We start from the raw sequence: 97,598 nt of genomic DNA on the forward strand, positions 1-97,598 counted from the left end.
GGGACCGGGTGGGAGAGTAGGACGCCGCCGGACACAACTCCCAGGAACGGGGTCACAGCATCTGCTGTGGCCCCGTTTCTGCATGTCCGCGGTGCACCTCCGCTCTGGTCTCGTGCGGTGCACGTTTCCTACCGGAGTTCCGCCCTGATCGCGCGTGTTGCACCCAGTTTTGATCGCGGCTGTTGCACGCGTCCTACTGAGCCGGAGCGGTGCGCGCACGTCGGGCCGCCATCTCGTCCGGTCCAGTCGTCGGCATGCTCACCAGGTCGGCCGGGCGCACGGGCCATCCGCGGGATCTCACGACGGGTAGTTCGACGAGTGGAGCCCTGGCACACGTCCGTGGGACCTCAGTAGTTGCGTCACTGTCGTTGACAGGCCGGACGGCCGGCGCTTGGGGGCGTCCGGCCGTTCGGTCGTGCAGGGGGCAAGAGGCGACGGGTCACGGAACGGCGCGACGCAGCCCCAGGTAGCTGAGCCCGGCCAGAGCTATCACCAGGAAGGCCGGCAATCCCAAGGTCATCGTCGCCACGGAGCGGTCGGTGAGCCACGACCACAGGTCGGTCCAGGCCTGCTGCCAGGTCACCACCACGACGACGACGCCCGCGAGCAGGATGGTGCCCATGGCCAGGGCGTACATGCCCGTGGCGCCCCAGCGCTTGAACACCACGCCGATGCCGGCGCCTAGGAAGCAGGCGGCGAGCATCGGCAGCGCGAAGACGGCCAGCTGGAGGGCAGGGTTGCCCACGTCGAGCGCGCCGGGTGCCCAGAAGTCCAGGCCGACGCCCCAGCCGTTCGTGGCGTTTTCCACCGCGGTCAGCACAGTGAGGGGGACGGCGAACACGAGCGACTGGACCAGTGACGCCAGCGCCGCACCAAGGTAGTAGGTGCGACGGCTCAGGCTCAGGCCCAGGGCGAAGGGGAAGACCTGGGCCACCAGCTGGGCAGAGACGACGACGACGGTGATGTACAGCGAGGCGATGCCGCCGGTGTTGGCGGAGGCGTCCGGGTCGGCAGCCAGGTCGGCCAGGCCCCAGATCGCCACGTTGATGGCGAAGGAGATGCTGACGACCATCCACGGCACGCCGAGGGAGACGACGGGGTTCGCCGCCTGCAGGCGGGCGGCGCTGACGACGCGGTTCATCGAGGGACTCCCTGCAGGGCGTGCGGATCGGCGGGGGTGGTGGCGCCCTTGGTGGCGGACAGGCTCATCCCCACCACGAGCTGCTGCAGCGACGTTCGCTCGACGGTCAGACCCAGGTCGCCTGCCTCCCGAGCGGCGGTCGCCGTCCGGGTGCGGACGATCGCCCGGGACTGGCCGGCCAGGGACTCGGTCGTCAGCAGCTCGTGCGCGGACCCGAACGTGGCGACCTGCCGGGCCGGGCCGGTCACGGTCAGTGCGGAGACGCGCAGGGTCTCCGCATCCGCGTCGAGCAGCACCCGGCCGTGGTCGATGAGCAGGACGTGCTCGAGCAGGTCGCTGATCTCCTCGATCAGGTGCGTGGACAGCACGATGGTCCGCGGGTGCTCGGCGTAGTCGGCCAGCAGTCGGTCGTAGAACTGGTGGCGGGCCACGGCGTCCAGCCCGAGGTAGGGCTCGTCGAACAGGGTCACGGGCGCGCGAGAGGCCAGGCCCAGCACGATGCCCACTGCGGAGTTCATGCCGCGGGAGAGCTTCTTGATCTGGCGCTTGCGCGGCAGGTCGAAGTCGCGCACCAGCTCGTCGGCCAGGTCGGCGTCCCAGCCCGGGTACAGGGTCGCGGCGGCGGCGAGAGCGTCGCAGACCCGGAAGTGGTCGGGGTACCGCTGGCCCTCCTTGATGAAGCAGAGCCGGCGCAGGACGGCGTCGTTCTCGAACGGCGCCTGGCCCAGCACGCGCACCTGGCCGGACGTGGGCACGCGGTGGCCGGTGAGCACCTGCATGAGCGTGGTCTTGCCCGCGCCGTTGCGGCCCAGGAGGCCGGTGATGGTGTCGGCCTGGATCTCGGTGGAGACGTCGGTCAGCGCGGTGTGGCCGCGGAAGCGCATGGTGACGCCCTCGAGCTCGGCGGCGGCGGTCATGCCCGGCTCCCGCGCTCGCGCAGCATGGCGGCGATCTCGGCGATGCTGATCCCCACCTTGTCGGCCTCGGCCAGCAGGGGGGTGAGGTACTGGTCCGCGAACTCGCTGCGGCGCCGCTTGAGCAGCTGCTCGCGTGCGCCGGTGGCCACGAACATCCCGACTCCTCGTCTCTTGTAGAGGACCCCGTCACTCACCAGCTGGTTCAGGCCCTTGGCTGCGGTGGCGGGGTTGATGCGGTGGAAGGCGGCCAGCTCGTTGGACGAGGGGGCCTGGCTCTCCTCTGCGAGGGAGCCGTCGACGATCGCGTCCTCGAGCTGGGTCGCGATCTGCCGGAAGATCGGGCCGGCGTCCTCGTTCATGCCGGCCCGGCGCGAACGAGTCGAGCCCGGTGGCTCGCTGGTTCATTACTCATGTAATGAACCATAGGACCACGGCCACTCGGCACGCAAGGCCTCCGTGCCGGCGGCGGTGCAGGCAGGCGCCGGCCGGGCCTGGGTGGTGCGGGCGGGGCGTCGGGCCGGGTCGTCGCCGCGGTGGGGCCGGTCACGCGGTCAGGAACGGGGTCTCAGCGCGTGAGGGCACCAGGACGAGCCGAAGCGGCTGCGCGTAGCCGGGACCAGGGCGCGGGACGACAGCGCCCCCCTCGGCCGGTGGACCGGCTGAGGGGGGCGGTGGTGGTGCGGGGGCGGACGTCGTCCTACTGGCTGCGCTGCTCGCCCTCTTCTCGGGCCGCCTGGTCGAGCACCTGCGGATCGTCGGCCACGCCGCCGGCGGGGTCGGCGTTGCCGAGCGCCGTCTCTGCCGGGAGCTGCTCGACGTGCTGCCGGGCGCGGGCCTTCAGGTCGTCATCGGGCTCGGTCATGGGTCCTCCTCGGACTCGTGGGATGCCGCCGGGCCTGCCCTACCCCGCGGCCCGGTGCAGAACCGCCGACACGGGAGGACCCCCTGCAGAGATCAGTCGGACAGCTGGCCGCGGACCACCGAGACGCCGGAGTGGGTCGGGTCGCCGTCCAGCGGCTCGATCGAGACGTCGACCACCGGGTAGGCCACCAGGTCCAGCCCCTCGGGGACCGGCAGCACCGAGTCCCCGGTGCGGACCGTGCCCAGGGGCACCATCCGGACGGCGTCGGGCTCCAGCAGCCACACCTCGTAGTAGCCGTCGTCGAGCGCGGGGGCGTCCAGGTCGATCTGCAGCGACCGCACGCCGCCGTCCTCCCGGACCTGGGCCCGGCCGGAGGCGGTCCGGTCGTCCAGCGGGTCCAGTGCGGTCTCCGCGACCACCGACCCGCCGGTGTCCTCGCCGGTCAGTGCGACCACCGTGCCGCCGGCGACCGCGCCGACCAGCACCGCGGCGGCCGCGGTCAGCCAGCGGTTCCTCGACCAGCCGCCGGCCCGGGGGCGCAGTGGCACCACGTCCGCCCCGGCCGGTTCCGCAGTAGCTCCTGCGGGGGCGGGGGCGGGGACGGGCGACGCCGCAGCCTTCACCGGGGGGACCGTGGGCCGTGGCCGGCTGGTCGCGCCGGTCGCGGCGGCGATGGCGTCCCACACCCGCGGCGGCGGTGCGACCTCCGCGCCGGCCGAGGAGAACGCCGGCACGGCGAGGGCGTCGACCCCGCGCTGCAGCGAGGCCACCTCGGCCTGGCAGGTGGCGCAGCCGCTCAGGTGGGCGGCGTCCTCGGCGGGCAGCTCCTCACGGAGGGCGGCGAGTGCGAGCTGGTCAGGACTGCAGTGCTGCACCGTCGGCCTCCAATCGGGTGCGCAGGCGCTCCAGGGTGCGCCGGATGTGGCTCTTGACGGTGCCCAGCGGGATGCCCGTGCGGGCAGCGATCTGGGTGTGCGTCAGGTCGTCGAAGAACGCGAGCTCGATGATGGTTCGTTGCGGTTGGCCGATCCGGTTCAACTCGCCGAGCAGCAGCACCCGGTCGGCGACCACGTCGTCCACCGCGTCCGGCTGGGTGCTGCCCGGCCGGCTGCGTACGTCGGCCGCCGCGGCCTCGGTCTGCCGCCGCTGGCGCTCGCGACGCGCCCACGAGTCGGCGATCTTGTGCCGGCACACGCCCACCAGCCAGGCCGGCAGCGGACCCTGGGCGGGTGAGTAGCGCTCCCGGCCGGTCCAGGCGGAGATGAAGGTCTGCTGGGTGACGTCCTCCGCGTCGGGACCCGGGCCGAAGGCGCGCACGGCCATGCCGTGCACCTGGCCGGCCCAGCGCTCGTAGGCCCAGGCCAGCGCCCGCTCGTCGCCGGCGCAGAACAGCCGGGCGACCTCGGCGTCATCGGGTTCGGGGGGCGTCGACGTGGCTCCCGCTGGTCCTCCTTCCACAGGCCGACCGTAAGGGGTCGCGGTCGGTGCGCCCAGGGCGGACGCGCTCATCGGACTGGTTCGGCGACCACGACGACGTTGTCGCGGTAGCTGCGGTACTCGGGCAGGAATGGGCCGCCGCATGTCATGAGCACCAGCCTGGGCTCTCCCTCGCGGGCGAACAGCCGGTCCAGCGGCAGCTCCTGCTTGGTGATGAGCTCGCGCGAGGTGACCTGCCAGCGGGACGTCGTCCCGGCCTCGTCGGCGACCAGCACCTCATCACCGACCGCGGCGTCCCGCAGCGGCGCCAGTGCGCCGAGCCCCTGCTCGCGGTCGTCGACGTGCCCGGCCAGCACGGCCGAGCCGGCCTCACCGGGGACCGGACCGAAGCGGTACCAGCCGACCCGGTCGACGTCCTCGGGCAGCGCCATCTGGCCGTCGGGCGACACGCCCATCGGGTCCAGCGGCGCGTCCACGCCCCAGGCCGGCACGGCCACCCGGGTGGGCGCCGGCGCCTGCGGCACCGCGGTGGGCGCGGCGGCACGGGTGTCCACGGCCGGCGCCGGCGCCGCCGTCCCGGGGGACGACGGCGCCGGCGGGTCGGTCGGCAGCACCTGGGCGACGGGTGCGCCCGCCGTCGCCGGCGGCCGGGTCAGTTCCCAGCCGACGGGCACGCCGACGGCCAGGGCCAGGCCCACGGCCACGCCGGCGACGGCGTTGCGCACGGTCCGTCGTCCTCGGGTCAGACCCGGCTGGTGACCAGCCGGCGGCCGGCCACGGCGGCACCGGCCAGGCCGAGCACCGACAGGCCGACCAGCGGCAGCGGCAGGCCGTCGTCGACCAGGCCGGCTGAGCCGCCAGGCACGCCGGACGGGCTGGAGTGCAGCCCGGTGATCGTCTGGGTGGCCAGCTCGTAGCCGGCGTCACCGGAGCCCCAGGCGTACACGATCGTCGAGGTGCCCTCCTCCAGCGCGAGGTCGGCCGGGCCGATCGCCACCGTGTCGGTGCCGGCGAGGGTCACGTCGGCGGTGATCGTGCCGGCCGGGACCTCCAGCGTCGCCTCGTTCGGGTTGGTCAGCCCCGGCGCGACGACCTCGCCACCGGCCCGGACGTCGACCGCGGGGGCCGCGGCGGTGTGCCGGACGGTCACCCGGGCCTGGCCCGCGGGGACGGCGGAGGTGTCGTTGGCGAACGGGGTGAGCGCCGGCTCGCCGGCCTCGGTCAGGTGCGCGACCACGGTGGCGTTGGCGCCGGCCGGCACCGCCACGTCCGTCGCGGACAGCAAGGGCGTCCCGGACGCGTCCGCGGCGTCGGCGGGGAAGACCGCCAGGTCGTAGTCACCGGCGGGCAGCTCCAGCGGCCCGGCCAGGGTGCCCGGTGCGAAGTCGTCGATCAGCCGCTCGCCGTTGGCGTACACGTCGACCGGGGTGTCCGGGATGGCGTGCAGCACCGAGACGGTCGCGGTGTGCGAGTCGGCCAGCGCAGGCGTGGCCGAGAAGAGCAGGGCGAACGCGCCAGCGGTGCCGGCGGTCAGGGCGATCGGGCGGGTCTTGTCCACGATGACGTTCCTTCCGTTGGGGGGACTGTCACCCACCTCTTCCGCCCCACCCGCCCCACCGGATGCAGCCGGTCGGGAAGTCAGCCGGACAGCGCCGTGGCCAGGGCGTCGAGCTGGTCGAGGGTGGCGTCCACGTGCGGGGAGACCCGCAGCACCGGGCCGCTGAGCTCCCGGGGCGCCCGCTCGCGGCCGGCGGCCACGGTGAGCACGCCGTGCTCGGTGCGCAGCCGGGCGGCCACCTCGCGCACGTCTACGCCGTCCGGTGGGACGAGGGTGGTGATCGCCGTCGGCTCCTCCAGCGGCTCGGCCACCCGCCAGCCGCCCCGGCCGTCCAGCCGTTCCCGGGTCGCCCGGCCGAGCGCGGCCAGCCGGGCCCGCACCCGGTCCGGGCCGGCGGCCAGGTGCTCACCGATGGTCAGGGTCAGGCCCACCCGGCCGGCGACGTGGGCGTCGTGCGACTCGTACGCGCGGGCGTGGTCGACGCCGACGCGCCGGTCGTCGTAGATCCCCGGCGGCAGCACCGGGGTCAGCTGTGCGGTGATCGAGGGCCGCATGACCAGGAAGCCGACGCCGCGGGGGCCGGCGAGCCACTTCCGGCCGGTGCCGTACACGGCGTCGGCACCCAGGTCGCAGTCGACGTGACCGAGGGCCTGGGCGGCATCGAGCACCAGGGGGACGCCGGCAGCCCGGCAGAGGACGGCGATCTCCCGGCCGGGCTGGACGACGCCGCGGTGGCTGCCGACCAGCGTGACGTGCACCAGCGTCGGCGGGTCGTCCCGCAACACCCGCTGGAGGCCGTCCAGGTCGACGCGGCCCACCGGGTCGGCGGGCAGCAGCACCGGGGTCAGCCCGGCGTCGGCGAACACCGCTGCGTTGTGCCAGTACTCACCGGGCAGCACGCCGATCCGGGTGCCCGGGGCCAGCCGCCAGCGGGAGACGAGGGTGCGCACCGACGCCGAGGAGCTCTCGGTGAACGCGACGTCGGCGGCGGCCAGGCCGACCAGCCCGGCCAGCACCGACCGCCCCTGCTGCAGCAGCCCCTCGGCGGCGGCCTCGGCGACCGCGCCGCCGATCTCCGCCTCGTGCCGGGTGTGCCGGGCGACGGCGTCGAGCACCGCGGTGCTCTGCCGGCTGCACGACGCGCTGTCCAGGTGGGTGCCGGCGAACGTGGGGCGGGCGGCCCGCCAGGAGTCGCCGAGGTCGTCGTGCGGGAGGCTGCTCACCCGGCCGACCGTAGGGGAGCGGCGGTGAGCCAGGATGGCCGCACTCGCCCGGCTCGGGCACATGCACCGGCCAGGTCACGCCTAGTCGCGGCTGGGCCGGGTAGGGAGTTCCCGGACACGGCTGCCAGCACGGTGGCCCCGCGACGGCAGGACGGGGATCAGCACGCATGGACGGGGCAGCCGGGTCCGGCCGACACCGGGCGCTGATCGGCGCCTCGGACGAGGAGCTGGTCGACGGCACGGTGGCCTTCGTCTGCGCAGGTCTAGACGCCGGGGAGCCGGTGGTGGTGGCCTGCACCGACCAGACGCTGGAACTGGTGCAGAAGGCGCTCGCCGACCGGCCGCAGGTCGTCTGGGCCGACTGGTCCGACGTGTACGGCAACGGCCCGGCCGCGGCGATCACCGCCGTCCGCCGGCTGGGGGAGCGGCACCGCGTCCCTGGAGCGGGCGCCGTCCGCGTCGTCCTGGAGCCGTTCGCCGGCCCGGACCCGGAGACCTGGCGGGAGTGGCAGCGCTACGACGCCGTGCTGGACCACCAGCTGGTGGAGGCCGACCTGCTCGGTGACGCCCCGCTGCTGGTGATGTGCCTGGTCGACACCCGGCGGGTGCCGGCGCCGCTGGTCGAGGCGGCCCGGGCGACGCACCCGCTGCTCCAGGTGGACGGCGCGGGGCGGCCCAACCCCGATCACGTCGACCCGGCGCAGTACCTGACCTCGCTGCCGGTGCCGCCCGAGCCGCTGGAGTCGACCGAGCCGCTGGTGGCGGCCGACTCGGTGCGCGACCTGCGGGGGCTGCGCCGGGACCTCGCCGCGCGCGCCGCCGACGCGAGCCTGCCGCCGGGCTCCGAGCCGGCGCTGGAGGACTTCCTGCTGGCCGTCGACGAGATGACCACCAATGCGCTTCGGCACGGCCGGCCGCCGGTCGACCTGCGGCTGTGGGCCGACTCGGCCCGGCTGGTGTGCACCGTCACCGATCACGGCTCCGGGCTGCAGGACCCGTTCATCGGCTACGGGCCGGCGCACGGCGACGACCTGTCCCTGGGCGGGATGGGGCTGTGGCTGGCCCGCCAGCTCTGCGACCACGTGGACATCACGGTCACCGACGACGGGGTGCGGGTCCGGCTGACCACCGTGCTGGGCTGAGGTGCCCGGCGTCCCCCGCGACCGGGACGAGACCGGCCGCGCGCGCAACGCCCGGCCCCGGGACGCGCTCGGCCGCCCCCTGCCCTACGGCGCGGAGGGGGAGCCGCGGGCGCCGGAGGGCGTCGTGCGCACCCCCGACCAGACCCTGCGCGAGGCGCAGGACCTGCTCGACGCCGGCCGTCCCTTCCACGCCCACGAGGTGCTGGAGGACGCCTGGAAGACCGGGCCGGACGACGAGCGGGACCTCTGGCGCGGGCTGGCCCAGCTTGCCGTCGGGCTGACCCACGCGGCGCGCGGCAACACCGCGGGGGCGGCCACGTTGCTGGCACGCGGCGCCCGGTCGCTGGGCACCGCGCACGAGACCGCCGTACGGCACGGGGTGGACGACGAGGGGCTGGTGGCCTGGGCCGCCCGGCTGGGCGCGGCCGCGGTGGGCGGGACCCCGCTGGACCTCACGCCGCCGGCCCTTCTTCCGCATAGCGGGATGACCCCACCGACTGGTGGAATTCCTGACTGACAAGTGTCAGGATGGCGGCTGTGACCGCCCTCACTCCTGAGCAGAGCACCCCGCCCGTCCACCGCGGGCCGGTGACGTCGGCGTCCTACTCGATCACCGTGCGGCTGGACGCCGACGGCGACCCGGCCAGCGTCGGCCGGATCGCCACCGCCGTGGGCAGCGCCGGCGGCGCGGTCACCGCGATCGACGTCGTCGACTCCCGCCCGGACGGCCTCACCGTGGACGTGACCTGCTCGGCCGCCGACGCCCAGCACTCCGAGGAGGTGGTGGCCGCCCTCGACGCGGTGGAGAACGTGCACGTCCGCAAGGTCAGCGACCGCACCTTCCTGCTGCACCTGGGCGGCAAGCTCGAGGTCGCCTCCCGGGTGCCGCTGAAGACCCGCGACGACCTGTCGATGGCCTACACACCCGGCGTCGCCCGGGTCTGCCTGGCCCTGGCCGAGCACCCGGAGGACGTCCGCCGGCTGACCATCAAGGGCAACACCGTCGCGGTGGTCACCGACGGCTCGGCGGTGCTGGGGCTCGGCGACATCGGGCCGGGCGCCTCGATGCCGGTGATGGAGGGCAAGGCCGCGCTGTTCAAGCGGTTCGGTGACATCGACGCCTGGCCGATCGCGCTGGACACCCAGGACGTCGACGAGATCGTGCGCACCGTGGAGCTGATCGCGCCAGGCTTCGGCGGGATCAACCTGGAGGACATCTCCGCGCCGCGCTGCTTCGAGATCGAGGCCCGGCTGCGGGAGAAGCTGGACATCCCGGTCTTCCACGACGACCAGCACGGGACGGCGATCTGCGTGCTCGCCGCGCTGCGCAACGCCCTGCGGGTGGTGGACAAGCAGCTGACCGACGTCGCGGTCGTCGTCGCCGGCGGCGGGGCGGCCGGGACGGCGATCGTCACCCTGCTGCTGGAGGCCGGCGCGACGAACGTGCTGGTCTGGGACCGGGAGGGCATCCTCTCGCCCGACGACGAGCGGCTCTCCCCGGCCAAGCTGGACCTCGCCCGGCGCACCAACCCCGGCTGCCGGCGCGGCGAGCTGCCCGACGCGCTGGTCGGGGCGGACGTGTTCATCGGGGTCAGCGCGGCCAACGTGATCCCGGCGGAGGCGCTGGCGGTGATGGCCGAGCGGGCGGTGGTCTTCCCGATGGCCAACCCGACCCCGGACGTCGACCCGGTGCGGGCCCGGCAGCACGCCGCCGTCGTCGCCTCGGGCCGGTCGGACCTGCCCAACCAGATCAACAACGTGCTGGCTTTCCCCGGCGTCTTCCGCGGGCTGCTGGACGCCCGGGCCAAGGAGATCCGCCCCGGCATGCTGCTGGCCGCCGCTGACGCGCTGGCCGCGGTGGTGGGCGACGACCAGCTCAACGCCAACTACATCATCCCCAGCGTCTTCGACCCCGCCGTCGCCACCGCGGTGGCCAGCGCCGTCGAGGAGTCGGCCCGGGCCGAGCCCGGCGCCACCGCGGAGGTGCCCGGCGACGCAGACTGACCGGGTGGACGACGACCTCCCCGCCTCCTTCGACGCGCTCAGCGAGGACTCGCTGCGGGCGGCCGGCAGCCTGAAGTGGACCCGGTACGGCGAGGCGATCGGTGCCTTCGTCGCCGAGATGGACTTCGGGACGGCTCCGGTGGTCACCCGCGCCCTGCACGACGCCGTCGATGCAGCGGCGTTCGGCTACCTGCCGGCCGCCACCCAGCTGGCGCTGGCCCGGGCGTGCGCGCAGTGGCAGCAGCAGCGGTACGGCTGGGACCTGCCGGCCGAACGGGTCGCGCCGCTGGCCGACGTCGTCGCCGGGCTGCAGGTGGCCGTCGAGCACTTCACCCCGCCCGGCGCCCCGGTGGTGCTGCCGACCCCGGCGTACATGCCCTTCCTCAAGGTGCCCGGTGAGCTGGGCCGCGAGGTGGTCCAGGTGCCGATGGTGCCCGGGGACGACGGCCGGCTCGGCTACGACCTGGCCGCGCTGGAGGAGGTGCTGACCCCGGGCGCGCTGCTGGTGCACGTGAACCCGCACAACCCGACCGGCCGGGTGTTCACCGAGGCCGAGCAGCTCGCGCTGGCCGAGGTGGTCGACCGCAACGGCGCCCGGGTGTTCTCGGACGAGATCCACGCCCCGCTGGTGCTGCCGGGCGCCGTCCACCAGCCCTACGCCGCCGTCTCGGAGCTCGCCGCGGGCCACACGCTCACCGCCACCTCGGCGTCCAAGGCGTGGAACCTGCCCGGGCTCAAGTGCGCGCAGCTGCTGCTCTCCAACGACGCGGACGCCGAGCGGTGGGCCGAGGTGTCCGAGCGGCCTGAACACGGCTGCTCGACGTTGGGCGCGATCGCCAACACAGTGGCGTTCACCGAGGGCGGCCCGTGGCTGGACGGCGTCCTGGGCTACCTGGACGGCAACCGCCGGCTGCTGGCCGAGCTGCTCGCCGAGCGCCTGCCGCAGGTGCGGTACACCCCGCCGGAGGGCACCTACCTCGCCTGGCTGGACTGCCGGGAGCTGGGCATCGACGAGCCGCTGGCGGACTTCTTCCTGCGCGAGGCCGGGGTCGCGCTGATCGACGGCACCGAGTGCGGCGTCCCCGGCCACGTCCGCCTCACCCTGGCCACCCCACGCCCGGTGCTGCGCACCATCGTCGACCGGATGGCCGCCGCCCTCCGCTGACCCCCGTCCCCGGCCATGTTGGCCAACATGGCCGCACGGGCACGGGCCCCGCCGGGACTTCGGCCCGTCCGGGGGACGGCGGGGACCGCGTTCCACGTGGATCATGGGCGGGTGCCCGAGTTGCCCGAGGTGGAGGCGCTGGCCGCGTTCCTGCGGGAGAACGCCGTCGGCCGAGTGATCACGCGTGTGGACCTGGCCGGCGTCCAGGCGATCAAGACCTTCGACCCGCCGCTGTCCGCGCTGGCCGGGCTGGAGCTCACCGGCGCCGCCCGGCACGGCAAGTTCCTCGACCTGGACGTCTCCGGGCTGCACCTGGTCGTGCACCTGGCCCGGGCCGGCTGGCTGCACTGGCGGCAGAACCTGCCCACCGCGCCGCCCAAGCCGGGCAAGGGGCCGCTGGCGCTGCGGGTCCACCTCGAACCCCGCGAGGGCGAGCTGCCCGAGGGCTTCGACCTCACCGAGCAGGGCACCCGGAAGGGGCTGGCGGTCTACGTCGTCCACTCGCCGGCCGAGGTGCCCGGCATCGCCCGGCTCGGCCCGGACGCGCTCGAGGTGGACACCGAGACGTTCGGCACGCTGCTCGCCGGCCGGCGCACGCAGCTCAAGGGCACCCTCACCGACCAGACCGTGCTGTCGGGCATCGGCAACGCCTACTCCGACGAGATCCTGCACGCCGCCCGGCTGTCGCCGTTCAAGATGGCCGACAAGGTCACCGACGACGAGCTGCTCCGGCTGCACGCCGCCATGCGGGAGACGCTCACCGGCGCGCTTGACCGCCAGCTCGGCCAGCGGGCCGCGACGCTCAAGGGGGAGAAGCGGGCCGGCCTGCAGGTGCACGCCCGCACCGGCCTGCCCTGCCCGGTGTGCGGGGACACCGTGCGCGAGGTGTCCTTCGCCGACACCTCGCTGCAGTACTGCGCCACCTGCCAGACCGGTGGCAAGCCGCTGGCCGACCGCCGGATGTCCAAGCTCCTGCGGTGAGCGCAGGATGGGGCTCATGGCCCTGGTGACCTTCGACCTGTTCAGCGCGCTGATCGACTCCCGCACCGGCGGGTCGGCGGCCTTCGACGCCCTCGCCGCCGGGCGGGGATGGGAGGTCTCCGGCGCCGAGCTCTACGACGACTGGGACGCCCGCAACAAGGCCTCGCAGAAGGACGCCACCGAGTGGGTGCCCTTCGCCGAGCACTGCCGCCGCGCCCTGGCCGCCACCTACGCCGCCCGTGAGCTGGACGCCGACGCCACCGCCGACACCCTGGCGCTGCTGGAGTCGCTGCCGGACTGGCCGCTGTGGCCCGACGTCGGCCGGGCGCTGCCGCTGGTGGCCGAGCGGCACCGGGTCGGGGTGCTGTCCAACGTGGACGACGACCTGTTCCGCCGCACCCGCGCCGCCGCGCTGGTCGATGACGACGCCGTGCTGACCAGCGAGCGGCTGCACGCCTACAAGCCGCACGCCGAGCTCTACCAGCGGGCGGCCGCCGCCGGCGTCGACGTGCACGTGCCCGCCTCGGCCCGGGACACCCGCGGCGCCCTGGAGGCCGGGCTGACCGTCGTCCGGGTGCGCCGGGCCGGGCACCGGGTCGACCCCGAGGGCCCGCAGCCGCAGCACGAGGTCGAGGACCTGGCGGCGCTCCCCGCCGTCCTCGACGCGCTCAGCGGCGCGGGCTGAGCCGGCGGAGCGGACCGGTCCGTCGCGCCCGGGCAGCGGCTGCGGCGGCCAGGCCGGCCTCCGGGCCGCTCTCCCCGTCGTCGGCCGAGCCGACCGCCGTCCACCAGTCGCGCAGCGGCGGCGGCGAGAGGACGTCGACCCGCTCGCCCGGCTGCGGCACGACCACGGTGACCCCGCGGGCGTCGGCGGCGGTGAGCAGCCGCTGCACCGGCTCGGCCCAGCGGTGGAACGCGAGGTTGAACGTGGCCCAGTGGATCGGCACGAGCACCCGGCCGCCGAGGTCGCCGTGCGCCCGCACCGCCTCCTCGGGGTCCATGTGGATGGCGTGCCAGGCGTCGTTGTAGGCACCGATCGGCTGCAGGGTCAGGTCGAAGGGGCCCAGCCGGGCGCCGATCCCGGCGAACGCCGGGGTGTAGCCGGTGTCGCCGCCGAAGAACACCCGGTGCCGCGGGCCGGTGACCACCCAGGACGACCAGAGCGTGGTGTCCCGGGACAGGAACCGGCCGGAGAAGTGCCGCGCCTCGGTGCAGGTGAGGGTGAGCCCGCCGACCGTCGCGGCGCCGTCCCAGTCCAGCTCCACGATCCGGTCGTCCGGCACGCCCCAGCCGCGCAGGTGTGCGCCGATCCCCAGCGGGACGACGAACGGCGCGGACTGCTCCCGCACCAGGGCCCGCACCGTGGGCAGGTCGAGGTGGTCGTAGTGGTCGTGGCTGATCAGCACCGCGTCGACCGGCGGCAGGCTCGCCACCGGGACAGGTGGCTCGTGCAGCCGGGCGGGGCCGACCAGCGGGGACGGCGAGACGCGCTCGCCCCACACCGGGTCGACCAGCACCCGGTGGCCGTCGACCTCCAGCAGCGCGCTCGAGTGGCCGAACCAGGTGACCGCCAGTTCGCCGGCCTGGTCGGGCAGCTCGGGGGTGACCAGCGGGATCGGGCCGCCGGGCAGCCCCTTGTGCCGGTCCTCGTGCCACTGGCGGAGCAGCCCGTCGCGGGCGTTCGCCGGTCCGATGGCCGGGGTGGGCAGGTTGTTGTGGAACTTCCCGTCGGAGAACTGCCGGGACCCGGTGACGGTGGGGCGCAGCCGGCGCCGGCTGGCGCCGAGGGCGACGGGCAGGCCCCAGGCGGCGCGGGCGACCCAGCTCACGCCGCCCAGCAGGGCGGTGGCAGCGGTGGCGGTGGCGGCACGGCGGAGGAACGGCACGCCTCCAGCATCCCCCGACCAGCTGTGTCCGCGCTGGGCGGCGCGGGGCTCAGGTCGAGCTCACGGTGCGCAGCTCGGCGGCGAACGCCTCGGCGCTGGGCGTGAGCGGCCGGTCGGGTGCGCGCACCAGGCTGATCCTGCGCTCGACCGTCGGGATCAGTGGGACGTGCTCCAGGCCCGCGAAGGCCATCATCGGGAGCACCAGCTGCGGAACGGCGGTGACCCCGAGGGCCGCTGCCGTGAGGCCGGCGACGGCGCCCACGTTGCGGGCCTCGAGGACGGGGCCGGGAGTCGCGCCCGCTGTCCGGAGGGCCTGGTCGACCGCGCCACGGATGCTGCTGTCCGGGCCGAAGGTGATGAACGGCTCGTCGGTCAGGTCGGCCCAGTCGAGGGTGCTGCGGCCGGTGAAGCGGTGTCCCGGCGCGAACGCGCAGCAGAACGGGTCGCGGCGCAGTTCCTCGACGGTCAGCCGCGTGCGCGGGCCGGGTGCGGCGGTGACGGCCAGGTCGACCGCGCCGGTGCGGACCGCGTCGAGGACGTCGGCGGCCAGCCCGTCCTGCACCTGCACGAGCACGTCGGGGAACCGGGCCCGGAAGGCGACCACGGCCGGGGGCAGCAGGGTCGCCGCGACCGAGGGCAGGCAGGCGATGGTGACCTGGCCTCGCCGGCCGGCGAGGTAGCCCTCCAGGTGGCGCATGCCCGCGTCCAGGTCGGCGAGGACGCGACGACTGAGGGCCACCACCTCGCGCCCCTGGCCGGTCAGGCGGACGCTGCGGGTGGTCCGCTCGAAGACGGGCACGCGCAGCCGGCGTTCGACGTCGGCGACGGCCCGGCTCAGCGAGGACTGGGCGACGCCCAGCTGCCCGGCGGCAGCGGTGAAGCCGCCGGCGTCCGCGACGGCGACCAGGGCGCGCAGCTGCCACGGCGAGATGTCCATGACCATTGCGCATCAATCTATCGGCAATTGATGTTGGACTGCATGAAGTGGCCTGCACCACACTCGCCGTCGACCAAAGGAGGTCGACGTGACAGCCCTGCTGGGGTTCCTCACCATCGCTGCGATCCTGGGCCTGCTGCTCAGTCAGCGGATCAGTGCCGTCGTCGCGCTCGCCGGCGTGCCCATCGTGACCGGGTTGATCGCGGGGTTCACCCCCGCCGAGGTCGGCGGCTTCGTCGCCGAGGGCCTGTCCGGGATCGTGAGCATCGCGGCGATGTTCGTCTTCGCGATCCTGTTCTTCGGGCTGATGCGGGACGCCGGGCTGTTCGACCCGGTCATCCGGCGGATCGTCCGCTGGGCCGGGGACGCGCCGCCCACCGTGGCCGTCGCGACCACCGCCCTGGCGCTGGTCGCGCACCTGGACGGAGCCGGCGCGGTCACCTTCCTGATCGCCGTCCCGGCGATGCTGCCGATCTACGACCGGCTGGGGATGAGCCGGCTCACCCTGACCGCCTGCGTGGGCCTGGGCGCCGGCGTGATGAACCTGGTGCCGTGGGGTGGGCCGACCGCCCGGGCGGCGACCACGATCGGCGCGGACGCCAACGAGATCTGGGTGCCGCTCATCCCGGCGCAGATCGCCGGCATCGTCTTCGCCCTCGGCACAGCCTGGTACCTCGGCAAGCGGGAGGCCCGCCGGCTGGCCACGGTGGGCGCGCCGGCGTCGGCCACCGTCCCCGTGGGGCCGGCGGGTGCCGCCACCGGCTCGACCGGTGACGACGCGGGGACCGATGGTCCCGGGCGGGACGCGGAGGAGAGCGGGGCGGGCGGCGACCCGGCGGCGGAGGACCTGCGTCGTCCGCGACTGCTCTGGCTGAACGCCGTGCTCACGGTGGCGGTCATCGGCCTGCTCATCGCCCAGCTGGCCCCACCGGAGATGATCTTCATCGTCGCCGCGATCATCGCGCTGCTGGTCAACTACCCGGGCATGGCCGCCCAGACGGGCCGGATCGAGGCGCACGCCAAGGGCGCGATGCTGATGGTGAGCACCCTGCTGGCGGCCGGCGCCTTCCTCGGCGTGCTCTCCGGCACCGGGATGATCGACGCGATGGCGGAGTCGGCCGCGAACGTGGTGCCGGCGGGGATCGCCCCGGCGCTGCCGCTGATCGTGGGGGTGCTGGGCGTGCCGATGAGCCTGGTCTTCGGCCCGGACGCCTACTACTTCGGCGTGCTCCCGGTGCTCATCGGCGTCGGGGAGCAGTTCGGGGTGAGCGGCATGGACCTGGCCCGCGCCTCGGTGATCGGCGAGGAGACCGTCGGCTTCCCGATCAGCCCGCTGACCGGCGCGTTCTACCTCCTGGTCGGGCTGGCCGGGGTGAACATCGGCGCGCACATCCGCAACCTCATCGGCTGGGCAACGGCGGTCAGCATCGGCATGCTCGCCGTCGCCATGCTGACCGGCGCCATCCCGCTGTGGGCCTCGTGACCACCCTGCGGCTGGGGGCCGGGGCCGGTTTCGCCGGGGACCGGATCGACCCGGCGGCGGACCTGGCCCGCCGCGGCGAGCTGGACTACCTGGTCTTCGAGTGCCTGGGCGAGCGCACCGTGGCCGCCGGTCAGGCCCGCCGCCTCGCCGACCCCGGTGCCGGCTACGACCCGCTCCTCGCGGCCCGGATGCGGGCCGTCCTCGGGCACACCGCCGCGGCGGGCACGCGGGTCGTGACCAACTCCGGCGCGGCCAACCCGCTCGCCGCTGCCGACGTGGTCGCCGGGGTCGCGGCCGAGCTGGGGCTGGGCGGGCTGCGGATCGCGGCCGTCACCGGGGACGACGTCCTGGCGGCCGTCTCCGCGGCCGACCCGGTCGTCTGGGAGACCGGGCAGCCGCTGTCGGCCCACCCGGAGGAGCTGGTCTCCGCCAACGCCTACCTGGGGGCGGACGCGGTGGTGCCGGCGCTGCAGCAGGACGCCGACGTGGTGGTCACCGGCCGCCTCGCCGACCCGTCGCTGTTCCTCGCCCCGCTGGTGCACGCCTTCGGCTGGGCCTGGGACGACCCCGAGCTGCTGGGCGCCGGCACCGCCGTCGGTCACCTGCTCGAGTGCGCGGGCCAGCTGACCGGTGGCTACTTCGCCGACCCGGTCACCAAGCCGGTGCCGGACCTGGCGTGGCTCGGGTTCCCCTACGCCGACGTCTCTGCCGACGGGACTGCGGTGTTCGGGAAGCTGCCCGGCACCGGCGGGGTGCTGGACACCCGGACCTGCGCCGAGCAGCTGCTCTACGAGGTCGGTGACCCCGGCGCCTACGTGACGCCGGACGTGGTGGCCGACTTCGGCGGTGTCCGGTTCAGCCAGCTCGGCCCGGACCGGGTCGGGGTGCAGGGCGCGACCGGCACCGCCCGCCCCGACGAGCTCAAGGTGACCCTCGGGTTCCGCGGCGGCTGGCTCGGCGAGGGGCAGATCAGCTACGCCGGGCCCCGTTCGCTGGCGCGGGCCCAGCTGGCGGCCGACGTGGTGCGCACCCGGCTGCGGGACCTGCACGGGGTCCCGGAGGACGCGGTGCTGGTGGAGCTGATCGGAGCCGGAGCCGCCTTCCGCGGGCTCGGCGAGCCCGGCGACCCGGCCGAGGTGCGGCTGCGGGTGGCCGCCCGGGTGCCGCAGCGGGAGCTCGCCGCCGTGGTCGGCTGGGAGGTGGAGGCGCTGTACACCAACGGCCCGGCCGGCGGTGGTGGAGCCCGGCGGTCGGAGACGGAGGTGCTGGCCATCCGGTCCTGCTCGCTGCCGCGGACGGCGGTGCGCTCCGAGGTGCACCTGCAGGAGGTGGCCCGGTGACCCGCCGTCTCGACGAGCTGGCCGACGTCCGGGCCGGGGACAAGGGCGACACGCTGATCCTCGCGGTGCTCCCGCGGAGCGCCGAGGCTGCCGCGCTGCTGGAACGGGAGCTGACCGCCGAGCGGGTGGCGGCCCACTACGCCCCGCTCGTGCGGGGCGAGGCCGGCCGGGTCGTGCAGCCGCACCTGCCGGGCCTCGTGTTCACCCTGCCGGGCGCGCTCGGTGGCGGCGTGACCGGGTCGCCGGTGCTCGACGGCCACGGCAAGGCGCTCAGCTACCACCTGCTCAGCCTGGAGATCTGACCACCCGGCCCGCCCTCCCGGACACAGGTCGGGCTCTGCTCCACGAGCGGAGCAGAGCCCGACCTGCCTGGAGGAGCCGCCTGCCTCAGCCGGCGATGGCGGCCACCGGCGGGGTCTTCGCCGCCCGGCGGGCCGGCAGCACGGAGGCCAGCAGACCGGCCACCGTGGCGACCAGCACGATCGCCAGCACCTGCAGCCACGGGATGCTGATCACCACCTCACCGACCTCGCCCAGCGCCGAGGCGGCGCCGACCAGGCCGTACGCACCCCCGACCAGGACGCCGAGCACCGCGGCGACCCCGGCGACCAGCACGGCCTCCCAGGCCAGCAGCCCGCGCAGCTGGCCGCGGGTCAGGCCCAGCGCCCGCAGCAGGCCGCTCTCCTGCCGCCGCTCGACGACCGACAGGGCCAGGGTGTTGCCCACCCCGATCAGCGCGATCACCACGGCCACGCCGAGCAGCCCGGTGACCACCAGCAGCAGGACGTCGACCACCCCGTCGATCGCGGCCCGCTCGCTGGCCAGCCCGGTGACGAACGAGGTGGGCAGCGCGGTGCCGGCCAGGTCCGTGACCTCGTCGATCACCGCGGTCTGGTCGACGTCGTCGGCCAGCCGCAGCCACATCGTCTCCACCGCGGCCCCGGGCACCAGCGCCTGCAGGTCGGTGCTGCTCAGCAGCGGGCGGGTGGTGTCGCCGGCCAGCACGGTCAGCGTCCGTGAGCGGTCGCCGGCGGTCAGGGTCACCGAGTCGCCGGGCCCGACGCCCCAGGTGTCGGCCTCCCAGTCGGAGAGCACGACCTCGCCGAGCTCGGGGAGCGTCACCTCGGTCGTGGACCGCAGCACCGGCAGGGCCTGCGCCGCGTCCACGCCGCTGGCCCAGGTCTCGGTGCCGTCGGGCCCGGTGAGGTACGTCGCGGTGAGCCCGGTGGCCGCGACCACGCCGTCCACCGACTCGAGCTGGCCCTGCAGCGACGGGGGCACCGGCTCGTCGAAGCTCTCGACGATGACGTCGGTCGGGTAGTTGGCCGCCAAGCCGGCCTGGGCGGTCGCCCGGGTGGAGCTCGCCCCGACCACCATCGCGGTGGTCAGCGTGACGCCGATCAGCAGCGCGGTGGCGGTGGCCGCCGTCCGGCGGGGGTTGCGGGTGGCGTTGCCGGTGGCCAGTCGCGCCGGGAGTCCGCCGAACCGGCCGAGCAGCCGGCCGGCGGCGGCGACGATCGGCGGCACGGCCCGCTGGGCGAGCAGCAGCAGCCCCAGCGAGCTGAGCACCCCGCCGCCCAGCGAGATCAGGATGTCGGAGGTCAGCACGCCGAGGGCCATCAGCGCGACGCCGGGGACGGCGAGCAGCAGGCCGGTGACCAGTCGGGCGACACCGCCGCGGGAGCGCAGCGGCGCCGGGTCGGTGGGCCGCAGCGCGGCGAGCGGGGCGACCTTGGTGGCGGCTCGGGCGGGGGCCAGCGCGGCGACCAGCGTGGTGAGCGTGCCGACGGCGATGCCGACCCCGACGGCGTACAGCGGGACGGACACCCCGGACAGGGGGATGGGTGAGTCCGTGCCGGACACCACGGCCGAGACGGCGGCGGAGAGCCCGATGCCGGCGAGCACGCCGATCACCGAGGCGACCAGCCCGGTCAGCACGGCCTCGCCGAGCACGCTGCGGCGCACCTGGCGGGCGGTCGCGCCGACGCAGCGCAGCAGCGCGAGGTCGCGGGTCCGCTGCGCCAGCAGCACGGCGAAGGTGTTGGCGATGACCAGCCCGGCGACGAGCACCGCGATGGTGGCGAACACCAGCAGGGAGGTGGTGAGCCAGGTGGCGTCGCCGGTCAGTGCCGCGACGGACTCCTCGGCCTGCTCGGTGCCGGTGCGGACGGTGACGTCCTCCCCGGACAGCGCCGCGCGCACCTCGCCGATCAGGGCGTCGGGGTCGGCGGCGGTGGTGCCGGCGATCCGCAGCTCGGTCGGCTCGGTGGCGCCCCAGGCCTGGGCCTGGTCGGCGGTGACGTAGGCCTTGCCGTAGATCCCGGCGGTCGGGTCGCCGCCCAGGTCGACCACGCCGGTCACCGTGGCGTCGGTGGTGGTCCCGGTGCCCTCGTCGTCGTAGGTGGTGACCGGGAGGACGTCGCCGACCGCGGCACCGACGCGCTCGCTGACCGCGACCTCGTCCGGCCGCACGGGCAGGGCGCCGGCGGTCAGCTGCTGCCAGCGCAGCTTCGGGTCGGCGGCCACCGACTCGACCAGCAGGTACTGGGCGCCGGTGCGCCCGGGGGCGACCGCCTGCACGGAGGTCTGCCAGGTCGGGTCGACGGCCTGCACGCCGTCCAGCCCGGTGAGGGTGTCGACCTGCCCGGCCAGGCCGGTGCCGCTGTCGGAGGTGACCACCACGTCGGTGTCGACGTACTGGGCGCCGGCCGCCTCGAGCACGGTGGCCTTGGTGGTCTCGTTGAGCACCAGGGTGGCGACCACGAAGCCCACCGCGATGACGATCGCCAGGGTGGAGGCGACCAGCCGGGGCAGGTGCGCCCGGATGCTCGCCAGTGTCACTGCTCGCATGGCGTCAGGCCCCCAGTCCACGCAGCGCGTTGATGATCGAGTCGGTGGTCGGCTGGTGGACCTCGCCGGCGAGCCGGCCGTCGGCCAGCAGGACGACGCGGTCGGCGTAGGCGGCGGCGACCGGGTCGTGGGTGACCATGACGACGGTCTGGCCGGTCTCGCGGACGCTGGAGCGCAGCAGGTCCAGCACCTCGGCGCCGGCGTGGCTGTCGAGGTTGCCGGTGGGCTCGTCGGCGAAGACGACGTCGGGATGGGGGAGCAGCGCGCGGGCGACGGCGACGCGCTGCTGCTGGCCGCCGGAGAGCTCGTGCGGGCGGTGCTGGAGCCGGTCGCGCAGGCCCAGGCGGCCCACGACGGAGTCCAGCCACGCCCGGTCGGGGCGCTGCCCGGCCAGCTGCATGGGCAGCAGGATGTTGTCCTGCGCGGTGAGCACCGGCAGCAGGTTGAAGGACTGGAAGACGAAGCCGATCCGCTCGCGGCGCAGCTTGGTCAGCTGGTCGTCGCGCAGGCTGGTCAGCTCGGTGTCACCGAGCCAGACGTGGCCGCTGGTGGCCGCGTCGAGCCCGGCCAGGCAGTGCATGAGGGTGGACTTGCCCGAGCCGGAGGGGCCCATGATCGCGGTGAAGGCGCCCCGCTCGAAGCTGACGTCGACGCCGGCCAGCGCGTGCACCGCCGTCTCACCGGAGCCGTAGGTCTTGCGCAGGTCGCTGGCGCGGACGGCGGCGGACGCGGTCGAGGCGGGCTCGCCCGGGACGGTCATGACGGGGACGGACACTGCAGGCCTCCAGGGGCGGTGATCAGGACGTGATCACGTTCTCGCCTCCGGGCCTGCGCCCGCGTCGCCGCACGGGCTGGTCTGTGCGAGCGCGCCGCTGCCCCCGGGGGCTGACCTGCTGTCATCCTCCGGGCTGACGAGGGAGGCGATCGGTGAGCGAACACGTGTGGCGGCCGCTGCCGCCGCCCCGTCGCAAGGAGTCGGCCCCGGGATGGGCGGTCCCGACGGTCGCGTTGCTGACGGTGGCCTGGCTGCTGGCCACCCCGCTGCTGGCGATCGGGTCGCTGATGGAGCTGTGGACGTTCCTGGGCGAGCAGCCGACCGCCGCCGACCACGACCGGGCCCAGCGGCAGGCCCTCCTGGCGACGCTGATGGCGGCCGGCTGTCCCGCCGTGGCCCTGGTGGTCGGTGCACGCTGGCAGCGCGGCGCCGTCCAGGCACTGTTCGGAGTGGGCGCGGTGTTCGGCCTGGTCGGTGGGCTGCTGCTCTACGGACTGGTGTCCCCCGACAGCCCGCCCACCCCCTTGCGGGACGACGGGCCCCGGTACTGCCAGGAGCACAGCGGTGGGGATGCGACCTGCCCCGGAGGCTGATCAGGCGGGGCGTGTCAGGCGGGGGCGTCGCGGAGGAGGTCGGCGGGGGCGACCAGGCCGGTGCGGTAGGCCAGCACCACGGCCTGCACCCGGTCCCGGGACCCGGTCTTGGCCAGCACGCGGCCTACGTGGGTCTTCACCGTCGCCTCGCTGACGAACAGCTGGCCGGCGATCTCGGTGTTGGAGGCGCCGTAGGCCATCTGCACCAGCACCTCCTTCTCCCGGGGCGTCAGCTCCAGCAACGCCGACGGGTCGGCCTGCGTCGTCCCGGAGCCGCCCGCGCCGCGCAGGATCGGGGCGACGTGCTGCAGCAGCCGCCGGGTGGAGCTGGCGGCGATCACCGAGTCACCGGCGTGCACCGTGCGGACGGCGGCGAGCATCTCCTCCGGCGGGGCGTCCTTGAGCAGGAACCCGCTGGCCCCGGCGCCGATCGCGGCGACCACGTACTCGTCCAGGTCGAAGGTGGTCAGCACGACCACCCGGGGCGGCTCGGGCAGCGCCGTCACCTGCTCGGTCGCGGCGATGCCGTCGGTGCCGGGCATCCGCACGTCCATCAGCACCACGTCGGCCGGCGTCCGGCGCAGCAGCTCGACGGCCGCCGCGCCGTCCCCGGCCTCGCCGACGACGGTGAGGTCGGGCTGGGAGTCGATGACCATCCGGAAGCCGGCGCGCACCAGCTGCTGGTCGTCGACGAGGACGACGCGGATCGGCCCGCTGCCGATCGGCTCGGGGCGGGTCGGGTCGCTGCTCATCGGGGGGAACGGTAGGGCAGGACGGCGTGCACGCCGAACCCGCCGCCGTGTCGCGGCGCGGCGGTCAGCCGGCCGCCGTGCAGCTCGGCCCGCTCCCGCATGCCCAGCAGCCCCTGGCCCTGCCCGTCGGACTCCACGATCGCCGCGGAGGCACCACGCCCGTCGTCCAGCACGGCCAGCTCCAGGGCGTCGGGGCGCCACTGCAGCCGCACCCACGCGCGCCCCGCCGGGCCGGCGTGCTTGAGCACGTTGGTCAGCGACTCCTGCACGATCCGGTAGGCGGCCAGCTGGGCCCCGGCCGGCATCGGCTGCGGGCTGCCCTGCACGACCAGGTCGACGTCCAGCCCGCTGGCCCGCACGTCGGCGACCAGCTGGTCGATCGCGGCGACGTCGGGCTGTGGCGCGAACTCCTGCCCGTCACCCTCCCGGAGCACTCCCAGCAGCTTCCGCATGTCGGTGAGCGCCTGGCGGCCGGTCGCCGAGATGGCCTCCAGCGCCCCGGTCGCGGCCGCCGGGTCGACCTGCCCGGCGTAGCGGCCGCCGTCGGCCTGGGCGATGACGACCGACAGCGAGTGGGCGACGACGTCGTGCATCTCCCGGGCGATCCGGGCCCGCTCGGTGGACGCCGCCAGCCGCATCTCCTGCTCACGCTCGAGCTCCAGCAGCCGAGCCCGCTCCTGCAGGCCGGACACCTCCTGCAGCCGGGCCCGGCGCAGGTCGCCCAGCGCCCAGCAGGCCACCACCAGCACGCTGATCACCCCGGCGGGGAAGAGGAAGGCGATCCAGCTGCCTGCGCCGAAGTAGACGACCGAGGCCAGCACGGCGCCGACCAGCCCGGCGGCGAGCCCGGCCCGGCTGGCCCAGCGGGGTGCGTAGGCGGCCAGCGCGTAGATCATCACCGGGGCGGCGATGTTGGCCGGGAGGAAGTAGCCCGGTACGAGCACCAGCTCGAGCAGGCTGACGCCGACGACCACCGTCGCGGCCCGCACCGGTCGGCGCCGGCGCCAGGCCAGGGGCACCAGCAGCGCCAGCGACAGGAGCATCGCGGCAGCGTCGGACCCGGGGAAGTCGACGCCCGAGGAGGCGCTGACCAGGACGAGCACCGCGGCTCCGGCGAGGACGGCGTCGACGCCGAAGGGGTGCTGCCGCAGCCATGCGGCCGCACGCTCCAGCAGTGGCTGGTCGGCAGCAGTGGCGCTCCGGGCCTGCGCGGTCAGCACGCGGGTGCGGCGCAGCAGACCCAGCCCCCAGGCTGCGACGACCAGCGCCCCGAGGACGGTCGCCGTGGTGAGGGCGAAGGTGGACGTCGGTGCCTCGAGGAACGTGGCACCGGCCAGCAGCGCGCCGAGCAACCCGACGCCCAGACCGGCCCGGCCCGCCCACGAAGGGCCGTGGACCGTCAGCGCGTAGACCATCATCGGGGCGGCGACGTCGGCGAGCAGCAGCTCGGCGGGGAGCACCACGAGCTGCACCAGGCAGACCAGGACCACCACCGCAGCGGCGGGGACCGGGCGGCGGCGCCGCCAGGCCAGCGGCGCGCACAACGCCAGCCCCAGCAGGACGGTCGCCGGGTTCGAGTCGTTGTAGCCGGACACCCCCGGTACCGGGACCGTGACCAGCGCGACCAGGCAGGCCAGGACGACGTCCACGCCGAAGGGGTGCCGCCGGGGCCCGGCCGCCACCCGTTCGAGCAGCGGCTGGTCCATGCTGCCGACCCTAAGCAGCGCGGTGTCGCCCGTCGTCGTCCCGCGGGGTGAACCGCGTGTCCGCCCCCGGGATGAGCCGGCGTGGGGACCGCGCGCCGCCGAGTGACAGCTCAGCGGGGTGATCGGCGGCCGGGAACCCCGCTGAGCTGTCACTCGGCGGGTTGTCGGAGGGCAGTGGGAGGGTCACTCCGTGGCCACTCCGCTCGGGCCGGCGTTCTGGCGGCTGTATGCCGCCAGCGCCGCCTCCAACCTCGCCGACGGGGTCAACCGGGTCGCCCTGCCGCTGCTGGCGGCGACCCTCACCCGCGACCCGGTGCTGGTCGCCGGCCTGACCTCGCTGGCCTTCCTACCCTGGCTGCTGTTCGCCCTGCCGGCCGGCGCCTTCGTCGACCGCACCGACCGCAAGCGGGCGATGGCGGTGGCCAACGGCGTCCGGGCGCTGGCGCTGACCGTCCTGGCCGTCTCTGTCCTCACCGGGACGGCGTCGCTGCCCGTGCTCTACGCCGTCGCGTTCGCGGTGGGGGCCGCCGAGACCGTGTACGACAGCGCGGCCCGGGCGATGCTGCCGCAGGTGGTCCGCCGCGACCAGCTCGACCGGGGCAACGGGCTGCTCACCACCGCCGAGGAGGCCAGCCAGGGGTTCATCGGCGCCCCGCTGGGCTCGGTGCTGTTCGCCCTGGCCGTCGCCGCCCCGCTGCTCACCACCGCCGGCGGGTTCCTGCTCGCCGCCGTCCTGGTGGTCGGGATCGCCGGCGCCCACCGGCCGGCCCGCGGCGACGGGCCGCGCACCACCATCCGGCGGGACGTCGCCGAGGGGGTGGGCTGGCTGTGGCGGCACCGCTTCCTCCGCGGCCTCACCCTGGTCTCGGCGAGCACCGCCCTCACCTCGGCGATGACCAGCGGCGTCCTGGTGCTGTACGCCCTGGACACCCTGGAGATCGGCGAGGCCGGGTACGGGCTGCTGCTCACCGCCTCCGGGGTGGGCGCGGTGGTCGGCGGGCTGACCGCCGCACCGCTGGCCGCCCGGATCGGCCGCACCGCCACGCTGGTCGCCGGCTCGGTGCTGGCCGCGCTGACCCTGGGCGCCATGGCGTTCACCGAGGACGCGGTGGTGGCCGGGGTGCTGTTCGCGGTCGGGACGGCGGGGGTGCTGTTCTGGAACGTGCTCACCATGTCGCTGCGCCAGGCGCTCATCCCCGAGGCGCTGTTCGGTCGGGTGCAGGGCGGCTACCGGACGCTGGTCTGGGGCGGCATCCCGGTGGGCGCGCTGGCCGGCGGGCTGCTGGCCGGCGCGACGAGCGTGCCCACCGTGTTCGCCGTGGCCGGCGCGGTGGAGCTGGTGCTCGCCGGGGTGCTGTGGTGGCTGCTCGCCGCGCACCGCGACCTGCTGGCCAGCGCCCTCACCGAGGAGGAGCCCACCGCGGCCTGAAGCCCGCGACTCACGGGACGATCGCGCTGGTCCCGTTCGGTGGCCGCTCCGCTCCTCGGTCGCTGGCGCTCCCTGCGATGCTCACGGCCACCTCACGGGACGACGGTGACCGGCCAGCGGCCGACGCGCACCAGCCGCACCGCCACCGAGCCGATCACCCGATGGCCGGCCTGCTCGGAGGCGCCGACCAGCACCGCGTCGGCCGGCAGCTCGTCGGCGATCCGGGACAGCTCGGCCACCGGGTCGCCGTGCGCCGTCCGCAGCTCCACCTCGATGCCCAGCTGCTCGGCCGCCGGCTGCAGCTCCCGGCGCAGCTCCGCGCCCACCTGCGCCGCGGCGTCCCGGGCCACCACCTGCGCGTCGGGCACCCAGCCGGCCATCGGCGGCGGGGGCTCCACCACGAAGACGGCGACCAGCCGGGACCGCTGCCGGCGGGCCAGCCCGGCCGCGTAGGCCGCCGCACGCAGCGACGTCGGCGATCCGTCCACCCCGACCAGGATGACCCGCGGACCGTCGGTGCCCCGCTCGAACCGACCCGCTGCGCTCATCCGCCCATCCTGCGCGTCCCGGCCGGCGGCGGTGTCAGGCGGTGGCGCGTTCTTCCAGCGCTGCGGCCCGCTCGGCGGCCGCGCAGTCGGCGACGAGGTCGGCCAGCGTCCGGCGCAGCGCGACGCCCAGCCGGTCGGCCCGCACGTGCAGCTCGTCCCGGGGGAGCAGCGGCAGCCCGCCGCCGGCCAGCCGGGGGAGCAGCGCCAGGTCCTCGGCCAGCGCGGCCGCGGCGGAGGCCACCGCGGCGGCCAGGGCGTCGGCGTCCGCGGTGCCGTCGGGGCGGCTGAGCAGCACGCAGGTGTGCACCCGGGTCGAGTCGGCGTCCTCGGGCTGGAGCAGCCGTAGCACGGTGGTCACCGCCCCCGTCCGCAGGTCCTCCTCCCGCCGCAGCAGCTGGAACGGTGCCCGGTAGACGTGGGTGACCCGCCGGCGTCCGGGCTGCTCCTGGACCGCGGAGAACCCGCCGCGCTCGTACGCCGGCTCCGGCACCGTGACCTCCGGTGACGGCGCGGTGGCCCGGTGGGCCGCGTCGAGGAAGGCGTCGGCCAGCGGACCGGCCGGGGTCACGCTGCGCACCGGGGGCAGCCAGGCCGACAGCGTCCGCGGGTCGGCCAGCTCGGGGACGTCGATCAGCTCGGTGCGCGGCTCGGCCGGGGCGATCCACACCACGCCCAGGCGCTCGGCCACGGCCCACGCGGGCGGGTCGGCGTCCAGGGCGCCGTCGGGGCGGCGGTGCACCGTCCAGGTGCGGCCCAGCAGCCGGGTCTGCACCCAGCCGCCCGCGAGCAGCTCGCCGGAGAGCGCGACCGGGTGCCAGGCGCGGTCGAGGGCGGGGTGCAGGTTGTCCAGGACCGGGCCGGCGGGCTGCGGGAGGGCGGACACCGGCTCCGGCACGGGGCTGGTCGCGCGCGGCGGGCGGGACGTCGGCGTGGGGTCGGGGGCCAGCCAGACCCAGCCGTCCCGTTCCTCGACCGCCCACGGGGTGGACAGGTCGGCCCGGGGCGGAGGTGCGCCCACCGGCCCCAGGGACGGGATCTCCACGCAGCGGCCCTCCGCGTTGAACTGCCAGCCGTGGTACGGGCACTCCACCCGGCCGTCGACGACGGTGGCCGCGGTGAGCGGCACCAGCCGGTGCGGGCAGCGGGCGGACAGCGCCGTCACCTCGGCGCCGGGCCGGAGCCGCAGGACGACGTAGGCCTGCCCGCCGGCGCCCACCTGTCGCGGCGTCGTCCCCACGTCGGTGGAGCGGGCCACCGGGTACCACCCGGTACCGGCCTCCGCGCGGGGGTGCCGGGGCGGGCTCGTCCACGGGCTCTCGGTCCTGGAGGGGGCCATGCACCGAGTGCACCAGCTGGCCGTTTCCCCGGCGTTGCACCGACGTGGACTCCAGGGGTCCTCTCGATAAGTCGGCGCGTAACTATCGGAACACGGTCACTCCCATTGTGAGCCGCAGCACCCTAGGGTGACCGCGATCACCCTCAGGCAACGCACAGTGAGGTGCCCCCGTGACCCCACCGCACGACCGCAAACTGCTGACCCCCGAGGAGTACCGGCTGGCCCAGGACTCCCCGGAGTTCACCGAGCTGCGCCGCCGGTTCCGGAGCTTCGCCGTCCCGATGACGGTGGCCTTCCTCGTCTGGTACCTGCTCTTCGTCCTGCTCTCGACCTACGCGGCCGACTTCATGTCGACCGAGGTGTTCGGCAACGTCAACCTCGGGATCCTGCTGGGGCTGGGCCAGTTCGTCAGCACCTTCCTGATCACCCAGCTCTACGTGCGGCACGCGAGCAAGAACACCGACCCCATCTCCGACGAGATGCGCACCCGGCTCGAGGCCCACGAGTTCGCCGCCCCCCGTGATGAGGAGTCCACCCGTGGCTGACGTGTTCGCCGCCGAGAGCGCGACGATCGGCGAGCCGGCGATCAACATCTCGATCTTCGGTGCGTTCGTGCTGGTGACGCTGTTCATCACCTTCCGGGCCAGCCGGAACAACAAGAGCGCCGCGGACTACTACGCCGCCGGCCGCAACATCACCGGCACCCAGAACGGCCTGGCCATCGCGGGTGACTACCTGTCGGCCGCCTCGTTCCTGGGCATCGCCGGGGCGATCGCCATCTACGGCTACGACGGCTTCCTGTACTCGATCGGCTTCCTGGTCGCCTGGCTGGTGGCGCTGCTGCTGGTCGCAGAGCTGATGCGGAACACGGCCCGGTTCACCATGGCCGACGTGCTGGCGTTCCGGATGCGGCAGGGGCCGGTGCGCACCGCGGCGGCCATCTCCACGCTGTTCGTCTCGCTCTTCTACCTGCTCGCCCAGATGGCCGGGGCCGGTGGCCTGGTCGCCCTCCTGCTGGGCGTCAGCGGTGCCGCGGCCGAGGCCATCGTCGTGGTCGTGGTCGGCGCGCTGATGATCTTCTACGTGCTGGTCGGCGGCATGCGCGGCACCACCTACGTGCAGATGATCAAGGCGACGCTGCTCATCGCCGGGGCCCTGGTCATGACGATCTGGGTGCTCGCCGAGTACGGCTTCAACCTCTCCTCGCTGATCGGTGGGGCGATCACGTCCGAGGGGCAGCAGGTCGCGGAGCCCGGTGCCCAGTACGGGCTGTCGAACGCCACCCGGCTGGACTTCATCAGCCTCGCGCTGGCCCTGGTGCTCGGCACCGCCGGCCTGCCGCACGTGCTGATGCGCTTCTACACCGTGCCCACCGCCAAGGACGCCCGGAAGTCGGTCGTCTGGGCCATCTGGCTGATCGGCGCCTTCTACCTGTTCAGCCTGGTCATCGGCTACGGCGCCGGCGCCCTGGTGGGGTCGGAGACGATCCTCGCCGCACCCGGCGGGGTCAACGCGGCAGCGCCGCTGCTGGCGTTCGAGCTCGGTGGCACGGTGCTGCTGGGCATCATCGCCGGCGTCGCCTTCGCCACGATCCTCGCGGTCGTGGCCGGGCTGACGATCACGGCGTCGGCGTCCTTCGCGCACGACGTCTACGCCTCGGTGCTCAAGAAGGGCAAGGTGGAGGGCAACGCAGAGGTCCGGGTCGCCCGGATCACCGCCGTCGTCATCGGCGCGGTCTCCATCGGCCTGGGCATCCTGGCGCTGCAGGCCGGCATCAACATCGCCTTCCTGGTCGCGCTGGCCTTCGCGGTGGCGGCCTCGGCCAACCTGCCGACGATCCTCTACACGCTGTTCTGGAAGAACTTCACCACCCAGGGCGCGCTGTGGTCGATCTACGGCGGGCTGATCGTCTGCATCGGCCTGATCGTCTTCTCGCCGGTCGTGTCGGGGTCGGAGACGGCGATGTTCTCCAACTTCGACATCGCGTGGTTCCCGCTGCGGAACCCGGGCCTGGTCTCCATCCCGCTGTCGTTCTTCCTCGGCTGGCTGGGCACCAAGCTCTCCAAGGAGAAGCCGGACGTCGACAAGTACGCCGAGCTCGAGGTCCGGTCGCTGACCGGCATCGGCGCGGAGAAGGCGGTCGCGCACTGACGGCGGGCAGCCGGACCCCGTAGTCGGGGTCCGGCGCAGCACGCGGCGCGAGGCCCGTCCCCCGTGGGGGCGGGCCTCGCTGCTGTCCTCAGGCCGCGGCGGCGGGTGCCGGTGCGGCGACCGGTGCGGCGACCGGCAGTACGTCGACGGCGGTCGCCGGGACGGGCGCGGTGGCGGCGCGCCGGCGGCGCACGACGGTGCGGACCACCAGGCCGGTGAGCACCACCAGGCCGGCCAGGGCGTGCTCACCCGGTGCGGTGAGCGCGACGACCAGAGCGGCGGTGTAGACCACCGAGAGCAGCACGGTGGCGACCGGCAGGCGGGCCGCCGGGACGTGCAGGTGGGGAGCGTGGGTGGACAGGTGCACGGCGGGACCTCCAGCGGGTGGTCGGACGCCCGCCGGGCCGGCGTCCCAGGACCGCTTCTCAGCGGAGCCGGGGCGCCGGCACGGCGACGGCGCAGCGGGTGTGCCCCCGGTGGCGGATCACCGGAGGCGGCGACTCACTTGAGGGCGTCCTTGGCCTTCTGGAGCAGGCCCTGCATCGGCACCGGCGGGGTGCCGTAGAGGCGCGGGTCGCCCGGCGGCAGGATCGGCGCGTCGGCCGTGGCGGCGATCGGGGCGGCGCGGAGGGTGTTGTCCGTGCCGTCCAGCGCCGGCCCGTTGGCCCAGCGGCCGTTGGCGGCCTCGGCGCCGTCGGAGGCGTCGATGAAGGTGTAGGCGAACTCGGGCAGCTCCTCCTCCAGCGGGAACGCCTCGGGCACCGGGATGCCGTCCAGGCCGTCCGCCTTCAGCTCCTCCATGGCGGCCAGCCACTGCTGCTGGTGCATGTGGTCGCGGGTGAGCAGGAAGCGGAGCAGGTCCTTGACGCCCGGGTCGTCGGTCATGTTCCACAGGCGCGCGACCTGCAGCCGGCCCTGCATCTCGGCGGTGGCGTTGTAGGAGAAGTCGGCCATCAGGTTGCCGCTGGCGGTCACGTAGGCACCGGTCCACGGGTTGCCCATGCTGTCCATGTAGGACGCGCCGCCGCCGTTGGCGATGGCGTGCTGCGGGTTGGTGTTCCCGTAGCCGGCCGCGGCCTCCTTGGTGCGGTCGGCGGCGTCGGGCTTGAGCGGCTGGTGGTCCAGCAGCCGGTCGATCATCGTCACGATCATCTCGACGTGCGCGAGCTCCTCGGTGCCGATGGCCAGCAGCATGTCCTTGTACTTGCCGGGGAGGCGGCAGTTCCAGCCCTGCAGCAGGTACTGGGTGGCGACGGTCATCTCACCCCACTGGCCACCGAGCACCTCCTGCATGCGGCGGGCGAAGTTGGCGTCGGGACCGTCGGGCTTGGCCTCGTACTGCAGGGCGTGGGTGTGCGTGAACACGGGCGTTCTCCCTCTACGTCGTCGCTGTCGCCGCCCTCGCGGTGACACCAGACAGATGCCCCCGCCCGGTGTCACCCCCGTGCCGTCCGCTGGCCCGCAGGGGCCGACCTGTGTGGCCCCCTCGCAGAGTCCCGCCGCGAGCTTGCGAGCGGTGGGGGGCAAGGGGGTCCTTCATCAGCGGTCGGGCAGCCGCACCACGAGAGTGAAGTCGCCGTCCTCGGCCAGGCACCAGGCCAGCCGGCCGCCCAGCTCCCGGGTCTGCCGCTGCACCGACCACAGCCCCAGCCCGCTCAGGTCGACCGGCGGGGTCGGCCGGCTCAGGTGGCCCAGCACCCGGTCGGCCGGGACCCCGGGCTGGGTGAGGGCGAACTCCACCCACTCCGCGCGGCGGTCGACCCGCAGCCGCACCGGTCGGCCCTGCCCGTGCCGGTGGGCGTTCTCCAGCAGGTTGGTCAGGATGCGCTGCACCCGGGCGTCGCCGACGACGACGTCCGCGGCGTCCTCACCGACGCGCACGGTCAGCTGGGTGCCGGGCAGCCCGGAGGCGGCCACCGAGGCCTGCAGCACGTCGGCCAGGTTCCGTGCGCCGCGCCGTTCCGGCGCGCCACCGGTGGCGGTGGCGGTGCGCAGCATGGAGGCCAGGTGCTGGGCCTGGGCGCGGGCCAGCTCGAGCAGCTCGGGACGGCGGTCGTCGTCGCCGTCCAGCCGGTCGAGCACGGACTCCAGGGCGGCCAGCGGGCTGCGCATGTCGTGGCACAGCGCGCGCACCAGGGCGTCCCCGGTGCTGACCTCCTCGGCTGTGGGGTGCGGCAGGTGGTTGCGCACGACCCGGGCCAGGTCGGTGAGCAGTCCGGGCAGCGTGGCGGGGCGTGTGTCGGCAGCGAGTGTCACGGGCACCTCCGGGGTTGCGGTCGGTCAGCCACGCCGGGCGCAGCTGATCTCTGGGAGTGACGTGGAGGGACTCGACGTCGGTGCCGCTGCTGAGCACCGTCCCCCCGTGGACGTGGTGGTCATCGACGACCACCCGCTGTTCAGTCGCGGGCTGTCGCTGCTGCTGCCGCCGGAGAGCGGCGGCCGGGTCCGGGTGGTGGGCACGACCGAGGACGCGTCGGCGGGGGCGGCGCTGGTGCGCCGGCACAACGCCGACGTCGCGGTGGTGGATCTGCACATGCCCCCGCCCGGGGGCACCCGGGCGATCGCGGCCATCCGCCGGGCCGAGCCGATGGTGCGGATCGTGGCGCTGTCCGGGCTGGCCGAGGCCGACGCCGCCCTGGAGGCGCTCCGGGCCGGGGCCAGCGCCTTCCTGCCGAAGACCACCAGCCCGGAGGCGCTCGTGCGCCCGCTGCTCGCCGTCCTGGACGGCTGGTCGGTGATCCCCGAGGCGCTGCTGCGCCAGTTGCTGGACGACGCCGCGCCGACCGCCGACCAGGGCATCGCCGCGCAGCTGTCCGCCGACGACCGCCGGCTGTGGAAGCTGGTGGCCGCCGGCACGAGCACCGTGGACATCGCCACCACGCTGCACGTCTCCGAGCGGACCGTGAAGCGGCTGGTGGCCAACCTGCTGCGCCAGCTGCGGGTGTCCACCCGGGTCGAGGCGGCCGCGCTGGCCGGCCGGGTCGGCCTCGAGCAGGGTGCGACCGGCTCGGGGCGCTGACGGCATGAGCGGGACATCGCCCCCCGGCTACCCGGTGCGCCCCGCCCGCACCCACGGACCGGGCGGTTCCGGAAGAACAGCGGTGGCTCGTCGCTACTGTCCGCTCATGCCCGCACGGATCGTCCTCCTCGGCGCCACCGGTCACACCGGCGGCCTGACGGCGGCCGCGCTCACCGCGCGCGGCGCCCGGCCGGTGCTCGCCGGCCGCGACCCGGACCGGCTGGCGCCGCTGGCCCGGCAGCTGGGCGGGGACGCCGGGCCGCTGGAGACCGCGACGGCCGACGTGACCGACGAGGCCTCGGTCCGGGCACTGGTCGGCCGGGGGGACGTGCTGGTCACCACCGTCGGCCCGTTCCTGCGCCACGGGGAGGCAGCGGTCGCCGCCGCGGCCGACGCCGGTGCGGTCTACCTCGACTCGACCGGTGAGCCGCCGTTCCTGCGCCGGGTCTTCGAGGAGTTCGGTCCCCGGGCGGAACTGTCCGGGGCGGCCCTGCTGCCCGCGTTCGGCCACGACTACGTACCGGGCGTGCTGGCCGGTGCGCTCGCGCTGGCCGAGGCCGGGGACCGCGCGCACCGGGTCGACGTCGGGTACTCCCGGGACGCTGGTCCGGGGCAGGGCTTCTCCCGCGGCACGCTGGTCTCCCTGCTCGGCGTGCTGCTCGAACCCGGGCACGCCTGGTCCGGCGGCCGGCTGGTCACCGAGCCCGCCGGGGCGCACGACTGGCGGTTCGACGTCGCCGGGCGCACCCGCCGCGGGCTGTCGGTGGGCGGCTCCGAGCACCTCACCCTGCCCGGCCTGGCGCCGTCCCTGCGCACGGTCGGGGTGTACCTGGACTGGTTCGGCCCGGTGACGCCGGTGGCGCACCGGCTGGCTCCGCTCGGCCCGCTGCTGGGCCGGGTCCCCGGTGCCCCGGCCGGCCTGACGCGCCTCACCGACCTGGTCGGGCGCCGGTTCGCCACCGCCCCGACCACGCAGGGCCCCAGCCGGACGCACGTCGTCGCCGAGGTGCGCGACGCCGCGGGGGAGCGGGTGGCCCGGGTGCGCCTGCTCGGCCCGGACCCCTACCCGATGACCGCGGACCTGCTCGCCTGGGGCGCGGTCCGGGCCGCCGAGGGCGGGGTGCGGGGCACCGGCGCGCTCGGCCCGGTGCAGGCGTTTGGCCTCGGCGAGCTCACCGCCGGCGCGGCCACCGCCGGCGTCGTCCGCCCGTGAGCGAGCGGGTCGCCTGCGTCGACATCGGTTCCACCTGGACCAAGGCGGCGCTGGTCGAGCTGCCCACCGGCCGGCTGGTCGGCACCCGGCAGGCCCCGACCACCCCGGACGACGTCGTCGCCGGGGTGCTCGCGGCCACGGCAGGCTGGGACGCCCCGGTGCGCGCCTGCTCCAGCGCCGGCGGCGGGCTGCGGCTGGCGGTGGTCGGCTACGAGGAGCTGATCAGCGCCGAGGCCGGCCACCGGGCCGCGCTCTCCGCCGGCGCCCGGGTGGTGCACGTGGCGGCCGGCCGGCTGGACGACGCCGCGCTGCAGCGGCTGGGCGAGGCCGCCCCCGACGTCGTCCTGCTGGTGGGCGGCACCGACGGCGGGGACGCCACGGTGCTGCGGCACAACGCCGCCGCCCTGGCCCGCCCGGTCCCGCTGCCGGGGGGCAGTGGGGTCCTTCCTGCCGTCCCGGTGGTGCTGGCCGGCAACGCCGCCGTCCGGGACGAGGTGGCCGGCCTGCTCGCGAACGGCGGCGTCCCGGTGACCGCGGTGGACAACGTGCTCCCCGACATCGGGCGGCTGGCGCCGGAGCCCGCCCGCGCGGCGATCCGCGACGTCTTCCTCACCCACGTGATCGGCGGGGACCGGCTGTCCACCGATCCGCGGCTGCGCGAGTGGGTGCGCGCGGTGACCCCGGACGCCGTCCTCGACGGGGTGGCCGCCCTGGCCGGGCTGCGGGCGGGCACCGAGGCGCCGGGCGTGCTGGTGCTGGACGTCGGCGGGGCCACCACCGACGTGCACTGCGTCCCGGCGGTGGACGCCGAGCAGACCTCGCTGGCGCGCTCGGCGGTCGGGGTGCCGGCCCGGCGGCGCACCGTGGAGGGCGACCTCGGCGTGCAGGCCAGCGCCGGCGCGCTGCGCGAGGCTGCCCGGGCCGAGGGCCTCGACGTGCCGGGGGACGACCCGCTGGCGCTCGGCGAGGCGGCCGCGGTGGTCGCGCTGCGCCGGCACCTGCGGGCCGAGGCCGCCTACGGCCCGGGCGGGGCGAGCGCCCGGGGCGTCGGGCTGGTCGTGCTCTCCGGGGGCGTCTTCCGCCACGCCGAGCCGGCCGCGGTCGAGGGCGTGGTGGCGCGGCTGGCCGCCGACCGCGGCGGAGCCGGCGGCGTGCTGGCCGGCACCCGCGTCGTCGTCGACAGCCGCTACGTGCTCGCCGCCGCCGGGCTGCTCGCCGGTGACGCCCCCGACGCGACCGCCGGGCTGCTCGCCGGCCTGCTGACCGGCTGACCGGGCGTCAGCCCACCCGGATGCCCAGCTCGGCGGCCAGCCCGGTGGCCCAGCCGGTCAGCTGCGCCGGGCTGATCGTGCAGCCGCGGAGGTCGGCGACGCCGTCCAGCAGGTCGATCTGCGCGCCCCGCAGGTCGACGTCCCGGTTGCGCGCCTGCCGGAGCACCAGCGAGCCCACCGTGCAGTCGACCAGCCGCAGGTCGCGCAGGTCGGCGCCGCTGGCGTCCAGCTCACCGATGGTGCAGCCGGTGAGCCCGACGTCGACCAGGGTGGCCCCGCGCAGGTCCAGGAAGTCGACCTTCACCCCGGTCAGGGCCACCCGGGTCAGCCCGGCACCGGCCGCGGTGACCGCGCCGAACCGGCCGCCGTCGACCACGACGTCCAGCAGCGTGGCGTCCACCAGCGACCACGCCGGTGAGCGCGGCGCGGTGAGCAGGCAGGTGGACAGCCGGGCCCGGTCGAACGGCACCCCGGCCAGGTCGCAGTCGGTGAGCACGCACTCCAGGAACCGGGCGCCGGTCGCGTCCCCGGTCAGCACCGGCCCGGGGAAGCGCAGGCCGTCCGCGGTCCCGCCACCGGTCAGCTCCGGGCCGGGGGCGTCGTCCAGCGGGGGGAGCAGGGCCTCGAGGTCGGCGGCGTCGATCGGCACGGCGCCATCCTGGCCCGTCGCCGTCCGCCCCGGTGGGTCAGCGCGCCTTCCGCCGTCCCCGGTGGGCCGGCCTTGCCCCCGGCCGGGGGGCGGGGGCGGGTGTGCTCCGGGTGGCGACTGGCGCGGGCATCTGCCGCAGGACGTACAGCTGCTGCTCCAGGGTCCACAGGTTGTTCGTGGTCCAGTACAGGAGCACCCCGACCGGGAAGAAGAAGCCGGTGACCAGCAGCCCGGCCGGCATGCCGTAGAGCAGCACCTTCTGCACCGTGGCCGCCTGGCCCTCGACCGGTCCGGCCCGCCGCTGGGTCAGCTTCTGGGTGAGGAAGGAGGTCAGGCACATCGCCACGATCAGCACGACGGCGACCACCTGGACCCGGGTCTCCGAGGCGCCGGCCTGGTCGAGGACGGCCGAGCGCAGCGGCTCGCGCATCGTGAACGAGCTGGAGATCGGCGCCCCGGCGAGCGTGGCGCCGGCAGCCTGCTGGGTGAGCTCGAAGGACCAGCCGTAGAGCCCGTTCGCACCTGGGGCGAGCCGGCGCAGCACGTGCAACAGCGCGAGGAAGACCGGCACCTGCAGCAGTGACGGCAGGCAGCCGGCCAGCGGGTTGACGCCGCGCTCCTGCTGCAGCGTCAGGATCTCGCGGCTGAGCCGCTCCTTGTCGCCGGCGTGCCGCTCCCGCAGCGCCCGGATCTGCGGCTGGAGCTCCTGCACCGCCCGCTGCGACCGCACCTGCCTCGTGAACAGCGGGAAGAGCAGTAGCCGGACGGTGATGACGAGCAGGACGATGGCCAGCACCCAGGCGGGGCCGCCGGCCGGGTCGAGGAACGTGGCGAGCAGTGCGTGCCACTGCGCCAGGACCCAGGCGATCACGGTGTAGAGCCAGTCGAGCATGCGGGGACCTCGAGACGGTTCGGGGCGCGTCGCTGCGCGGCCGCACCGGGAGACCGGGGCGGGGCGCGACGCGAGGGGAGGGGGAGCACCCGAGCTCCGGTGGGAGATCGGGTGGTCGAGCCGGCAGCCCCTCGGCCGACGGTGCGCGCGACGGCTCAGCCGGGAGGCGCGGTCACCGAGGGGTCAGGCGGGCTGGGGTGCGCGCGGCAGCACCCGGCCGGGCGCGTCGGGGCTGCTCTGCCGGCGGAAGGATCCGCGGCGGCACCGCTCGTCGGCGGCCGGGGCGTCGGGGGAGGCGGCGACCCGCAGGACCGACCGGCCGGCCAGCGGCGCGCGGGACAGCAGGCGCGCGGCGAGCGCGAGGGCCAGGGCGGTGCTGAGCGCGGTGACCGAACCGGTCGACCCGTGCACCGGGAGCACCAGGAGCAAGGTGCTGGCCAGCAGGGCGAGCAGCAGGCTCCACCTGGCTGCCTCCGCCTCTGCCCGCACGGCCCGAGTCTGTGCCTCCGGCACCCAGGAGGCAAGCACCGCGCGTGGCGGGCAGCTCAGCCGTACGGGGTGAGCGTGCCGGCCCAGGAGCCGGACGCCGTCCGGGCGAACCCGGCCGCCTCGCCGGCGGCGATGTCCCGGGCGGCGTAGCCGCCGGTGCCGGCGCCCACGCAGGCCAGCACGGTGACCAGCCCGGCGCGGCGCTGCGCCCACGACTGCCGCACCTGCCAGCCGACGACGGCGCGGCCCTGCAGCACGGTGTGCTCCCGCACCAGCCACCCCGAGCGGACGGCGAAGGAGCGCGGCCCGGCGGCGTGCCCGAGCGCGGCGTAGCGGGCCAGCCCGAGCGGGACGCCGAGCGCGGTCAGCACCGCACCGGCGACCAGCAGGGGCCACCAGTCGCTGCTGGCGACGGCGGTGAGCACCGCACCGGCGAGCAGCACCAGCAGCCCCAGCGCGGTGGCGCGCACGACGGAGCGGCGGCGGGCGGCGGGCGGGTGCACGACCAGCGGTCCCGGGTCGTCGACCAGCCGGCCGGCCAGCGACCAGGCCTCGGCGTGCGGTCCGAGCGGCAGCAGCTGCCCGCGGCGGGCGGCGTCGCCCAGGCCGGTGACCAGCGCGCTCGCCCGGGCCGCGCCGACCAGCCGCATGCCCACGCCCTGGCTCACCGTGCAGCCGCGGATCCGGTCGATCTCCAGCTCGGTGTGCCGGCGGGTCACCAGGCCGCGGACGGCGATCAGCGAGCCGCCGCGGCGCACCAGCCGGAAGCCCCAGTTGACCACCGCGCTGCCGATGATCGACCCGAGCGCCAGCAGCAGCAGCGCCACGGCCAGCGCGGCGGCGGCGACCGCGCCGTCCGGCAGGTCCGGGCGGTCCAGCTCGGGCACGAAGCGGTCGGGGATCTCGTCGATCAGCCGGAACAGCGCGCCGATCGCGGCCAGCGGGACGGCGAGGTAGCTGCCGACCAGCGGCGCGTAGAGCAGCCAGCGCCGGTCGAACCGGGCGATCTCCTCCTCCGGCTCCTCGGCCGGGGGCGCGGTGGCCGGGTCGCCGTCCGCCTCCGGGGCGCCGGCCACGACCCGCGCCCGGCGGGCCAGCAGCCGGGCACGCAGCCGGTCGCCCTCCGCCTGGGGCACACCGTCGACGAGCAGCTCCTCCTCGGTGCCGCCCGTCGACCCGGCGGCCGCGTCGACCCGCACCCGGACCAGGCCGAACAGCCGGTGCAGGGCCGGGGCCTCCACCTCCACCCCGCGCACCCGGTCCAGCGGCACGGTGCGCACCGACCGGGAGAGCAGCCCGCGGGTGACCACCATCGCCGTCTCGGTGTCGGCGTAGCTGAACCGCCACCAGGTGACCGCCGCCCACAGCAGCGAGAGCAGGGTGACGCCGACGACGAGGGCGACCACGGTGAGCACCCCGCCGTCCAGGCCGCGGGCCGCGCCGAAGGCCAGCGCCACCGGCACCAGTCCACGGGCCTGCCGGAACGTGATCGTGTGCAGCAGCAGCACCCAGGCAGACGTACGCCGTCCGGTCACCTCTGCCGGGTCGGTCACCGCCGCCGGGTCGGTCACCCCGGCCGGGTCGGTCACGTGGCCTCGTCCCGCACCAGCTCCGCCCGCCGGGCCAGGTCGTCGGCGACCCGCCGCGCCACGTCGGCGCCCAGGTGCGGGATCCGGACGGTGCCCTGCGAGGACGCGGTGAGCACCGCGACGGTGGCCAGGCCGAACACCTGCTGGAACACCCCGCGGGTCACGTCGACGGTCTGGATCCGGGAGATCGGCACCAGCGTCCAGGTGCGGGTGAGCCAGCCGGTCTGGGTGTAGACCGCCTCGTCGGTGACCTCCCACCGGTGCACCCGGTACCGCAGCCGCGGCTGTACCCCGATGTCCAGGACCACGGTGAGCAGCACCAGCGCCGGCCCGCCCCAGCGCACCAGGGTGGGCCACCAGCCGGCGTCCCCGGGCACGAAGACGATGAGCGCGGTGACGACGGCCGCCTCGATGAGCGCGGTCACCACGCCCTGGGCGACCCAGAGGCTGATCGCCGAGCGGGACAGCGACCAGGCAGGTTCCCGGACGGGCGCCGGTGGGGGAGCGGACATCGCGCCCATCCTGGCAGTGCGCGGGCCCGGACACCCCGCTCCACCGGTGGTGGCGGCATGCGGGTGGGACGATGGGTGTCGTGATGATGCCCATGCAGGTCCCCACCGTGCCCGCCGCCGAGGTCCCCGACGACGCCGTCGTGCTCGACGTGCGCGAGGACGACGAGTGGGCGGCCGGGCACATCGACGGCGCCACCCACATCGCGATGGGCGACGTCCCGGCCCGGCTCGGCGACGTGCCCGAGGGCGACCCGCTCTACGTCACCTGCCGCAGCGGCGGCCGCTCGGCGCGGGTCACCGCCTGGCTGAACCAGAACGGCTACGACGCGGTGAACGTCGGCGGCGGGATGGGCGAGTGGGACGCCGCCGGCCGGCCGATGGTCAGCGAGACCGGCCGCCCGCCCTACGTCGTCTGAGGAAGGACCCCGTCCTCCTCATCCCTCGCACGCTCGGGACGAGCCTCTGGACGGGGCCGGCGGCGGGGGCATCCAGCAGGGTCGTCAGCTGCGGACGGGGTACTCGGCGAAGCGGGTGCGCAGGTCCTTCTTGGAGAACTTGCCGACGCTGGTCTTGGGCACCTCGTCGATGAACTCCACCGCGTCCGGGAGCCACCACTTGGCCACCAGCGGCGTGATGTGGTCGAGGATCTCCTGCTCGGTGGCCTGCTCCCCGGGCTTCAGGACGACGCAGGCCAGCGGCCGCTCGTCCCACTTCGGGTGCGGGATGGCGACGACCGCGGCCTCGGCGACGGCCGGGTGGCTCATGATCGCGTTCTCCAGGTCGACCGAGGAGATCCACTCGCCGCCGGACTTGATCAGGTCCTTGGTGCGGTCGGCGATCCGGATGTTGCCGGCCTCGTCCATCGCGGCCACGTCGCCGGTCTTCATCCAGCCGTCCTCGGTGGACAGCTCCACGCCGGCGTCGGGGGAGTAGTAGTCGCGGGCGCACCACGGCCCGCGCACCTGCAGCTCGCCGGTGGCCGTGTCGTCCCAGGGCAGCGGGTCGGTGGTGCCCGCCTCCACGATCCGGGCCTCCACCCCGAACAGCGGCACGCCCTGCCGGGCACGCCGGTCGGCCTGGGTGGCCTCGTCGGCGTCGGCCCAGCGCGCGGACAGCGTGCCGCCGGAGGCGACCGGGTGCGTCTCGGTCATGCCCCACGCCTGGTACAGCGGCAGCCCGACCTGCTCGCGGTAGGCCTCCGACAGCGCCTTGGGCACCGCCGACCCACCGCAGCCGATCTTGCGCAGCCGGTGCGGGCGCCCGGCCAGGTGCGGCAGCGCGCCCTGGAAGATCGTCGGGACGCCGGCGGTGAAGGTGACGCCCTCGTCGACGATCAGGTCGGCCAGTGCCTGGGGCTGCATCATCGCGCCGGGGAAGACCATCGCCGCGCCCGCCGCCGGGGCCGCGTGCGCGATCCCCCAGGCGTTGGCGTGGAACATCGGCACGATCGGCATCGCGACGTCCTCCACGCCGATGCCGAAACCGTTGGGGGAGACCACGGCCATGGTGTGCAGCACCGTCGAGCGGTGGGAGTAGACGACGCCCTTCGGGTTCCCGGTGGTGCCGCTCGTGTAGCACATCGAGGCCGCGGCGTTCTCGTCCGTGGTGCCGAAGTCGACGGGCTGCGCGTCGGCCAGCAGCGCCTCGTAGTCGTGCACCCGCGGGTCGTCGGGGATCTCGGCGTCGCCACCGTCGTCCATCACCACCACGTGCCGGACGGTGGTCATCGTGTCGATCAGCGGCCACAGCAGCGGCAGCACGGTGCGGTCGACGAAGACGACCTCGTCCTCGGCGTGGTTGGCGATGTAGGTCAGCTGCTCGGGGAAGAGGCGCACGTTCAAGGTGTGCAGCACCCGGCCGGTGCACGGGGCGGCGAAGTACAGCTCCAGGTGGCGAGCGGAGTTCCAGGCGAACGTGCCCACCCGGCCGTCGGCGCTGATCCCCAGCGTGTCCAGGACGCCGCCCAGTCGTCGGGTGCGCATCGCCCACTCGGCGTACGTGGTGCGAACCTTGCCGCCGGGGTTGTTGGTGACGATCGGGACGTCGCCGTGGTGCTGCTCGGCGTGCCGGAAGATCGAGTCGACGGTCAGGGGGACGTCCTGCATCAGCCCGCGCATGGCCGCATGGTGCCAGTGACCGGGCTCACGTTCCACCCGCTCGGCCACGCAGGGACCGCCCGTGCCGCAGCTGCCGCAGGAGTCGGGTGGTCACCGAGCGTTTCCAGTGGCCACCACGCAGCGTGATCGGATCGGGGCTCTCCGCCCTCGTTGCACCTCCATCGAGGGGGGTCCAGCAGACGCTGAGGCCCCGCGGGGCGCAGATGAACGCGTCGTTACGCGACCGTGACGGTCGACTTGGCCTCCAGGGCTTGACGCACCCCCGTTGTTAGCGCTCACACTGTCTCGGCTCGCACAGATGCGGGCCTGCGCCAACGGGCGGCAGATGTCTCGAAGGAGAGATGTGGCAGTGAACAAGAAGCTCGGGCTGACCGCCCTCGGTGCCGCACTGGCCCTCGGCCTCACGGCCTGTGGTGGCGGCGGCGCCGGCAGCAACAACGACACCGCGGACGCCGACCCGGGTGACCTCACCATCGGTGTCGCGATGCCCACGCAGACCTCCGAGCGGTGGATCGCCGACGGCGAGGCCGTCGAGTCGCAGCTCGAGGAGGCCGGCTACGACGTCAACCTGCAGTTCGCCGGTGACGACATCCCGACCCAGGCGCAGCAGATCGACCAGATGATCACCGAGGGCGCCGACCTGCTGATCGTCGCCGCGATCGACGGCACCGCGCTGAGCGCGCAGCTGCAGAACGCCGCCGACCAGGGCATCCCGGTCATCAGCTACGACCGGCTGATCCGCGACACCGAGAACGTCGACTTCTACGTCAGCTTCGACAACTACCAGGTCGGCGTCGCGCAGGGCACCGCCCTGCTGGCCGGCCTGGGTGTCACCGACGAGGAGGGCAACGCGACGGGTGCCACCGGGCCGTTCAACGTCGAGCTGTTCGCCGGCTCGCTGGACGACAACAACGCCGGGTTCTTCTTCAACGGCGCCTACGACACGCTCGAGCCGTACATCACCGACGGCACGCTGGTCGTGAAGTCCGGCCAGACGAGCATCGAGCAGGCCGCCACGCTGCGCTGGTCGCAGGAGACGGCGCAGCGTCGCATGGAGGACCTGCTGACCTCCAGCTACAGCGACGGCTCGGTCGTCAACGGCGTCCTCTCGCCCTACGACGGCATCTCGCGCGGCATCATCACCGCCCTGCAGAACGCCGGCTACGGCACCGACGCCAAGCCGATGCCGGTCATCACCGGTCAGGACGCCGAGATCGCCTCGGTCAAGCTGATCCAGGACGGCGTCCAGAGCTCCACCATCTTCAAGGACACCCGCACGCTGGCCGAGCAGGCCGTCACCGCGGCCGAGGCCTTCCTCGAGGGTGAGGAGCCGGAGGCCAACGACACCGAGACGTACGACAACGGTGTCAAGGTCGTCCCGTCCTACCTGCTGGAGATCGAGACGGTCTACCAGGACGACATCCAGCCGGTCCTGATCGACTCGGGCTACTGGACCGCCGAAGAGGTCGCCTCGGGCCAGTCGGACTGACGTCCGTCCCCCCACAGTCCCGGCCGGGCTCGGCGCACTCGCTGCCGAGCCCGGCCGGTACCACCTCCCGGACCTGCCTCTGGACAGGACCGGGACAGCCCGGGGAGCCGGGCAACCGGAAACGCGGGGCCGACCGTCACACGTCGGCCCCCACCCATCCCGCTGAGAGGGCGAGGACGACGTAGTCCCATGGACAACATCCTGGAGATGCGCTCCATCACCAAGACCTTCCCGGGCGTCAAGGCGCTGTCGGAGGTCTCCCTCGCCGTGGCGCGTGGCGAGGTCCACGCCATCTGCGGCGAGAACGGCGCCGGCAAGTCGACGCTGATGAAGGTGCTGTCCGGGGTCTACCCCGCGGGCACCTACGACGGCGAGATCGTCTTCGACGGCGAGGTCAGCCGCTTCTCCGGCATCCGGGACAGCGAGCACGCCGGCATCGTGATCATCCACCAGGAACTCGCCCTGGTGCCCTACCTCTCGATCGCCGAGAACATCTTCCTGGGCAACGAGCGGCGCGGCCGCAACGGCCTGATCGACTGGAACAAGGCCAATGCGGAGGCCGCGGCCCTGCTGGACTCGGTCGGCCTGCGGGAGAACCCGACCACCCCGGTGGGGCAGCTCGGCGTCGGCAAGCAGCAGCTGGTGGAGATCGCCAAGGCGCTGTCCAAGGACGTCAAGCTGCTGATCCTCGACGAGCCGACCGCGGCGCTCAACGACAGCGACTCCGAGCACCTGCTGGGCCTGCTGCGCAGCCTCAAGGAGCGCGGCATCACCTCGATCATGATCTCGCACAAGCTCAACGAGATCACCGCGATCGCCGACAGCGTGACGATCATCCGCGACGGCCAGACCGTCGAGACGCTGAGCCTGCACGCCGGCGAGGTCACCCAGGACCGGATCATCCGCGGGATGGTCGGCCGTGACCTGGAGTCCTACTACCCCGAGCGCGAGTCGCACCCGGGCGAGGAGGTGCTCCGCATCGAGGACTGGTCGGTCAAGCACCCCACCCAGGACCGGCTGGTCGTCGACGGCGCCTCGTTCTCCGTCCGCGCCGGCGAGGTCATCGGCATCGCCGGCCTCATGGGCGCCGGGCGCACCGAGCTGGCCATGAGCATCTTCGGTCGCTCCTACGGCCGGGACGTCACCGGCCGGATCTTCATGCACGGCCGGGAGGTCAAGGCCCGCAGCGTCACCGAGGCGATCGACAACGGCATCGCCTACGCGACCGAGGACCGCAAGAAGTACGGCCTCAACCTCATCGAGGACATCCGCCGCAACGTCTCCGCCGCGGGCCTGACCAAGCTGGCCCGCCGCGGCTGGGTGGACGGCAACGAGGAGACCAAGGTCGCCGAGGACAGCCGGCGCAGCATGAACATCAAGGCGCCCAGCGTCTCGTCGATCGTCGGCAAGCTGTCGGGCGGCAACCAGCAGAAGGTCGTGCTGTCCAAGTGGCTGTTCACCGACCCGGACGTGCTGATCCTCGACGAGCCCACCCGGGGCATCGACGTGGGCGCCAAGTACGAGATCTACACCATCATCAACCGGCTGGTCGCCGCCGGTAAGGCCGTCGTGGTGATCTCCTCCGAGCTGCCCGAGCTGCTCGGCATCTGTGACCGCATCTACACGCTGTCGGCCGGCCAGATCACCGGCGAGCTGCCGGTGCGCGAGGCCACGCAGGAGAACCTGATGGTGCTCATGACCAAGGACAAGGAGCTCGCAGCATGACCAGGACCGTGCCTCCGTCGTCGGAGCCGGAAGCGCAGTCGGCCACCGCACCCAAGGACGTGGCCCCCGCCGTCGCGGCGGGTGGCCAGGACGACGGCATCCGCTCGCTGTTCTCCCGCAACCTGCGGACCAGCGGCATCTACATCGCGTTCGTCGCGATCGTCGCGCTGTTCGCGATCCTGACCGAGGGCACCTCGCTGAGCCCCGGCAACATCACGAACATCGTCCTGCAGTACTCCTACATCCTGGTGCTGGCCATCGGCATGGTCATCGTGATCATCGCCGGCCACATCGACCTGTCGGTCGGCTCGGTGGTGGCGCTGACCGGCGCCGTCTCGGCGGTGCTGGTCATCCGGCAGGGCGTGCCCTGGTGGGTCGGCGCGCTCGCCGCGATCGCCGTCGGCCTGGTGGTCGGGGCGTGGCACGGCTTCTGGGTCGCCTACGTCGGCATCCCCGCCTTCATCGTCACCCTCGCCGGCATGCTGCTGTTCCGCGGTCTGACCCTGCAGGTGCTGGAGAACATCTCCCTCTCGCCGTTCCCGAGCGAGTACCAGAAGATCGCCAGCGGCTTCTCCAACGGGCTGATCGGCGGCAACGGCTACGACGCCTTCACCCTGCTCATCGGTGGGATCGCGGTCGCCGGCTACGCCTTCAGCCAGTTCCGCACCCGGCAGGCCCGCACGGCCTACAAGCAGCCGGTCGAGTCCTTCCCGCTCTTCGTGGCGAAGATCGTCGCGGTCGGCCTCGTGGTCATGGCCTTCGCCTGGCAGCTCGCCAACGCGCGTGGCCTGCCCTACGTGCTGGTCATCCTGGCCGCGCTGATCCTCATCTACAGCGTCGTCACGAAGCGGTCGGTCTTCGGCCGCCAGGTCTACGCGATCGGCGGCAACCTGTCGGCCGCGACGCTGTCCGGCGTCAAGGTCAAGGCCGTCAACTTCTGGATCTTCGTCAACATGGGCTTCCTGTCCGCGGTGGCCGGGATCATCTACTCCTCCCGGTCCAACGGCGCGCAGCCGGCCGCGGGTGAGATGTTCGAGCTCGACGCGATCGCCGCCGCGTTCATCGGTGGCGCCGCCGTCACCGGTGGTGTCGGCACCGTCGTCGGCGCCATGGTCGGTGGCCTGATCATGGCCGTCATGAGCAACGGCATGCAGCTCATGGGCGTCGACCAGTCGATCCAGTCGGTGGTCAAGGGCCTCGTGCTGCTGCTCGCCGTCGCCTTCGACGTCTACAACAAGCGGCGCGCCGGCTCCTCCCGCTGACGCAGTCGTAGGACCACCGGTCGGGGGGCGGCATCGGGGCCGCCCCCCACTCGAGGACGGCATCGTCGCCGTCCTCCCGAAGGGGGAACGGTGCTGCCGGACGGATCGACGCGTTCCCTCGGGCTGTCCGACGTGGCTGCCCGCGCGGGGGTCTCGCACCAGACGGTGTCCCGGGTGGTCAACGGCCACCCGAACGTCGCACCGAGCACCCGCGAGCGGGTGCAGCAGGCCATCGCCGAGCTCGGCTACCGGCCCAACACCGCCGCTCGCGCGCTGGTGACCGGCTCGACCAGGACCCTCGGCCTGGTCACCTCGCACATCAACCAGTACGGCCCGGCGCAGACGCTCCTCGGGCTGGAGAAGGCCGCCCGCGCCGCGGGCTACTCGCTGAGCGTCGCCATCCTCGACGACGACAGCGAGATCGCGATGCGCGAGGCGGTCGACCGGTTCGTCGGTCAGTCGGTCGACGCGGTGGTCGCGCTGTCCACCTACGGTCAGGCCGTCGATGCGCTGCGCCGGTTCGACGTGCCGGTGCCGCTGATCGCCGTCCAGGTCGGCCGGGACGACGCCCGGCCCACCGTCTGGGTGGACCAGGAGGCCGGCGCCGCGCTGGCCACCCGGCACCTGCTCGACCTCGGGCACCGGACGGTGCACCACGTGACCGGTCCGGGGGACTCCCTGGAGGCGCGGGGCCGTCGGATCGGCTGGCGACGCGAGCTGGAGGCCGCCGGTGCGCCGGTGCCCGAGGTCCTGGGCGGGAACTGGTGGCCCTCCTCCGGGTACGCGGCGGGGCTGGAGCTCGCCGCACGGGCGCGGGCCACGCGCGGTACGGCCGACGAGGTCACGGCTGTCTTCGTGGCCAACGACCAGATGGCGCTGGGTGTGCTCAACGCGCTCTGCGAGGAGGGCCTGTCGGTGCCCGGGGACATCAGCGTCGTGGGCTTCGACGACGTCCCCGAGTGCCCCTACTACCGCCCGCCGCTGACCACGGTGCGCCAGGACTTCGCCGAGCTGGGGCGCCGGGGTGTCCAGCTGGTGCTCGCCCGGCTGCGCGGCGAGGAGCTGGAGGCCGATCCCGTGCTGCCCGAGCTGGTGGTGCGGGCGTCCACCGGGCCGAGCCCTGGTCGCTCGACGAGCGGTTTGACGGAGCCGATGTTAGCGCTAACAATCACGACTCGTGCCGCGTCTCGCGGTCGATCTGACCGCGGAGACGCGCCCATCACCGATGGGCGGGAGGGAACCCTGACATGACGACGGACGTCACCGGAGCGATCGACTCCGGGCGCACGGCCCTGGGCATCGAACTCGGGTCCACCCGGATCAAGGCGGTGCTGATCGGGCCGGACCACGAGCCCCTGGCGGTCGGCAGCCACGACTGGGAGAACCAGCTCGTCGACGGCCTCTGGACCTACTCGCTGGACGAGGTCTGGTCCGGGGTGCAGCAGAGCGTGGCAGCGCTGGCCGAGGACGTGCGGCGCCGGCACGGGGTCGAGCTGACCGGGGTGGGCGCGCTCGGGGTGTCGGCGATGATGCACGGCTACCTCGCCTTCGACGCCGACGGGACGCTGCTCGCACCGTTCCGCACCTGGCGGAACACCAACACCGGCCGGGCGACCGAGCGGCTGTCCGCCGAGTTCGGGGTCAACATCCCGCACCGGTGGAGCGTTGCGCACCTCTACCAGGCAGTTCTGGACGGCGAGGAGCACATCGGCCGGATCGACCACCTGACGACCCTGGCCGGCTACGTGCACTGGCAGCTCACCGGCGAGAAGGTGCTCGGCGTCGGTGACGCCAGCGGCATGTTCCCGATCGACGCCGCCACCGGCGGGTACGACGCCACCATGCTGGCCCGCTTCGACGAGCTGGCCGCCGAGGCCGGGGCGCAGCTGGGCCTCGCCGGGCTGCTGCCCGCCGTCGCCGTCGCCGGCCAGCCGGCCGGCGCGCTCACCGAGGCCGGCGCGCGGCTGCTCGACCCGGCCGGACGGCTGCGGGCCGGTACCCCGCTGTGCCCGCCCGAGGGGGACGCGGGCACCGGCATGGTCGCCACCAACTCCGTCGCGCCCCGCACCGGCAACGTCTCAGCCGGCACCAGCATCTTCGCCATGGTCGTGCTCGAGGGTGACCTCGCCGGGGTGCACCGCGAGCTGGACCTGGTGACCACGCCGGCCGGTGACCCGGTGGCGATGGTGCACTGCAACAACGGGGCAAGCGAGCTCGACGCCTGGGCCGGGCTGTTCGGCCAGTTCGCCCGGGCGCTCGGGGCCGAGGTCGACTCCGCGCAGGTGTTCCAGACCCTGTTCACCGCGGCGCTGGACGGCGCCCGCGACGGCGGCGGGATGCTCGCCTACAACTACCTCTCCGGTGAGCCGATCACCGACTTCGAGGAGGGCCGGCCGCTCTTCCTGCGCTCCCCGGACAGCCCGCTGGACCTGGGCAGCTTCATGCGCACCCAGCTGTTCTCCTCGCTGGCCACGCTGCGGATCGGGATGGACGTGCTGCTGCAGGCCGAGGGCGTGCAGCTGGACCGGATGTTCGCCCACGGTGGCCTCTTCAAGACCGAGGGCGTGGCGCAGCGGTTCCTGGCCGCCGCGATCGACACCCCGGTATCGGTCGGCGACGTGGCCGCGGAGGGCGGTGCCTGGGGCATCGCCGTCCTGGCCGCCTTCGCCACCGGCCGTGCACCGGGGCAGAGCCTGGCCGACTACCTGGACACCGCGGTCTTCGCCGGCACCAGCATGCAGACGCACCTGCCCGACCCGGACGACGTCGCGGGCTTCGACGCCTTCATGCGCCGGTACGTCGCGGCCCTCCCGGTCGAGCGGGCCGCCGTGGCGCACGTCGCCGTCGGCGACCGGCCGACCGACCCGACCCCGTCCGCCGCCACCACCGAGGAGCAGCCGGCATGACCGCCACCCCCACCCGCACCGAGCAGGGCACGCTACGGGCGCAGCGCGAGCACGTCGCCCACCTGCACTCCTACCTGACCCGCTACGAGCTGGTCACCTGGACCTCGGGCAACGTGTCCGAGCGGGTGCCCGGCGAGGACCTGTTCGTCATCAAGGGCAGCGGCGTCGAGTACGACCAGCTGACCTGGGAGGGCATCACCGTCTGCGACCTGGACGGCAACGCCGTCGACGGCGTCCGGGCGCCGTCGTCCGACACCGCGGCGCACGCCTACGTCTACCGGAACATGCCCGAGGTCAACGGCCAGGTGCACACGCACAGCACCTACGCCGCGGCCTGGGCGGCCCGGCACGAGGAGATCCCCTGCGTGCTCACCGCGATGGCCGACGAGTTCGGCGGCCCGATCCCGGTGGGGCCCTTCGCGCTGATCGGTGACGACTCGATCGGCCAGGGCATCGTCGGGACGCTGCAGGGGCACCGCTCGCCGGCGGTGCTGATGAAGAACCACGGCGTCTTCACCATCGGGCCCTCGGCGAAGGCCGCGGTCAAGGCCGCCGTCATGACCGAGGACGTCGCCCGCACCGTGCACCTCTCCCGCCAGCTGGGGGAGCCCAAGCCCATCGCGCAGGCGGACATCGACTCGCTGTACGCGCGCTACCAGAACGTCTACGGACAGCGATGAAGGAGCAACGAGTGGCATTCGACGGCCAGGAGATCTGGTTCCTCACCGGCAGCCAGGGGCTGTACGGCGAGGAGACCCTCCAGCAGGTGGCGGAGCAGTCCCAGCGGGTCGCCGAGACCCTGGACGGCGCGGACGCCGTGCCGGTGCGGGTCGTCTGGAAGCCGGTGCTCACCGACGCCGGCGCGATCCGGTCGATGATGGGCCAGGCGAACGAGGACCCGAACTGCCTCGGCGTCATCACCTGGATGCACACCTTCTCCCCGGCGAAGATGTGGATCAGCGGGCTGGACGCGCTGCGCAAGCCGCTGCTGCACCTGCACACCCAGGCCGACGCCGCCCTGCCGTGGGCGACGATCGACATGGACTTCATGAACCTCAACCAGGCCGCCCACGGCGACCGGGAGTACGGGTTCATGCTCACCCGGCTGCGCACCCCGCGCACCACCGTCTCCGGCCACGCGGGCAACCCGCGGGTGCAGGCCCGGGTCGGCTCCTGGGCCCGCGCCGCCGCCGGTGCCGCGGCCGCCCGCGGCCTGAAGCTGGCCCGCTTCGGCGACAACATGCGCAACGTCGCCGTCACCGAGGGCGACAAGGTCGAGGCGGAGATCCGCTTCGGCATGTCGGTGAACACCTGGGGCGTCAACGACCTGGTCGCGGTGGTCGAGCGGGTCTCCGACTCCGCCGTCGACGCGGTGGTGGCCGAGTACGGCGACCTCTACGACATGGACGCCGACCTGCGCCCCGGTGGCGACCGGCACCACAGCGTCCGCTACCAGGCCCGGATCGAGGTGGCGCTGCGGTCGTTCCTGACCGACGGCGGCTTCGGCGCGTTCACCACGAACTTCGAGGACCTCGGCGGGCTGCGGCAGCTGCCCGGCCTCGCCGTCCAGCGGCTGATGGCCGACGGGTACGGCTTCGGCGGCGAGGGCGACTGGAAGACCTCCGCCCTGCTGCGGGTGCTCAAGGTCGCCGCCCAGGGCCTGCCCGGTGGCACCTCCTTCATGGAGGACTACACCTACGACCTGGCCTCGGAGACCCCGAAGATCCTCGGCGCGCACATGCTCGAGGTGTGCCCGACGATCGCGGGGGAGAAGCCGCGGCTGGAGGTGCACCCGCTGGGCATCGGCGGCCGCGAGGACCCGGCCCGCCTGGTGTTCAGCGCCGCCCCCGCCGCCGGCATCACCATCGGCTGGTCGGACTTGGGCGACCGGTTCCGCTGGGTCGCCAACGAGGTCGACGTCGTCGAGCCCTCCGAGCCGCTGCCGAACCTCCCGGTCGCCCGGGCGGTCTGGGAGCCCCGGCCGGACTTCGAGACGGCGACCGAGGGCTGGCTGACCGCCGGCGGGCCGCACCACACGGTGCTGTCCACCCAGCTGGGTGCCGACGAGCTGACCGACCTGGCCGAGGTCTTCCAGACCGAGCTGGTGCTCATCGACGCCGACACCACCCGCCGCAGCCTGGCCAAGGAGCTGCGCTGGAGCGCCGCCTACCACCGGCTCAACCAGCGCCTCTGATCTCCGGTCACCCGTAGCGGGACTCTCCCGAGTGGCCGCGGGTGACCGGACCCCACCTCGACGCCCCGACCAGGACTTCCTGGCCGGGGCGTCGTCGTAGCAGGGACGAGGCAGAGCTCGAGGCAGCGGTCGGAGGGGGCGCTCGGCGGTCAGCAGGCGTCCGTGGGGACGCAGATCTCCTCACCGCGCAATGCGCTGTTCTCGCCTTCACGGTTTCGAGCACCTTGGTGACGGTCGCAACGGCCATACAACATAACGTCCTTTATGTTGTATGTCCTCGATGTCCGCTGTCGATGGTTCGCCGTAGGCTCGTCCTGCGAGAGCTCAGCATCCAAGCGGCCGACGGCCGACGGCCGACGGCCGACGGCCGACGGCCGACGGCTGGCGCGGCGTCGCGGGCACACGCCCAGCTTCGTGACTATCTGTGACGTCAGCCTTCTCCTGCGTTCGAGTAGGCGTTGACCGATTGCACGTCAGGTCGACTTACCGGTGGACCGGCGATTCAGGTCGTCTATCAGTTCGCGCCACTGCTTAGCTATGTGCAGTCGCAACTTCGAGTCGGGTGTGACTAGTTCAAATCTCACGTAGAAAGTTCCAAGGCTGCGCTTAATCACCCTTGTCCCCGGAGGGAGTGTCAGTAGATTTTCGTCTGGCAGTCTGCGCAGCGGGACGATGAATCGGATTGGTATTAGTACCATCTCGTCATCTGGGAAAGCGCCCACAATGTAGGTGAGGCCGCCGGTGAGGGCGATCCCGATCTGAGCCTTGCTGGGGTCCTTACCCGTTTCGTTCTGGATAAGTGATCGCGCTGAAGTCAACTTGGCAGCTCGAGATCCAGGTAGTCGCACGCTCAATCCAAGGCGTCAATCGTTCAGTCAAAGGGTGCCTAGTGTGCAGCAAGCTAGGAGCCCGGAGCTAGGGGAGCGAACCGCACGGTCTGGACGACACGGCGATGGTCGCCGCCAACGGGTCAAGGGTCATGGCGCCGGAAAGTCGACGATCGTCTGGACTGTCCAGCGGACACCGAGCAGTTCCTCGACCGACTGTCGGAGGACTTGCCGGTTTAGGTCTTCGCCCATGATGTTGGCCAGCGGCGGTGAGGCGAACGACAGCGTGAGCGTGCCGTCGGCCAGGTCGTGCACCTTGGCGCTTAGCAGCAGCCCCTCAGTTGTGCGCCTGTGCCCGCGCACCACCCTCAGCAGCTCCGGCCAGATCCGCTGGACGTCGGCGGTCGTCAACGTGGGGTCGCCGCCGCCGGCTGGCTCGTCATCGGTCATGAGGCGAAGCTAGCGCCGCGGTCCGACAGGCACCCGCTAATAACGTCCCTTATTAGCGGATGAGTCGTGGTGGGTAGCTGCCCCTCCGAAGAGCACCCTGATGTCGTTCTCTCCTAGGGCTAGACATCCAGGGGAGCCTCGGTCGTGGGTCAAGCGGACCCCAAGATCGCTCGGCGTGCCACGAGCCTCATTACCTAACTAACTGAACACGGTCGACTACAGTGTGCTTGCGCTGCTGGCTTTGGGCCGAGCGAGGTGGGGAGTTGACTGCCAGCTTCTGGCTGGCGCAATTCCCTTGAGCAGCACGGGAGCTGCAGTGCCTGCTGTACGTAGTCCTTCCCGCTCGTTCGTTCGGCGCCTTGGCCGCCAAGCCCTTCGCTTGGTGGAAGAGGTCACGGTGGCCCTCCTCGCAGAGGGGGTGCTCCTCATTGTCCAGCAGTTGACGTGATCGCGTTCCCCCGCTCGGCATTCAGAATGCCGAGCGGGGGTACAAAGTGGCCAGAGCGACGACGTGATGGCGCGATCAGACTCGACCCCCGGTCTCCTGCACGTATCCGCGAAGCCGATTCACCAGATCGGTCATGGTTTGCGCCAGGTCGCTAGCCTCGTCTTCGGTCATCGTCATGACCGTGTTGTGGATCGAGCCCATCTCCTTTGGCCCATCGTGAACGCGAGTGATGCGTTCGTGGAAGACTTGCATGTCGTGCTCAAGACTGGGGTCGAACTCGCCGGCGTCGATGGGAGCTGCATGGTGCCCCTGGGAGACCCAAGCATTGATCAGTCGTTCCTGAATGCGGCCCTTGCCGCGAGCGAGGATGTCTACAGCCAGGGACATCAGATAGAGCGAGTTTCGGGAATCCTGAGGTCGCATGTCGCGGACCGTAGACGCAACAGCCGACAGTTGCCGTCCCCAGCCGTGGCATCGGACCTCGTGCCTGGGCTCGATCGGCGACAGGACGTCCTCCATGCGGGGGCGGGAGACCCGCCGGAGTAGCTCAAAGTGCGGCTACGAGGCGCTTCCGCAGCCAGTGACCGTTGGCCACTACGCACCCGAAGTTGCGGCGCCCCTTGGCCAGGGAGTCGGAAGAGGATGGCCCAGGCGTCTGGTCAAGAGTGACCGTCAACACTACGCTCATTGGCGTGGCGACACCGCGGAGACGTAGCACGGAGAATGTCGGTGCTCAGGGCGAATCTGGCCTCTTCAGCGGATTCGAGGGTTATCGAACGCCAAGCAATGAGGACTACAGGCGACTGCTGACCAGTGGTCTTGTAATCCCTGACGCAAACGTTCTGTTGAATCTTTATCGCTACGACGATACTGCCAGGGATGCTCTTGTCAGAGTTTTGGAGGCTCTCGGGGAGAGATTGTGGGTGCCTCATCAAGTTCTCGTGGAGTTTTGGCGTAACAGGGAGACCGTTCTTCGCGATCCTCGCGATACACACAAAGCGATCGACGAGTTGGTGGGACACCGCAATAAGTCTCTTCAGGCGTTCCGCACCTGGGCCAATAGGGTTTCACTAGAAGAAGAAACTCTATCCCTACTCGTGTCAGAGTTGACTGAGGCGTTCGCCGCGGTCGAAAGCGGAATCAATGACCGCGATCTGGAAGACGCGTCACTTTATGCTCGTGATACGGCGACGGATCCGGTGCTGCAAGTGCTTGAACCGGTACTGGCGGGGAAGTGTGGACCCGCGCTCGCGGAGGAAACTCATGAGCAAGCGGTCATTGAAGGCTTAAGGCGGGTGGACCAACGGCTTCCGCCTGGCTACATGGACAAAAAGAAGGGAGAACGGGAAGCTGCCGGCGACTATCTGGTTTGGGAGCAAATTCTGATTGAGAGTGCCCGGCGCAAGTCCGACGTCCTTTTCGTGACAGGTGACGTCAAGGAAGACTGGTGGCGAGGAGAAGGAGGTGAGCGGCGAGGACCTCGGCTTGAGCTTGTGGCTGAGTTGCGCAAGCGGGCTAACACGCGACTCTACATGTTGCGTCCTACAAGCCTCTTAGAACATGCTCGCGTGCACCTTGGAGTAGATGTCCAACCCGAGTCCGTCCAAGACGTCGAGCGCGTCGAACAATTCTTGTCGCATGATGGAGCCGTTGCATCGGGGTGGTCCGAAGAGGCTGCCCAAACTCTTATGTCTTCACTGGACACGCAAGCCCGTGTTCAGGGGGCGGCTATACGCCTAGCTGCTCGACAGGGCGGCCGGGTCGATCGCGAGCTGGTATATGAGCTGGGTCACTACCACGACGCTAGGAGTCTGCGCGGATTCACGCGTCCTGTAACTCGCCTGGTAGCAGAAATGCGCGCTAGGGGCGAGGTGGGCGATGATGTTGGTGATGTTCTCGTCACGAAGTACGACGGAAACTCCGTAACTGCAAGTGGATTCGAGTTGGATCCCGCTTTCATGCAACAGCTAGATAAAGAGCGTGATGACCGTCGTGTACTTAGGTGTGTCGCTAGAAAGTTGGACATTGACGGGTCCGACGGCGTCTCGGTTGAAGAGATTGCTGTCGAATGCGGCATGCCCATGCCTCTCCTTACGGCTATCCTCGCGTTTCTTCACGATAGCAATTACATAGCGGGCACCGTATCGGATTACGGGTACCCGGCTCCCGTTACTGAGCTGACGGAGGCTGGTCGCTCGTTCTTAGGGTGGGTTAGCAACGTGCCTGTCAGGCATAGGGATGGATCGATCGTTCCCATGTCGGTCGAGCTGGATCCGGAGATGGTTGAACTCCTTCGCCACGGGTTCGCGATCGAAAGCGCCAGCATTGGCGATAATGACCGTTTCACGGTCAGTGTGGTGGGCCAGGTGACTGAAGAGAATCTTGAGTTCATACAAGGTCTTACCGACGATCCCGCTACGGAGGAAGTCGATGACGGGGATGGTGGCAGCGGTTCTGCAGCCCCGCGATCCAGCTAGCTCCTGAAGGAGCCTGGTCTGCAAACGTCGATAATGGTTCGTCAGGTGTCAGGTGAGTTACCGGCGATCATCTCTAGACGACGCTCCTTGGGGATGGGGGGTCGACTGCTGCGGTGTGGCTGTACTACTGGCCACGGTGCGTGGCGATCCATGCGTTTCCGCTGCTCAGGTCAATCCAGGACCGGGGCGCCCCTGGCTGGTTGGACAGGATCTCGTCCCTGAGCATGTCGCGGTGATCGAGTTCTTGTTGCATGACCTGGCGCAAGAGTCGGTCGCAGGACCGTCACCAGCTCCTCGTTACTCACGGACGCAGCGGCAGACGGAGGCGTCAGCGGCCCGCCGCGCACACGGCGCGAGACGTGCCGTACCAAGGGCGGCATGGCACCGGACCTACCCACACCGGCCAGCGGCCGCACGATCCCCGGACTCGCGCTCCGGCTGCGCGAGTTCGCCGAAGCTCGGGGTTGGGACGAAGTCCACGAGCCCAAGATCCTGTTGGCCCTGACCGCGGAGCTCGGTGAACTCACCGAGCTGTTCTCCTGGTAACCCGCCGACCAAGTCCACCCGGCTCACGGTCCGACAGGTCGGCCGTGAGTAAACGTCCTTTATCTAAGGGTCAGGTAGCTGCACTGGAGCGTCCACTGCTGGCAGTGTGCTCACGACTCGTCAACCGTGGGCGGTCGTCGGTCGCTCAACTCGAGCGGTGCACTGATGAAGTTGAGGAATCGATCGCCGAGTGGGCTGGTGGCGGACAACCAGAGGCTGTCCCCTGTCACGTTCGTGTGTAGCTCGCCATGCGCAGTCAGCGACGCGGCGGCCAGGTCGCCAGCGAGCAGCTGCACCCAAGCGATCGGCTTCTCCGCGAAGTCGGGGTGCCGGGCGATGAATCGAGCCCGCGAGTAGAACGGCCCGACGTTCGGCATCTCGAGGCCGGCGCGGGTGAACGCCGCCTTCGGGTCGTGCAGGAAGACCAGCAGCCGGAGGTGGCTGGCGGTGAACTGATCGACCAAGCGGAAGAAGCGGGCCTGCTCCTCCACGTCGGGGGCGTCTCGGCCAGGGCTGTTGAGGACGCCATTACGCAGGGCATCCAACTTCTCGGCCTGATGGGTGGCCTGGGCGGCCTGGCTGGCGCGCAGGACGGCGTCGACGAAGACGTCGTCCTGGGCGAGCTCTTCGAACGACGGCCAGTCCTCGGTCGCCTCTTGCAGCTCGGTGATCGCCACGGCGACGTCGTCCAGCCACTGCTGCATCCGCTTGTTGTAGGACCAGCCCATCGCCAAGGCCAGGGCTACTCCGAGTGGGCCGCCAGCGAACGGCACCATGCCGGCGGTGCCCTCCACGGTCTTTTCCAGCAGCTCTCGGCCCGTCGACTTCTCAGGAGGCGTGTCCACGAGGGGACCGTAGGGCGAGCGGTTGAGCCTTGCTCAACGGGGACTGGCATTCAAGAACCCGATGTTCGCTCAGTTCAGTCTTGGTCGTGAGGACTTCTCCGGCTGATTTACCACGCTGGCGGAGCTGAGCGCGTCGTGCTGCAGCGCTGGGTCCTGCTTAAGCGCGGGCACCGCGCGTAGCCGACCATGGTCACGCGCGCGGCCTAGCGGGAGCGGCCCACAAAGGTCATGGGTCGACGGATTCAGGCCGTTGATTTCGGGCACGGGTTTTGGGCCGGTTGACCCGTCCTTCGACCTGCGGAAACACCCGACGAGTCAAGTGGTGTGCGGAGCGGCCCAGAAACGGGTGGTTGTGGGCCGCAGTTTCGGAACCCCTTTCTGGTCACACAGAGCGACACGGCCGATTCCCGCTAGCCGCGCTCTGCGCTTTAGGTCCGCGCGCCCCGTCGGGTGCGGAACTGGCCCGCGCTTGACCGCATCGCTCGTGCGCTCACGCCGCCTCGACGGGGCCTGGAGCCAGTCGCCACTCGACCTCGCCGTCGACGATCACGGGCGTGGGGTGCAATCCGAGGTGGCGGGCTACGCCAGCGGAGGTCAGATGGTGCGGGTGGATGTGCGCGACCAAGTCCGCGACACCGACCTGGGAGAGCCACGCGACGACCACAGCGGCGGCCTCCTTCGCCAGGTGCTGGCGCTGGTGGCTGGTGGCGATGATCCAGGCGAGTTCAGCGGTGATGCGGTTGTCGGCTGTGCGGGTGAGGGTGGCCTGCACGGTCCCGATGAGTTCGCCGGTGTCGTGTTGGCGAAGCATCCAGTTCAGCCATCCCTGAGTGCGGTCCGGAGAGTGCCCATGGACCTGGCGGGCGTACCGAGCGCGAAGTTGCTCCTCGGTGGCTGGCGCCCCTCCGGTGAACTGGTGCAACGCCGCATCCCCGAAGGCTGTCGCGGCCTCGGCGGCGTGACTGACCTGCAGCGGCTCAAGCGCCAGACGAGGTGAGGAGAGGGGGACTGCCGCAGGCCAAGGTGCATGAGTCACGCGAGAAGCGTGCCTGCTGTCCGTCCGGCCACGCGCGCCCGGACTACCACTGGCTCCCGTTGGCTCCTAAACGGTTGGGTATCGGGCCGTCCGTTAACGGGCGGTTTCGGTCAGCGCTGTGGGAACGCAGGCGTCCCACTGTCCGACCCACCTATGCCACTGGGAGGGTCGGCGCGTCCCACTAGCCTGGCCGGCATGACGGCCGAGCGATCGTTGGAAGTCATCATGCCCGAGAACATCGACGAAGCACTGGGCGTCGAGGTACGCGCAAACCAGAGTCACGTGGTCTCGCCGGTCGTGAAGTCACTGGCCGAGGCTTATGCGTTCGGGCGGCGCGCCTGGCCGCGGTTGATTCGGTGTGACGGGCAAGCGGTCGGCTTCCTCATGGCGTTCTTCGACTTCGACTTCGACTTCGACTTCGACTTCGACTTCGCCCGGCCCGCCGCCGGGCCTGACCTTCGGTCTGGCCTGTGGCGGCTCAACATCGCTGCCGCACATCAAGGTCACGGCCATGGCCGTTTCGCCGTCGACGCCGTCGCTGCCGAGCTCCGTCGCCGCGGCACCACACGCCTGACGACGACTTGGCACGTCGGCCACGCCAGCCCCGAGCCCTTCTACCTCGGGCTGGGCTTCCGGCCGACCGGCGAGATGAGCGAGGACGAGCGCGTTGGTGAGCTGAAGTTGCAGGTGTAGGTCCTTGGCAGTGTTCGTCGGACCGAAAACGCATGGGTACCGGTCAGTCCATTAAGGGGGGCTATCAGTCCGCCCGGCAGGACGAGTGGCACCAGTGTGGCCGCCGTCCAGCCCAAGAAGGCGACGGCGCTGCGCCCCTGGCTGGGCTGGTCGACGTGCCAGCCGTGGTGTTACTGAGCTGTCGTGCGCTGGTGGGCGGGGCGGCATTCCGGGTTTGTGGGCTTGCACCTGTCACGGTGTCAGGCCGGAGCATGGGCTCATGGGTGATGAGGGGCTCAGCGTCGGGCAGATGGCAGCGGCGACCGGATTGTCGGTCCGGATGCTGCATCACTACGACCGGCTCGGGTTGGTGTCAGCGTCGGCGCGCACGACGGCTGGTCACCGGCGGTATCTGCCGGCCGACATCGACCGGCTGTATCGCGTCCAGGCGTTGCGCGGCTTGGGCATGTCGTTGCGCGAGGCTGCCGAGGCGCTGGCTCACTCCCGCAGTGAGAGCTTGCCCGAGTTGGTGGTACGCCAGCTGGAGCAGGTCCGGAGCGACATCGCTGACCGGGAGGCCCTGCTCCGCCGGCTCGAGCAGCTGCGAGCGGGATCCGCCGAGGGGATCACGGCGCCTGATGGGGACTTGATCAGTGCCATCGCGGCCATGACCGCGCTGGATCAGGACCTCCAGCACGACTACCGCGAGCAGTCGGGGCGATATGACCAGACCCGTGGCGCGAGCCCTTCGATCCTCGACCCGATCGCGAGGGCGCTGGAGGGGGCGCCCGGTGATCGGTTGCTCGATGTCGGGGGAGGGACCGGCAACTACGCGGCCGCGTTGCGGGACCGCGGCTGGAAGACGGTGGTTGTCGACGTGAGCCCGGAGATGCGCGAGCAGGCCGAGGCCAAGGGGGTGGAGACGGTCGACGGCGACGCGACGGCGCTGCCGCTGCCAGACGCGAGCGCCGACGCCGTCGTGATGATCTCGATGCTCCACCAGGTCAGCGACTGGCGGGCAGCGCTCGATGAGGCGGCACGTGTGCTGCGGCCTGGCGGACGCCTGGCCGTGATGGGGCTGGCCGCCGACCACCTGCGCGACGTCACCTGGGTCTTCGACCTGTTCCCCAGCGCCCGGTCCTTCGCCCTGGACCGTCGGCCCACGCTCTCCGACATGGTCGCCCACCTGCCCGGAACGACCGCCGAACCGATGTACTTCACCGACCTGCTGGATGCCTCCATCGGCGCCCTGTGCGCCTTCCCCGAGGCAGTCCTCGACGAGCGCACCCGCCGGCAGACCAGCTTCTTCGGCCGCCTCGAACGCGACAATCCAGCCGAACTCGCCCTGGGCCTCGCTCGCCTTCGACAGATGCTCGAGGAGGAGGACGATCCGCGCCTTCCACGGCGCGAGGCCCGCGAGCGGCTGGGCGATGCCAGCATCCTGCGCTGGACCAAGAACGGATAGCCGAGCGATCGGCCCAAAAACGGTTGAGTAAAGAGCGGCCAGTAGCCGATCGGTCGGCCACAACAAGACGCAGCGCTCACCCCTGGCCACCGCGGGGGGCTCCGCAGCCCGAGAACGTTCGGGAACCGGCCAGTCCGCCAACGGGCGTTTTGGTCCAGTCTCCGGCTGAGATTGCTCAGCGTGACAGTCTTCGGTGACGAGACTCATCGGCTTAGGGAGAACGGCACCCGTGGTTTCGGCATCTGCACTGCTCGGGGTCGCTCTGGTGGAGCTGGCGCTGGTCTTTACCCCGGGCCCGAACATGATCTACCTGGTGTCGCGGTCGATCACCCAAGGCCGGCGCGCTGGCCTCATCTCCTTGCTGGGGGTGGGCGCCGGCTTCTTCGTCTACCTCGCGGCGGCCGCAGCCGGCCTCGCCGCGTTCTTCGTCGTCGTCCCCGCTGCCTACACCGCTCTGAAGCTGGCCGGGGCGGCGTACCTGCTGTACCTGGCCTGGCAGGCCGTCCGGCCTGGCGGCACGAACGTCTTCGCGCCGCGTGAGCTCCCCGTGGAGCGGCCGCGTCGATTGTTCGCCATGGGGTTGTTCACGAACCTGCTCAACCCCAAGGTCGCCGTCCTCTATGTGTCGCTGCTGCCACAGTTCATCGATCCGGCCGGCGCACCGGTAGCGCTGCAGAGCCTCGTGCTCGGGCTCGTGCAGATCGCCATCGCGCTAACCGTGAACGGCCTGATCGTTGTCTTTGCCGGTGGTCTGGCCGGGTTCTTATCGGCGCGGCCGAGCTGGACGCGGTATCAGCGCTACGTCATGGGCGGGGTGCTTGGCGGCCTCGCGGTCAAGCTCGCCACCGACAGGTCGCGTGCAGTCGCGGCCTGACGTTGATCGCGACGCGTCGGCGACGTCTGACCGAGGACGGATTTGCTTGAACAGCAGGTTCGTCCGCCCAGGATCTCGCCAGCCGGTCTCGACCATTGTGGCCACGAGCACCACGTGACCCCGGGCCGTCAATCGGTGTCTGGCTCGGAGATCAAGTGGACGATGCTGGCCGGACTGCTGATCCAGTAGGCAGATGTCGTCCCGAGGGGCTCGATGTCATCGCAGCGGGCTACTCCGCGGGCGGCCAGGAGCTCGGCCGCTGCGGCGGTGTCGTCGGTGGTGACCTGCAGCCACATCTCGGCCTGGCTGATCGTCGGGACGCGGTCGATCCACAGCTTGTTAGCCCCGAACTCGAAGCCCACCGACTGTGGGCCAGCGTCGTAGGGGTTGTCCGGCTCTCTCAATCCCAGGGTGTCGCGGTAGAAGCGAACCGTCTCCTCCCACTGATGCGGTGGCACTTTCGTGGCGATGTTGCGGCCGCCAGTGAACGTCGGGGGCGTGCTGTCGGTCATGCGGCTCCTCGGCATCGGCCACGCGCTGTCGCGCTGATTGGCTCGGTGGACATGTCGCTTAGGTCAACCTAGTCACTGAATTCGGGGGAATCGTCCCTGCTCCCGCCGCGGTCTCGATCCGTCGAGGCGTTGTCATGTCCGGCGCCCCCCCCAGCCTGATTCGAGGCTCGGCAGTTGCCTTGACCGCCGTTTGGGGCCCAGGTCCCTTCGGGACGACGGGTGGTCATCGGACCGAAAACGTTGGGTATCGGGCCGTCGGTTAACGGGGGATTGTGAGCCGCTGTTTCGGAACCCCTTTCTGGTCACGCAGAGCGAGATGGCCGCTCTCCGCTGGTCGCCCTTGGGTGCGCACGGTCCCCGAGTCGACCGGCGCGTAGCTTGAAGCGAGAGGAGGTCAACAATGGCGCTGCCCACCACGTGTCCACGGTGTGACACCGCCCTCGCTCGCGGACACATCGCGGGTCAGGCGGTCTACCTCAACTGGATCGCCGAGGGCGAGTCCGTCGGACTGACGGCCCTAGGCAATGAGCATCTGGCCACGGGATCACTGTTCCGCCCGCCGATGCTTGCCGCCGTCAGATGCGGGTCCTGCGGCCTGGGTGTGTTCGAGGCCTGAGTCCAGGGGCGGAAGCCGACCGACCTGGTATGCGAATGTGGCCGGCCCCGCTGGCCGGCGGGTCTGTCGAATCTGAACGCACCAGCATGCGGTCCCCGGATCCCTGACCGCTCAGACTGACCATGTGGCCACTCTCGAGCACCGCATCGCAGACTTTCTGGAGGCACCGCTCGCCGCAGCGTTGTTCGTACTGGCCGCTCGTAACAACGTGACCGCCGACCAGCTGGCCGACCCCGCCACGAGTTGCACGTTGGCCAGCATCGCCCTGCGCGAGCTGAACCCATGGAGCGGTGGCAGCCGCCCGTCCATCGTCCGTGCCGACGTCCTCAAGGGCGTGCGACCGTTGCGCTCCCTGGTTGCCGATGTGTTGGCCGACGAGCGCAACGCCTGGTGGGGTGCCCCACTGCAGCATGATGACCAACTGCTGCTGGTCGGCCGCGAGGACCGCCAACCGGACCCGGCCGAGGTGCCCGCACCTACCGGGGCGATCAGCTCGTGGGAGACGTACGCCCAGAAGCCGCGGCACGGGTTGGTCACGTCCACCGAGCTGGCAGTGCCGGCAGACGAGCCGATCCGCTCCAGCGCCCACGCCGAGCTGGCCTGCGGGGCCAGCGACTGGGACGCGACTTACCCCGTGGCCCAGCAGCGCCTGCAGGTGGCCGCGCACACCCGCATCGCCGAGGTCAACTCCGCCGCCGACTGGCACGCACTGAGCACCCGCTACGGCGATCCAGCCACCCACCACGGCTCTGACACCAACCTGCGCGAGGTGGCCGAGATTGACAACGGCCTGGCCCCGACTTGGAGCGCTCTCGCCGTCGACTACGACGGGGTGCATCTGAGCTTCGCCGGCCTACTCAGCGCCCTGTACGTCCCGGTCAGCAGCCCCTCGGTCGGGGCCACGACGCTGTGGGCGTGGGACTGGGAGTGCACCCACTGGATCCGCTCGGCCTTCACCGCCACCACCGCTTTGCCGCAGCTGACTGAGCCACCGCAGGCCGCGAACTACTGGCAGCCGCTGGGCTGACAGGCACGTGAGGGCGCCTTCGCATCCAATCGACCGTCCGCGGATCGCGGTTGTCGCGCCGTAGGTCGGCGCGTCTGAAGCCGAGGGGACGCCGATAAGCCCCGTTACGTCGTTCTGGGTGCAACTAGCTGCTGGGGCGCACGCGCCGTCGGGCGTGGATCGATGCCCCGCTGGTGCCAGGGTGTAATCGACCGTGGCGAGCAAGATGTGGCCGCGCCGGGGGTTCAGGGGGTGAGGACCACCGGCAGGTCGTGCAGGCCGCGGAGGACGAACTCCGGACGTCGGCGGGCCGGGGCGCCCAGCTCCAGCGACGAGGTGCGGCTCAGCAGTGCGCCGAAGGAGGCCTGCAGCTCGACCCGGGCCAGTGGGGCGCCGATGCAGAAGTGGACGCCGGCGCCGAAGGAGATGTGCGGGTTGTCGGTGCGGCCGACGTCCAGGGTGTCGGGGTCGGCGAACACCGCCGGGTCGCGGTTGGCCGCACCCAGCAGGGCGGCGATCTTCTGGCCGCGCTCCACGGTGACCCCGCCGATCTCGACGTCGGCGGTCGCGGTGCGCTCGAACAGCTGCAGCGGCGAGTCGTAGCGCATCAGCTCCTCGATCGCGGTGGGCAGCAGCGCCGGGTCCTCGCGCAGCCGCTGCAGCTGCGCGGGGTGCTCCAGCAGGGCGAGCAGGCCGTTGCCCGACACGTTCACCGTCGCCTCGTGCCCGGCGTTGAGCAGCAGGACGCAGGTGGTGACCAGCTCGTCCTCGGTCAGCCGGTCGCCCTCGGAGTCCCGCACCGTGACCAGGTGGGTCAGCAGGTCCTCACCCGGCGTCCGGCGGCGTTCGGCGGCCAGCTCGCGCAGGTAGGCGACGAACTCGGCGGCGGCCCGCTCGGCGTCGTCCTCGACGGCCGTCGTCCGGCCGTACTCGTACATCTTCACGATCGCGTTGGACCACGGCCGCAGCAGCGGCCGGTCGGACTCGGGCACCCCGAGCAGCTCGGCGATGACCGCGACCGGCAGCTCCTCGGCCATCCCGGACAGCACGTCGACCGGCGTCCGGCCGGCGGAGCGCTCGACCAGACCGTCGACGAGGGAGTCGGCCAGCTCCTGCACCCACGGCCGCAGCCGCTCCACGTGCCCGCGGGCGAACGCCGCGCTGATCAGCCGGCGCAGCCGGGTGTGCACCGGCGGCTCCATCTCCAGGATGGCGTTGCGGTGGATCAGGTTGAAGCTCTCGAACCGCTCCGCCGGCGCCTTGTCCGACCACAGCCGGCCCAGCCGGCGGTCGCGCAGCACCGCGTTGGACTCGGCGTGGGTGAACGCCAGCCAGAGCCCCAGGCCCTCGTGCCACTGCACCGGCGCCGCCGCCCGGGCCTCGGCGAAGGCCGGATAGGGGTCGGCCACGACCGCGGGGTCGGTGAGGTCCAGCGGGGCGGGGGCCAAGGTCACTGGAGTGAGTCTAGTGAGCGGCGGCACCGCCCCGGGCGGTCCCGGATGCGCTCGCGGGTTCCGCTGGAGGCAGCCACATAGGCTGGCGGGCATGGCTCCACGCAAGCGCTCCGCCGCCGCTGTCGCCCCCGCCGCCGGGGAGGTCAACCCCAAGGCCCCCTGCCCCTGCGGATCCGGCCGCCGCTACAAGCACTGCCACGGCTCGGGCTACGCCCAGCCGGTGCTGCGGCCCTTCGAGGGCCTGCCCGCCGAGATCGACTGGGTCGCGCTGCGCGAGCTGGTGCCGGCCGCGACCGCCACGCTGACCACCACCGACGGCCGCTCGGTCACCCTGGCCAGCGTGCTGCCCGGCGGCACCCCGGCCCTGGTGCGCGCCAACGGCGAGATCCTGCTCGGCGTCCAGCTGGCCACGTCCTCCGACGACGTCAGCCGCGACCTGGGGACGGCGCTGGCGGCCGCACTGGAGGCCCCGGCGGGTGCGCCGGTCGACCCGGGCCCGATCGGCGGCGCCGGCTCGGCCGGGCCGCGGCTGCAGGAGCTGCTGGACCTCTCCGCGCCCTTCGAGGTCACCGTGCACGACGACTTCGAGTTCTGGCTGGAGGGCGCCCAGGTCGACCCGGCCGCCCGGGCCGGGCTGCAGCACGCCAACGAGATGGTCATGCCGACGGTGCGGCTGGCCGGGCTCGAGGCCGCCTACTGGTGCCGGCCCAGCGACGACCGGGCGCACGTCCGGTGGGTGCGGCCGGAGCCGGAGGAGCAGCTGCTCGACGCGCTGGCCCGGCTGCGGGCCGCCGAGCAGCTGACCCTGGGCGAGGGCACCCGCTACGCCGGCGCCTTCCGTGCCCTCGGCCTGCTCGTGCCGGTGTGGGACGTGCCGGCGGAGACGCCGGGCGCGGACTGGGCCGGCCCGTCCGCCGAGCTGCAGACCCGGCTGGAGGCCGCCCTCGCAGTGACCGAGCCGCTCACCGCGGACGAGCGCCGCGCCCGGGCCGGGCTGTTGTCCCGCCAGGTCACCCTGCGCTGACCGCCGCTGGGTCGGGCCCGGAGAGCTGAGGGCCGGGCCGTGGTCGCCTCCCCCCGTGCGGAGGCGACCACGACCCGGCGGTCACGCGAACGGCGTCCGGCCGGCTGCGCCCACCAGCGGCATCGGCAACCGGCGGCCTGCCTCCAGGCGAACGGCCGAACTCGTTCCGGAGACAGTGTCCGGGGTCACGTGTGCAGCTCCGCAGGCACCCCTGCGCGCGGCGGGCCTACCGTGGACCCGGCACGGCGGGCATGAGGGAGGACGAACGTGGACCACGAGCACGGCGGCATGGGGTCGATGCACATGCCGGACCTCCCGCCGACGACCGGCCGGGTGCTCGGGCTGGACCTGGGTGCGGCCTCGCCGGTCGCCTGGCTGGCCGTGCTGCTGGCCGTGGCGTACCTGGTCGGCCTGCTCCGGCTGCGGCAGCGCGGGATCAGCTGGTCACCGCTGCGGACGGCGTCCTGGCTGGCCGGCTGCGCGAGCCTGTTCTACGTGACCGCGAGCGGGCTGCAGTCCTACGGGATGGTGCTGTTCAGCCTGCACATGGTGCAGCACATGGTGCTGAGCATGATCACGCCGTTGTTCCTGCTGCTGGGCGCGCCGGTGACCCTGGCCCTGCGGGTGCTGCCGGCCGCGCAGGGCCCGTCGGGCATGCCGCGGCGGCTGCTGCTGACCGGGCTGCACAGCCGGCTGGGCCAGGCGGTCGCCTCCCCGCTGTTCACCGTGCCGCTGTTCATCGCCAGCCTCTACGGCCTCTACTTCACGCCGATCTTCGACGACCTGATGTCGACGGTGCCCGGGCACACGTTCATGCTGCTGCACTTCCTGGTCACCGGGCTGCTGTTCTTCGGGCCGATCCTGGCCGTCGACCCCTGGCCGCGGCGCTCCGGGCACGGCGCCCGGATGCTCGAGCTGCTGCTCCCGGCACCGTTCCACGCGTTCTTCGGGGTCATCGTGATGATGAGCAGCTCGCTGCTGCTGACCAGCTACGCGACCCCGCCGGAGTCCTGGGGCATCGACCCGCTCTACGACCAGGGCCTGGCCGGGGGCATCGCGTGGTCCTTCGGGGAGTTCCCGACGGTCCTGGTGCTCGCGGTCGTGTTCTTCTCCTGGGTGCGGTCGGAGGAGCGGTCGAACAAGGCCGCCGACCGCGCCCGGGACCGGGCGATCGCCCGCGGGGAGAGCGGCGACGACCCGGCGCTGGTCGCCTACAACGAGCGGCTGCGCCGCATGGCGGCCCAGAACCCCTGACCGACGGCCGTCGGTGACACGGTCGCGCGGGCCGGTCGGGGTACCGGAGGCCGGCGTCCGCGCCCCCTAGCCTGCTGCCGTGCCGTTCACCCTCGCCCACCCGGCGGTGGTGCTGCCGCTGCTGCGCACTCCGCTGGTGCCCTCGGCGCTGGTCGCCGGCGCGCTGGCCCCGGACCTGCCCTACTACGTGTCGCTGCAGTGGCTCGGCGGTGACTACAACCTCACGCTGACGCACGAGCTGTCGTCCGTGCTCTGGCTGGACCCGCTCATCGGGGCGGTGCTCCTGGCCACCTTCCAGCTGCTGCTCAAGCGCCCGGTCCTCGCCCTGCTGCCACCGTCGGCCGCCGGGCGGGCGGCGCCCGCGGCCCGCGGGTTCCGCTGGCGCCGCCCGGCGGCGCTGGGCCTCATCGCCGTGTCCCTGGTCATCGGGGCGGCGACGCACCTGGTGTGGGACGAGCTGACCCGCGCCCCGGGCGCCCCCTGGGCGCTGCGGCTGGAGGTCGCCTTCAGCGTGCTGGGCGGGGCGGCTCTGCTCGGATGGCTGGTGCGCTGGTGGCGGGCCACCCCGCCGCAGCCGGTGCCGGACGGCGTCCTGCTGCCCCGGCCGTGGCGCACCGGGCTTGCCGTGCTGATCGGTGCGGTGGCGGTGGTGGCCGGGGCGGTGGCCGCGGCGCGGCGGCTGGGGGAGGTCCGCGAGGCCTACCGGGTGGGCGGGGTCCTCGATCGGGCCGGGGTGGTCGAGGCGGAGCTGCGGACGTTCCTGGTCGAGGGCGGGACTGCGTTCATCGTGGTGCTGGTGGTCTACGCCGTCGGCTGGCACGTGCACCGCGCCGGGACCCGCCGTCGCAAGGAGCAGGTCGCTCGCCGCTGACGTCCCCCGGCCATGTTCGTCAACATTGCCGGGCGGGGCTGGAACGCCCCCGGCCATGTTCGTCAACATGGCCGGGCGGGGCCGGGCCTGGCCGGGCTGGGGCGGGAACGGGTCAGGAGGGGCGGCGGGAGCGGGGGTGGTCGGCGGCGATGAGGGCCTCGACCAGGTCGGCGCGGGCCCGGGCGACCCGGGAGCGGATGGTGCCGATCGGGCAGCCGACCACCTCGGCGGCCTCGGCGTAGGGCAGCCCGATCAGCTGGGTGAGCACGAAGGCCTCGCGGCGCTCGGGCTCCAGCCGGTCCAGCACGTCCTGGGCGGCGACCGTGCCGCCCACCTCGTCGGCCGGGACGTCGCGGGCCAGGTCGGCCAGCTCGGTGTCCTCGCCGACCAGCACCAGCCTGCGCCGGGTGCGGGCGCGCAGGTGGTCGGCGCAGACCCGGCGGGCGATGGACAGCAGCCAGGTGCGCAGCGAGGACCGGCCCTCGAACCGGGCCAGCGCCGGCAGGGCGCGCAGGAACGTCTCCTGGGTGAGGTCCTCGGCCACCTGCCGGTCGGCGAGGTGGGCGCACAGCCGCCACACGTCGGCCTGCGTCGCCCGGATCAGCTCCGCCTGCGCCGCAGCGTCGCCCTCGGCTGCTCGTGCCGCGAGACGTTCCAGCTGCCCCACGTTCCACCCTCCGGGAACTCTGCGTCTGTCGGCGGCGACTATGCCAGCGTGAGCTGTGCAGCGTGTCGTGAGGCCGTCTCGGCCGGTCTGGACGGCGAGTCCCCGGGCCGCCCGCAGCGGTCGGTCGACGAGCACCTGGCCGGCTGCCCGGCCTGCCGGAACTGGGCGGAGGCCGCCGCCGAGGTGACCCGCCGGGCCCGGCTGACCCCGGTGGCCGCCGTGCCCGACGTCACCGCGGCGGTGCTGGGCCGGCTGCCGGCGACCGCGCCCGTCCCGGCGCCGGCGGCCGGTGCACGACGCCGGTGGCTGGACACCGTCGTCCGGTTCGCGCTGCTGGTCGTCGGGGCCGGGCAGCTGGCCGTGAGCCTGCCCGCGCTGGGCGGCACCGGCACGGGGATGAGCGCCCCGGTGCACCTGGCGCACGAGACCGGGGCCTGGAACCTGGGGCTCGCCGCGTGCTTCCTGGGCGTCGCAGTGCTGCCCCGGCTGGCCACCGGCTCGCTGCCGTTCCTGCTGCCGTTCACCGCGGTGCTGACCTGGGTGACCGTCGCCGACCTCGGTGCCGGGCACGTGCACGCCGGCCGGGCGGTCGGCCACCTGCTGCTGCTGGCCGGGGCGGTGCTGGTGAGCGTGCTGGCGCTGCGGAGCAGGACGCGGCCCACCGGCCCGGTCGGCCGGGCCCGGGAGTGGCCGCAGCGCCTCGTCCCGGCGGTCGACGAGCCGGCCTGGGGAGCGGCGGACGACGACGCCCGCGCCGACTGGCCGCGCGACGCGACCGCGTCCGCCGGGGAGCGCCGCGCCGCCTGACCTGGCGAGGAGGACGGGCCGGCGGGCCGCTGACCTGGTTGACTGCCCGCGGTGATCGACCGGCGTGGCCGGCACCGGAGAGCTACCAACGCGTCATCGAGTGCGGAGAGTGCCCACGTGGATCGTCGTCCGGCGGCTGTGCCGCTCGCCCTGCTCCTCCTATTGGCCGGGTGCACCGGCTCGGGGGACGACGGGGACGCCGCGGCGACGTCCGGTGCTGCGCCGCGGGCGGTCGAGTGGGGGGCCTGCGAGGTCGAGGTGCCGGCCGGCGTCGAGCTGGACTGCGGCACGCTGGAGGTGCCGGCCGCCCGCGAGGACCCGGACGCCGGCACGGTCACCCTGGCCTTCGGGGTGGTCCGCACCGCCGCCGAGGAGCCGGCCGACGACCCGGTCGTCTACCTGTCCGGCGGGCCGGGGCAGGGCGCGCTGGAGTTCGTGCCCCTGGCGTTCGAGCAGCTGTACGAGCCGCTGGCCCAGGACCGGGACCTGATCCTCCTCGACCAGCGGGGCACCGGCCTGAGCGAGCCGTCGCTGGCGTGCGACGAGTACAGCTCCTGGGTCCGGGAGTCGCTGGGGTCCGGTGAGCCGGTCGAGGAGCTGGCGGCCCAGGCCACCGCGTCGCTGGCGGAGTGCAACCAGCGGCTGGTCGACGAGGGCATCGACCTCGCCGACTACGACAGCGCAGCCTCCGCCGCCGACCTCGACGACCTGCGCCGCGCGCTGGAGCTCGAGGAGTGGAACCTCTACGGCATCTCCTACGGCACCCGGCTCGCGCAGACCGCCGTGCGCGACCAACCCGAGGGCATCCGGTCGGTGGTGCTGGACGCCGCCTACCCGATCGACGCCGACCTGTACGAGGAGGGCCCGGGCAACGCCGCCCGGGCGATCGAGGCGCTGTTCGCCACCTGCGCCGCCGACGCCGGGTGCGCCGCGCGCTTCCCCGACCTCGAGCAGACCGTCACCGACCTCGTCGCGCAGCTGGACGCCGCCCCGGTCCCGGTCACCGTGGTCGACCCGACGACCGGCGAGCGGGTGCAGAGCCCGCTGGACGGCGCCGGCCTGGTCGGGTTCCTGTTCCAGAGCATGTACTCCACCGAGCTGATCCCCTTCCTGCCCGAGGTCATCGACGAGGCCGCGAACGGCGAGTTCGGCACCATCGGCCTGCTGCTCGGCGCCTCGGCCCAGCAGCTGGACCTGGTGAGCGTGGGGCAGCAGCTGTCCGTGCAGTGCCAGGAGGAGGTCAGCTCCAGCGACCGGGACGCCGTGGCGCAGGCGGCCACCGAGCACCCGCTGGTCGAGGGCTTCTTCACCGGCAACCCGACCCAGGGGCCCGGCATCTTCGACGTCTGCGCCGACTGGGGCGCCGGGGAGGGCGGCCCGGGCGAGGACGAGGCGGTCAGCAGCGACCTGCCCACCCTGGTGCTGGCCGGCGAGCTGGACCCGATCACGCCGCCGCGCTGGGGCGAGCAGCTGGCCGAGGACCTCTCGAACGCGGTCTTCGTCGAGTTCCCCTACACCGGGCACGGCTCGGTGGGCACCCACGAGTGCGCGGCGCAGCTGGTGCAGGAGTTCCTGGCCGACCCGGACGCGGAGCCCGACGTCTCCTGCGTCGAGGACGTCGAGCCGCCGGTGTTCACCGCCGAGGGCGTGGCCGTGGAGACGGTGCCCTGGGAGAACGAGGACCTGGGCGTCTCCGGCGTCCGGCCGGAGGGGTGGGCCGAGGTGCTGCCGGGGGTGTTCCAGCAGTCGCCGCTGGTCACCCTGGTGCAGCAGGTGGCCCCGGGTGCCTCGCCCGACCAGGTGCTGCAGCAGCTGGCGGCCCAGCTGGGCGGCGACGCGCCCCGGCCGGTGGACCAGGTGCAGACCGGGTCGCTCAGCTGGGACCTGTACCAGGTCGACGACCTCGGCCAGCGGGTCGACCTGGCCCTGGCCGAGACGCCCGCCGGCCTGGCGGTCGTGCAGCTGACCAGCAGCCCGGCCCGCCGCGACGTCCTCCGGGAGCAGGTGTTCCTGCCCGCGGTGCAGGCCTTCGACCCGGGCGCCTGACCTCAGCGCGCGGCGGGCAGCGGGTCGCGGAGCACCGGGCAGGACATGCACCGCGGGCCGCCCCGCCCGCTGCCCAGCTCCGACCCGGCGATGGCCAGCACCTCGATGCCGGCCGCCTCGAGCGCGGCGTTGGTGACCGTGTTGCGCTCGTAGGCCACCGCCAGCCGGGGAGCCAGGGCGAGGGTGTTGTTGCCGTCGTCCCACTGCTCCCGCTCGGCGGTGACCGGGTCCAGGCCGGTGTCGATCACCCGCAGCCGGTCGATCCCCATCGCCGCCGCGGCCGCGACCAGGAACGGCTGCGGGCCGCGCACCGACAGCTCGGTGGTGTCCGCGGCGTCCGGGGGCTCGTCGCCGGCGGTGACCGTCCAGGCCTGCAGGGTGTCGGCGACCGCCGGGTACATGACCATCGCGTCGACGTCGACCATCGTGGCGATGGTGTCCAGGTGCATGGTCGCCCGCTCCTGCGCGATGGGGACGACGAGCACGGTGTGCGCCAGCCCCCGGGCGAAGACCCGCCGGGCCAGCCGCTCGGCCCCGCCGGCCGTCGTCCGCTCGCCGACGCCGACCGCCACCACGCCCGGGGAGAGCAGCAGGACGTCGCCGCCCTCCAGGTGCTCCAGGTGCGGCCCGTAGAGCTGCTCGACACCGGCGAAGCGTGGGTGGTGGGTGTAGAGCGCGGCGGTCAGCGCGCTCTCCCGGTCGCGGGCCGGCATGGCCAGCGAGGTGACGGCCACCTGCCCGCCGACCCACACCGAGGAGTCGCGGGTGAACATCAGGTTGGGCAGCGGCGGGACGACGAACTCACCGCGCCCCATCAGCTGGTAGGCCAGCCCGCGGCCGCCGCGCAGCTCGTCGTGGGCGACCCCGGAGATCAGCGCCTGGGCGAGGTCCGCCGGGGCCAGGCCGTCGAGGTGGGCGGTGGTGGCGTGCCGCAGCGTGGCCCCCAGGCGCGGGTCGTCGACGGCGGCGGTGATCACCTCGGCGCGGGCGTCGGGCACCGCCATCACCTCGGCGAGCAGCCGGTCCAGGTGCAGCACCTCGACCCCGCGCTCGGTCAGCGCCGCGGCGAACGCGTCGTGCTCCTCCTGGGCGCGGGCGACCCACGGGACGCCGTCGAAGAGCAGCTCGTCGTTGTTGCGCGGGGTCAGCCGGCGCAGCTCGGCGCCGGGCCGGTGCAGCAGCACGGTGCGCAGCCGGCCCACCTCGCTGGTGACGCCGGGGGTCGCGGTGTTCGGGGCGCTCATGCCCCCGAGCCTGCTGGATCTTGCTCGGCGCGGCCAGCCCGGGCCCGTGCGGCCGCGTGGTCCACTACCGGGGTGACCCCCGTCGACCCGCCCCCCGGCGGTCAGCCCCGGTGGCTGGTCGTGCTGCTCGCCGCCGGGCTGTCCCTGCTGGTGGCCGCGGTGCTGCTGCTCCTGCTGCAGCTGGTCGGGGTCGAGCAGATCAGCCTGGTCGGGGTGCTGCTGGTGCTGGTCGCGGCCGCCGTGGTCGGCGGCTACGGCACCCGGGCGCTGGCTGCCCGGCTGCCCCCGGTGGGGCGTCGCCCGCGCGGCTGACCGGCTCGCCGCGGGTCTCCCGGCCGGCGCCGTGCCCGCAGACCGGGTCGGCGGCGGGGCTCAGCCGTGCTGGAGCTCGGCCTCGGTCGGCGGTCGGTGACCGGCGTGCGACAGCGTCTGGCGCAGCAGCGCCTCCAGGTGCCGGTCGGCGAGGGTGTAGATCACGAAGGTGCCCTCGCGCCGGTTGGTGACCAGCCCGGCCAGCCGCAGCTTCGTCAGGTGCTGGCTCACCGCGGTGGGTGAGGTGTGCGCCAGCTCGGCGAGGCAGGCCACCGACGTCTCGCCCTGCATCAGGGCCCACAGGATGTTCAGCCGGGTGGGGTCGCCCAGCATCCGCAGCGCCTCGGCGGCCCGGCGCACCTCGTCGGGCTCGGGCATGGCGAAGCCCTCGATGCCCTGGTGACCCACGTGGTCAGGGTAGCTGGCCGGCGGCCGGAGCCGGCCGGTCTCGGTGCGCGGTCACCCCGGTGGGTCACCTCGAGGCACCCGCCAGGCCTCGACCGGGCGGCCGCCGACGAGGTGCTCGGCCACGATCCGGGGCACCTGGTCGGCGTCGAGCTGCCCGTACCAGGTGTCCTCGGGGTGCACCACGAGCCACGGTCCGCGGGCGCAGGGGAACAGGCAGCCGGTGGCGGTCACCAGCACGTCGTCGTCGCCCAGGCCGGCGGCGTCCAGCTCACCGGTGAGCGCCGCGGTCACCTCCGCCGCGCCGAGCGCGGCGCACCGCGGGCCGCGGCAGGCCAGCACGTGCCGGCGGTGCGCCGGCACCCGCTCCCACGCCGGCACGGTCAGCGGCGCCGCCGCGGTGCCCAGCCGGGTGGTCGGTCCCGTCGCCGTCCGGGCCAGCGCAGCCGCCACCTCGCCGGTCGCCGCGAGGGGCTCCGCCAGGTGGACGGCGGGGGCGTCCTCCACCGAGCGCAGCCAGTGGGCGACCACCCGGCGCAGCCAGGCGACCAGGTAGCGGTCCGGCGGCAGGTGCGCCGGCACCAGGACCACGTCGGTGACCCGGTCCGCGCGGGCGTCGTCCAGGGCGGCGGTCACCGTCGGGCCGTGCCCGTCCAGGACGGCGACCCGGGCGTCCGTGCCGCCGGCGGCGAGCGCGGCGACCGCGGGCTGCAGCGCCCCGACCGGATCGGCGTGCAGGCCGGTGCGGGCGACCAGCAGCACCCGCCGGGTCACGGCCCGCTCGCGATCGCGACCAGCGGGCCGTCGCCGAAGGGGGAGTCGACCAGCTGCCCGCGCACGCCCCACACGTCGGCCAGCAGCCGGGGGGTGAGCACCTCGGCCACCGGCCCGGCGGCGGCGACCCGCCCGTGCTGCAGCACCACCAGCTCGTCGCAGAACCGGGCGGCCAGCGTGAGGTCGTGCAGCGCGGCCAGGGTGGTCACGCCGATCTCGCGCACCAGCCGCATGAGCTGCAGCTGCGCGGCGACGTCCAGGTGGTTGGTCGGCTCGTCGAGCACCAGCAGCTCCGGCTCCTGGGCCAGTGCGCGGGCCAGCTGCACCCGCTGGCGCTCGCCGCCGGACAGCGTCGGCCAGCTGCGGTGCGCCAGCCCGGTCACCCCGGCCCGGTCCATCGCCCGGGCCACCGCGGCCCGGTCGGCGTCGGACTCCGCGGCGACCAGGCTGCGGTGCGGGGTGCGGCCCAGGCCGACGACGTCGGCGACCGTCAGGTCCAGCTCGGTGCCGGCGTCCTGCTCCATCACCGCGACCCGCCGGGCCAGCGCCCGGCGGGGGAGAGCCAGCACGTCGTCGCCGTCCAGTCGCACGCTGCCGCCGGACAGCCGGCTGAGCCGGGCCACCCCGCGGAGCAGCGACGTCTTGCCCGAGCCGTTGGGGCCGAGCAGGCCGGTCACCCCGCCGGTGGGCACGGTGAACCCGACGCCGTCGACGACCGTGCGGCCGCCGGCCGCCCAGGTGGCGCCCTCGACCTGCAGCGTCACGACCGGCTCCGCTCGCGGCGCAGCAGGACGACGAACAGCGGCACCCCGACGAACGCGGTGAGCACCCCGATCGGCACCTCGGTGTCCCCGAGCAGGGTGCGGGCCAGCGTGTCGGCCCACAGCAGGAAGACCGCGCCGACCAGGGCGGCGACCGGCAGCAGCCGCCGGTGCAGCGGCCCGAGCACCAGCCGGACGGCGTGCGGCACCACCAGGCCGACGAACCCGATCGACCCGGCCAGCGCCACCATCGCGCCGGTGAGCAGGGCGACCGTGCCGTAGAGCACCCACCGGGTCACCTCGACCGGCACGCCCAGGCTCGACGCGGCGCGGTCACCGAAGGCGAAGGCGTCCAGCGCCCGGGAGCCGGCCAGCACCACCGCGCCCAGCACGCCGACGACGACGGCGGCCACCGCGACGGCGTCCCAGCGGGTGCCGGCCAGCGAGCCGACCGTCCACCGCAGCACCCGCCGGGCGGCGTCGCTGTCGCCGGAGGAGAGGACGACGAAGGAGGTGACCGCGTACGCCAGCTGGCCGACCGCGACCCCGGCCAGCACGGTGCGGCCCGGCGGCAGCGCCCCGCTGCGGCCGGTGGCCAGTGCCAGCACCAGCGCCAGCGCCAGCACCGCCCCGGCGAACGCCGCGAGGGAGACGGCGAGCTGACCGCCCAGCGTGGTGACGCCGACGCCGAGCACGATCACCAGCACCGCGCCCACCGACGCCCCGCCGGAGATGCCCAGCAGGTACGGGTCGGCCAGCGCGTTGCGGGTGAGCGTCTGCACCACGGCGCCGGACAGCGCCAGCCCCGCGCCGACCAGGGCCGCGCCGGCGATCCGCGGCAGCCGCAGCTGCCACACGATGTGCTCGGTGAGCAGCGGGACGTCGTCCCGGGCGAACACCGCGCGCACGACCGTGCCCAGCGACAGGTCCGCCGAGCCGATCGTCACCGCCACCAGGGCGCTGAGCACCAGCAGGGCGACCAGCGCCGGGACGACCAGCACCGGCGACCGGGGCAGCCGCAGCGCGCTGAGCGCGGTCACCGGCCGAGCGCGGTGAGCTGTTCGGCGAGCGAGGCCACGCCGTCGGCGTTCCGGACGCCGGGGGTCGACTCGGTGAACGGCAGCTCCACGTACCGCTCCTCCCGGACGGCGGTGAGCGCCGACAGTGCCGGGTCCGCGGCGAGGTACTGCTTCTTCTCCTCGACGGTGGACCAGACGGCCTCCGGCAGCACGATGACGTCGGGGTCGGCGGCGACCACCTGCTCCCAGCTGACGTCGGCCCAGGTGCCGGGCACGTCGGCGAAGACGTTGGTGGCGCCCACGGAGTCGATCAGCAGCTGCGGGCCGCCCTCGCCCACCCCGGTGAACGGCGTGGTGTCGCCGCTGTCGTACCAGAACACGGTCAGCCCCTCGCCGGCCGTGGCGATCGCCGGGTCGGCCAGCAGCTCCTGCTGCTCGGCGACCAGTTCCTCGGCGCGGTCCTGCACGCCGAAGACGCTGGCGACGTCGCGCAGCTCGCCCCAGACGTCGTCGAAGGTGACGCCGTCGGCGCCGGCGGACTCGCCCGGGGTGTCCCGGCCGCAGCCGAACGGGGAGACGTAGGAGGGGATGCCGAGGTCGGCGAGGTCGGCCTGCGAACCGGCGGCGTCCCCGGCGAACGAGGTGAGGTAGGACCCGTAGACGAAGTCCGGCTCGGCGGTCAGCAGCGTCTCGGTGTCCGGGTACTCCTCGGACAGCACCGGGACGCTCGCGTACTCCTGCGCCCAGCGGTCGGCGACCGCGTCGTCCAGGTAGGCGGTGCCGACCATCCGGTCGGCCAGGCCCAGGGCGAGCATCACCTCGGTGGCCCCCTGGTTGATGGTCACCGCGCGCTCGGGCGGGGCCGGCACGGTGGCCTCGTGGCCGCAGCTGCTGACGGTGACCGGGAAGCCCGCGGTGGCGTCGGCGGCCCGGGCGGTGTCGGGCTGGTCGGAGCCGCAGCCGGCGAGCAACCCCGCCGACAGGGCGACGGTCATCAGGGCGGATCGGGTGGACGTTGACATGGGCATGCGGATGCAGCCGCCTTCCAGCACCTCGTGGACGGACTCGGTGCCGTGGCCGGTCTCCTGGCTCAGGGGTCGCTGCGGCCGCGCCGCCTTCCCGGACCGGTCGGTCCAGTGACTGCCCGCGCAGGACGCGGGCGTGGCGCAGCAACTACCCCTTCACAGTGGCGAGGGCCGCGCCGGCATTCCACCGGCTTCCCGAGCACCACGGCAGCCGGGACGCTACGAGGCGGTGCCCCGGCCTGCCAACGGCGCACCTGCGCAGCTGTGCAGGTGCGCCCGCTCGCGTCCCGGTCGGGCCGCCCCGCCGCGTCCCGTGACGAGGAGAGTGGTGCGGGGCTCGATCAGGTGGTGGTCGGTGCCGCGCCGGGGTGGGGGAGCAGTCGGGAGAGCCCGGCCCGCGCCAGCGGCGCCTCCAGCTCGGTCGGCACGGCGAGCAGCTGCAGCTGCTGCCCCCGGCGCTGGGGCTTGCGGCTCAGGTGCACCAGCAGTTCCAGCCCGGCCGGGTCGATCGCGGTGACCGCGGCCAGGTCGGCCCGCTCCGGCCACGCCGTCGGCGGGACCAGCAGCCGGAAGCGGCGCACGGCCTCGCGGTCGATCCGGCCGGCGAAGCGGAGAAGGGGCCCGGTCTGGTCCTCGATCCGGAGCACCTCGCCCGAGCCGGGCTCGGTGGCGTGGTCGTGACCGCTGGACATGGGCACACCCATACCCCGTCTGAGCTGCTGAAACGCGACCAGTCGGGCAGCAGTACCCCGGGGTTGACGATCCCCTGCGGGTCCAGCTGCCGCTCCACCGCACGCAGCACGTCGGCGCCCACCGGGCCGATCTCCCGGTCCAGCCACGACCAGCAGGCAGCCCGAGCCGTGCCGCCGGGCGTCCAGCGCCCGGGTGGACGCCCCGGCGCGGCTGGTGCACCGGTACGGCACCGAGGCCCCTGTGGTCGCTGCGCTCGGGAGTGGGCTGGTGGTCGAGGGACGGGAGGAGACGGTGGGGGAGCTGCGCTTCGCCGTCCGTTCCGAGGGAGCGCGCACCGTGGCCGACCTGCTGGACCGGCGCACCCGGATTGGCCTGGGCACTTCCGACCGGGAGCGCGCCGTGGCGGTGGCCGGAGCGGTGCTCGCCGAGCTCTGGGCCTCCGGTTCGAGTTGCGCCTTGCACCTGAGCTGCCGATAGCTCCTCCGCAGGCGCAACCGGACGTCGTCCGGTCGGGCCGTTCCGGTGCAGCAACCGGTCGAGGACCTCGGATGGTCCGCCGACCGCGGCACCGGTGCGGTGGGGCCGGCGCCGGTCTCCCCGCCGGCGTCGGGGGAGAGGAGTGTTCAGTGAGCGTGTCGAACGGGACCCCGGGTCCGGAGGCGACGACCGTCGAGTCGGTCGCCGACCTGGGCTGGTGGCTGGTCGACGGCGGTGCCCAGGTGGTGGCCGGGCCGTTCCCGACCCACGTGGACGCCGCGCTCTCCGAGGTCTCCTCCGGGGTGCCCACCGACGCGGTGGTCGCCGCCTACGGCGTCCGCCGGGACGACGGCACGCTGGCCCGCCGCTTCTCCCCGGACGACCGCGCCTTCCTCGCCCACCTCTCCGCGCAGCTGGACCGGCTGGCCGACGACTGGGACCTGCTGATCTCCGACGCGGACCCGCTCACCGGGCTGGTCTGCGAGGTCGCCGCCGCCTTGGCCGAGGCCGGTCTGCCGCTGCACGACTGCTCGGGCCGCACCTCCAGCAAGGCCCTCGGCGGGGTGTGCCTCACCCCCAGCCCGGCGCAGCAGGCGGTGATCGTCTCCTGGGCCCAGCACGACCGGATCTCGCTCGGCCAGGCCCGCGGGCGGCTGGCCGAGGGGGCGGTGCAGGACACGATGACCGCCGCGGTCGGAGAGGTGCTCGTCGCCTTCGGCTTCGTCGTCGAGGGCCTGGGCGACGCTGCCGCCCACCTGGTCCGGGCCGCGGAGGGCCACCCCACCGTCTGGGAGTGAGCTCTCGGGCTGTGCGGGAACTGGGCACCGCCGGGGGACGACCAACTCATCGTGAACCGGTTGACGCTGATGCCCGCCGGCATTGTCATCGCCCCGGCGGCTGGCCACCTGGAGCTCGCGGCCCCCGGCGCCGGCACGGGTGGGGACGGCTGATGGTCTCGCGGCTGAGCCGCCGGGCGTTCCTGGCCGGCGGTGGCGCGGTCGTCGGTGGTGCCACCGTCGGGCTGGCCGGCACCGCACTCGGTGCCGAGCCGGCCACCGCGCCCGCCCTCCCCGAGGACGCCACCGGCCGGTCGACGGTGCCCTTCCACGGCACCCACCAGGCCGGGGTGCGCACGCCGCCGCAGGCGGCGGCCACCCTGGTGGCCGTCGACCTCGCCGCGGGCACCACCCCCGCCGACCTGACCCGGCTGCTGCGGGCCTGGACCCAGGACGCCGAACGGCTGACCGCCGGCGTCCCGGCGCTGGGCGACACCGAACCGGAGCTCGCCACGGTGCCGGCCGGCCTGACCGTGACCGTCGGGCTGGGCCCCGGCGCCTTCGACGTGACCGGGCTGGCCGACCGCCGCCCCGAGTGGCTCGCCCCGCTGCCGGCCTTCGGCATCGACCGGCTGGATGAGCGCTGGTCCGGCGGTGACGTGGTCGTGCAGGTGTGCGCCGACGACGCGGTCACGGTGGCGCATGCGGTGCGCGTCCTGGCCAAGCAGGCGCGGCCGTTCGGCACCGTGCGGTGGGTGCAGCACGGCTTCCGCAACAGCGCCGGCTCGCTGCCCGCCGGGCTCACCCACCGCAACCTGATGGGCCAGGTCGACGGCACGGTCCAGCCGCTGGACGGCGTCGAGGACGACCTCGTGTGGGTCGGCGACGACGGCCCCGGGTGGCTGCGCGGCGGCACCGGGATGGTCGTGCGCCGCATCGCCATGCACCTGGATGCCTGGGACGAGCAGGACCGGCCGGCGAGGGAACGGGTGGTCGGTCGCCGGCTGAGCGACGGGTCGCCGCTCACCGGCACCCGGGAGGAGCACCCGGCCGACCTGACCGCGGTCGGCGAGGACGGCCTGCCGGTGATCGACACCGCGGCGCACATCCGGCGCGCCGGGCCGCTGCACCGCCGGGAGCGGATGCTGCGCCGGCCCTACAACTACGCCGCCCCGCCGCCCCCCGGGCAGCTCAGCGACAGCGGCCTGCTGTTCATCGCCTTCCAGGCCGACGTGGCCGCCCAGTTCGTGCCGATCCAGCAGCGGCTGGACGAGCTCGACCTGCTCAACCAGTGGACGACGCCCGTCGGGTCGGCGGTGTTCGCGGTGCTCCCCGGCGTGGCGCCCGGGCAGTACCTGGGGCAGACCCTGCTGGAGAGCTGACGCCGGCCGCGGCCGCGCCGGCGCGGCCGATGCCGACCCAGCGGCGCAGCGCCTCGTCGTCCAGCACGTCGGGCCGCACCAGGAGCCAGCCGTCCAGCTCGCGGCCGCGCATGACCATCCGGTCCACCCCGTGGGCGGCGACCAGCTCGCCGGCCAGGGCCGGGTCGCAGCGCACCATGAGGCCGTCCTGCCCGGCGACGGCCACGGCCATCGCGCCGTCGACGAGGAACGCCAGGCCGCCGAACATGGCCTTCTCCGACAGCCCCGGCTGGGTGGCGAACGCGGCCCGCACACCGTCGGCCAGCTCCCGGTCGTAGGTCATGCGCGCAGCATGCCGCGTCGACGGGTCGCCCGGGCGGTTGCCGGCACCGGATGTCCGTCTTGATGGTCCGGTCTCGCTCACTGGGAAACAAGTCCCACTGAGCGGTACTGAGCGCCATGATGTCGGCGTGGACACCTACACGCACGGGCATGCCGAGCCCGTCCTGCAGTCGCACCGCTGGCGCACCGCCGAGAACTCCGCCGGCTACCTGCTCGCGGAGCTGCGCCCCGGGCTCGACGTGCTCGACGTGGGCTGCGGTCCGGGCACGATCACCGTCGACCTGGCCGCCCGGGTGGGGCCGGGGCGCGTCGTCGGCCTGGACGTCGCGTCGGCGCCGCTGACCGAGGCCCGGGAGCTCGCGGCCCGGACGGGGGTGGACGTCGAGTTCGCCGTCGGCGACGGCTACGCGCTGGACTTCCCGGACGGCTCCTTCGACGTGGTGCACGCCCACCAGGTGCTGCAGCACCTGACCGACCCGGTGGCGGCGCTGCGCGAGATGGCCCGGGTGTGCCGGCCCGGGGGAGTGGTCGCCGTCCGGGACGTCGACTACGCGGCCACCACCTGGTTCCCCGCCGCGCCCGGCCTCGACCGGTGGCTGGAGCTCTACGGGCAGGTGGCCCGGCACAACGACGCCGAGCCCGACGCCGGCCGGCGGCTGGTGTCCTGGGCGCACGCCGCCGGGCTGCGGGAGGTCACCGCGACCACCTCCGCCTGGTGCTTCGCCAGTCCCGCCGAGCGGGAGTGGTGGGGCCGGTCGTGGGCCGGGCGGGCGACGTCGTCGGCCTTCGCCGAGCAGGCGGTGGCCTACGGCCTGGCCACCCCGGCGCAGCTGCAGGAGATCGCGGACGCCTGGCTGGACTGGGCCGCGGCCGAGGACGGCTGGCTCGGCATGCTCCACGGCGAGCTCCTCATCCGGGTCTGAGCACCGGCGCAGTCGTGTCGAGCCCGGTCAGGTCGAGCCGGGCCAGGACTCGGGCTGGGCCGGGAGGTTGAGCCGCGCCAGGTGACGTTGAGCCGCGTGCTGGCGCGGCTCAACGTCACCTGGTGCGGGTTGACCCTGTCCGGCGTTGCGGCGGCGCCGTGCTCAGGCGGCTGCCGGCACCGGCGCCTCGTCGGCATGCGCGATGTGCCGCAGCGAGCGCCAGATGAGCACCACGAACACCGCCGACCCGGCGAAGGCGAACCAGAACGGTGCGGTGACGCCCCAGTGCTGGGCGAGCACGCCGCCCAACGCCGAGCCCACCACCAGCCCGCCGTAGACGCCGACCACGTTGACGCTGCCCACCCGCCCCTGCAGGGCGCCGGGCACCGCCCGCTGCCGGACGGCGACCGACGTCGTCCCCCAGATGAAGGCGTGCGCACCGAACGCGAAGAAGACCGGCAGCGCGACCCAGGCGCTGGTGGTGAGGGCCAGCGCGAGGTGGGTCAGGGTCTCCACGACCAGGCCGATCCGCATCAGGTCGCTCAGGCTCACCCGGCGGGTGATCCAGCCGTAGGTCAGGCCACCGACGATGCCGCCCACGGCGCCGACGGTGGTGACCAGCCCGAAGCCCACCTCGCCGAGCCCGATCCGCTCGGTGGCGTAGAGCACCAGCACCGACCAGGCGGCGCCGAAGGTGACGTTGAAGATCGTGATGGTCAGCACCAGGGTGCGGACGGCGGCGTGGTGCCGCACCCAGCGCACCCCCTCGGCGATGTCGTGCCGCATCGCGGTGCGCGCGCCGGTGCGCGGCTCCCGGGCCGGCAGGACGACACGGGTGACGAGCACCGCGCCCAGCGCGATCGCCACCGCCTGCACCCCCAGCGCCCACGCGGCGCCGACGGTGAACAGCGCTGCGCCGAGCGGCGGACCGGCGAGCTGGTTGACGGTGATGAACCCGGTCTGCAGCCGGGAGTTCGCCACCGCCAGGTCATCCCGGGCCACCAGCATCGGCACCAGCGTCTGCGAGCTGTTGTCCGCGAACACCTCGGCGGTGGCCAGCAGGAACAGTGCTGCCAGCACCACGGCGATCGTCACCCGCTCGGTGACCACCGCCAGGGTCAGCACCACCAGCACGGCGGCGCGGCTCAGGTCGACGACGAGCACGATCAGCCGCCGGTCGAGCCGGTCGGTCAGAGCCCCGGCGAGCAGCCCGAACAGCAGCGCCGGCAGCCACTGCACGGTCGCGGCGAGGGCGACCAGCAACGGGTCGCCGGTCAGTGAGGCGACCAGCAGCGGCCCGGCCGCGAGCAGGATGCCGTCACCGAGCTGGGAGGTCCAGGAGGAGGCGAGCAGCCAGCGGAAGCTGCTGCCGAGCCGGGCCGGGACGAGTACCTCACCGATGCGGCTCACGAGGACCGGACCCTAGCCGGGCCCGAGGACGGCGTCGTCCGTTTTCGCCCACGGCGCACGTTCCACGTGCAACCTCACCGGGCCACGCCGGGGACGACGGCCATGTTGGCCAACATGGCCGGACCCTGGACGGCGACCCGCGCCGGGCCTGCTCGGGCAAGGAGCGGCCATGTTGGCGAACATGGCCGGAGGCGGGTCAGGCGGGGGTGGGGAAGCGGACGTGCGCCTCGAGGGTCTGCAGCGAGCGGTGCATCCCGATCGTGACCGCGCTGAGGGCGAAGAAGCCCTCGTCGTCGCCGATCTCCGAGGCGCGCACCAGGCTGGTCAGCCGGCTCGCGGCGGCCAGCGCGGTGGCGACGGCGGCGTCGCGCTGGTCGGGCTCGGTGTCGGTGTCGTGGTACGGCAGCCGGACGACCCCGGCCAGCCCGTCCAGCGCGTCGGCGACCACCCAGCCGGTGCCGTCGTCCACCCGGTCCAGGCCACGCCGGTGCGGCTGGAACTCCACGACCAGCGTGGTGAGGTCGTCGATCAGGACGGCGACGCGGTCCAGGGCGCGGGACTGCTCGCGGATGCTGGCCGCGGTGCCCTGCCAGCGCCGGGCCCGCGGGTTGGCCCGGCGGGCCCGCTCGACCTGCGCCTCGGCCGAGCGCATCCGGTCCAGCGCCCGGTCCAGCTCGTCGCCGCGGGCCTCCCACTCCCCGGGGCCGGGCACCTGGCCGTTGCGCAGCGCCGCGGCGATCGTCTCCAGGTGCTCGGCCAGCAGCGCGCGGGTGCGGGCGACCCGCTCGACGGCGGTGGTCAGCTGCAGCGGCGGGAACAGCAGGCTGGTCACCAGCACGCCGATGGCGGCGCCCAGCAGGGTCAGCCCCGCGTAGCGCACCGCGTACTCGGTCGGGTCCGCCGTCCCGACGGTGAGCATGAGGACGGCGGCGAAGCTCACCCAGCTGGCCTGTTCGCGGAACAGTGACCGCCACTGCTCGACCACGATCGCCAGCGCGACGATCAGCGCGATGGTCAGCGCGTTCGGCACCGCCCGGGTGACCTCGTAGACGACCACGGCCAGCGCGAAGCCGACCAGGATGGCGGTGAGGCTGCGCCACGCGGCCGAGGCGGAGTCGGCGATCGTCGGGCTGACCGCGATGACCGCGCCCAGCGGGGCGTAGTAGGCGTACTCCGACAGCGACGGCGGCAGCAGCAAGGCCACCTGCCACGACAGTCCGGCCGCCAGCGCCGCCCGGACCGCCCGTTGCACCCACGGCTGTTGCAGCCGCCCGATCACCCACCCCACCCGGCCAGCATGCGGCCTGCCCGCCACCCGGTGGGAGCGGGGGGAGGGTGACGTCGCTCGCGCGGGTCAACCCGCGCCACCGGAGGTGGAGCTGCGCCGTGGCACGGCTCCACCTCCGGCCGGGCGGCTCAACGCCGGCCAGGGCTCAACCCCGGTCAGGGCCCAGTCCGGGTCGGCCCAGTCCTGGTCGGTTCAGCCTTGACGGGCGGCGTTGGCCTGGACGGCGGTGCTCACGTACTGCGCCAGGCCCGGGGTGATCCGCTCGTAGTAGGCGGCGAACCGCTCGTCGGCGACGTACATCTCGCCGAGGCAGCCGTGCAGCTGCGGCGGGCAGTCGTAGAACCACCGGCCGATGTGCTGCCGGTGCTCCTCGGCGAGGTCCATGGGCTCAGCGGCGTCCGCGGGGGTCCCGGCGGCCAGCGCCGCGGCGAACCGGCCCTCGATGTCGTCGGTCTCGGCCTTGACCCGCAGCCAGTCCTCCTTCGACATCGCCGCCGTCCGGCGCTGGGACTGGGCCCACGCCTCGGTGTCGCCCCACTTCTCCTCGGCCTCGGCGGCGTACTCCTCCGGGAGCCAGTCACCGAACACCTCGAACCGTTCCTCCGGGGTCAGGGAGATCCCCATCTGCCGTGCCTCCATCTCCTTCTCCACGGCCGCGACCATCGCCGAGGTGGCCTCGAGCCGTTCCCGCAGCAGCCGGTGCTGCCGGCGCAGGTGCTCCGCGGGGTCGGCGTCGGGGTCGTCCAGCAGGGTCGCGACCTCGTCGAGGGGGAACCCGAGCCCGCGGTAGACCAGCACCTGGTGCAACCGGTCCAGGTCGCGGACGTCGTAGCTGCGGTAGCCCGCCGACGTCCGTTCGCTGGGCCGCACCAGCCCGATCCGGTCGTAGTGGTGCAGCGTGCGCACCGTGACCCCGGCCAGCCGGGCCAGCTCGCCCACCGTCCAGCTCATCGCCCCTTCTCTCTCGTTGACGGAGGCCACGCAACAGCCTGACGCAACGTCAGGCGCAACCCCGACCGCCAAAATGGTCATTTTGGCGGTCTGAAGGGGTTCGGACGGCGGGGTGGCGGGGAGACCTGAGGGCATGGCCGACGACGTCCGCACGCCCGTGCCCGCCGACGACCCGTTCCCGCGCTCGCGGGTCCGGGTCGGGGAGCAGGAGATGGCCTACGTCGACACCGGCAGCGGCGACCCGATCGTCTTCCTGCACGGCAACCCGACGTCGTCCTACCTGTGGCGCAACGTCATCCCGCACGTGCAGCACCTCGGGCGCTGCATCGCCCCGGACCTGATCGGCATGGGGGAGTCGGACAAGCTGCCCGACCCGGGGCCGGGCACCTACTCCTTCGACCGGCACGCCCACTTCCTGGCCGAGTTCATGCGGGCGGTCGGGGCCACCGAGCGGGTGACGCTGGTGCTGCACGACTGGGGTTCCGGGCTGGGCTTCGACTGGGCCGCGAAGAACCCGGGAGCGGTGCGCGGCATCGCGTTCACCGAGGCGATCGTGACCCCGGTGATCTGGGCGGACTGGCCGCGCGCGGCGAAGCCGGTGTTCCAGGCGATGCGCGGCCCCGACGGCGAGCGCAAGGTGCTGGACCAGAACGTGTTCGTGGAGAAGATCCTGCCCGCCGAGGTGAAGCGCGGGCTCTCACCCGAGGCCCACGACCGCTACCGGGCCCCCTTCCGGGAGCGCGAGGACCGGTGGCCGACGCTGGAGTGGCCGCGGCAGATCCCGATCGAACACGCACCGCCGGACGTGCACGACATCGTGGACCGGTACGGCCAGTGGCTGGCGTACAGCGAGGTGCCCAAGCTGTTCCTGAACGCCGACCCCGGGTCGATCCTGGTCGGCCGGCAGCGCAAGCTGGTGCGCCGCTGGCCGGCGCTGACCGAGGTCACCGTGCCGGGCGGTCACTTCATGCCGGAGGACTCCCCGGACGAGATCGGCCGCGCGCTCGCCGAGTGGATCCCGACGTCGGGCTGAGCCGGCGGCTCAGCCGTGCCGGCCGGTGCCCTGCCGGTCGTGCCTGATCTGGGTCATCGCCTCGTTGGCCGCGGCGAGCAGCGACTCCGGGGTCGAGGCCCGGCCCGACAGCGCCACCCCGACGCTGAGCCGGACCCGGTGGGGAACGTCCGGCCGGGGGTGCAGCGGCTCGTCGAAGGCGGCGGCGACCCGCTGGGCGATGCCCTGCGCGTCCTCGACCGCGACGATCCCCGGGCAGAGCAGCACGAACGTCTGGGCGCTGATCCGGGCGACGACGTCGCCCTGACGAACGGCGGTGACCAGCCGGCCGGCGGCCTCGGCGCGGGCGGCGTCGGCGGCGGGGGACCCGTGGGTGTCCTCCAGGGCGGTGATCCCGTCGAGGTTGCAGGACAGCACGGCCAGCCGGCCGGTGTCCGGGCCGGCGGCGGCCAGCGCCAGCTCGAGCCGGTCGACCAGCAGGCTGCGCACCGGGAGACCGGTGAGGGGGTCGGGGACCGTCCGCTGGCGCAGCCGCTGCGCGAACTGGCGCTGGGCGGCGATGACCGCCGCCGTCTGCACCAGCACGTCCTGCGACTCCTCGAGCCGGATGGTGTCCATGGCCTCTCCCGTTCTCCTGCGGCCGCATGCGGGCCCGTCCACCGGTGAGGTCGGCAGGACGGCGGGGTCACTTGAGAGAGACGCAGGGAACCTGCCCCTTGCGGGTGTCAGGCCAGGAAGTCCCGACCGTCGTACGGTCGGGGCATGAACGACGTCGCGGTGGTGGTGCTCGTCGTCCTCGCGGTGCTGGTGACCGTGGCGACGGTGCTCTGGTTGCGCCGGCCCGCCCAGGACGAGGGCCCCCGGCTGATGGGCAACGACCCCGCGCCCTACGACGACCCGGCCCAGGCGGACGCCCGCGGCGCGGTCAACAAGAGCAGCTGGATGCTGGGCGGTGGAGGCGGGGGCGGCGGTGGCTGATCAGGTCAGGGCGCGGACCGTCTCCACCACGGCGACCAGCGCGAACACCAGGAAGAGCCCGGCGGCGACCCGGTGCAGCAACCGCACCGGCAGCCGGTCGGCGAGCTTGCGGCCCAGGAACGCGGCCAGCCCGGAGATCACCAGCAGCGCCGCCCAGGCACCGACGAACACCGAGAGCGGCTCCTCGTACCGGGCGGCCAGGCCGGCGGTGGCCAGCTGGGACAGGTCGCCCCACTCCGCGGCGAACAGCACGCCGAAGGAGATCGCCGCCGCCCGCAGGAACGACGTCTGCTCCCGGGCCTGCGCGGCCGCCTCGTCATCCTCGTCGTCCTTGCGGGACTCCCGCCACAGCAGGACGGCGCCGGTGAGGAAGAGCACCGCGACCACGGCGCTGACCACCGCCCCGGGGAGCAGGGACAGCAGGCTGCCGGCGGTGACCGCGATGGCGACCTGCAGCCCGAACGCCGCGCCGACGCCGACGAAGACCGGCAGTGGCGGGAACCGGGTGGCCAGCACCAGGGTGGCGAAGAGCGTCTTGTCGGGCAGCTCGACGGGCAGGATCAGCACGAAGGCGGCCAGGATGACCGAGGGGACCACGGGTTCTCTCTCTGCTCGCGCCACCGGGCGGCTGCGCGGGGGCGCCTCCGACCGGCAGCACACCGATGGGTGGCTGCGGATCGGAAGGTCTCGCCCACCCGCGAGGACGCGGGCCCACTGACCGGGCGCGCGGACGCGCCAGCATGTCGACCAGTGGTCGGGGGGCTACTCCCCTTCTGCTCCGGCGACAGTAGCCGACGCCGCGCCCGGTGCGGGTGTGACGTCGGCGGCGGGTCAGCCCGCCGGGGTCACCGGGTGCGCCCGCTCGGCCGCTGCGGTGGCGGCCCGCAGCACCTCCTTGACCGGCAGCTGCAGCTGCCCGGCGAGCGCGGCGACGTCCTCGAACTCGACGCTGACGTTCACCACCCGGCCGCCGGACCGGGCGACCTTCACCCCGATCTGACCGCCCAGCACCTCGACCCGCGCCTGGGCGCGGTCGAGGGCGACCTTGCGCACCGGCTGCACCCGCATGCCGATCGTGGACGTCGTCGCGACCACGACGTCGTGGACGGCGACCAGCGCGCCGGGCCGGCACAGCACCGACAGGGTGTGCGCCGGGCGGCCCTTCTTCATCAGGATCGGGGTGAGCCAGGCGTCCGAGGCCCCGGCGGCCAACAGCTCGGTGAGCACGCCGGGCCACAGCCGCGGGTCGAGGTCGTCGACGTTGGTCTCCAGCAGCAGCTCGTCGGCCGGCTGGTCGGCCGGCTCGCCCAGCACCAGCCGGACGACGTTGGGCAGCTGCTCGGGGTCGCGTCCGCCCGCACCCGAGCCGACCCGCTGCACCCGCATGGCGGGCAGCGTCGTCCACTCGGCCACGAGGGCGGCCAGCAGCGCCGCGCCGGTCGGGGTGCAGGTCTCGGCCGGTACCGGTCCGGCGACCACCGGCACGCCGCGCAGCAGCTCCAGCACGGCGGGTCCGGGTATCGGCACGACGCCGTGCGCGCCGCGGGCCGAGCCGCTGCCCAGCGCGACCGGGGAGGCGGTCAACGCGTCCAGGCCCAGGTGCGTGAACCCGGCGACCACGCCGACCACGTCGGCCAGCGCGTCCAGCGCCCCGACCTCGTGGAAGTGCACCTCCTCGGCCGGTACCCGGTGCACCCGCCCCTCGGCGACCGCGAGCCGCTCGAACACGGCCAGCGCGCCCTCGCGCACGGCAGGGGGCAGGACGGCGTCGGTGAGCAGCGCCCGGACGTCGGCCCACGTGCGGTGGACGTGGCTGGGCGGGGCGTGCACGTGCACCCGGGTCGCGCCCAGCCCGTGCCGGGTGGCCGGCTCGGTGGTGAGGGTGATCGGCTCGACCGGCAGCGCGGCCACCGGTGCCGCCAGCACGTGCAACGGCACCCCGGCGTCGACCAGCGCACCGAGCAGCATGTCCCCGCTCGCCCCGGCCGCCAGGTCCAGCCACCCGATCGTCACCCGTCGATCATGGCCCACCCGGCTCGGCGCACGACCTAGGGTGCGCGGCGATGGCCCACTTCGACGAACCCGGGGCCTGGAGCCGCTACAACGCGACCCAGGTCGACCGCGCGCCCCGGCCACTGGCCGCGGCGCTGGTGGAGCACGCCGGCGAGGGGGCGGGCCGGCTGGCACTCGACCTGGGCTTCGGCGCCGGCGTGGAGACGGCGCTGCTGCTCGACCACGGCTGGCGGGTGCTGGCGATCGACGGCGACCCGGCGGCCGGTGAATCCCTGACCGCCCGTCTCCCGGCGGGCCAGGCCGAGCGGCTCACCGTGCGCACAGAGACCTTCGCCGAGCTCGACGCGCTCCCGCCGGCGCACCTGGTGCACGCCGGCCGGTCACTGCCCTACGCGGGAGCGCGCCTGCCGCGGCTGTGGCAGCTGATCCGGGGCGCGCTGCTGCCCGGGGGCTGGATGGCCTGCGACCTGTTCGGTGAGCGGGACACCACGGCCGACGCCGACGACATCGCCACGCTCACCGACGCCGAGGTCGACCGCCTCCTCACCGGCCTGGACGTCGTCCGGCACGAGGTGCAGGAGGCCGACGGCGCCGCCTACGCCGGCCCCCAGCACTGGCACACCCACTCCGTGCTGGCCCGCCGGCCGCCCACTGTGCGCTTACCGGGGTCTCAGCTCGGCTGAGACCCCGGTGGCTGCACACTGACCGTCCGGGGCGGTCGGTCAGCGTGCGGTGCGGCGGGCGATCCGGGCGGCGAAGACGCCGGCGGACCAGCCGTTGTCGATGTTGCTGACCACCACGCCCGGCGCGGCCGAGTTGAGCATCGTCATCAGCGCGCCGAAGCCGCCGAAGGAGCTGCTGCCCTGGCCAGCCGAGGTGGGCACGGCGACGACCGGCACCTCGGTGAGTCCGCTGACCACGCTGGCCAGCGCGGCGTCCAGGCCGGCGACGACCACCAGGCAGTCGACGTCGGTGAGCATCGACGAGTCGGCCAGCAGCGGGCGGATCCGGTTGCCGCCGACGTCGTCGACCCGGACGACCTCGGTGCCGGTGACCCGGGCGACGAACGCGGCCTCGGCGGCGATCGGGGTGTCGCCGCTGCTTGCGCAGAGCACGCCGACCCGGCCGACCGGCTCGGGGACCGGGCCGACTGCTGCGGACATCGCCGCGGCGTCCATCGTCGTGTAGGCGTCGTGCTCGCTGGCCAGCGCGACCAGGGTGTCGGCGCTGGCCCGCACCACGATGGCGGGGGAGTCGGGGTGCTCCCGGCGGGCCTCGCGCACCAGGGCGAGCACCTGCTCGGTGCTGCGGCCGGTGCCCCAGATGACGTCCGGGCCGCTGGGCAGCGCCGGCTCGCGGGGAACCGGTGCCGCAGCGGGCACGACCACCGGAGGCACGGGCGCGCTGGGGGCGGATGCGACCGGCTCGGACGCGGGCTCGGCCGGTCCGATCCGGCGGCCGCTCGGGCGGCGGACCGGGCCGCCGAACAGCTCGTCCAGCGGGTTGCGCGGCCGGGCCAGGGGCTCCTCGTCGGTCTCGGGCTCGTCCGGCACCGCGGCGGGCTCGGGCGCCTTCGCCGCGACCGGCTCGACCAGCAGCCGGGCGAACCCGACGGTGACGTCGGCCGGGTCGCCCTCGGCCTGCTCGTCGAAGCCGTCGGAGAGCGGGGAGGCGGTCATGGTCTCCATGATGGTCGTGCCGTCGCCGGCCGCGACGCCCGCGGAGGTCGTGTCGGCCACCACCTCGACTGCCTGTCCGTCGGTCGTCGTCCCGGTGTCGTCGGCGCGGGTCTGGGTGACCCCGGAGAGCCGGACCACCCGGTCGCGGCCGGCGCGCTTGGCGTCGTAGAGCACGCCGTCGGCGGCGGCGAACAGGGTGCGCCGGTCGTCACCGCGGGCCGCCTGCGCGATGCCCACGCTGATCCGCACCGGCGCCTCGACGCCCAGGGCCGACCAGTCGTGCCCGGCGATCGCGCGGCGGATGCGGTTCATCGCCCGTTCGGCCTGCTCGGAGGTGGTGTCGGGCAGTAGGATGACGAACTCGTCGCCGGCCCAGCGGCACACCTCGTCGGTGTCCCGGCAGCCGTCGACCAGCAGCTGGCCGACGGCACGCAGCACCGCATCACCGGTCGGGTGTCCGGCGGCGTCGTTGATCGCCTTGAACTTGTCGATGTCCACGACGGCCAGCGCGGGCAGCGCGCCGGCGGACAGCAGCCCGTCCAGCCGGGCCTCGGCGTACCGGCGGTTGGGCAGGTGGGTCAGCGGGTCCTCGTAGGCCTGCCGGCGCAGCTGGCCGGCGGCCCGCTCGGTCTCCAGCAGGCTCTTGCGCCGGCCGAACAGCTCCACCCAGCGGGTGCGCCGCTCGTCGACCCGGTCCAGCTCGTCGGCCAGGTAGGCCTGCAGGTAGGGCAGCGCGCAGGCGGCGTCGTCCAGCTCGGCGTGCAGCGTGCACAGCTCCCGCAGCGCGGCCCGGCGCAGCCGGGGCAGACCGTGCTCGGTCGCCAGCGCCAGTGCGGCGGCGAGGTGGTCGTCGGCGCGCCGCGGCTCGCCGGAGCGGCGCAGCGCCCGGCCCAGGCCGAGCTCCGCGGAGGCCAGCAGGCCCCGGTCGTCGGCGGCGGTGGCCATCGCGACCACGCTCCGCAGCAGGGACGCTGCGGCCGCGTGCTCGCCCAGCCCCACCAGCGCCCAGCCGTGCACCACCTGGGCGTCGAGCAGCCCGGGGTCGCCGGCCGGCAGTCGCTGCAGCGCGCCGGCGGTGAGGTCGCGCGCCTCGGTGAAGTGCGGTGCGGCGGCGGCGGTGCTGCCGTCGTCCAGCAGGCCCTCGCCGACCTCGGCGCAGAGCGCGGCCAGCCGGGTGGCGGCCTCGCCGGTGAGGCCGACCAGGACGGCGTCGGGTGCGGCGGCGGAGACCTCGGCGGCGCGGCGCTGGTAGTCCAGGGCCAGCGGCATGAGCTCCAGGTCGGCCAGCACGGCGGCCAGCGAGCTGAGGGTGTGCACCAGCAGCGGGCTGGGCGGGAGAGCGGGGTCCAGCAGGCTGGCCGCCTCGACGGCCTCGTCCATCGCCGCGTCGACCCGGCGGGACAGCAGCTCGATCCGGGCGTGCCGGGCCAGCCCGGCGGCGCGCTGCAGGTCGTCGTCCTGGGCGTCGAAGGCGGCGCGCGCGGAGCGCACCAGGGCGATCGCCTGCGCGGCGTGCGTCGCCGACGCCGAGCGGGACTCTCGGTCCACCGCCTCCTCGCCGGTGCCGTCCACCGGGGGGTGCAGGTCCAGCGGGCCCTCCTGCTCCGGGCCGCCCTCGACCAGTGGCTCACCGAGCAGTGAGTAGCCGGCCAGCCGCAGCCGGCGCACCAGCAGCTCGGCGCGCAGCGTGTCGACCCAGGCGCGGGCCAGCGAGGTGAGCGGCGCCGCCGACCGGTCACCGGTGGGCAGCGTGCCGTCGATCTGGTGCAGCAGCGCCTCGGCGTCGTCCAGCTGCCAGTTCGCGAGAGCTGAGCTCACCTGGTGGTGCAGCAGACCCGGTGGCACGAGGGCACTGTGCCTGTCGACGGGGGGAGTGTCACGCACCGGGGCCTCGGGCTGCCCCTCCTGCCCCAGCGGTCCCTCCGGACCCCGGGCGCGGCGCAGCCTCACGAGGTCACCTCGCCGTCCTCAAACGCCCAGCCGGGGCGTCGCGGGGCGCTGCCGAGCACCTCGGCGACCAGGTCGTCGACCGAGGCCTCCGCCAGCAGCCCGGTCGACCGGGGGGTCAGGGCCGGTGCGGGCTGGCCACCGTTGGTGGCCCGCACCCGGTTGCGGCCGCTGCGCTTCGCGCCGAACAGGTGCAGGTCGGCGGCGTCGAACAGCTCCCGCCACGTCCGCGCGCCGGCCGACGGGCCGGCGGAGGCGACGCCGATGCTGACGGTGACCGGTGCGGGCAGGCCCAGGGCCGTCCAGTCGGCACCGGCCACGGCGCTGCGCAGCCGCTCCATCGCCACCACCGCCCGCGCCTCCCCGGTGTTGGGCAGCACGACCACGAACTCGTCGCCGGCCCAGCGGAACACCTCGTCGCCGGTGCGGGAGTGCTGGCGCAGCAGCTCGGCGACCCGGCGCAGCACGCCGTCGCCGTGCAGGTGCGAGTTCTCGTCGTTGACCGCCTTGAAGCCGTCGACGTCGACCACGGCCAGCGACACCGGCTCCCGGTCCAGCCGCAGCTCGCCCATCCGCCGCTCGGCGCTGCGCCGGTTGCCCAGGCCGGTGAGCGCGTCCTCCAGGGCGTGCCGGCGCAGCACCGCCGTCTGCCGCTGCGCCTCCCGCAGCCGGCTGCGGCGCACGAACATCTCCGCCCACAGCTCCCGGCTGCGCAGGTGCGCCCGGGTGGTCTCGTGCCGGTAGGCCTCCAGCCAGTGCAGCGCCTCCACGGTCGAGCCCGTCGCCGCCGTCGCCTGGCCCAGCTCCAGCAGGCACTGCCGGTAGCGGCGCCGATCACCGACCGCGGCGAACGCACCCGAGGCGCTGACCAGCAGCTTCACGGCCTCCTCGCCCTGCGGGCGGCCCGGCTCGTCGTCCCGGGCGCAGCGCAGCGCCAGCAGCCGGGCCAGCAGCAGGTCGGCGTAGCCGACCAGCCAGGTGCTGCCCTGGCCGCTCGCCAGGTGCCGGCGGACCCGGCGCAGCGGCGGCAGCGCCTCGTCCAGCTGCCCGCACAGCGTCATCGCCCAGGCCTGGACGACGTCGAGCAGGTCGGTGTCGGTCTCGGTGGGCTCCCAGGGCAGGGCGCGGGCCGCGGTGGCGCACTGCACCGCCACCTGGGCGAGCTCCCGGGAGCGGGCGTCATCGCCCCGGCGGTGCACCGTCTGCGCCAGCTCGGCGTGCTGCTGGGCGCACAGCCGCAGCAGCTGCCACTGGTCACCCAGGTCGGGCAGGGCCGAGGCCACCCGGGCGCCGCGCAGCGACTGGGCGACGGCCAGCTCCTCCAGGTCCAGGCCGGTCAGCGCCAGTGACAGCCAGGCGTGCGCCTGGTGCAGCTCCCGGCTGGGGTCCCCGGCGGCGACATGGTCGGCCAGCAGGCTGGCGTCCACGGCCAGGTGCAGGGCCGCGTCGAACCGGTCCGCGGTGACCTCCAGGTGGGCCAGGTAGGCCAGCACCAGGGCCCGCTCGGGACTGGGGGCGCAGCGCTCGAGCGCGGCCCGGGCGGCCGCCACGCCGGCGTCGGCGGTGTCGGGGTCACCGTCGAAGAGGGCGGCGCGGGCGGTGAACGCCGCCGACCAGGCGTCCCAGCAGGGCCGGCCGGTGGTGGCGAGCGGGCCGGCGACCCCGGCCAGCTCGTCGGTGAAGACGCGCGCCTCCTCCGCGGCGCTGGCGGCGAGCAGCCGCCAGCGGGCGGTCTCCAGGTGCAGTTCGTCGAGGACGTCCGGGCCGGCGGTCACGCGTCCCTCCCCTCCACAGTCAGGGCACGCGTCGTACGCGGACCCGGCCGGTGACGAGGCAGCTCCCCCCGCTCCGGGACCCGCGGGCCCCGGAGCGGCCGCACTACCCTCGCCGGATGCCGCGTCTCACGGACAGCACAGCTCCGACGGGGTTCGCCTATCTCGGACCCGAGGGTACCTTCGCCGAGGCCGCGCTCGGCAGCCTCACCGCTGCCGCCGGGACGCCCGCGGGGTGGACCTCCCGGCCCGAGCCGAGCATCGCCGCCGCCCTGCAGGCCGCGCGCACGGGCAGCGTCCCGGCCGCCCTGGTGCCGCTGGAGAACTCGGTCGAGGGATCGGTGCCGGCCACCATGGACGGCCTGGTCGACGGCGATCCCCTGGTGATCACCCGTGAGGTGTTCCTCGACGTCGCGTTCGTGCTCGCCGTCCGCCCCGGGACGACGGTCGACCGGGTGCGCACCGTCGCCAGTCACCCGCATGCGCTGGCCCAGTGCCGCGGCCGGATCGCCGACCTGCTGCCCGGCGCCGACGTGCTGCCGGCCGCCTCCACCGCCGACGCCGCCCGCCGGGTCGCCGCCGGCGAGCTCGACGCCGCGGTCTGTGCGGCCATCGCCGCCGACCGCTACGACCTCGACGCCCTGGCCACCGACCTGGCCGACCACCCCGGGGCCGTCACCCGGTTCGTGCTGGTGCAGCGCCCCGGGCAGCTGCCCGCCCCGACGGGTGCGGACAAGACGACGGTCACCGCGGTGGTCGCCGACCGCACCGGCGCGCTGCTGGACCTGCTGGCCGAGTTCGCCGTCCGCGGGATCAGCCTGACCCGGATCGAGTCGCGGCCCACCCGGGAGCGGCTGGGCGTCTACTCCTTCTCCATCGACTGCGAGGGGCACGTGGCCGACCGTCGGGTGGGCGACGCGCTCGCGGCGCTGCACCGGCTCGCCGAGGAGCTGCGATTCCTCGGCTCCTACCCGCGGGCCGACGCGCTGGCCGGCAAGCCGGTCGAGGAGTGGGTGGCCGACGCCGCCTTCGCCGACGCCGAGGCGTGGCTGACCCGGGTGCGGGGAGGGCAGGCCGGCTGACCGGCACCACCCTGGGTCGTGCGCCACGGTGACCCAGTCTGCGTCGTCCGGGGTCTGCTGGGAAACCGGGACGGACCGGTTCGTCTGTCGCTTCCCTGGGCACGCCCGGACCGGCGGGGGGACGACGCGCGAGGAGGAGCGGCATGGCGCAGCACTGGGTGGCCACGGACTTCGGTGGCCTCGACGTCCTCGACCTGCAGGAGCACGAGGTGCCGCCACCGGGCCCCGGTGAGGTGACGATCGCGGTCACCGCGGCCGGGATGAACCCCGCCGATGCCAAGCACGTGGCCCGCGAGGGCGACCGCAGCCGGCTGCCGATCCCGATCGGGTACGAGGCCGCCGGCCGGATCACCGCGGTGGGCCCCGACACCGAGATCGCCTCCGGCGGCGGCGAGGTCGGGGACGAGGTGCTGGCCTTCCGGATCAGCGGCGGCTACGCCACCGAGGTGACCGTGCCGGCGTCGGCGGTGTTCGCCCGGCCGCCGTCCCTGGCCCCGGAGGAGGCGGCCAACCTGCTGCTGGCCGGGACGACGGCGGCCGAGATGCTGCACGTCACCGGCGTGACCGCGGGCGACACGGTGCTGCTGCACGGGGCGTCGGGAGCGGTCGGGGTGAGCGTGCTGCAGCAGGCGGCGCTGCTCGGTGCCCGGGTGATCGGCACCGCGGGGGAGCACGGCGCCGACGTCGTCCGGCGGTTCGGCGGGGAGCCGGTGCGCTACGGCGACGGGCTGGCCGACCGGGTGCGCGCGCTCGCCCCGGACGGGGTCTCCGCCGCGCTGGACGCCGTCGGCACCGACGAGGCGGTCGACGTCTCCCTCGAGCTGGTCGCCGACCGGCAGCGGATCGTCACCATCGCCGCGATGCAGCGCGGGGAGTCCGCGGGCATCCGGGTGATCGGCGGGTCCATGCCCGACAGCGCCGCCTACCGCGACTCGGTGCGGGCCCCGCTGGTGGAGCTCGCCGCGCAGGGCCGGCTCGTCGTCCGGATGGCGCGGACGTTCCCGCTCACCCAGGCGCGTGCCGCGCTGGACCTGCTGATGAGCGGTCACCCGGGCGGCAAGCTCGCGCTGCTGCCCTGACGGCTTGCGCTGGAGTGCACTCCAGCTCCTAGCGTCCGCGGGCATGAGACCAGTGACCGGGTACGCGGCCCACGGACCAGGGCAGGGACTGCGGCCGATCGAGTTCACCCGCCGGGACCTGCGGGCCGACGACGTCGCCGTGCGGGTCACGCACGTCGGTGTCTGCCACAGCGACCTGCACGCCGTCGAGGGCATGACCGCCGGGGCGCCGCCGCTCGTGCCCGGGCACGAGTTCACCGGCGAGGTGACCGCGGTCGGCACCGAGGTGACCCGCTTCCGGGCCGGCGACGCGGTCGCGGTGGGCAACATCGTCGACTCGTGCGGGCGGTGCGACAAACTGCCTCGCTCACCGAGTGCCCTACTGCCGCGAGTTCCCGGCCACCACCTGCGGCGGGCACGACCGGCGCGACGGTAGCCCACCCAGGGCGCGTACTCGACCGAGTACGTCGCTCGCGACGCAGTGCCCCTGGACGGACAGCCGCCCGCTGAGGTCCGCTCCGACCCCGAGCGGTACGACGAGCTGTACTGCACCTGCCCGAGGTCGGCCGGGCATCCCCCGCTGGGCGCCAGGGTCGTTCAAGGGTGCCCGGGATGGGCGAACCGCCTGTGTCGGTTCCCTCAGGGGGCCGGTGTCACCGTCAGCCGGGCAGTGGCATCGCCCTCGGTCAGCCAGATGAGGCGGTAGCGGGGGGGGGGGGGGGGGGGGGGGGGGCGGGGGGGGGGGGGGGGGGGGCGGGGGGGGGGCGGGGGGGCCCCCCCCCGGGGCGGGCCGGGGGCGGCCCCGGGGGCCGCGGGGGGGCGGCCCGCGACGCCGGCGGGGACCCCGCGCGGCGGC

96 protein-coding genes and 1 riboswitch are annotated in these 97,598 nt (G+C 73.8%); of the genes, 47 read left to right on the forward strand and 49 right to left on the reverse strand.

The window, feature by feature from the left end; all coding sequences use genetic code 11:
- Positions 1-439: 439 nt before the first annotated feature.
- From Q1A09_RS21060 to egtE, 9 genes are all read right to left on the reverse strand, one after another.
- Complete coding sequence (locus Q1A09_RS21060; RefSeq protein WP_299959799.1) at positions 440-1,141, reverse strand: hypothetical protein; 702 nt, start codon at positions 1,139-1,141, stop codon at positions 440-442.
- Positions 1,138-2,058 (reverse strand): ABC transporter ATP-binding protein, encoded by a 921-nt coding sequence (locus Q1A09_RS21065; protein ID WP_299959802.1) that lies wholly within the window; start codon positions 2,056-2,058, stop codon positions 1,138-1,140. Before Q1A09_RS21065 ends, Q1A09_RS21060 begins: the two co-directional genes overlap by 4 nt.
- Entirely contained in the window at positions 2,055-2,417 is a 363-nt protein-coding gene (locus Q1A09_RS21070) for a GntR family transcriptional regulator (protein WP_299959805.1), read from the reverse strand. The genes Q1A09_RS21065 and Q1A09_RS21070 overlap by 4 nt, the downstream gene beginning before the upstream one ends.
- Positions 2,418-2,755: 338 nt before the next feature.
- The gene (locus Q1A09_RS21075; RefSeq protein ID WP_299959808.1) at positions 2,756-2,920 is read right to left on the reverse strand and encodes a hypothetical protein; all 165 of its coding nucleotides are present in this window, start codon (positions 2,918-2,920) and stop codon (positions 2,756-2,758) included.
- 92 nt (positions 2,921-3,012) lie between these two features.
- Entirely contained in the window at positions 3,013-3,795 is a 783-nt protein-coding gene (locus Q1A09_RS21080) for an anti-sigma factor (protein ID WP_299959811.1), read from the reverse strand.
- Positions 3,776-4,378, reverse strand: coding sequence for an RNA polymerase sigma factor (locus Q1A09_RS21085; RefSeq protein ID WP_299959814.1), 603 nt, complete (start codon positions 4,376-4,378; stop codon positions 3,776-3,778). The genes Q1A09_RS21080 and Q1A09_RS21085 overlap by 20 nt, the downstream gene beginning before the upstream one ends.
- A gap of 47 nt (positions 4,379-4,425) precedes the next feature.
- Positions 4,426-5,082: a sortase domain-bontaining protein gene (locus Q1A09_RS21090; RefSeq protein ID WP_299959817.1), complete on the reverse strand. Its 657-nt coding sequence runs from the start codon at positions 5,080-5,082 to the stop codon at positions 4,426-4,428.
- A 17-nt stretch (positions 5,083-5,099) separates the two neighbouring features.
- Positions 5,100-5,915, reverse strand: coding sequence for a DUF4397 domain-containing protein (locus Q1A09_RS21095; RefSeq protein WP_299959820.1), 816 nt, complete (start codon positions 5,913-5,915; stop codon positions 5,100-5,102).
- 80 nt (positions 5,916-5,995) lie between these two features.
- A complete protein-coding gene (gene egtE, locus Q1A09_RS21100) occupies positions 5,996-7,138 on the reverse strand; it encodes an ergothioneine biosynthesis PLP-dependent enzyme EgtE (protein WP_299959822.1) in 1,143 nt (380 codons plus the stop codon).
- Positions 7,139-7,305: 167 nt separating this feature from the next.
- On the opposite strand from egtE, the gene Q1A09_RS21105 reads away from it, so the two are divergent.
- From Q1A09_RS21105 to Q1A09_RS21130, 6 genes are all read left to right on the forward strand, one after another.
- Positions 7,306-8,280, forward strand: coding sequence for an anti-sigma factor RsbA family regulatory protein (locus Q1A09_RS21105; protein ID WP_299959825.1), 975 nt, complete (start codon positions 7,306-7,308; stop codon positions 8,278-8,280).
- 1 nt (position 8,281) lies between these two features.
- Complete coding sequence (locus Q1A09_RS21110) at positions 8,282-8,797, forward strand: DUF309 domain-containing protein (RefSeq protein WP_299959827.1); 516 nt, start codon at positions 8,282-8,284, stop codon at positions 8,795-8,797.
- A 20-nt stretch (positions 8,798-8,817) separates the two neighbouring features.
- Positions 8,818-10,284 (forward strand): NAD-dependent malic enzyme, encoded by a 1,467-nt coding sequence (locus Q1A09_RS21115; RefSeq protein WP_299959830.1) that lies wholly within the window; start codon positions 8,818-8,820, stop codon positions 10,282-10,284.
- 4 nt (positions 10,285-10,288) lie between these two features.
- Entirely contained in the window at positions 10,289-11,449 is a 1,161-nt protein-coding gene (locus Q1A09_RS21120) for a MalY/PatB family protein (protein ID WP_299959833.1), read from the forward strand.
- A gap of 111 nt (positions 11,450-11,560) precedes the next feature.
- Complete coding sequence (locus tag Q1A09_RS21125) at positions 11,561-12,430, forward strand: Fpg/Nei family DNA glycosylase (protein WP_299959835.1); 870 nt, start codon at positions 11,561-11,563, stop codon at positions 12,428-12,430.
- Positions 12,431-12,446: 16 nt separating this feature from the next.
- Positions 12,447-13,115, forward strand: a complete 669-nt coding sequence (locus tag Q1A09_RS21130; protein ID WP_299959838.1) for a haloacid dehalogenase — start codon at positions 12,447-12,449, stop codon at positions 13,113-13,115.
- Here Q1A09_RS21130 and Q1A09_RS21135 read toward each other — a convergent pair.
- Both Q1A09_RS21135 and Q1A09_RS21140 read right to left on the reverse strand, forming a co-directional pair.
- Complete coding sequence (locus Q1A09_RS21135) at positions 13,099-14,316, reverse strand: MBL fold metallo-hydrolase (RefSeq protein ID WP_299959840.1); 1,218 nt, start codon at positions 14,314-14,316, stop codon at positions 13,099-13,101. The genes Q1A09_RS21130 and Q1A09_RS21135 overlap by 17 nt on opposite strands.
- A 49-nt stretch (positions 14,317-14,365) precedes the next feature.
- Positions 14,366-15,259, reverse strand: a complete 894-nt coding sequence (locus Q1A09_RS21140; RefSeq protein WP_299959843.1) for a LysR family transcriptional regulator — start codon at positions 15,257-15,259, stop codon at positions 14,366-14,368.
- A gap of 82 nt (positions 15,260-15,341) precedes the next feature.
- Between Q1A09_RS21140 and Q1A09_RS21145 the strand changes: the two genes are divergently transcribed.
- The 3 genes from Q1A09_RS21145 to Q1A09_RS21155 are packed head-to-tail and all read left to right on the forward strand — an operon-like array spanning position 15,342 to position 18,378.
- Positions 15,342-16,736, forward strand: a complete 1,395-nt coding sequence (locus Q1A09_RS21145; RefSeq protein WP_299959845.1) for a CitMHS family transporter — start codon at positions 15,342-15,344, stop codon at positions 16,734-16,736.
- A complete protein-coding gene (locus tag Q1A09_RS21150) occupies positions 16,733-18,076 on the forward strand; it encodes an acyclic terpene utilization AtuA family protein (RefSeq protein ID WP_299959847.1) in 1,344 nt (447 codons plus the stop codon). The genes Q1A09_RS21145 and Q1A09_RS21150 overlap by 4 nt, the downstream gene beginning before the upstream one ends.
- Positions 18,073-18,378 carry a hypothetical protein gene (locus Q1A09_RS21155; RefSeq protein WP_299959851.1) on the forward strand — a complete coding sequence of 102 codons (306 nt, stop codon included), beginning with the start codon at positions 18,073-18,075 and terminating at the stop codon, positions 18,376-18,378. The genes Q1A09_RS21150 and Q1A09_RS21155 overlap by 4 nt, the downstream gene beginning before the upstream one ends.
- 85 nt (positions 18,379-18,463) lie before the next feature.
- Here the strand turns inward: Q1A09_RS21155 and Q1A09_RS21160 are convergent, their stop codons facing one another.
- Together Q1A09_RS21160 and Q1A09_RS21165 are read right to left on the reverse strand one after the other, a co-directional pair.
- Positions 18,464-20,926, reverse strand: a complete 2,463-nt coding sequence (locus tag Q1A09_RS21160; protein WP_299959854.1) for an ABC transporter permease — start codon at positions 20,924-20,926, stop codon at positions 18,464-18,466.
- A 4-nt stretch (positions 20,927-20,930) separates the two neighbouring features.
- Positions 20,931-21,701: an ABC transporter ATP-binding protein gene (locus tag Q1A09_RS21165; protein ID WP_299959857.1), complete on the reverse strand. Its 771-nt coding sequence runs from the start codon at positions 21,699-21,701 to the stop codon at positions 20,931-20,933.
- Positions 21,702-21,853: 152 nt separating this feature from the next.
- On the opposite strand from Q1A09_RS21165, the gene Q1A09_RS21170 reads away from it, so the two are divergent.
- Positions 21,854-22,294 (forward strand): hypothetical protein, encoded by a 441-nt coding sequence (locus tag Q1A09_RS21170; protein ID WP_299959860.1) that lies wholly within the window; start codon positions 21,854-21,856, stop codon positions 22,292-22,294.
- A gap of 14 nt (positions 22,295-22,308) precedes the next feature.
- Here Q1A09_RS21170 and Q1A09_RS21175 read toward each other — a convergent pair whose 3' ends face one another.
- Entirely contained in the window at positions 22,309-23,046 is a 738-nt protein-coding gene (locus Q1A09_RS21175; protein WP_299959863.1) for a response regulator transcription factor, read from the reverse strand.
- Positions 23,043-24,752 carry a sensor histidine kinase gene (locus Q1A09_RS21180; RefSeq protein WP_299959866.1) on the reverse strand — a complete coding sequence of 570 codons (1,710 nt, stop codon included), beginning with the start codon at positions 24,750-24,752 and terminating at the stop codon, positions 23,043-23,045. Before Q1A09_RS21180 ends, Q1A09_RS21175 begins: the two co-directional genes overlap by 4 nt.
- Before the next feature lie 190 nt (positions 24,753-24,942).
- Here Q1A09_RS21180 and Q1A09_RS21185 point away from each other — a divergent pair, with 190 nt between their 5' ends.
- Positions 24,943-26,181 carry an MFS transporter gene (locus Q1A09_RS21185; RefSeq protein WP_299959869.1) on the forward strand — a complete coding sequence of 413 codons (1,239 nt, stop codon included), beginning with the start codon at positions 24,943-24,945 and terminating at the stop codon, positions 26,179-26,181.
- 92 nt (positions 26,182-26,273) lie between these two features.
- On the opposite strand, the gene Q1A09_RS21190 is transcribed toward Q1A09_RS21185, so the two are convergent.
- Together Q1A09_RS21190 and Q1A09_RS21195 are read right to left on the reverse strand one after the other, a co-directional pair.
- Entirely contained in the window at positions 26,274-26,729 is a 456-nt protein-coding gene (locus Q1A09_RS21190) for a universal stress protein (protein ID WP_299959871.1), read from the reverse strand.
- A gap of 34 nt (positions 26,730-26,763) precedes the next feature.
- On the reverse strand, positions 26,764-28,065 hold the full coding sequence (locus tag Q1A09_RS21195) for a Rieske 2Fe-2S domain-containing protein (protein ID WP_299959874.1): 1,302 nt from the start codon (positions 28,063-28,065) through the stop codon (positions 26,764-26,766).
- Positions 28,066-28,235: 170 nt separating this feature from the next.
- Between Q1A09_RS21195 and Q1A09_RS21200 the strand changes: the two genes are divergently transcribed.
- Together Q1A09_RS21200 and Q1A09_RS21205 are read left to right on the forward strand one after the other, a co-directional pair.
- Positions 28,236-28,610, forward strand: coding sequence for a DUF485 domain-containing protein (locus tag Q1A09_RS21200; protein WP_299959877.1), 375 nt, complete (start codon positions 28,236-28,238; stop codon positions 28,608-28,610).
- A complete protein-coding gene (locus Q1A09_RS21205; protein WP_299959880.1) occupies positions 28,603-30,216 on the forward strand; it encodes a cation acetate symporter in 1,614 nt (537 codons plus the stop codon). Before Q1A09_RS21200 ends, Q1A09_RS21205 begins: the two co-directional genes overlap by 8 nt.
- 88 nt (positions 30,217-30,304) lie before the next feature.
- Here Q1A09_RS21205 and Q1A09_RS21210 read toward each other — a convergent pair whose 3' ends face one another.
- From Q1A09_RS21210 to Q1A09_RS21220, 3 genes are all read right to left on the reverse strand, one after another.
- Entirely contained in the window at positions 30,305-30,583 is a 279-nt protein-coding gene (locus Q1A09_RS21210; protein ID WP_299959884.1) for a hypothetical protein, read from the reverse strand.
- Positions 30,584-30,717: 134 nt separating this feature from the next.
- On the reverse strand, positions 30,718-31,581 hold the full coding sequence (locus Q1A09_RS21215) for a manganese catalase family protein (protein ID WP_299959887.1): 864 nt from the start codon (positions 31,579-31,581) through the stop codon (positions 30,718-30,720).
- 174 nt (positions 31,582-31,755) lie between these two features.
- A complete protein-coding gene (locus Q1A09_RS21220) occupies positions 31,756-32,472 on the reverse strand; it encodes a sensor histidine kinase KdpD (protein WP_299959890.1) in 717 nt (238 codons plus the stop codon).
- Between the two features lie 106 nt (positions 32,473-32,578).
- Between Q1A09_RS21220 and Q1A09_RS21225 the strand changes: the two genes are divergently transcribed.
- From Q1A09_RS21225 to Q1A09_RS21235, 3 genes are all read left to right on the forward strand, one after another.
- A complete protein-coding gene (locus Q1A09_RS21225) occupies positions 32,579-33,235 on the forward strand; it encodes a response regulator transcription factor (RefSeq protein WP_299959893.1) in 657 nt (218 codons plus the stop codon).
- A gap of 106 nt (positions 33,236-33,341) precedes the next feature.
- Positions 33,342-34,448, forward strand: a complete 1,107-nt coding sequence (locus tag Q1A09_RS21230; RefSeq protein ID WP_299959896.1) for a trans-acting enoyl reductase family protein — start codon at positions 33,342-33,344, stop codon at positions 34,446-34,448.
- The gene (locus Q1A09_RS21235; RefSeq protein WP_299959899.1) at positions 34,445-35,719 is read left to right on the forward strand and encodes a glutamate mutase L; all 1,275 of its coding nucleotides are present in this window, start codon (positions 34,445-34,447) and stop codon (positions 35,717-35,719) included. The genes Q1A09_RS21230 and Q1A09_RS21235 overlap by 4 nt, the downstream gene beginning before the upstream one ends.
- A gap of 7 nt (positions 35,720-35,726) precedes the next feature.
- Here Q1A09_RS21235 and Q1A09_RS21240 read toward each other — a convergent pair whose 3' ends face one another.
- From Q1A09_RS21240 to Q1A09_RS21260, 5 genes are all read right to left on the reverse strand, one after another.
- Positions 35,727-36,368: a pentapeptide repeat-containing protein gene (locus Q1A09_RS21240; protein WP_299959902.1), complete on the reverse strand. Its 642-nt coding sequence runs from the start codon at positions 36,366-36,368 to the stop codon at positions 35,727-35,729.
- A gap of 37 nt (positions 36,369-36,405) precedes the next feature.
- Positions 36,406-37,260: a membrane protein insertase YidC gene (gene yidC / locus Q1A09_RS21245; protein WP_299959905.1), complete on the reverse strand. Its 855-nt coding sequence runs from the start codon at positions 37,258-37,260 to the stop codon at positions 36,406-36,408.
- Between the two features lie 183 nt (positions 37,261-37,443).
- Positions 37,444-37,749 (reverse strand): DUF6412 domain-containing protein, encoded by a 306-nt coding sequence (locus Q1A09_RS21250; protein ID WP_299959908.1) that lies wholly within the window; start codon positions 37,747-37,749, stop codon positions 37,444-37,446.
- Positions 37,750-37,805: 56 nt separating this feature from the next.
- Positions 37,806-39,338 carry a PH domain-containing protein gene (locus tag Q1A09_RS21255; RefSeq protein WP_299959911.1) on the reverse strand — a complete coding sequence of 511 codons (1,533 nt, stop codon included), beginning with the start codon at positions 39,336-39,338 and terminating at the stop codon, positions 37,806-37,808.
- Positions 39,335-39,850 (reverse strand): PH domain-containing protein, encoded by a 516-nt coding sequence (locus tag Q1A09_RS21260; protein ID WP_299959913.1) that lies wholly within the window; start codon positions 39,848-39,850, stop codon positions 39,335-39,337. The genes Q1A09_RS21255 and Q1A09_RS21260 overlap by 4 nt, the downstream gene beginning before the upstream one ends.
- 92 nt (positions 39,851-39,942) lie before the next feature.
- Here Q1A09_RS21260 and Q1A09_RS21265 point away from each other — a divergent pair, with 92 nt between their 5' ends.
- Positions 39,943-40,266 (forward strand): rhodanese-like domain-containing protein, encoded by a 324-nt coding sequence (locus tag Q1A09_RS21265; RefSeq protein WP_299959916.1) that lies wholly within the window; start codon positions 39,943-39,945, stop codon positions 40,264-40,266.
- A gap of 84 nt (positions 40,267-40,350) precedes the next feature.
- Here Q1A09_RS21265 and Q1A09_RS21270 read toward each other — a convergent pair whose 3' ends face one another.
- Positions 40,351-41,967 (reverse strand): long-chain fatty acid--CoA ligase, encoded by a 1,617-nt coding sequence (locus Q1A09_RS21270; RefSeq protein ID WP_299959919.1) that lies wholly within the window; start codon positions 41,965-41,967, stop codon positions 40,351-40,353.
- A gap of 349 nt (positions 41,968-42,316) precedes the next feature.
- Here Q1A09_RS21270 and chvE point away from each other — a divergent pair, with 349 nt between their 5' ends.
- The 7 genes from chvE (at position 42,317) to araA (ending at position 51,543) form a co-directional block, all read left to right on the forward strand.
- Positions 42,317-43,456, forward strand: a complete 1,140-nt coding sequence (gene chvE / locus Q1A09_RS21275; RefSeq protein ID WP_299959922.1) for a multiple monosaccharide ABC transporter substrate-binding protein — start codon at positions 42,317-42,319, stop codon at positions 43,454-43,456.
- Between the two features lie 189 nt (positions 43,457-43,645).
- Positions 43,646-45,181 (forward strand): multiple monosaccharide ABC transporter ATP-binding protein, encoded by a 1,536-nt coding sequence (gene mmsA, locus Q1A09_RS21280; RefSeq protein ID WP_299959925.1) that lies wholly within the window; start codon positions 43,646-43,648, stop codon positions 45,179-45,181.
- A complete protein-coding gene (mmsB, locus tag Q1A09_RS21285; RefSeq protein WP_299959928.1) occupies positions 45,178-46,443 on the forward strand; it encodes a multiple monosaccharide ABC transporter permease in 1,266 nt (421 codons plus the stop codon). Before mmsA ends, mmsB begins: the two co-directional genes overlap by 4 nt.
- Before the next feature lie 132 nt (positions 46,444-46,575).
- A complete protein-coding gene (locus Q1A09_RS21290) occupies positions 46,576-47,694 on the forward strand; it encodes a LacI family DNA-binding transcriptional regulator (protein ID WP_299959931.1) in 1,119 nt (372 codons plus the stop codon).
- Positions 47,691-49,349, forward strand: a complete 1,659-nt coding sequence (locus Q1A09_RS21295; RefSeq protein ID WP_299959934.1) for a xylulokinase — start codon at positions 47,691-47,693, stop codon at positions 49,347-49,349. The genes Q1A09_RS21290 and Q1A09_RS21295 overlap by 4 nt, the downstream gene beginning before the upstream one ends.
- Positions 49,346-50,029, forward strand: coding sequence for an L-ribulose-5-phosphate 4-epimerase (locus Q1A09_RS21300; RefSeq protein ID WP_299959937.1), 684 nt, complete (start codon positions 49,346-49,348; stop codon positions 50,027-50,029). The genes Q1A09_RS21295 and Q1A09_RS21300 overlap by 4 nt, the downstream gene beginning before the upstream one ends.
- An 11-nt stretch (positions 50,030-50,040) precedes the next feature.
- Positions 50,041-51,543 carry an L-arabinose isomerase gene (gene araA, locus Q1A09_RS21305; RefSeq protein WP_299959940.1) on the forward strand — a complete coding sequence of 501 codons (1,503 nt, stop codon included), beginning with the start codon at positions 50,041-50,043 and terminating at the stop codon, positions 51,541-51,543.
- A gap of 977 nt (positions 51,544-52,520) precedes the next feature.
- Here araA and Q1A09_RS21310 read toward each other — a convergent pair.
- Both Q1A09_RS21310 and Q1A09_RS21315 read right to left on the reverse strand, forming a co-directional pair.
- Positions 52,521-52,820, reverse strand: a complete 300-nt coding sequence (locus tag Q1A09_RS21310; RefSeq protein WP_299959943.1) for a hypothetical protein — start codon at positions 52,818-52,820, stop codon at positions 52,521-52,523.
- A gap of 523 nt (positions 52,821-53,343) precedes the next feature.
- Complete coding sequence (locus tag Q1A09_RS21315; RefSeq protein ID WP_299959945.1) at positions 53,344-53,691, reverse strand: hypothetical protein; 348 nt, start codon at positions 53,689-53,691, stop codon at positions 53,344-53,346.
- Between the two features lie 269 nt (positions 53,692-53,960).
- On the opposite strand from Q1A09_RS21315, the gene Q1A09_RS21320 reads away from it, so the two are divergent.
- Positions 53,961-55,745, forward strand: a complete 1,785-nt coding sequence (locus tag Q1A09_RS21320) for a PIN-like domain-containing protein (protein WP_299959948.1) — start codon at positions 53,961-53,963, stop codon at positions 55,743-55,745.
- A 378-nt stretch (positions 55,746-56,123) separates the two neighbouring features.
- Positions 56,124-56,291, forward strand: a complete 168-nt coding sequence (locus tag Q1A09_RS21325) for a hypothetical protein (RefSeq protein WP_299959951.1) — start codon at positions 56,124-56,126, stop codon at positions 56,289-56,291.
- A gap of 110 nt (positions 56,292-56,401) precedes the next feature.
- Here the strand turns inward: Q1A09_RS21325 and Q1A09_RS21330 are convergent, their stop codons facing one another.
- Positions 56,402-57,136, reverse strand: a complete 735-nt coding sequence (locus Q1A09_RS21330; RefSeq protein WP_299959954.1) for a hypothetical protein — start codon at positions 57,134-57,136, stop codon at positions 56,402-56,404.
- A gap of 490 nt (positions 57,137-57,626) precedes the next feature.
- Positions 57,627-58,172, reverse strand: coding sequence for a GNAT family N-acetyltransferase (locus tag Q1A09_RS21335; protein ID WP_299959957.1), 546 nt, complete (start codon positions 58,170-58,172; stop codon positions 57,627-57,629).
- A 195-nt stretch (positions 58,173-58,367) separates the two neighbouring features.
- Here Q1A09_RS21335 and Q1A09_RS21340 point away from each other — a divergent pair, with 195 nt between their 5' ends.
- From Q1A09_RS21340 to Q1A09_RS21350, 3 genes are all read left to right on the forward strand, one after another.
- Positions 58,368-58,865, forward strand: coding sequence for a GNAT family N-acetyltransferase (locus Q1A09_RS21340; RefSeq protein ID WP_299959959.1), 498 nt, complete (start codon positions 58,368-58,370; stop codon positions 58,863-58,865).
- A gap of 259 nt (positions 58,866-59,124) precedes the next feature.
- Positions 59,125-60,309: a MerR family transcriptional regulator gene (locus tag Q1A09_RS21345; RefSeq protein WP_299959961.1), complete on the forward strand. Its 1,185-nt coding sequence runs from the start codon at positions 59,125-59,127 to the stop codon at positions 60,307-60,309.
- A 265-nt stretch (positions 60,310-60,574) separates the two neighbouring features.
- On the forward strand, positions 60,575-61,183 hold the full coding sequence (locus tag Q1A09_RS21350; RefSeq protein WP_299959963.1) for a LysE family translocator: 609 nt from the start codon (positions 60,575-60,577) through the stop codon (positions 61,181-61,183).
- Between the two features lie 128 nt (positions 61,184-61,311).
- Here Q1A09_RS21350 and Q1A09_RS21355 read toward each other — a convergent pair whose 3' ends face one another.
- On the reverse strand, positions 61,312-61,695 hold the full coding sequence (locus Q1A09_RS21355) for a hypothetical protein (RefSeq protein ID WP_299959966.1): 384 nt from the start codon (positions 61,693-61,695) through the stop codon (positions 61,312-61,314).
- 400 nt (positions 61,696-62,095) lie between these two features.
- Here Q1A09_RS21355 and Q1A09_RS22660 point away from each other — a divergent pair, with 400 nt between their 5' ends.
- Positions 62,096-62,311, forward strand: a complete 216-nt coding sequence (locus Q1A09_RS22660; protein ID WP_366139818.1) for a PF20097 family protein — start codon at positions 62,096-62,098, stop codon at positions 62,309-62,311.
- A 124-nt stretch (positions 62,312-62,435) separates the two neighbouring features.
- Entirely contained in the window at positions 62,436-63,338 is a 903-nt protein-coding gene (locus tag Q1A09_RS21360) for a hypothetical protein (RefSeq protein ID WP_299959969.1), read from the forward strand.
- A 224-nt stretch (positions 63,339-63,562) separates the two neighbouring features.
- On the opposite strand, the gene Q1A09_RS21365 is transcribed toward Q1A09_RS21360, so the two are convergent.
- Positions 63,563-64,771 (reverse strand): cytochrome P450, encoded by a 1,209-nt coding sequence (locus tag Q1A09_RS21365; protein ID WP_299959972.1) that lies wholly within the window; start codon positions 64,769-64,771, stop codon positions 63,563-63,565.
- A gap of 91 nt (positions 64,772-64,862) precedes the next feature.
- Here Q1A09_RS21365 and Q1A09_RS21370 point away from each other — a divergent pair, with 91 nt between their 5' ends.
- From Q1A09_RS21370 to Q1A09_RS21380, 3 genes are all read left to right on the forward strand, one after another.
- The gene (locus Q1A09_RS21370) at positions 64,863-65,795 is read left to right on the forward strand and encodes a DUF5926 family protein (protein ID WP_299959975.1); all 933 of its coding nucleotides are present in this window, start codon (positions 64,863-64,865) and stop codon (positions 65,793-65,795) included.
- A 267-nt stretch (positions 65,796-66,062) separates the two neighbouring features.
- Complete coding sequence (locus Q1A09_RS21375) at positions 66,063-67,049, forward strand: cytochrome c oxidase assembly protein (protein WP_299959978.1); 987 nt, start codon at positions 66,063-66,065, stop codon at positions 67,047-67,049.
- A gap of 79 nt (positions 67,050-67,128) precedes the next feature.
- Positions 67,129-67,920, forward strand: coding sequence for a DUF4184 family protein (locus Q1A09_RS21380; RefSeq protein WP_299959980.1), 792 nt, complete (start codon positions 67,129-67,131; stop codon positions 67,918-67,920).
- A 112-nt stretch (positions 67,921-68,032) separates the two neighbouring features.
- Here Q1A09_RS21380 and Q1A09_RS21385 read toward each other — a convergent pair whose 3' ends face one another.
- Entirely contained in the window at positions 68,033-68,587 is a 555-nt protein-coding gene (locus tag Q1A09_RS21385; protein WP_299959983.1) for a sigma-70 family RNA polymerase sigma factor, read from the reverse strand.
- 48 nt (positions 68,588-68,635) lie between these two features.
- On the opposite strand from Q1A09_RS21385, the gene Q1A09_RS21390 reads away from it, so the two are divergent.
- Together Q1A09_RS21390 and Q1A09_RS21395 are read left to right on the forward strand one after the other, a co-directional pair.
- Positions 68,636-69,394: a zf-HC2 domain-containing protein gene (locus tag Q1A09_RS21390; protein ID WP_299959985.1), complete on the forward strand. Its 759-nt coding sequence runs from the start codon at positions 68,636-68,638 to the stop codon at positions 69,392-69,394.
- Positions 69,395-69,511: 117 nt separating this feature from the next.
- Positions 69,512-71,440, forward strand: coding sequence for an alpha/beta hydrolase (locus tag Q1A09_RS21395; protein ID WP_299959988.1), 1,929 nt, complete (start codon positions 69,512-69,514; stop codon positions 71,438-71,440).
- Between the two features lie 2 nt (positions 71,441-71,442).
- Here Q1A09_RS21395 and Q1A09_RS21400 read toward each other — a convergent pair whose 3' ends face one another.
- Entirely contained in the window at positions 71,443-72,684 is a 1,242-nt protein-coding gene (locus Q1A09_RS21400) for an arginine deiminase (protein WP_299959991.1), read from the reverse strand.
- A 72-nt stretch (positions 72,685-72,756) separates the two neighbouring features.
- Between Q1A09_RS21400 and Q1A09_RS21405 the strand changes: the two genes are divergently transcribed.
- Positions 72,757-72,996, forward strand: a complete 240-nt coding sequence (locus Q1A09_RS21405; protein ID WP_299959993.1) for a hypothetical protein — start codon at positions 72,757-72,759, stop codon at positions 72,994-72,996.
- Positions 72,997-73,056: 60 nt separating this feature from the next.
- Here Q1A09_RS21405 and Q1A09_RS21410 read toward each other — a convergent pair whose 3' ends face one another.
- From Q1A09_RS21410 to Q1A09_RS21435, 6 genes are all read right to left on the reverse strand, one after another.
- Positions 73,057-73,404 carry a helix-turn-helix transcriptional regulator gene (locus Q1A09_RS21410; protein WP_299959996.1) on the reverse strand — a complete coding sequence of 116 codons (348 nt, stop codon included), beginning with the start codon at positions 73,402-73,404 and terminating at the stop codon, positions 73,057-73,059.
- A gap of 51 nt (positions 73,405-73,455) precedes the next feature.
- Complete coding sequence (locus Q1A09_RS21415) at positions 73,456-74,175, reverse strand: ferredoxin (protein ID WP_299959999.1); 720 nt, start codon at positions 74,173-74,175, stop codon at positions 73,456-73,458.
- Entirely contained in the window at positions 74,172-74,939 is a 768-nt protein-coding gene (locus Q1A09_RS21420; protein WP_299960002.1) for an ABC transporter ATP-binding protein, read from the reverse strand. Before Q1A09_RS21420 ends, Q1A09_RS21415 begins: the two co-directional genes overlap by 4 nt.
- A complete protein-coding gene (locus Q1A09_RS21425) occupies positions 74,936-75,976 on the reverse strand; it encodes an iron ABC transporter permease (RefSeq protein ID WP_299960005.1) in 1,041 nt (346 codons plus the stop codon). The genes Q1A09_RS21420 and Q1A09_RS21425 overlap by 4 nt, the downstream gene beginning before the upstream one ends.
- Positions 75,973-76,950 (reverse strand): ABC transporter substrate-binding protein, encoded by a 978-nt coding sequence (locus Q1A09_RS21430; protein ID WP_299960008.1) that lies wholly within the window; start codon positions 76,948-76,950, stop codon positions 75,973-75,975. Before Q1A09_RS21430 ends, Q1A09_RS21425 begins: the two co-directional genes overlap by 4 nt.
- A gap of 62 nt (positions 76,951-77,012) precedes the next feature.
- A riboswitch (cobalamin riboswitch) is annotated at positions 77,013-77,202 on the reverse strand.
- A 119-nt stretch (positions 77,203-77,321) separates the two neighbouring features.
- Positions 77,322-77,672 (reverse strand): lipid asymmetry maintenance protein MlaB, encoded by a 351-nt coding sequence (locus Q1A09_RS21435; RefSeq protein WP_299960011.1) that lies wholly within the window; start codon positions 77,670-77,672, stop codon positions 77,322-77,324.
- Between the two features lie 193 nt (positions 77,673-77,865).
- On the opposite strand from Q1A09_RS21435, the gene Q1A09_RS21440 reads away from it, so the two are divergent.
- The 3 genes from Q1A09_RS21440 to Q1A09_RS21450 all read left to right on the forward strand — a co-directional run bounded on the left by Q1A09_RS21440 (position 77,866) and on the right by Q1A09_RS21450 (position 80,308).
- Complete coding sequence (locus tag Q1A09_RS21440) at positions 77,866-78,150, forward strand: glycerol-3-phosphate dehydrogenase C-terminal domain-containing protein (RefSeq protein ID WP_299960014.1); 285 nt, start codon at positions 77,866-77,868, stop codon at positions 78,148-78,150.
- Between the two features lie 149 nt (positions 78,151-78,299).
- On the forward strand, positions 78,300-78,947 hold the full coding sequence (locus Q1A09_RS21445) for a hypothetical protein (protein ID WP_299960017.1): 648 nt from the start codon (positions 78,300-78,302) through the stop codon (positions 78,945-78,947).
- Positions 78,948-79,099: 152 nt separating this feature from the next.
- Positions 79,100-80,308 (forward strand): Dyp-type peroxidase, encoded by a 1,209-nt coding sequence (locus tag Q1A09_RS21450; protein WP_299960020.1) that lies wholly within the window; start codon positions 79,100-79,102, stop codon positions 80,306-80,308.
- Here the strand turns inward: Q1A09_RS21450 and Q1A09_RS21455 are convergent.
- Positions 80,211-80,630 (reverse strand): TfoX/Sxy family protein, encoded by a 420-nt coding sequence (locus Q1A09_RS21455; RefSeq protein WP_299960023.1) that lies wholly within the window; start codon positions 80,628-80,630, stop codon positions 80,211-80,213. The two genes, Q1A09_RS21450 and Q1A09_RS21455, sit on opposite strands and share 98 nt — an antisense overlap.
- 127 nt (positions 80,631-80,757) lie before the next feature.
- Between Q1A09_RS21455 and Q1A09_RS21460 the strand changes: the two genes are divergently transcribed.
- Positions 80,758-81,552 carry a methyltransferase domain-containing protein gene (locus Q1A09_RS21460; RefSeq protein ID WP_299960026.1) on the forward strand — a complete coding sequence of 265 codons (795 nt, stop codon included), beginning with the start codon at positions 80,758-80,760 and terminating at the stop codon, positions 81,550-81,552.
- A 162-nt stretch (positions 81,553-81,714) separates the two neighbouring features.
- Here the strand turns inward: Q1A09_RS21460 and Q1A09_RS21465 are convergent, their stop codons facing one another.
- The 3 genes from Q1A09_RS21465 to Q1A09_RS21475 all read right to left on the reverse strand — a co-directional run bounded on the left by Q1A09_RS21465 (position 81,715) and on the right by Q1A09_RS21475 (position 85,201).
- A complete protein-coding gene (locus Q1A09_RS21465; protein WP_299960029.1) occupies positions 81,715-82,962 on the reverse strand; it encodes an MFS transporter in 1,248 nt (415 codons plus the stop codon).
- Between the two features lie 196 nt (positions 82,963-83,158).
- Entirely contained in the window at positions 83,159-84,250 is a 1,092-nt protein-coding gene (locus tag Q1A09_RS21470) for an aromatic acid exporter family protein (RefSeq protein ID WP_299960032.1), read from the reverse strand.
- A gap of 192 nt (positions 84,251-84,442) precedes the next feature.
- On the reverse strand, positions 84,443-85,201 hold the full coding sequence (locus tag Q1A09_RS21475; protein ID WP_299960035.1) for a MerR family transcriptional regulator: 759 nt from the start codon (positions 85,199-85,201) through the stop codon (positions 84,443-84,445).
- A gap of 133 nt (positions 85,202-85,334) precedes the next feature.
- Between Q1A09_RS21475 and Q1A09_RS21480 the strand changes: the two genes are divergently transcribed.
- Positions 85,335-86,234 (forward strand): haloalkane dehalogenase, encoded by a 900-nt coding sequence (locus Q1A09_RS21480; RefSeq protein ID WP_299960038.1) that lies wholly within the window; start codon positions 85,335-85,337, stop codon positions 86,232-86,234.
- A 9-nt stretch (positions 86,235-86,243) separates the two neighbouring features.
- On the opposite strand, the gene Q1A09_RS21485 is transcribed toward Q1A09_RS21480, so the two are convergent.
- Complete coding sequence (locus Q1A09_RS21485; RefSeq protein ID WP_299960041.1) at positions 86,244-86,831, reverse strand: GGDEF domain-containing protein; 588 nt, start codon at positions 86,829-86,831, stop codon at positions 86,244-86,246.
- A 144-nt stretch (positions 86,832-86,975) separates the two neighbouring features.
- Here Q1A09_RS21485 and Q1A09_RS21490 point away from each other — a divergent pair, with 144 nt between their 5' ends.
- A complete protein-coding gene (locus tag Q1A09_RS21490) occupies positions 86,976-87,191 on the forward strand; it encodes a hypothetical protein (RefSeq protein ID WP_299960044.1) in 216 nt (71 codons plus the stop codon).
- Here the strand turns inward: Q1A09_RS21490 and Q1A09_RS21495 are convergent, their stop codons facing one another.
- Both Q1A09_RS21495 and larC read right to left on the reverse strand, forming a co-directional pair.
- Positions 87,192-87,788 carry a TMEM165/GDT1 family protein gene (locus Q1A09_RS21495; protein WP_299960047.1) on the reverse strand — a complete coding sequence of 199 codons (597 nt, stop codon included), beginning with the start codon at positions 87,786-87,788 and terminating at the stop codon, positions 87,192-87,194.
- 234 nt (positions 87,789-88,022) lie between these two features.
- Positions 88,023-89,204, reverse strand: a complete 1,182-nt coding sequence (gene larC / locus Q1A09_RS21500; protein ID WP_299960050.1) for a nickel pincer cofactor biosynthesis protein LarC — start codon at positions 89,202-89,204, stop codon at positions 88,023-88,025.
- Between the two features lie 50 nt (positions 89,205-89,254).
- Between larC and Q1A09_RS21505 the strand changes: the two genes are divergently transcribed.
- Positions 89,255-89,887 carry a trans-aconitate 2-methyltransferase gene (locus Q1A09_RS21505; protein WP_299960053.1) on the forward strand — a complete coding sequence of 211 codons (633 nt, stop codon included), beginning with the start codon at positions 89,255-89,257 and terminating at the stop codon, positions 89,885-89,887.
- Between the two features lie 39 nt (positions 89,888-89,926).
- Here the strand turns inward: Q1A09_RS21505 and Q1A09_RS21510 are convergent, their stop codons facing one another.
- A complete protein-coding gene (locus Q1A09_RS21510) occupies positions 89,927-92,728 on the reverse strand; it encodes a diguanylate cyclase domain-containing protein (protein WP_299960055.1) in 2,802 nt (933 codons plus the stop codon).
- Between the two features lie 101 nt (positions 92,729-92,829).
- Positions 92,830-94,605 carry a GGDEF domain-containing protein gene (locus Q1A09_RS21515; protein WP_299960060.1) on the reverse strand — a complete coding sequence of 592 codons (1,776 nt, stop codon included), beginning with the start codon at positions 94,603-94,605 and terminating at the stop codon, positions 92,830-92,832.
- A gap of 116 nt (positions 94,606-94,721) precedes the next feature.
- Here Q1A09_RS21515 and pheA point away from each other — a divergent pair, with 116 nt between their 5' ends.
- From pheA to Q1A09_RS21530, 3 genes are all read left to right on the forward strand, one after another.
- Positions 94,722-95,684: a prephenate dehydratase gene (gene pheA / locus Q1A09_RS21520; protein ID WP_299960063.1), complete on the forward strand. Its 963-nt coding sequence runs from the start codon at positions 94,722-94,724 to the stop codon at positions 95,682-95,684.
- A 143-nt stretch (positions 95,685-95,827) separates the two neighbouring features.
- Positions 95,828-96,763 (forward strand): NADP-dependent oxidoreductase, encoded by a 936-nt coding sequence (locus tag Q1A09_RS21525; RefSeq protein ID WP_299960066.1) that lies wholly within the window; start codon positions 95,828-95,830, stop codon positions 96,761-96,763.
- 43 nt (positions 96,764-96,806) lie between these two features.
- Positions 96,807-97,178 carry an alcohol dehydrogenase catalytic domain-containing protein gene (locus Q1A09_RS21530; RefSeq protein ID WP_299960069.1) on the forward strand — a complete coding sequence of 124 codons (372 nt, stop codon included), beginning with the start codon at positions 96,807-96,809 and terminating at the stop codon, positions 97,176-97,178.
- The last annotated feature ends 420 nt before the right edge of the window (positions 97,179-97,598 follow it).

Source organism: uncultured Modestobacter sp., from assembly GCF_947486615.1.
Taxonomy (GTDB): Bacteria; Actinomycetota; Actinomycetes; order Mycobacteriales; family Geodermatophilaceae; genus Modestobacter.

Coding starts and splice junctions, on each gene's coding strand:
- Q1A09_RS21060 (WP_299959799.1), bottom strand. CDS start 1,141: ATGAACCGCGTCGTCAGCGCCGCCCGCCTGCAGGCGGCGAACCCCGTC.
- Q1A09_RS21065 (WP_299959802.1), bottom strand. CDS start 2,058: ATGACCGCCGCCGCCGAGCTCGAGGGCGTCACCATGCGCTTCCGCGGC.
- Q1A09_RS21070 (WP_299959805.1), bottom strand. CDS start 2,417: ATGAACGAGGACGCCGGCCCGATCTTCCGGCAGATCGCGACCCAGCTC.
- Q1A09_RS21075 (WP_299959808.1), bottom strand. CDS start 2,920: ATGACCGAGCCCGATGACGACCTGAAGGCCCGCGCCCGGCAGCACGTC.
- Q1A09_RS21105 (WP_299959825.1), top strand. CDS start 7,306: ATGGACGGGGCAGCCGGGTCCGGCCGACACCGGGCGCTGATCGGCGCC.
- Q1A09_RS21130 (WP_299959838.1), top strand. CDS start 12,447: ATGGCCCTGGTGACCTTCGACCTGTTCAGCGCGCTGATCGACTCCCGC.
- Q1A09_RS21140 (WP_299959843.1), bottom strand. CDS start 15,259: ATGGTCATGGACATCTCGCCGTGGCAGCTGCGCGCCCTGGTCGCCGTC.
- Q1A09_RS21160 (WP_299959854.1), bottom strand. CDS start 20,926: ATGCGAGCAGTGACACTGGCGAGCATCCGGGCGCACCTGCCCCGGCTG.
- Q1A09_RS21175 (WP_299959863.1), bottom strand. CDS start 23,046: ATGAGCAGCGACCCGACCCGCCCCGAGCCGATCGGCAGCGGGCCGATC.
- Q1A09_RS21180 (WP_299959866.1), bottom strand. CDS start 24,752: ATGGACCAGCCGCTGCTCGAACGGGTGGCGGCCGGGCCCCGGCGGCAC.
- Q1A09_RS21190 (WP_299959871.1), bottom strand. CDS start 26,729: ATGAGCGCAGCGGGTCGGTTCGAGCGGGGCACCGACGGTCCGCGGGTC.
- Q1A09_RS21195 (WP_299959874.1), bottom strand. CDS start 28,065: ATGGCCCCCTCCAGGACCGAGAGCCCGTGGACGAGCCCGCCCCGGCAC.
- Q1A09_RS21230 (WP_299959896.1), top strand. CDS start 33,342: ATGCCCGCACGGATCGTCCTCCTCGGCGCCACCGGTCACACCGGCGGC.
- yidC (WP_299959905.1), bottom strand. CDS start 37,260: ATGCTCGACTGGCTCTACACCGTGATCGCCTGGGTCCTGGCGCAGTGG.
- Q1A09_RS21260 (WP_299959913.1), bottom strand. CDS start 39,850: ATGTCCGCTCCCCCACCGGCGCCCGTCCGGGAACCTGCCTGGTCGCTG.
- Q1A09_RS21265 (WP_299959916.1), top strand. CDS start 39,943: ATGCAGGTCCCCACCGTGCCCGCCGCCGAGGTCCCCGACGACGCCGTC.
- Q1A09_RS21270 (WP_299959919.1), bottom strand. CDS start 41,967: ATGCGCGGGCTGATGCAGGACGTCCCCCTGACCGTCGACTCGATCTTC.
- mmsA (WP_299959925.1), top strand. CDS start 43,646: ATGGACAACATCCTGGAGATGCGCTCCATCACCAAGACCTTCCCGGGC.
- mmsB (WP_299959928.1), top strand. CDS start 45,178: ATGACCAGGACCGTGCCTCCGTCGTCGGAGCCGGAAGCGCAGTCGGCC.
- Q1A09_RS21295 (WP_299959934.1), top strand. CDS start 47,691: ATGACGACGGACGTCACCGGAGCGATCGACTCCGGGCGCACGGCCCTG.
- Q1A09_RS21300 (WP_299959937.1), top strand. CDS start 49,346: ATGACCGCCACCCCCACCCGCACCGAGCAGGGCACGCTACGGGCGCAG.
- Q1A09_RS21310 (WP_299959943.1), bottom strand. CDS start 52,820: ATGACCGATGACGAGCCAGCCGGCGGCGGCGACCCCACGTTGACGACC.
- Q1A09_RS21315 (WP_299959945.1), bottom strand. CDS start 53,691: ATGCGACCTCAGGATTCCCGAAACTCGCTCTATCTGATGTCCCTGGCT.
- Q1A09_RS21325 (WP_299959951.1), top strand. CDS start 56,124: ATGGCACCGGACCTACCCACACCGGCCAGCGGCCGCACGATCCCCGGA.
- Q1A09_RS21340 (WP_299959959.1), top strand. CDS start 58,368: ATGACGGCCGAGCGATCGTTGGAAGTCATCATGCCCGAGAACATCGAC.
- Q1A09_RS21345 (WP_299959961.1), top strand. CDS start 59,125: ATGGGTGATGAGGGGCTCAGCGTCGGGCAGATGGCAGCGGCGACCGGA.
- Q1A09_RS21355 (WP_299959966.1), bottom strand. CDS start 61,695: ATGACCGACAGCACGCCCCCGACGTTCACTGGCGGCCGCAACATCGCC.
- Q1A09_RS22660 (WP_366139818.1), top strand. CDS start 62,096: ATGGCGCTGCCCACCACGTGTCCACGGTGTGACACCGCCCTCGCTCGC.
- Q1A09_RS21370 (WP_299959975.1), top strand. CDS start 64,863: ATGGCTCCACGCAAGCGCTCCGCCGCCGCTGTCGCCCCCGCCGCCGGG.
- Q1A09_RS21400 (WP_299959991.1), bottom strand. CDS start 72,684: ATGAGCGCCCCGAACACCGCGACCCCCGGCGTCACCAGCGAGGTGGGC.
- Q1A09_RS21430 (WP_299960008.1), bottom strand. CDS start 76,950: ATGACCGTCGCCCTGTCGGCGGGGTTGCTCGCCGGCTGCGGCTCCGAC.
- Q1A09_RS21435 (WP_299960011.1), bottom strand. CDS start 77,672: ATGTCCAGCGGTCACGACCACGCCACCGAGCCCGGCTCGGGCGAGGTG.
- Q1A09_RS21450 (WP_299960020.1), top strand. CDS start 79,100: ATGGTCTCGCGGCTGAGCCGCCGGGCGTTCCTGGCCGGCGGTGGCGCG.
- Q1A09_RS21455 (WP_299960023.1), bottom strand. CDS start 80,630: ATGACCTACGACCGGGAGCTGGCCGACGGTGTGCGGGCCGCGTTCGCC.
- Q1A09_RS21475 (WP_299960035.1), bottom strand. CDS start 85,201: ATGAGCTGGACGGTGGGCGAGCTGGCCCGGCTGGCCGGGGTCACGGTG.
- Q1A09_RS21480 (WP_299960038.1), top strand. CDS start 85,335: ATGGCCGACGACGTCCGCACGCCCGTGCCCGCCGACGACCCGTTCCCG.
- Q1A09_RS21485 (WP_299960041.1), bottom strand. CDS start 86,831: ATGGACACCATCCGGCTCGAGGAGTCGCAGGACGTGCTGGTGCAGACG.
- Q1A09_RS21490 (WP_299960044.1), top strand. CDS start 86,976: ATGAACGACGTCGCGGTGGTGGTGCTCGTCGTCCTCGCGGTGCTGGTG.
- Q1A09_RS21505 (WP_299960053.1), top strand. CDS start 89,255: ATGGCCCACTTCGACGAACCCGGGGCCTGGAGCCGCTACAACGCGACC.
- pheA (WP_299960063.1), top strand. CDS start 94,722: ATGCCGCGTCTCACGGACAGCACAGCTCCGACGGGGTTCGCCTATCTC.
- Q1A09_RS21525 (WP_299960066.1), top strand. CDS start 95,828: ATGGCGCAGCACTGGGTGGCCACGGACTTCGGTGGCCTCGACGTCCTC.
- Q1A09_RS21530 (WP_299960069.1), top strand. CDS start 96,807: ATGAGACCAGTGACCGGGTACGCGGCCCACGGACCAGGGCAGGGACTG.